General features: G+C 46.6%; 88 protein-coding genes, 1 other RNA gene, 1 riboswitch and 1 other annotated feature (1 of these 91 running past the window's edge). Of the genes, 54 read left to right on the top strand and 35 right to left on the bottom strand.

The features are described from left to right. From K0504_RS10650 to K0504_RS10635, 4 genes are all read left to right on the top strand, one after another. Nucleotides 1-4,216, top strand: partial view of a chondroitinase-B domain-containing protein gene (locus K0504_RS10650; protein WP_220104175.1) — the 3' portion only. It extends 74 nt beyond the left edge of the window; only the last 4,216 of its 4,290 coding nucleotides appear in the window; its start codon lies off the left edge, out of view; its stop codon occupies nt 4,214-4,216. A gap of 361 nt (nt 4,217-4,577) precedes the next feature. After that, entirely contained in the window at nt 4,578-6,842 is a 2,265-nt protein-coding gene (gene bglX, locus K0504_RS10645; protein ID WP_220104174.1) for a beta-glucosidase BglX, read from the top strand. Nucleotides 6,843-7,060: 218 nt separating this feature from the next. Beyond that, nucleotides 7,061-7,483 carry a DUF2178 domain-containing protein gene (locus K0504_RS10640; protein WP_220104173.1) on the top strand — a complete coding sequence of 141 codons (423 nt, stop codon included), beginning with the start codon at nt 7,061-7,063 and terminating at the stop codon, nt 7,481-7,483. Beyond that, nucleotides 7,483-7,704: a helix-turn-helix transcriptional regulator gene (locus tag K0504_RS10635; protein WP_220104172.1), complete on the top strand. Its 222-nt coding sequence runs from the start codon at nt 7,483-7,485 to the stop codon at nt 7,702-7,704. The genes K0504_RS10640 and K0504_RS10635 overlap by 1 nt, the downstream gene beginning before the upstream one ends. Before the next feature lie 80 nt (nt 7,705-7,784). Here K0504_RS10635 and pyk read toward each other — a convergent pair whose 3' ends face one another. Beyond that, complete coding sequence (pyk, locus tag K0504_RS10630; RefSeq protein ID WP_220104171.1) at nt 7,785-9,212, bottom strand: pyruvate kinase; 1,428 nt, start codon at nt 9,210-9,212, stop codon at nt 7,785-7,787. A 332-nt stretch (nt 9,213-9,544) separates the two neighbouring features. After that, nucleotides 9,545-10,207: a lamin tail domain-containing protein gene (locus K0504_RS10625; RefSeq protein WP_220104170.1), complete on the bottom strand. Its 663-nt coding sequence runs from the start codon at nt 10,205-10,207 to the stop codon at nt 9,545-9,547. 172 nt (nt 10,208-10,379) lie between these two features. On the opposite strand from K0504_RS10625, the gene K0504_RS10620 reads away from it, so the two are divergent. Further along, nucleotides 10,380-10,724 carry a hypothetical protein gene (locus K0504_RS10620; protein ID WP_220104169.1) on the top strand — a complete coding sequence of 115 codons (345 nt, stop codon included), beginning with the start codon at nt 10,380-10,382 and terminating at the stop codon, nt 10,722-10,724. Nucleotides 10,725-11,041: 317 nt separating this feature from the next. Further along, on the top strand, nt 11,042-12,412 hold the full coding sequence (locus K0504_RS10615; RefSeq protein ID WP_220104168.1) for a (Fe-S)-binding protein: 1,371 nt from the start codon (nt 11,042-11,044) through the stop codon (nt 12,410-12,412). Between the two features lie 32 nt (nt 12,413-12,444). Here the strand turns inward: K0504_RS10615 and hisIE are convergent, their stop codons facing one another. Both hisIE and hisF read right to left on the bottom strand, forming a co-directional pair. After that, nucleotides 12,445-13,095, bottom strand: a complete 651-nt coding sequence (gene hisIE / locus K0504_RS10610; RefSeq protein ID WP_220104167.1) for a bifunctional phosphoribosyl-AMP cyclohydrolase/phosphoribosyl-ATP diphosphatase HisIE — start codon at nt 13,093-13,095, stop codon at nt 12,445-12,447. A gap of 21 nt (nt 13,096-13,116) precedes the next feature. Next, nucleotides 13,117-13,890, bottom strand: coding sequence for an imidazole glycerol phosphate synthase subunit HisF (gene hisF / locus K0504_RS10605; protein WP_220104166.1), 774 nt, complete (start codon nt 13,888-13,890; stop codon nt 13,117-13,119). A gap of 406 nt (nt 13,891-14,296) precedes the next feature. Between hisF and K0504_RS10600 the strand changes: the two genes are divergently transcribed. Next, nucleotides 14,297-14,599, top strand: a complete 303-nt coding sequence (locus K0504_RS10600) for a hypothetical protein (RefSeq protein WP_220104165.1) — start codon at nt 14,297-14,299, stop codon at nt 14,597-14,599. Between the two features lie 148 nt (nt 14,600-14,747). Here the strand turns inward: K0504_RS10600 and K0504_RS10595 are convergent, their stop codons facing one another. The 7 genes from K0504_RS10595 to hisG form a co-directional block, all read right to left on the bottom strand. Continuing rightward, nucleotides 14,748-15,866, bottom strand: coding sequence for a phosphoribosylaminoimidazolesuccinocarboxamide synthase (locus K0504_RS10595; protein ID WP_220104164.1), 1,119 nt, complete (start codon nt 15,864-15,866; stop codon nt 14,748-14,750). A gap of 511 nt (nt 15,867-16,377) precedes the next feature. Further along, a complete protein-coding gene (hisA, locus tag K0504_RS10590) occupies nt 16,378-17,112 on the bottom strand; it encodes a 1-(5-phosphoribosyl)-5-[(5-phosphoribosylamino)methylideneamino]imidazole-4-carboxamide isomerase (RefSeq protein ID WP_220104163.1) in 735 nt (244 codons plus the stop codon). Then, nucleotides 17,109-17,735, bottom strand: a complete 627-nt coding sequence (gene hisH / locus K0504_RS10585) for an imidazole glycerol phosphate synthase subunit HisH (RefSeq protein ID WP_220104162.1) — start codon at nt 17,733-17,735, stop codon at nt 17,109-17,111. Before hisH ends, hisA begins: the two co-directional genes overlap by 4 nt. After that, on the bottom strand, nt 17,735-18,805 hold the full coding sequence (hisB, locus tag K0504_RS10580) for a bifunctional histidinol-phosphatase/imidazoleglycerol-phosphate dehydratase HisB (RefSeq protein WP_220104161.1): 1,071 nt from the start codon (nt 18,803-18,805) through the stop codon (nt 17,735-17,737). Before hisB ends, hisH begins: the two co-directional genes overlap by 1 nt. Next, complete coding sequence (gene hisC / locus K0504_RS10575; protein ID WP_220104160.1) at nt 18,802-19,869, bottom strand: histidinol-phosphate transaminase; 1,068 nt, start codon at nt 19,867-19,869, stop codon at nt 18,802-18,804. The genes hisB and hisC overlap by 4 nt, the downstream gene beginning before the upstream one ends. Next, the gene (gene hisD, locus K0504_RS10570; RefSeq protein ID WP_220104159.1) at nt 19,866-21,182 is read right to left on the bottom strand and encodes a histidinol dehydrogenase; all 1,317 of its coding nucleotides are present in this window, start codon (nt 21,180-21,182) and stop codon (nt 19,866-19,868) included. Before hisD ends, hisC begins: the two co-directional genes overlap by 4 nt. An 8-nt stretch (nt 21,183-21,190) precedes the next feature. Next, nucleotides 21,191-22,090 (bottom strand): ATP phosphoribosyltransferase, encoded by a 900-nt coding sequence (hisG, locus tag K0504_RS10565; RefSeq protein ID WP_220104158.1) that lies wholly within the window; start codon nt 22,088-22,090, stop codon nt 21,191-21,193. A 28-nt stretch (nt 22,091-22,118) separates the two neighbouring features. Further along, nucleotides 22,119-22,249, bottom strand: a sequence feature (His leader region). A gap of 222 nt (nt 22,250-22,471) precedes the next feature. Here hisG and K0504_RS10560 point away from each other — a divergent pair. After that, nucleotides 22,472-22,780 (top strand): hypothetical protein, encoded by a 309-nt coding sequence (locus K0504_RS10560; RefSeq protein WP_220104157.1) that lies wholly within the window; start codon nt 22,472-22,474, stop codon nt 22,778-22,780. Here the strand turns inward: K0504_RS10560 and K0504_RS10555 are convergent. Then, on the bottom strand, nt 22,777-23,478 hold the full coding sequence (locus tag K0504_RS10555; RefSeq protein WP_220104156.1) for an RIO1 family regulatory kinase/ATPase domain-containing protein: 702 nt from the start codon (nt 23,476-23,478) through the stop codon (nt 22,777-22,779). The genes K0504_RS10560 and K0504_RS10555 overlap by 4 nt on opposite strands. Nucleotides 23,479-23,870: 392 nt before the next feature. On the opposite strand from K0504_RS10555, the gene K0504_RS10550 reads away from it, so the two are divergent. Together K0504_RS10550 and K0504_RS10545 are read left to right on the top strand one after the other, a co-directional pair. Beyond that, nucleotides 23,871-24,890, top strand: coding sequence for a M14 family zinc carboxypeptidase (locus K0504_RS10550; protein ID WP_225918083.1), 1,020 nt, complete (start codon nt 23,871-23,873; stop codon nt 24,888-24,890). After that, nucleotides 24,890-25,651, top strand: a complete 762-nt coding sequence (locus K0504_RS10545; RefSeq protein ID WP_220104154.1) for an alpha/beta fold hydrolase — start codon at nt 24,890-24,892, stop codon at nt 25,649-25,651. Before K0504_RS10550 ends, K0504_RS10545 begins: the two co-directional genes overlap by 1 nt. A 48-nt stretch (nt 25,652-25,699) precedes the next feature. Here the strand turns inward: K0504_RS10545 and K0504_RS10540 are convergent, their stop codons facing one another. The 4 genes from K0504_RS10540 to K0504_RS10525 form a co-directional block, all read right to left on the bottom strand. Beyond that, entirely contained in the window at nt 25,700-26,497 is a 798-nt protein-coding gene (locus K0504_RS10540; RefSeq protein WP_220104153.1) for a hypothetical protein, read from the bottom strand. 92 nt (nt 26,498-26,589) lie between these two features. After that, nucleotides 26,590-28,458, bottom strand: a complete 1,869-nt coding sequence (locus K0504_RS10535; RefSeq protein WP_220104152.1) for an alkaline phosphatase — start codon at nt 28,456-28,458, stop codon at nt 26,590-26,592. A gap of 13 nt (nt 28,459-28,471) precedes the next feature. Beyond that, nucleotides 28,472-30,007: an alkaline phosphatase gene (locus tag K0504_RS10530; RefSeq protein ID WP_404823002.1), complete on the bottom strand. Its 1,536-nt coding sequence runs from the start codon at nt 30,005-30,007 to the stop codon at nt 28,472-28,474. A 225-nt stretch (nt 30,008-30,232) separates the two neighbouring features. Continuing rightward, a complete protein-coding gene (locus K0504_RS10525; RefSeq protein ID WP_220104150.1) occupies nt 30,233-31,477 on the bottom strand; it encodes a glycosyltransferase in 1,245 nt (414 codons plus the stop codon). A 176-nt stretch (nt 31,478-31,653) separates the two neighbouring features. On the opposite strand from K0504_RS10525, the gene K0504_RS10520 reads away from it, so the two are divergent. From K0504_RS10520 to K0504_RS10500, 5 genes are all read left to right on the top strand, one after another. Continuing rightward, nucleotides 31,654-32,823: a sugar ABC transporter substrate-binding protein gene (locus K0504_RS10520; RefSeq protein WP_220104149.1), complete on the top strand. Its 1,170-nt coding sequence runs from the start codon at nt 31,654-31,656 to the stop codon at nt 32,821-32,823. 40 nt (nt 32,824-32,863) lie between these two features. After that, nucleotides 32,864-34,192 (top strand): sensor histidine kinase, encoded by a 1,329-nt coding sequence (locus K0504_RS10515; RefSeq protein ID WP_220104148.1) that lies wholly within the window; start codon nt 32,864-32,866, stop codon nt 34,190-34,192. A 33-nt stretch (nt 34,193-34,225) separates the two neighbouring features. Continuing rightward, nucleotides 34,226-34,828, top strand: coding sequence for a sensor histidine kinase (locus K0504_RS10510; RefSeq protein ID WP_220104147.1), 603 nt, complete (start codon nt 34,226-34,228; stop codon nt 34,826-34,828). A gap of 149 nt (nt 34,829-34,977) precedes the next feature. Beyond that, entirely contained in the window at nt 34,978-35,700 is a 723-nt protein-coding gene (locus tag K0504_RS10505) for a YebC/PmpR family DNA-binding transcriptional regulator (protein WP_220104146.1), read from the top strand. Between the two features lie 103 nt (nt 35,701-35,803). Next, complete coding sequence (locus K0504_RS10500; protein ID WP_220104187.1) at nt 35,804-37,507, top strand: DEAD/DEAH box helicase; 1,704 nt, start codon at nt 35,804-35,806, stop codon at nt 37,505-37,507. On the opposite strand, the gene K0504_RS10495 is transcribed toward K0504_RS10500, so the two are convergent. Then, nucleotides 37,504-38,319, bottom strand: a complete 816-nt coding sequence (locus tag K0504_RS10495; protein ID WP_220104145.1) for a crotonase/enoyl-CoA hydratase family protein — start codon at nt 38,317-38,319, stop codon at nt 37,504-37,506. The two genes, K0504_RS10500 and K0504_RS10495, sit on opposite strands and share 4 nt — an antisense overlap. A gap of 332 nt (nt 38,320-38,651) precedes the next feature. On the opposite strand from K0504_RS10495, the gene nadN reads away from it, so the two are divergent. The 6 genes from nadN (at nt 38,652) to K0504_RS10465 (ending at nt 48,693) form a co-directional block, all read left to right on the top strand. Then, nucleotides 38,652-40,544, top strand: a complete 1,893-nt coding sequence (gene nadN / locus K0504_RS10490; protein ID WP_220104144.1) for an NAD nucleotidase — start codon at nt 38,652-38,654, stop codon at nt 40,542-40,544. Between the two features lie 160 nt (nt 40,545-40,704). Then, entirely contained in the window at nt 40,705-42,192 is a 1,488-nt protein-coding gene (locus tag K0504_RS10485) for a glutamate--cysteine ligase (RefSeq protein WP_220104143.1), read from the top strand. A gap of 4 nt (nt 42,193-42,196) precedes the next feature. After that, nucleotides 42,197-43,228: a M14 family metallopeptidase gene (locus tag K0504_RS10480; RefSeq protein WP_220104142.1), complete on the top strand. Its 1,032-nt coding sequence runs from the start codon at nt 42,197-42,199 to the stop codon at nt 43,226-43,228. 673 nt (nt 43,229-43,901) lie between these two features. Further along, complete coding sequence (locus K0504_RS10475) at nt 43,902-45,398, top strand: hypothetical protein (protein ID WP_220104141.1); 1,497 nt, start codon at nt 43,902-43,904, stop codon at nt 45,396-45,398. A gap of 28 nt (nt 45,399-45,426) precedes the next feature. Beyond that, nucleotides 45,427-46,953 carry a haloacid dehalogenase-like hydrolase gene (locus K0504_RS10470; protein WP_220104140.1) on the top strand — a complete coding sequence of 509 codons (1,527 nt, stop codon included), beginning with the start codon at nt 45,427-45,429 and terminating at the stop codon, nt 46,951-46,953. Nucleotides 46,954-47,049: 96 nt separating this feature from the next. After that, complete coding sequence (locus K0504_RS10465) at nt 47,050-48,693, top strand: glycoside hydrolase family 55 protein (RefSeq protein WP_220104139.1); 1,644 nt, start codon at nt 47,050-47,052, stop codon at nt 48,691-48,693. Between the two features lie 12 nt (nt 48,694-48,705). Here the strand turns inward: K0504_RS10465 and K0504_RS10460 are convergent, their stop codons facing one another. The 3 genes from K0504_RS10460 to K0504_RS10450 are packed head-to-tail and all read right to left on the bottom strand — an operon-like array spanning nt 48,706 to nt 52,170. Then, nucleotides 48,706-49,608, bottom strand: a complete 903-nt coding sequence (locus K0504_RS10460) for a glycosyltransferase family 2 protein (RefSeq protein ID WP_220104138.1) — start codon at nt 49,606-49,608, stop codon at nt 48,706-48,708. Next, nucleotides 49,605-50,918: an O-antigen ligase family protein gene (locus tag K0504_RS10455; protein ID WP_220104137.1), complete on the bottom strand. Its 1,314-nt coding sequence runs from the start codon at nt 50,916-50,918 to the stop codon at nt 49,605-49,607. The genes K0504_RS10460 and K0504_RS10455 overlap by 4 nt, the downstream gene beginning before the upstream one ends. Further along, a complete protein-coding gene (locus K0504_RS10450) occupies nt 50,908-52,170 on the bottom strand; it encodes a lipopolysaccharide biosynthesis protein (protein ID WP_220104136.1) in 1,263 nt (420 codons plus the stop codon). Before K0504_RS10450 ends, K0504_RS10455 begins: the two co-directional genes overlap by 11 nt. A gap of 576 nt (nt 52,171-52,746) precedes the next feature. Here K0504_RS10450 and K0504_RS10445 point away from each other — a divergent pair. The 3 genes from K0504_RS10445 to K0504_RS10435 all read left to right on the top strand — a co-directional run bounded on the left by K0504_RS10445 (nt 52,747) and on the right by K0504_RS10435 (nt 54,346). Continuing rightward, nucleotides 52,747-52,899 carry a hypothetical protein gene (locus K0504_RS10445; RefSeq protein WP_220104135.1) on the top strand — a complete coding sequence of 51 codons (153 nt, stop codon included), beginning with the start codon at nt 52,747-52,749 and terminating at the stop codon, nt 52,897-52,899. Between the two features lie 17 nt (nt 52,900-52,916). Then, nucleotides 52,917-53,735 carry a hypothetical protein gene (locus tag K0504_RS10440; RefSeq protein WP_220104134.1) on the top strand — a complete coding sequence of 273 codons (819 nt, stop codon included), beginning with the start codon at nt 52,917-52,919 and terminating at the stop codon, nt 53,733-53,735. A gap of 230 nt (nt 53,736-53,965) precedes the next feature. Next, nucleotides 53,966-54,346, top strand: a complete 381-nt coding sequence (locus K0504_RS10435) for a hypothetical protein (protein WP_220104133.1) — start codon at nt 53,966-53,968, stop codon at nt 54,344-54,346. Nucleotides 54,347-54,479: 133 nt separating this feature from the next. On the opposite strand, the gene K0504_RS18500 is transcribed toward K0504_RS10435, so the two are convergent. From K0504_RS18500 to K0504_RS10420, 3 genes are all read right to left on the bottom strand, one after another. Further along, nucleotides 54,480-59,255 carry a hypothetical protein gene (locus tag K0504_RS18500; protein ID WP_264082964.1) on the bottom strand — a complete coding sequence of 1,592 codons (4,776 nt, stop codon included), beginning with the start codon at nt 59,253-59,255 and terminating at the stop codon, nt 54,480-54,482. Nucleotides 59,256-59,364: 109 nt separating this feature from the next. After that, a riboswitch (cyclic di-GMP riboswitch) is annotated at nt 59,365-59,452 on the bottom strand. A gap of 554 nt (nt 59,453-60,006) precedes the next feature. Continuing rightward, complete coding sequence (locus K0504_RS10425) at nt 60,007-61,188, bottom strand: glycosyltransferase (protein WP_220104132.1); 1,182 nt, start codon at nt 61,186-61,188, stop codon at nt 60,007-60,009. Then, nucleotides 61,188-63,011 (bottom strand): WecB/TagA/CpsF family glycosyltransferase, encoded by a 1,824-nt coding sequence (locus K0504_RS10420; RefSeq protein WP_220104131.1) that lies wholly within the window; start codon nt 63,009-63,011, stop codon nt 61,188-61,190. The genes K0504_RS10425 and K0504_RS10420 overlap by 1 nt, the downstream gene beginning before the upstream one ends. A gap of 847 nt (nt 63,012-63,858) precedes the next feature. Here K0504_RS10420 and K0504_RS10415 point away from each other — a divergent pair. The 5 genes from K0504_RS10415 (at nt 63,859) to K0504_RS10395 (ending at nt 71,265) form a co-directional block, all read left to right on the top strand. Next, complete coding sequence (locus K0504_RS10415; RefSeq protein ID WP_220104130.1) at nt 63,859-65,259, top strand: undecaprenyl-phosphate glucose phosphotransferase; 1,401 nt, start codon at nt 63,859-63,861, stop codon at nt 65,257-65,259. A gap of 9 nt (nt 65,260-65,268) precedes the next feature. After that, entirely contained in the window at nt 65,269-66,462 is a 1,194-nt protein-coding gene (locus tag K0504_RS10410; RefSeq protein WP_220104129.1) for an outer membrane beta-barrel protein, read from the top strand. A gap of 16 nt (nt 66,463-66,478) precedes the next feature. Further along, a complete protein-coding gene (locus K0504_RS10405; protein WP_225918082.1) occupies nt 66,479-67,006 on the top strand; it encodes a polysaccharide biosynthesis/export family protein in 528 nt (175 codons plus the stop codon). Between the two features lie 32 nt (nt 67,007-67,038). Further along, the gene (locus tag K0504_RS10400) at nt 67,039-69,312 is read left to right on the top strand and encodes a GumC family protein (RefSeq protein WP_220104128.1); all 2,274 of its coding nucleotides are present in this window, start codon (nt 67,039-67,041) and stop codon (nt 69,310-69,312) included. Nucleotides 69,313-69,564: 252 nt separating this feature from the next. Next, entirely contained in the window at nt 69,565-71,265 is a 1,701-nt protein-coding gene (locus K0504_RS10395) for a GMC oxidoreductase (protein ID WP_220104127.1), read from the top strand. A gap of 408 nt (nt 71,266-71,673) precedes the next feature. Here the strand turns inward: K0504_RS10395 and K0504_RS10390 are convergent, their stop codons facing one another. Then, a complete protein-coding gene (locus K0504_RS10390; RefSeq protein ID WP_220104126.1) occupies nt 71,674-71,943 on the bottom strand; it encodes a Txe/YoeB family addiction module toxin in 270 nt (89 codons plus the stop codon). Beyond that, nucleotides 71,936-72,190, bottom strand: a complete 255-nt coding sequence (locus K0504_RS10385) for a type II toxin-antitoxin system Phd/YefM family antitoxin (RefSeq protein ID WP_220104125.1) — start codon at nt 72,188-72,190, stop codon at nt 71,936-71,938. Before K0504_RS10385 ends, K0504_RS10390 begins: the two co-directional genes overlap by 8 nt. A 229-nt stretch (nt 72,191-72,419) precedes the next feature. Here K0504_RS10385 and abiEi point away from each other — a divergent pair, with 229 nt between their 5' ends. The 8 genes from abiEi to K0504_RS10345 all read left to right on the top strand — a co-directional run bounded on the left by abiEi (nt 72,420) and on the right by K0504_RS10345 (nt 80,585). Beyond that, nucleotides 72,420-72,950 carry a type IV toxin-antitoxin system AbiEi family antitoxin gene (gene abiEi / locus K0504_RS10380; RefSeq protein ID WP_220104124.1) on the top strand — a complete coding sequence of 177 codons (531 nt, stop codon included), beginning with the start codon at nt 72,420-72,422 and terminating at the stop codon, nt 72,948-72,950. Then, the gene (locus tag K0504_RS10375; RefSeq protein ID WP_220104123.1) at nt 72,950-73,840 is read left to right on the top strand and encodes a nucleotidyl transferase AbiEii/AbiGii toxin family protein; all 891 of its coding nucleotides are present in this window, start codon (nt 72,950-72,952) and stop codon (nt 73,838-73,840) included. The genes abiEi and K0504_RS10375 overlap by 1 nt, the downstream gene beginning before the upstream one ends. 756 nt (nt 73,841-74,596) lie before the next feature. Further along, on the top strand, nt 74,597-75,340 hold the full coding sequence (locus tag K0504_RS10370) for a hypothetical protein (protein WP_220104122.1): 744 nt from the start codon (nt 74,597-74,599) through the stop codon (nt 75,338-75,340). 20 nt (nt 75,341-75,360) lie between these two features. Further along, nucleotides 75,361-75,555 (top strand): helix-turn-helix transcriptional regulator, encoded by a 195-nt coding sequence (locus tag K0504_RS10365; RefSeq protein WP_220104121.1) that lies wholly within the window; start codon nt 75,361-75,363, stop codon nt 75,553-75,555. Nucleotides 75,556-75,953: 398 nt separating this feature from the next. Then, a complete protein-coding gene (locus K0504_RS10360) occupies nt 75,954-76,163 on the top strand; it encodes a helix-turn-helix transcriptional regulator (RefSeq protein WP_220104120.1) in 210 nt (69 codons plus the stop codon). Next, nucleotides 76,156-76,896 carry a hypothetical protein gene (locus K0504_RS10355; RefSeq protein WP_220104119.1) on the top strand — a complete coding sequence of 247 codons (741 nt, stop codon included), beginning with the start codon at nt 76,156-76,158 and terminating at the stop codon, nt 76,894-76,896. The genes K0504_RS10360 and K0504_RS10355 overlap by 8 nt, the downstream gene beginning before the upstream one ends. Beyond that, nucleotides 76,880-78,151, top strand: a complete 1,272-nt coding sequence (locus tag K0504_RS10350; RefSeq protein ID WP_220104118.1) for a hypothetical protein — start codon at nt 76,880-76,882, stop codon at nt 78,149-78,151. Before K0504_RS10355 ends, K0504_RS10350 begins: the two co-directional genes overlap by 17 nt. Beyond that, entirely contained in the window at nt 78,144-80,585 is a 2,442-nt protein-coding gene (locus tag K0504_RS10345; RefSeq protein WP_220104117.1) for a site-specific integrase, read from the top strand. Before K0504_RS10350 ends, K0504_RS10345 begins: the two co-directional genes overlap by 8 nt. Before the next feature lie 344 nt (nt 80,586-80,929). Here K0504_RS10345 and K0504_RS10340 read toward each other — a convergent pair whose 3' ends face one another. The 3 genes from K0504_RS10340 to K0504_RS10330 all read right to left on the bottom strand — a co-directional run bounded on the left by K0504_RS10340 (nt 80,930) and on the right by K0504_RS10330 (nt 84,316). Beyond that, nucleotides 80,930-81,943 (bottom strand): nuclease-related domain-containing protein, encoded by a 1,014-nt coding sequence (locus tag K0504_RS10340; protein WP_220104116.1) that lies wholly within the window; start codon nt 81,941-81,943, stop codon nt 80,930-80,932. Nucleotide 81,944: 1 nt separating this feature from the next. Further along, the gene (locus tag K0504_RS10335; RefSeq protein WP_220104115.1) at nt 81,945-82,565 is read right to left on the bottom strand and encodes a cold shock and DUF1294 domain-containing protein; all 621 of its coding nucleotides are present in this window, start codon (nt 82,563-82,565) and stop codon (nt 81,945-81,947) included. A gap of 197 nt (nt 82,566-82,762) precedes the next feature. Next, entirely contained in the window at nt 82,763-84,316 is a 1,554-nt protein-coding gene (locus K0504_RS10330) for a class I SAM-dependent methyltransferase (RefSeq protein WP_318837961.1), read from the bottom strand. Between the two features lie 202 nt (nt 84,317-84,518). Between K0504_RS10330 and K0504_RS10325 the strand changes: the two genes are divergently transcribed. The 10 genes from K0504_RS10325 to K0504_RS10280 all read left to right on the top strand — a co-directional run bounded on the left by K0504_RS10325 (nt 84,519) and on the right by K0504_RS10280 (nt 102,201). Continuing rightward, on the top strand, nt 84,519-85,427 hold the full coding sequence (locus K0504_RS10325) for a WYL domain-containing protein (protein ID WP_225918081.1): 909 nt from the start codon (nt 84,519-84,521) through the stop codon (nt 85,425-85,427). Further along, a complete protein-coding gene (locus K0504_RS10320; protein WP_220104114.1) occupies nt 85,427-85,933 on the top strand; it encodes a BrxE family protein in 507 nt (168 codons plus the stop codon). The genes K0504_RS10325 and K0504_RS10320 overlap by 1 nt, the downstream gene beginning before the upstream one ends. A gap of 2 nt (nt 85,934-85,935) precedes the next feature. After that, nucleotides 85,936-86,712 carry a BrxA family protein gene (locus K0504_RS10315; RefSeq protein ID WP_220104113.1) on the top strand — a complete coding sequence of 259 codons (777 nt, stop codon included), beginning with the start codon at nt 85,936-85,938 and terminating at the stop codon, nt 86,710-86,712. Beyond that, a complete protein-coding gene (locus tag K0504_RS10310) occupies nt 86,699-87,283 on the top strand; it encodes a BREX protein BrxB domain-containing protein (RefSeq protein ID WP_220104112.1) in 585 nt (194 codons plus the stop codon). Before K0504_RS10315 ends, K0504_RS10310 begins: the two co-directional genes overlap by 14 nt. 11 nt (nt 87,284-87,294) lie before the next feature. Continuing rightward, the gene (brxC, locus tag K0504_RS10305; protein ID WP_220104111.1) at nt 87,295-90,921 is read left to right on the top strand and encodes a BREX system P-loop protein BrxC; all 3,627 of its coding nucleotides are present in this window, start codon (nt 87,295-87,297) and stop codon (nt 90,919-90,921) included. Between the two features lie 116 nt (nt 90,922-91,037). Continuing rightward, nucleotides 91,038-92,999, top strand: a complete 1,962-nt coding sequence (locus K0504_RS10300) for an Eco57I restriction-modification methylase domain-containing protein (protein ID WP_220104110.1) — start codon at nt 91,038-91,040, stop codon at nt 92,997-92,999. Further along, the gene (locus tag K0504_RS10295) at nt 92,996-94,951 is read left to right on the top strand and encodes a BREX-1 system adenine-specific DNA-methyltransferase PglX (protein WP_220104109.1); all 1,956 of its coding nucleotides are present in this window, start codon (nt 92,996-92,998) and stop codon (nt 94,949-94,951) included. The genes K0504_RS10300 and K0504_RS10295 overlap by 4 nt, the downstream gene beginning before the upstream one ends. Beyond that, entirely contained in the window at nt 94,948-97,497 is a 2,550-nt protein-coding gene (locus K0504_RS18565) for a PglZ domain-containing protein (protein WP_220104108.1), read from the top strand. Before K0504_RS10295 ends, K0504_RS18565 begins: the two co-directional genes overlap by 4 nt. Nucleotides 97,498-97,507: 10 nt before the next feature. After that, complete coding sequence (gene brxL / locus K0504_RS10285) at nt 97,508-99,589, top strand: BREX system Lon protease-like protein BrxL (protein WP_220104107.1); 2,082 nt, start codon at nt 97,508-97,510, stop codon at nt 99,587-99,589. Between the two features lie 11 nt (nt 99,590-99,600). Further along, nucleotides 99,601-102,201 (top strand): UvrD-helicase domain-containing protein, encoded by a 2,601-nt coding sequence (locus tag K0504_RS10280; protein WP_220104106.1) that lies wholly within the window; start codon nt 99,601-99,603, stop codon nt 102,199-102,201. A 137-nt stretch (nt 102,202-102,338) separates the two neighbouring features. Here K0504_RS10280 and K0504_RS10275 read toward each other — a convergent pair whose 3' ends face one another. From K0504_RS10275 to smpB, 3 genes are all read right to left on the bottom strand, one after another. Next, nucleotides 102,339-103,556, bottom strand: coding sequence for an integrase domain-containing protein (locus tag K0504_RS10275; RefSeq protein ID WP_220104105.1), 1,218 nt, complete (start codon nt 103,554-103,556; stop codon nt 102,339-102,341). A 181-nt stretch (nt 103,557-103,737) separates the two neighbouring features. After that, nucleotides 103,738-104,101, bottom strand: a transfer-messenger RNA (tmRNA) gene (gene ssrA / locus K0504_RS10270). A 96-nt stretch (nt 104,102-104,197) separates the two neighbouring features. Next, nucleotides 104,198-104,677 (bottom strand): SsrA-binding protein SmpB, encoded by a 480-nt coding sequence (gene smpB, locus K0504_RS10265; RefSeq protein ID WP_220104104.1) that lies wholly within the window; start codon nt 104,675-104,677, stop codon nt 104,198-104,200. Between the two features lie 109 nt (nt 104,678-104,786). On the opposite strand from smpB, the gene K0504_RS10260 reads away from it, so the two are divergent. After that, complete coding sequence (locus K0504_RS10260) at nt 104,787-105,224, top strand: type II toxin-antitoxin system RatA family toxin (protein ID WP_220104103.1); 438 nt, start codon at nt 104,787-104,789, stop codon at nt 105,222-105,224. Beyond that, nucleotides 105,214-105,567 carry an RnfH family protein gene (locus K0504_RS10255; RefSeq protein WP_220104102.1) on the top strand — a complete coding sequence of 118 codons (354 nt, stop codon included), beginning with the start codon at nt 105,214-105,216 and terminating at the stop codon, nt 105,565-105,567. The genes K0504_RS10260 and K0504_RS10255 overlap by 11 nt, the downstream gene beginning before the upstream one ends. Before the next feature lie 16 nt (nt 105,568-105,583). Here K0504_RS10255 and bamE read toward each other — a convergent pair whose 3' ends face one another. The 3 genes from bamE to nadK all read right to left on the bottom strand — a co-directional run bounded on the left by bamE (nt 105,584) and on the right by nadK (nt 109,041). After that, entirely contained in the window at nt 105,584-106,264 is a 681-nt protein-coding gene (gene bamE, locus K0504_RS10250) for an outer membrane protein assembly factor BamE domain-containing protein (protein WP_220104101.1), read from the bottom strand. Between the two features lie 145 nt (nt 106,265-106,409). Continuing rightward, nucleotides 106,410-108,074, bottom strand: a complete 1,665-nt coding sequence (gene recN / locus K0504_RS10245) for a DNA repair protein RecN (RefSeq protein WP_220104100.1) — start codon at nt 108,072-108,074, stop codon at nt 106,410-106,412. A gap of 85 nt (nt 108,075-108,159) precedes the next feature. After that, entirely contained in the window at nt 108,160-109,041 is an 882-nt protein-coding gene (gene nadK, locus K0504_RS10240) for an NAD(+) kinase (RefSeq protein WP_220104099.1), read from the bottom strand. A 144-nt stretch (nt 109,042-109,185) separates the two neighbouring features. Between nadK and hrcA the strand changes: the two genes are divergently transcribed. Then, complete coding sequence (hrcA, locus tag K0504_RS10235; protein WP_220104098.1) at nt 109,186-110,205, top strand: heat-inducible transcriptional repressor HrcA; 1,020 nt, start codon at nt 109,186-109,188, stop codon at nt 110,203-110,205. A 105-nt stretch (nt 110,206-110,310) separates the two neighbouring features. Continuing rightward, on the top strand, nt 110,311-110,922 hold the full coding sequence (gene grpE / locus K0504_RS10230) for a nucleotide exchange factor GrpE (protein WP_220104097.1): 612 nt from the start codon (nt 110,311-110,313) through the stop codon (nt 110,920-110,922). 60 nt (nt 110,923-110,982) lie between these two features. Here grpE and K0504_RS10225 read toward each other — a convergent pair whose 3' ends face one another. Further along, the gene (locus tag K0504_RS10225) at nt 110,983-111,177 is read right to left on the bottom strand and encodes a DUF4250 domain-containing protein (RefSeq protein ID WP_220104096.1); all 195 of its coding nucleotides are present in this window, start codon (nt 111,175-111,177) and stop codon (nt 110,983-110,985) included. Nucleotides 111,178-111,388: 211 nt separating this feature from the next. On the opposite strand from K0504_RS10225, the gene K0504_RS10220 reads away from it, so the two are divergent. The 3 genes from K0504_RS10220 to dnaJ all read left to right on the top strand — a co-directional run bounded on the left by K0504_RS10220 (nt 111,389) and on the right by dnaJ (nt 114,885). Further along, nucleotides 111,389-111,628, top strand: coding sequence for a DUF1653 domain-containing protein (locus tag K0504_RS10220; RefSeq protein WP_220104095.1), 240 nt, complete (start codon nt 111,389-111,391; stop codon nt 111,626-111,628). A 113-nt stretch (nt 111,629-111,741) separates the two neighbouring features. Continuing rightward, on the top strand, nt 111,742-113,670 hold the full coding sequence (gene dnaK / locus K0504_RS10215; protein WP_220104094.1) for a molecular chaperone DnaK: 1,929 nt from the start codon (nt 111,742-111,744) through the stop codon (nt 113,668-113,670). A gap of 87 nt (nt 113,671-113,757) precedes the next feature. After that, nucleotides 113,758-114,885, top strand: coding sequence for a molecular chaperone DnaJ (dnaJ, locus tag K0504_RS10210; protein WP_220104093.1), 1,128 nt, complete (start codon nt 113,758-113,760; stop codon nt 114,883-114,885). Nucleotides 114,886-115,343: the final 458 nt, after the last annotated feature.

Genomic DNA, 115,343 nt, shown 5'->3' with positions numbered 1-115,343 from the left:
ATGTGGCGGCGGTTCGAGTAACAACAACAGCGGCGTTGTTATTGAGCCTCCCGAAGAGACCTTTTCAATTACCGCGCTTGATGGCTACCTCGCCAATGCGGACGTGTATACCGGTGTCAATGCTGATGGCTCGTGTGATGACGCTACGCTTCTCGGTACCACCAATGATTCGGGCATATTAACGAATATCAGTGAATCTTATGCTTTAGAGCCTTTGTGTGTTCGAGCTGTTGCTGGCCAAACAACAGATTTAGACCGAGGTGATATAACTGAAACCTTCGAAATTTCTGCACCGATGGGGTACCAAGTGATTACCCCGGTGACCAACCTAATCCAACAAGCCATGGTGTCGGATGATTCCCTGGGATTAGCCGATGCCGAAACCCAAGTAGCGGCACAGTTCGATGAACTCGGAATTGCTCAGGACGATTTATTTGGTGATTACTTGGTTGTTGCTGCCGGCTCTGGTGATGAAGCGGAAGCCGCTCAAGCGTTGGCAATGATTGGCGAACAGTTAGTCGATTACAATGACGAATCACTGGAAACTCAAATGGCCATTGCCGAAGGGCTGGCCGAACAATCTGCCGCAGTAATTGCAGATGACAGTCAATCGCTGGAGGACTTCGATCCGGTAATCGACATTGGCGATGATGGCGTTGTTGTTGAACTAAACCAGGCTCCAGAAGCTGATCTGACACAAGTTCCAGCCAATGAAACAATTGAATTAGGCCAGTCAATTACCGACGTTGATCTTTACTCTATCTATTCTGATGCCGATGGTGACGCGTTAATATTTACCCTTTCTTATGATGGCATGACTGAACAGGAAGCTGGCTTAACCCTTTCTGATGCAGGCGTGTTATCCGGTACTCCTTCCGTAGAAGGGGCCTTGACCGTAACGGTGAGTGCCTCCGACGGCAACGCGTCGGCGCCTGATGTACAACTTACTTACACTGTGGCTGCAGCGGCTACGCCGGTAACCAATCAAGTTGCAGAATTGACCGATACCACAACCAGTGACGCTGGTGAATTGCGTTATTCGGTTGATACTGCGCTTGAGCAAGGCAAGGTTTCTGTTCGCTTCAATAAAGAAGCAGGTGCAACTAAGGACGCTTACATCACCTTGTATGGCACGTCCACGTCGACGAGTGAGGCCGTTGTTGACTTAAAAATTGGCAATGGCTCTTTTGAAGTCCGCGACCAAGATGACATTGATATTGATACAACGTTTACGCCAGGTGACTGGGTTGATGTTGACATTATGTGGGATGCCTCTAGCGTGACCGATGCGCCTATGGTTACCATAAGCATTAATGGCAGTACGGTTGGCCCATTTTCTTCATCATCATCCAGCCTATCGGATGTGCTTGGCGGCGTTAACATTGTGGCTTTCAAATTAGGCGACAATGGCACTACCCAAACCACTTCATTCTGGCTCGATGACCTTAAACTCTACTCAGATCAAACGGGTTCAACGCTGGTATTCGCAGATGATTTTGACGGCTACACCCTTGGTCACGATCTGAATGCTGCACCCTATGCAGACAAAACCTATGAAGCCGTTGTGGCTGAAGAGCCGTCGGATACAACAGACCCAACTGATCCGACGGACCCAACTGATCCGACAGACCCGACGGACCCAACAGACCCAACTGATCCGACGGACCCAACCGATCCAACTGATCCGACAGACCCAACTGACCCAACCGAACCGGCTGATGGTGATAGCTTTGGCCCAGAAGAGGGCGGTAACTATGCTGATGGCTTTACCAACGCGGTGCCGACTGTCAGCTGTACCATGGTTGTTGATTCAATCTCTGAACTGGAAGATGAAGCGGACGATCTCGTTGCGGGTGACACCTTATGTCTGGCCGATGGTACTTATACCGGCGATTTGGAGCTTCGCGTTGAAGGCGTCGGCACCGCCACTCAACCGATAACGGTTGCAGCGGAAAATCCAGGCAAAGCCATTATCTCGGGCGGTGAAATATCGGCCAACCTGGGTGGTGAATTTATCGTGCTGCAGGGCTTTGTTTTCCGGGACGGTGAGTCTGGCAGCTCAATTATTAAGTTCGAGAAAGAAACGGAGTGTCATTATTGTCGTGTCACCGAAATGGCAATCATTGATATGGATGGTGGTGACTACAGCAGCTCCAAATGGATTGAATACTACGGCCAATACAACCGTATCGACCACAACTGGTTCTCTGGCAAAGAGTCGCGCGGCGCCTTGTTAGTATTGCCTCGCTGGACGTCTGATGATGACTGGGCGGCCTATGGCTTCCCAGAAGATCGGGCACAAATTGACTACAACTACTTTGGCGATCGCCCGCCAGCCTTCGGTAAAGCTTATGCGGGTAGCAGTGATAACGAATATGAAGGGGTTCGCTTGGGGCTAAGTACCACCCATTCGGCACCATCCTATTCAACGCTGGAAAATAACTACTTCGAACGGATTCAAGGCGAAGCCGAGGTCATTTCTAATAAATCGGCCAACAACACCATTCGCAACAACACCGTTCGTGATAGTAACGGCTCGATTGTGACGCGCCACGGTGCCGAAGCGACCATTAGCAATAACTTCGTATTTGGTGATGATCACCCATTCTCTGGTGGTATTCGATTGATTGATGACGGCCATGTGGTCACCAATAACTATGTTGAAGGTGCGCGTTACTTAAGCTCAAACTGGAATGGCGGAATTGTTTTAACAACGGGCGACGGCTCAGGCGATACCGAAAATGGTTACCAAAACGTTGAGAACGTATTGATTGCCAACAATACCATCGTTGATAGCGTGAATAGCCTCAACGTTTATGGCGGCAAGAATGATGAAGCGCCTGAGAATATTTATTTTGTTAACAACATCATTGCTGATGCTATTGGTGAGGTCATTCGGACTAATGGCGAAGATATGCCTGCAAATTCAACGTTTGCTGGCAACTATGTGTATGGCGAGGAGTTCTCTGACAACGATGATGTAACAGCCGCCAATACCGCGGGTTTCACGGTCACTGATATCGGTTTGGTAAAAGGTAGTGATGGTTTGTATCGCCCAAGCGCTAACAGCCCCGACTTGAGTGCTGATACCAACGTTGATTTGGGTAGCTTTAGTTTGCCTACCATTGATATGGATGGCCAAACTCGAACGGCCAGTACAACATCTGGTGCTGATGAAGAGCTTACCGAAGCAGTCTCGCTGATGCCGCTAACTGCTGATGATGTTGGCCCTAAGAGCTACCGACCTACGGCGGGTAAAATCTACGTTGAGCAAGTCACAATTGCTAACCATGATTTTGATAATGGCGATTTGACTGGCTGGGTCAGTGGTGGCGGTCAAATCATCACCAACGCTGATGATGTGTTCTCGCGAGGCGCAAGTTTGCTGATTGACAGCAATACTGGAAACGTCAGCCAAACGTTAACCGTTGCTGCCAATACCAACTACACCTTGTCTGCCTTCATGAAAGGCGCGGCTAAGTTATCTGTCACCGTGGATGGCCAAACTTATGCTGCCGAGCGTACGTCCGACAGTTACGGTTTTGCTTACGTCAGCTTTAACTCCGGTAGCGGCACTTCGGCGGTCATCACCGCATCAGTGGATGACATGGTGACCAACCAAGCGGCGATCGTCAATCCAGACTTCGATGACGATCAAGATGACTGGCAAGTGGTTGAAGGGACTGGAATTGGTCAAGTACAAGACTCTAGTAACTCGGCTGGCGGCGCAGATGGTTCCATTAAATTTAAATGGAATGATGGCGAGGACACAGGCACGCCGCATCAGCCGTACATTGCTCAAACGGTTGCAGTTGAGCCGAATTACGATTACACCCTGTCGATTTATAACCTTTATAAACTCAGTGGTGATTCGAGTATTTTGTTTGGTGTTTATCAAGAAGACAGCGCGACCAATATCGACAGTGCCACCGTATTGGCATCGAAAGACTCGGTTTATAGCGCGCTTGAAAATGCAGGAACAACCAAAGGCGACGATAGCTTCTATCAAGATACCTTAACCTTCAACTCGGGGAGTAACACCTCCTTGACTGTGTTTGCTCAATACCAAACGACCGACGGCAGCGAAATTCGAGTGGATCAATTCGAGTTGAGTTATGACGGTGCGCCTGTAGAAGGAACAGAAGCCTTCTTCGATAGCATTCGCTTAGTCTCGCATCCGCTTTCTGAAGCGGAATCCATTGCTGCTGATGATTAATATGCTGTAAATAGCGCTCATCGGAGCAAGCATTTAAAAGGGGCGAATTTTCGCCCCTTTTCTTTTGTTGGCCCGAGTAGGCATTTTTCGGTCGGTTGCTTTGCTTGTTGTAACTCGCCCTAACAATTTGGCGACGTCTATTAAATATGGGCGCTATGCTTATTCGCCTTTTCAGCCATTTTGTTAAATTCAGGTAAGCGCTTACATGAAAGTGTAATCCAGCTCACAAAGCTATTGTGATTTTGCCGGATTTTCATGATCTCTGTGCTCAAAACGCCGACACTGCCTGCAGTAAAAAACAATTAGTCATCCCGTTATCTGAACGCCACCTCAGATAACAACCCACCAATCGGAGATACGCATGCGAAATGCTGTCAAACTAAAATCACTCATTGCCACGTCTTGTGCTGTGCTTATTGCAGGCACTTTAATTAGTGCTTGTAGTGCTACCCAGAAGCCGGCCAATAAGGCGCAAGCAAGCGTTCCAACAAACGCTCAAATCGAGGCCATCCTTAGCAATTTAACGCTGGAAGAAAAGGCCGGTCAGCTCAATTTGATCAACTTTGAAGGTGAGCTTGGCGAAGAACATTATGAAATGATTCGCCAAGGTAAAGTTGGAAGCTTGCTGAAATCAAATGGCGCAGCACAAAATCTAAAATTGCAGAAAATTGCTGTAGAGCAATCGCGTGCTGGCGTACCGATTTTGTTCCAAGAAGATGTTATTCATGGCTACAAGACCATTGCACCTATTCCGTTAGCGGAAGCTGCTAGCTGGGATTTGCCTGCCATTCAACATTCAGCCGCTGTAGCTGCGCGAGAAGCGTCGGCTGCGGGTATTCAGCTGACCTATGCGCCTATGGTTGACATGAGCCGTGACCCTCGCTGGGGGCGCATTATTGAAGCTGCCGGTGAAGATCCATACCTCGCTAGTTTAGTGGCTGCGGCACGCGTGAAAGGCTTTCAGGAATCTGGCGAAGGCAATCAGAACATACTTGCCACAGTGAAACATTTTGCTGGCTACGGTGCAGCGCTGGCCGGGCGAGATTACAACATTCAAGATCTAAGTGAACGTGAGCTACGCGAAGTTCATTTGCCACCGTTTAAAGCGGCTGTCGATGCCGACGTTGCTGCGGTAATGATTGCTTACACTGCGCATGATGGCGTGCCGCTAACGGCAAACGAATACATGGTGCAAGATGTGTTGCAAGGCGAGCTAGGGTTTAATGGTTTGATCATGACCGATTGGGCCACCATCTATAACCTTGAGCGTGCCGGTGTGTCAGCCAATGAAGAAGACGCAACCATTACGGCTATCAACAACAACATTCATATGGACATGGCAGCAAAAAAATATGTTGAGCTGCTACCTAAGTTAGTTCGAGAAGGGAAAGTTGATGAGCAGTTGGTTGATGATGCTGTTCGTCAGGTATTGATGCTCAAATACAAAGCTGGCTTGCTCGATGATCCGTATGGCCGTTTTGATGTTGAGCTCGAAAAGAAAGAACTGCTGTCAGCTGAAAACGTCGAAGCGACTAAGCAAATGGCGTTGAAAAGCATGGTATTGCTGAAAAATAGCGACAATACTTTGCCAATTGCCGATAGCGTTAAAAAGGTTGCCGTTATTGGACCGTTCGCCAAAGCGCAAAAAGATTTGATGGGTTGGTGGCCTGGTCTTGGTGATGAAAATGATGTTGTGTCAATCATGGCTGGACTGGAGCAAGAGTTTGGCGACTCCATTGAATTTACTTATGCCCAAGGTGTGGAAATTGACCGGTTTAACAAGGCTGGCGCTGATTTGATTCCTGAAGCAGTAAAAAATGCTGAAGCTGCTGATCTGGTCATTATGGTTCTGGGCGAACAAGAGTGGATGAGCGGTGAGGGCGGTGGTACTGCTTCCTTGCATTTGCCGGGCTTACAAGAGCAATTGCTGGCCGCCGTTGCAGAAACAGGTAAGCCAATTGCTACCGTGATTGTTTCTGGTCGTCCGTACGTGCTGACCGACGTTGCGAATCACTCTGATGCTGTACTCCAAGCCTGGATGCCGGGCACCACGGGCGGTAATGCCGTTGCAGAAATTTTATCAGGCAAGTTTAACCCGCAAGGTAAGCTGCCAGTCACATTCCCTTATCATCAGGGCCAAGTACCGATTTTTTATAGCTACAAAAAGACTAGCCACCCATTCATGGAAGGCGTCACAGAAGATCGCTATAGCACGACTTACCGTGATGTACAGCATGAGCCACTGTATCCATTTGGCTTCGGTTTAAGCTACACCGAGTATAGCTACAGTGACATCAAGTTAAACAGTGCTTCTATGGCGCTAGATGGCAGTATTGTGGCGTCTGTTGATGTGACTAATACTGGCGATGTGGCCGGGCGTGAAGTGGTTCAGCTTTATATCCATGACAAAGTGGCGTCAGTGACGCAACCCGTGAAACTACTGAAAGATTTTACCCTGCTTGAGTTAGCGCCGGGTGAAACCAAAACTGCCGAATTTACTATTACGGCAGACAAGTTGAGCTTCATTGGCATCGACTATCAACCGACGATTGAGTCAGGCGATTTTGACGTGTTTATTGGCCCTGATTCCGTGCAACTTAAGCAAGCGGAATTCACCCTCAACTAACGCCACTGGCGATGATAAAAAGCTGGCCTAGTGCCAGCTTTTTTTGTTTTTACGCGTTTCAAATTGTCAGTTAAAAACTGTCATGTTAAAAATATTTGACATGTATGCATCGTCTAGCTAACCTTCTTCGTGTTAATAATATTTAACATGGGTTCAATCCTGAACACATGAATAACGATCATTATGGCAATGCTTTGTTGCTAAAAGGAGGGCTGGTTATGTCATTTTTAGAAAAGTCAGATTGGTTGATGGCGTGTTTATTATCGTTGGCAGTCGCAGGGTATTTTAGCTCGGTGTTCCAACTGTCGAGTGAAAGCGGTGTGCTTGTTGCGCCGAGTATGCCGGGATTAATTGCCGCAGCCGTTGGATTAACGGTGCTGTCGATTATTGGTCACATCGTACTAGTCGCAATAAATCACAAGGACGCAAACAGCACACCTGATGAGCGTGAGATCAAGGTAAACCAACAAGCTTCTAGCGTGTCTGGGCATGTGTTGAGCGTTTCAGTGGTCTTGTCATTGCTTTTATTTTTAACGACATCGAATGGTAATTTATTGTTTTACTGTGTCTTTGGTGGATTTTTAGTTAGCGAATTAGCCGCTTATATTATGCGGATCTATTACTCCCGGACGGTATTTTAATGGCCAAGAAGTTACCGATTGATAACCGAGTAAAAGCGTTACGTGAAGCGAATGGGCAAATGACGCAATCAGAGTTAGGTGAGCTTGTTGGGGTGACACGACAAACAGTAGCGGCCATTGAGCAGCGACGTTATTCACCATCACTAGAAACAGCGTTTCGCATTGCCAACACCTTTGCGGTGACCATTGATGAGGTGTTTAGTTGGGATGCCGTCGATTAGCCGAATCATCATCAATAGTTAGCAAGCATAAAAAAAGCCCGAGTCATCTCGGGCTTTTTCACATTAGGTGTTAGCTGTGCTTATGGGCGAGGTGCCAACAAGGCTTCAACAGTGTTGATTTCCATGCGGTTGGTTTCACCTTTTGGTGAACCCGGTGCAGATTTAGCAACGACAACCAAGCTTTCTTTGTTCAGGGCACGTTCGGCAACCAAAGGCGTTAGCGCTTTGTTGAGGATTTCTGAACGAGTCTTATAAGCTTCAATTGCGTATGCTTCAACGCCGTAGCTCAGTGATAACAGACGCAGCGCCTGAGTATCGAAACAGCCCGCGTAGATTGGCGCAAATGGGCGATGAGAAGCAATTTGACGAGCCGTTGTACCGTTACGAGTTGGTACTACAATCGCGTCAACGTGCAGATCGCGAGAAGCTTTAGCTGCAGATTTAGCAACATAAGCTTGCAGGTTCGTTGGATCGTTAGCTAGCTCATAGTTGATGTCATGTTGCGTTTTGTCTTCAACGTGCTTGGCGATGCGAGACATAGTTTCTACCGCTTCGAATGGGTAGTCACCGTAGGCTGATTCACCAGACAACATCACAGCATCGGTACCATCAAGAACGGCGTTTGCAACGTCAGAGATCTCGGCGCGAGTAGCGCGTGGGTTAGAGATCATGCTTTCAAGCATTTGTGTTGCTGTGATTACTGGTGCGTTCGCAGCAATACACTTCTGAATCATTTCTTTTTGGATCAGCGGCACTTCTTCGGCTGGGATTTCGATACCCAAATCACCACGGGCAACCATCACGCCGTAAGCAACTTCCAAGATCTCATCCAAGTTATCAACACCTTCGCGGTTTTCGATTTTTGCGATGATTTTGATCGGTGAGTTTTTCTCGTCCAAGATGTCTTGAACGTCTTTAACGTCTTGCTTGTTACGAACAAACGAGTGAGCAATGAAGTCAACGCCAGCGTCGATAGCCATTTCGATGAATGATTTGTCACGCTCAGTAACTGAAGGCAGACGAATTTCAACGCCAGGGACGTTAACAGACTTCTTCTTCTTGATTTTACCGTTGTTCAAGGCCGTCGCTTTAAGCGATTTTTCGTCTTTGCTTACAACTACTAATTCAAGCAGACCATCGTCGATCATGATGTGTGCGCCAACAGGCACGTCAGATACAAAGCCTAAGTAGTTTACTTGAACTGCTTCTTTCGTTGTTGCGACGTCTAGGCCGTCAGCACGGAATACGACTGTGTCACCTGTTTTAACTTCGAATTCTTCTTCGATTTTCAGGTTGGTGCGCATTTCAGGGCCTTTGGTATCAACCAAAACAGCCAGCTTGTCGCTAACTTTACGGACGTTTTCAAGCACTTTACGAGTGTCTTCTGGCGTCTGGTGAGCCGTATTTAAGCGGATGACGTTAACGCCGCGCTTGTACAATTCGTTGATAAACTCAACATCACCTTTCAAATCAGAAACGGTGGCTACGATTTTGGTTTTCTTAGTCACGAGATTTGCACCTAATATTGTTTAGAGTCGAAGATTTGCGGGCCATTGTAGTGACTTTAGTCACAAAAGATATCGTTCAGAACAAAGTTTTTGTGAATTTTACCGTCATTTTTTCGGCTTGATCACTTGAAATTTGTTGGCGTTTTGTGAATGGATATCTTGTTGGCGGTAGGCTAACGTGCTCGATCTACGAATTCGTAGCCACCACACCGAATGCTTAGTGTAGCCATAACTTGAGTGTTGTATGAAATTTGTTCGGTTGAGTGGTTGTTGGCAGAGATCTCAGGCCTTGGCTTCTATCTATATGTCACCAAAGCCTGAGCACAATCGATTTAGCTCGCTAGTTGTTTTCTAAGTAATAGTGCGGTGCCAATTGCTAGCAGGTACCAACTGGATGGCTCTGGAATCGGCATTGATGCAGCCAAAGCATAAGGCTGTCCGCTGATATCGGTGCCGGGAGAAAATGGCAGTGCACTTAGGCTAAGTGATGAATGGAGCGTCAGCGCAGCAAATGGTGAGGCAAGGTTTCGGGCGATAGATTGATCGCTATTTGCTTCAGGGCCATAACTATAGCTTGCCACCAATTGATTAAGCTCATCGTAAACTGAGACGGTATCGCCACTATTATTTAGGCCCAGAGAACCTTCGCTCGCGACTTGTACCAGAGCACCGCCAAAGTCACCGGTTGGTGATCCGCCGCCAAAAACTAACAACGCCTGACCGGCAGCAAGTGTTAGCGCATCAGCAAAGTAATGTCGTGGTGCAAATGCATCATGGATCGACCAGCCTGATAAGTCTAAAGCGACTGAGGCTGTATTGATTAATTCGACAAATTCATCATCGCTAAAGTGGCGCGTGCCATCTTGATTGGCATCGCCTGCGATAGAAGCTTGTGGATCGGCGTGAATTTCAGTAATAAGCAGGGCGTGAGCAGGCAAGCACAAACTAACGGCTAGCCCAGCCCCAACAACTAATCGTTGGAGTTTGGTCAACATAATTACATTCCTTGTATGAGCTGAACATTGTTTCAGTAGCAACATCTTGTCGCTGAATTAACCTTAGCTGACTCCGTGTACGCGTCAAATTATCTAAATATGTGAGCCTTCTTATACCGTGAAATTCTGCTAACGCTACACTAGAGAGACGTTCGGTGGAGAGGAATCACATATGCCTTATCAGCAGTCTGAGCGCGTCAGTGCATACTTAGTGACGCTGCATGAAAAGTTGTTAGCCTTTTATCGCAAGGTCAAACATGGCAATGTCGATGAATTATTGAAAAGCCAGACGCAAGGCTATATTCAAGCAGGCATTGTGTTATCGGTGCTTGATCATCAATCGGCACGAGCTTGCATGGAAAAAGCCCATTTTGAGATTTTTCAGCAAACGATTGATGAGCGGCTTGAGTATAAGCAGTACAAACAAGATCTACTTCTGGCACTAGATTCGGATGACGATGGTTTTTTAGATCAGCCGGCAATCACCCGAACGAACAAGTCTGTCGCTCAACCATAAGCCATTATTCAAAACCCATTATTCATAAGGAACGCTTGAGCCTTCCTTTATTCCTTCTAAAAGGTGATGTCATCACAAGATGCTATCGCCTTTTTGTTTTGTTCTGATCTGAATAAAGCTAATTGCCCACTAACATCTGAGAATTTGCACGCTTTGTTGGCATTCGCTCTAGCTAACGATTTGGCATTGTTCTTGAGTAAACCCCTCTGTTCAATTGATTTAAACGGCAGGGTTGTCAGCAAAAGCTCCGGCATTTTGTTTCGCCCTTCTTGCGTATTGATGACTCATAATGATGTAGCGATGTGGAGTTACCTTCGGTGAAAAAGGTCTTAGATTGGTCGAACTACCATGATCAAGGTTTGGGTGACGCCTATGCTGACATCCCCAAAATTGGCGGCGACTTTGCCAAAGCCGTCTCGGTTTGCATTCGCAGCGGGGTGTGTCAGGAACCAAACAATCGTGGTTTGATGTGCCCAAGTTTTCGCTTGAGCGATGATCCAAACCTCTCGCCCGGTGGCCGAGTTCAAATCTTAAAAAGACTGTTGAATGACAGCGAAGACAGTTTGATTTCCAATGCTGCTCTTGCCGAATCACTTGAGCATTGCGTGTCTTGTAAAGGGTGTAAGCGCGAATGTGAAAACAACCTCGATATGGCGGCAATTAAAGCTGAATATCTCGCTCAGCAGCGTCAACGGGGAATGCGCTCATGGCGCAGTTGGCTATTTGCGGAGTTTCCGTATTTGCTATACCGCTACCCGGTGTTAGCCACACTGATTCGTTTACGCAACCGAAGTGCTCTGCTTGCAAAGTTAGTTGCGAAGATTTTCAAGGTTAACGGATCGATCCCACTTCCGGAGCCTGCAAAGAAGCCTTATCGAGATTCTGAAGCGCAACTGGCGCGAAATAAGTTATTTGAAGAAATGGACTGCCGAGCCAATAGCGTGGTGGTATTGGTGGATTCGTTTACGGCATTATTTAATCCGCAGGTGGCTCATGATGCCGTTGACGTGCTGACAGCGGCTGGTTATCTGGTGATTACGGTTCAGCCACGTATCGCAGGTGCGAGCCGGTTGATCGACTCGGGGCGAAGTCTATTTTCGCAAGGTTATATTGAACGAGCACAGCAGCAAGCTCATGGGCTCGTTAAAGTGCTGCAGCCATATCTATCTCGGGATCTGAAAATCGTTGGCTTAGAACCTTCGGCATTGCTGATGTTGCGTGATGAGTTTCTAATGATGCATTTAGGCGAACAAGCGCAACTGCTTGCCAAACAAAGCCTGTTGTTTGAAGAGTTCCTCGCCAGAGAAAAACACGCAGGGCGCTTTCAGCTTGCTCTGCGTGCTGCCGCAACCAAATCGCACGTGTTAGTTCATGGCCATTGCCACCAAAAAGCAGTTGGAGCAATGAAGTCCATGCGCAAAGCATTGCGTTTGATACCCGAGCTTAATTTCAGTTTTATTGAAGCCAGTTGTTGTGGCATGGCGGGAAGTTATGGCTTAGAACATGAACATGCCAAGCAATCGCTGGCAATGGCTGAGCAGGGCCTGTTACCCGCATTGGATGCGGCACCACAATCAGAAGTGGTGTGTAATGGGTTTTCATGCAGCCATCAAATTTTTGCATTGCGGGTTCGACAGCCGGTGCATTTGGCGAGCTTGCTAGCGCGGCACATAAAAAACCGGCCATAGGGCCGGTTTCTGCAACGAGCATGACAACTTGGTTACTCTGGTGGCACATCTAAGATGTTCTTTAATCCACTATGGCGCGCTTTAAGAACGTCCACCACTTGTTCGAGGCTTAAGCCCTGGTGCTGTAACAGCACTAACAAGTGATAGATTAAATCGGCTGATTCATTCAAGGTTTCTTCATGATCATTCACTGTTGCTGCTAGCGCTGTTTCCACACCTTCTTCACCCACTTTCTGCGCAATGCGTTTGGTGCCTTTGGCAAATAAGCTCGCGGTGTAGCTACTATCAGCGGAAGCGCCTTTACGGCTGGCTATCACCGCTTCTAGATCGGCAATGAAAGCGATCGGTGATTCAGACGCGTCTTGGCCCCAACATGTTTCGGTGCCGGTGTGACACGTTGGCCCAATCGGATTTACCTGCACGAGTAAGGTGTCGTTATCGCAATCGGCTTCAATCGCAACTAGGTTTAGAGTGTTGCCACTGGTTTCACCTTTGGTCCACAACCGCTGTTTACTGCGGCTAAAAAAGGTGACATGACCTGTTTCAAGCGTATGGGCAATGGCGTCTTGGTTCATGTAACCGAGCATGAGCACTTTGCCACTTTGGGCATTTTGTACCACCGCTGGGATCAGGCCGTTAACTTTGTCCCACGCCAGCTCTGAGGCATCAAATTCAATTGTCATAACTATTCTCTTGCTTGGCGGTTAGTAGCGAATCGCCACGTCTTGTTTACGCAGGAAGCTCTTTAATTCCTGCATGTCGATAATGGCTTTGTGGAACACACTCGCAGCCAAAGCACCATCAACGTCCGCTTGATTAAACGCGTCAGCAAAGTGCTGCATTGTGCCAGCACCACCAGAAGCGATTAGCGGAACGTCGCAGCGCTCTCGTACCAGTTTGAGTTGCTCTAAGTCATAACCGTCACGGACGCCGTCTTTATTCATGCAGTTCAAGACAATTTCGCCCGCGCCGCGGCGTTGCACTTCTTCGACCCAATCCAAGGTATTCCAATGGGTGGTCACGGTACGCGTTTCATCGCCGGTGTACTGTTTTACCTGATAGCTGCCGGTTTCAGCATTGAAGTAGCTATCAATGCCAACCACCACACACTGTTTACCAAAGGCTTGTTCCATTTCAGTAATTAATTCAGGGGTGGCGAGAGCTGGACTATTGATGGAGATTTTGTCGGCGCCATTGAGCAGAATACGGCGGGCGTCATCCACGGTTTTAATACCGCCAGCCACACAGAAAGGGATGTCAATCACTTCGGCAACCCGGCTCACCCAGCTTTTGTCGACAACCCGGGCATCAGATGACGCAGTAATGTCATAAAACACCAATTCATCGGCGCCTACTTCGGCATATCGTTGTGCCAGCGGGACGATGTCGCCCATGATTTCGTGATTGCGGAACTGAACGCCTTTCACGACTTTACCGTCGCGGACGTCCAGACAAGGAATAATGCGCTTGGCTAACATCGGTTGCCTACACCTTTTATAAAAAAATCAGTCCGTTATTTCATGCCTGCAGCTCAACAGGGAGCCGAATCATTCGGTGTGCATAGGGAGTGCGTTTCCTGATTTAAATCGAGCAATTGTCGGCAAGAGGAAATATGCAGGTTAGATGATTAACTATGCAGGCAAAACCTGCCGACATTATGCCAAAACTGTTGCTAAGTAACTAGGGTAGGTCGGAGATTAAAAAAGCAGATCTAGCGAAGCGCAAACGAAAAGAAATATGACAGGTTTATATACCTAAAATGAATTTTTTGTTACGTAAAAAGTGGGCGTGACTATTGTCGCAAAAATATTTGGCTGAAAAAGGCATTATTTCCCCATCGAAATATTCTTGTAACATTTATCATTATAATTAGAGGGTTTTGCTATGAAAGTTATTTATTCCGCGGTAGCTACGTTGTCCCTGCTTGTTGGCACTAGCGCTTTTGCTGGTAACTCTCCAACGCCTGAATTCCAATCTACCGATAACTCACTCGAAACCAGCGTATGTATCATTGCTGCCGAATTTGGTTTGAGCACCGCTTATGATGTGTTGCGTCAAAACGGTAGTAGCATTGCTAAGTTCAACAAAAAGTATGATTGCAACGGCATGGACCTTCGAACCTTCGCTCGCCGCATGGGCAATCACATTGAGGATGATCAAATGGATACTGCTTTAGCGAAAAATTAATTTGCTAAATAGGTTACTCCTTTGATGATCAAAAAAGCCGCTAATAAGCGGCTTTTTTGTAGTAACTGCGGACGATATAAATCACGCGTATGGAAGCACAATCGCTGCGATGCCCAACGCAGAGGTGTAGGGCTTAGGCTTATTCGTGTTAATCAATCAAGCCATATTGCTCACGTAAAACCTCGACGATTTCGGCTTTAGGATTATCGGATAAGTGCAACTTCTGGCCGGTAATCTTCTCTGCGATGCCGACGTAAGTTTCTGATATGGCCATTAATGAATCGAGCGGTAATGCATTATCGCGGGCAAGCGCTGCTCGCTCAGGCATACGTTCTTTATTCAGCAGGATATCTGGATCGGGGAAGTGATTGAGCAAGAACTGGCGAAAGCCTTCCTTTGAATTCTCGACGATGCTGCCACCACGATAAGCGGCACCATCCCAAATGCGTGATGAATCCGGCGTACCTACTTCATCCATGTAGATGAGCTTGTCGTTGCCAGCCGCATCGGTGACATAACCGAATTCGAATTTGGTATCGACAAAAATTTGGTCCAGCTCAGCTAACGCGTCGCTGATCACGCCAAAGCCTTCTTTTAGTAATTTCTCATACAGGCTGATGTCTGCTTGTTGTTGAAAGCCAAATGCTTCAAAACTATTTTCAATCGCTTGGCGCGTGATGTTTACATCATCAGCTTCGGGCACATCTGGAATTCCCTTGAGAATACCTTTGGTTGACGGTGTGACCAACAACTCAGGCAGCTTTTGATCTTTTTCTAAGCCTTCGGCAATTTCGATGCCGCAGAACTCACGCTCTCCATTGGCATAAGCGCGCCACATTGAGCCAGTAATGTATTGGCGGCAAATGGCTTCAACCAATACTGGACGCGCTTTTTGCACGATCCAAACAAAAGGGTGTGGAATATCAAGAATGTGGCTGTCAGCCAAGCCATTGTCTTTAAATAATTTGAACCAGTGGTTCGACACGGCATTGAGTGCGGCACCTTTACCCGGCACCCCTTTTAAACCACCTTCAGCATGCCAAATGCAATCAAATGCCGAGATTCGGTCACTGATCACCATGATGGCGAGCGGCGCATCGGCGGCAACATCGTAGCCTTTTTCTTTAATCAGTCTGCGGCTATCGGCTTCGGTAAGCCAGTAAACAGAGCGAACTTTACCGCTATGCACCGGTTTGTCGGTACGAATCGGTAAATCGTCGTTAACGGCAAGGACTTTGTTGGCTAATGACTGATCAGCTGCGCTCATGGTGATTGTTCCTAAAACAGTAAAGCGGCAATTCGAGAGGCCGCGATCATACCAAAAATTATCAGCTACGCCATGTGTGATTGCTCGTATGCATTTCTAGAAGAATGAGTGGCAAATTCTGTTTCTTTAACCAAGCATCTCAAATGCTCTGGTTTTGATATTCCCGTCTTGAACGGTGAGTAGCGCATTGCTTAAAAGGTAAAGCCGAGGACTGTTTGAGCCTTAGTTTTTCATAAGGCGAGTTCCGTTGGCGCTTTTGAGCGAGAGCAACGGAACGAACCCGCAGGGCGAGAGCGCCGGGATGGTTTGGGATTATTAAGGTCCTTTGGCAGCAAAGGGCCTTAAGCTGCTGCCGGTCAGCACCGGCACATCAAATAAGTTTATAAAGGCGAACTATGTTAGACCGACAGCACAGCGCTCTAATTCTTCGCACTCAAACAAGCTTCACTTAAGCTTCGCAGAGTTGAATTAACAAACAAGTTTGCCCTTTATGTATGAACACTAGCAGAGCTTATTCTGCCCAAGTTTCAAACGCTTCTTTGGCGGTGAACTTGCCTTCAAGCAGTGCGCGGCCAACAATCACGCCGGCAACCTTCGTTGGTTTAAGCGCGGCAATATCGTCTAAATTGCCAATGCCACCTGAACTTTGCCACGCAATGCTTGGGTATTTGCGGGTCATTTCTGCGTAAAGCTCGACGTTCGATCCTTGCAGCGTGCCATCACGGCTAATGTCAGTGCACAGCACATGCTTTAAACCGGCAGCTTCATAATGTTCAATGAGTTGCTCTAATGTCATGGCTGAGCTTTCTTGCCAGCCAGAAATGGCAACGTGCTTATTGCCTTGCTCGTCAATATTGATGTCTAAGGCCAGTACAATATGTTCGGCGCCATACTTGCGCATCCAGTTGGCAACTAGCTCAGGTTCTTTGACGGCAAGAGAGCCGATGACCACGCGTTTAGCACCGATATCCAATAGTTGTTTGACGTCGTTTTCTGAGCGAATACCGCCGCCAACTTGGATTTTTGCATCGGTTTTTTCAATCAATTTAGCAATGGTGTTGAGCTGGCGGGCGCTGGTGTCTTTGGCGCCGTCTAAATCGACTAAGTGCAACCATTCTGCGCCCGCTTGTTGGTAATGCTGAAATTGCTCTACTGGATTAAAGCTGTAAGTCGTTTTCTGGGCGTAGTCGCCTTGATACAGGCGCACGACTTCGCCGCCAATGAGATCGAGGGCAGGGATGATCATTCCGTTAACTCCAAGAAGTTTTTCAGCAATTGAGCGCCAGCGCCGGCTGAGCGTTCAGGGTGAAACTGCACGCCGTAGAAGTTGTCTTTGCATACGGCAGCGCTAAATACGTCGCCATATTCACAGCTAGCTGCGGTATATGTATCGGATACCGGTAAGCAGAAACTATGAACAAAGTAGAAATAGGTGCCCGTTGGGATGCCTTTGAACAGCGGGTTAACGCCTACAGGGGTAATGCTATTCCAGCCCATGTGCGGCAGGCGTAAGCCATCTTCAGCTTTCATCGCTTTGACGGTGCCAGGCACGATATCGAGCATATCAACATGGCTTTCATCCGAGTATTCAGCCAACAGTTGCATGCCTAAGCAAATGCCTAATACGGGTTGGGTGAGACTGCGAACCAGCGTAATTAAGTCGCGTTCAGCCAAGTTTTTCATGGCTTCGCCAGCACTGCCAACGCCGGGTAAAAAGACTTTGTCGGCACTGCGGATCACTTCATGGTCACCGCTCACGATCGGACTGTAGCCCAAACGCTCAACGGCATATTTAACAGAAGCGATATTGGCGCAGCCGGTATCAACAATAACGATTTTCAAATTCGAGGTTATTTCAAGTTCGGCCATTACAGCACCCCCTTCGAGCTAGGCATTGCATCGCCTTTGAGCTCAATCGCTTGACGAAGAGTGCGGGCGAATACTTTAAATAAGCCTTCAACCTGATGGTGGGCGTTCCCTTGACCTGCTTTCAAGTGCAAGGTGGCGCCGAGGGTCACACTCAAGCTGTGGAAAAAATGCGGCACCATTTCAGTGGCGAGCTCGCCAACCATCTCGCGATCAAAATCGGCATCAAACACAAAATATGGGCGGCCTGATAAATCCAAGCTACAGCTCGCTTCGACTTCATCCATTGGCAACGTAAAGCCGTAACGACCAATACCACGCTTGTTACCCAAAGCTTTCTTCAGTGCCTCGCCCAATGCCAAGGCGCAATCTTCCACACTATGGTGATCATCAATGTGAATGTCGCCATCGCAGGTTAATTGCAATTGGAAGCCACCGTGAGTACAGATTTGCTCCAGCATATGATCGAAGAAACCAACCCCAGTTTGCAGAACATTGCCGCCTTGCTGATCCAAGTTAACCTTGACGTTAATGTCGGTTTCTCGGGTTTTTCGGGTGACTTCTGCAACGCGCTCTTGGTGCAATAATTGATCGACGATTTTATTCCAGTCCAAACGTTCGCGATTGTACTGTAAACCGGTAATTCCCATGTTTTCGGCTAACTGCATATCGGTCGCGCGGTCGCCAATCACGTAGGAGTTTTCAAAGTCGACTTTACCTTGAGTCAGATAAGACTGAACTAACCCCAGCTTTGGTTTGCGGCAGGTACAGTTGTCTTCATCAAAGTGCGGGCAAATCAACACGTCATCCCAGACAACGCCTTGGGACTCAAACAACTGCATCATTTTGTCATGAGGGGCGTCAAAATCTGCTTGTGGGAAACTATCGGTCCCCAAACCATCTTGGTTGCTGACCATGACCAAGCGAAAGCCTGCTTTTTGCAATTGCAGTAAAGCAGGAACAACCGCTGGCTCGTAAACCAGTTTTTCTAAGGTATCGAGTTGGTAATCAACCGGCGGCTCTTCAACTAAGGTGCCATCACGGTCAATAAATAGAATTGCTTGGCGGCTCACACGGCCTCCTTAAAATATGCTTGTAACGCGCTTGTCGTGCGCGCCATTTCTTGTTCTGTACCAATGGTAACGCGGATGCAGTTTTGCAGCGTCAGCTGTTTGCTCTGATTGCGCAAAATAATGCCTGCGTCGGCCATTGCTTTCATGCAGGCAAGAGCATCTGGTACGCGAAACAGCACATAGTTACCACTGGATGGAAATACTTCAGTGAGAGGCTTCATTGTTTCTGCAAATGCAGCCCGCAGCGCATTTAGGCCTGCAACCTCTTCGGTAACGGCGCTAAGGTTGTCATCCGAGAGCGCTTGAATAGCAACTTGCGCAACAGGCTCTGGCACTGGATAAGGCGCTATCACCTTGGCGAGCTGCTGAATAACGGCTTCATTGGCAAGCGTAAAGCCACAACGAATGCCAGCTAAGGCAAAAGCCTTAGACAGCGTACGCAGCACCACTAAGTTTGGAAATTCTCCGATCCAGCTGAGTACCGATGGTTGCTCGGAAAATTCAATATATGCTTCGTCAACGACGACCAAGGCTTGGTCTTTCAGTGCTTCAAGTAACTGTCGCAGTTTTTCAGGCTGCATGTCGTGACCGGTTGGGTTATTTGGTGAGCAAACAAAGACCAGCTTGACCGATTCCATGCTCGCAAGCACACCATCAACATCAACTTGATAGTCGCTATCGAGCGGCACATTCACCACATCGACTAAGTTGGTGCGCGCACTGATGGCGTACATGCCGTAAGTCGGTGGGCAGATAATGACTTTATCTTGCTGTGGCTCACAGAAAGTGCGGATCAATAGTTCAATGCCTTCGTCTGCACCTCGGGTTGCCAATAGTTGCTTGTTGTTGACGCCTGCATAAGCGGCGTAACGGTCGATCAGCACAGGTGGCTGAAATTCCGGATAGCGACCAAAGCGACTGTCGTCTAGCTCGTAGCTATGAGAATAAGGATTTTCATTAGCATTAAGCCAAATTTCTCCATCGCCACCTAATCGGCGAGCCGATTCGTACGGCACCAAATCAGTCAGTTGCTGACGTAGCAAACGGGCGGCTAAATCACTCATGACTTGCCGCCTTGATCGTTTTTACCGGCTTCAAGCACTTTGGTACGAACGCTGATTGCGTTACGGTGCGCGTCCAACCCTTCTGCATCGGCAATGGCGGTGACGATTGGCGCTAAACCAACTAGGCCATCAGCGCTTAGCTCTTGCACGGTAAAGCGTTTACAAAAATCGCTTAAGCTTAGGCTAGAGTAGGTGCGGACGTAGCCATAGGTTGGTAAAACATGGTTGGTGCCGCTGGCGTAATCGCCCACAGATTCTGGTGTCCAATCGCCTAAAAATACCGAGCCTGCATGTTGAATCGCGTTGAGGTATTGGCGTGGATTTTCTGTTTGTACAATTAAATGCTCAGGGCCGTACTGGTTGGAAATCGCCACAGCTTCTGTCATATCGGCACAAACAATGGCAATGCTGTTATCCAACGCTTGCTCGGCAATGCCGGCGCGGCTCAGTTCCGCTAATTGACGCGCGAGTGCTTCATTAACTTCATCGGCTAATGTGTCAGACGGCGTAACCACCACCACTTGCGAGTCCGGGCCATGCTCGGCTTGTGACAGCAGATCAGCTGCGATGAAGTCGGCGTTGGCGCGCTCATCGGCAATGACTAACACTTCTGACGGGCCTGCTGGCATATCGATAGCGGCACCGCCAATGGCTTGCGATACCTGACGTTTTGCTTCGGTCACAAAGCTGTTGCCCGGGCCGAAAATCTTGTCAATTTTGGGCACGCTTTCAGTACCGAATGCCAATGCGGCAATGGCTTGAGCGCCGCCCACTTGATAGATTTCATTAATGCCGCAGAGGCTTGCTGCGTAGACAATTTCTGGCGCAATTGGCGGCGGAGAAACTAACACCTTGCGGCCACAACCGGCGATTTCTGAAGGAACACCCAACATTAATACGGTGCTTGGCAGCGGCGCTGATCCACCTGGAATGTATAAGCCGACCGCTTCAATGGCGCGACTGTGCATTTCGCAAACCACGCCCGGCTGGGTTTCAACCGACAATGGCCGCTGCACTTGCGCTGCGTGGAAGCTCCGAATATTCCGATAGGCTTCGCGCAATGCTGTTTTTAATGGTGCAGGCAGGCTATCGCATGCAGTTTTGATGTCTTCCGCCGACAACCTAATGTCGTCCAACTCGACCTTGTCGAATTGAGCGCTCAAGGCTTTGAGTGCGGCATCACCCTCGCGGCTGACTCGCTCAATAATTCCGGTGACGGTTTCGGTAATACTTTCAGATGCTGCCATGGCAGGGCGCAACAGCACCTGCTGTTGCTCTTGCGATGATAGGGCAGACCACAACACTTTTTTCATGACAGGTGTTACTCCATCATTTTTTCAATCGGCAATACCAGAATTGAGCTGGCACCTAGCGCTTTTAATTGTTCCATCGTTTCCCAGAACAGATTTTCTGAACTCACGACGTGAACGGCAACGGCTTCATCGGTGTGTGCCAATGGCAATACGGTCGGGTTTTCGGCACCAGGAAGTAGGTTAACTACTTGCTCTAACTTGTCTTTTGGCGAGTGTAGCATGATGTATTTGCTTTCTTTCGCCTGCATCACAGCAGCAATACGAGTGAGCAACTTGTCAACGAGCTCTTGTTTGGCTGGAGCCAACGGTGCTTTGCATTGGATCAAGCGCGCTTGCGAGCGAAAAATAACATCAGTTTCACGCAAACCATTGGCTTCTAGTGTGGCACCTGTCGACACTAAGTCACAGATGGCATCTGCCAAGCCGGCGCGTGGCGCAACTTCTACCGAGCCGGTGAGCATACAAGACTGAAAGTTAACGCCTTGCTCATTAAGGTAACGACGCAACAACTCTGGGTAAGATGTGGCAATACGTAGGCCGTCTAAATCTTTCGGGCCCGAGTAATCCATTTCGTTTGGTACTGCCAGAGACAGGCGACAACCACCAAAGCCAAGTTGCTTAAGCGATTTAAATTCGGACGGTTCACCGGCACGTTCGCGCATCATGGTTTCTTCTTCCAGAACGTTTTCGCCGATGACCCCTAAGTCACAAACGCCATCCATGATCAGGCCTGGGATGTCGTCATCTCGAACCCGTAAAACATCAATCGGTTGATTGGTACTGTGAGCAATCAAGCGTTGATCGTGAATATTGAATTTCACGCCACAGCTAGCCAGCAGGGCATAAGTTTTTTCACTAAGACGCCCGGATTTTTGAATCGCGATACGCAATCTTGAATTGTCCAACATGATGTAGTTCCTAAAAGCAAAGCTAAAAAATAAAAAACCCTCGGGGGCCGGGCCTTCCGAGGGTTCTTGCACTATGGCTGACACACCGTTGGAAGGTTATTCGACCTTCCACGCATCCCGCTCTTGAAAGGTCAACTTTCTAGATGGTGATGATGATGGAGTGTGTTGTTCAAAAGCATGTCAGCCACGTCAAATTTTGTTGATTTTTAATCAGGATGTTGAAGCTACCCAAGCCTGCATAAAAATGCAAGAATTTTTGTGATCTTATGCAGATTGAGCTGACTGGTATTAGCTGTGTCAATAAATTGACGATCGACTAAAGTTTGTTATAGATAGGCCGATAGTAAGTATAAGTTACTAACTTATTGAAAAGGATAAGCAATGCCAAGTCAGGATCTGATTTTTCCAATTTTGCCTAGACCGGCTCCGAAAGTGGAGCGGGAAAAAAGCAAGGTTCGTCAGGTTTCTGAGCGCCCGGTTATTGCTACGTCTGAACAAGAACAACATCAACCGGCTCAAGACGAGTTAGATCGCATCGCCAAGGCATTGGAGCAACGTGACCGTCAGCGCAAGCGCCACCCTCAAGCCAATAACAAAAAGCTGAAGAAGCTTCAGCAAATGCAGCAGGGGTTTGAGGAGAACGACGATGAAGGGAAGAACTCACCGCCGCACCTCGATATCACGGCTTAATAGTAGGCGCCTTGCGACATACTCACGTGAGGTAACGCGGTTGTTGGTGCTGGCTTGGCTTTACGCCATTGCTTAAACCGACGCCAAGCACGACTAATCCAACGGCTTTGCTCAATCACTGAAACAAACTTGGCTTCATCATGACGCAATAGTTGGCGGTTGCGTTTCCATTTGTATTTCACCACGGACATGCGATCAACAAAGCAACACACCGCAAAGAATTTGTGCTGAATGGCAGTCACGAGCGTGCGGTTGTTGGGCGCTTTAAATGAGGCGGCGCCAAAGTCAAAAATGTAAGCATGGCGTGGATCGAGCATTAAATTTCGGCTGTGAAGATCATTGTGGCAAACGCCTGATTGGTGAATCTTTCGAATTTGTCGCTCTAATGCGGCACAGTTCGCTTGATTCAATGAGTTCTTGGCTAGGGGAAGCTTACTCATCACCAATTGATTGTCATTGCGGAATATTGGCTTTGGCACATGTGACAAGTGGCGAAGCTTGAGCAAGGCCAGCCATTCGCGCTTTAGTTGCCAACGGCAAATCGTCATTTGAAATAACTTAGGCCGCGCCGAGTAGTCTTTAATAATGTAACTATGTTGCCCCTGTTTTACTTCGTATACGTCAGCTTGACTGCGACCATCAGCAGCCTGAATTAGTGTTTTATGCGCACTGAGAAGAGTGTTGTCGAACTTAGCCATAAGCACATTAACGCCTTTACCTTGAATTTAAGTAGAACCATTCTTCTTGGTTAATTTCTAGGCAGGCATGCTAGTGGTTGCTAGCTGACAGAAACCTGAACAGGGTGTTTATCGTTCTTGCCCAGGTTTGATGGGCTGTAGCGATTACTTAATCCAAGCGTAACTGAACTTCATAAAGGCGCGTCGATCATCGGCAGCCAGATCAGAGAAGCCTTAACGGTCACATCGGGGGCGAACTTCACCAAATCATCTGGACTGATTGCTTGGTATAAAAACTGTCATTTCTGCGTTTTACACTAGTCGATCAAACTTATTCGATTGAACAAAGCATCGATGAAAACAGAAAGGACGAGCCGATCGCATCAGAACGTTTGTATCAATTAAAGCGCCACTTGCCTGAGTTGTTTGAACTGGAGCATTTAATTTCGCGCGCAGGCTCGGACGTTCGCTTTCGGGTGTTGACGGAAATACCCCATCAGGGCCAAGCGTTGCCGATTCATGCCATAGAGCTGGGTTCGCGCGCTCCTGATGCGCCATCGCTGGGGTTGATTGGTGGTATTCATGGGGTAGAGCGAATTGGTACTCAGGTCCTGCTGGCTTATTTGCATAGCCTCATTATGCGCCTGCGCTGGGATGAATCGATGGCTGAACAACTCAAGCACATTCATTTATTCATTATTCCCATTGCCAACCCTGGCGGCATGTATCTGAACCAACGCGCAAACCCCAATGGTGTGGATTTGATGCGCAATGCGCCTATTGATGCGACAAGTCATGTACCGAAATTACTGGGCGGCCATCGGCTATCACGTCACTTACCTTGGTATCGTGGAAAGAAACAATGCCCAATGCAACCAGAATTGCAGGCGCTTCACGACTACATGATTCAGCACCTTAATAAACGGCCATTCACCATCACCTTAGACATGCATAGTGGTTTTGGTTTTAACGACCGATTGTGGTTTCCCTATGCAGGCTCCGTGAGCCCTATTCGTGACTTGAATGTGATGTATCGAATCAATCGATTGTTTGCAAAAACCTTCCCTAATCACACCTTGTATAAGGTCGAGCCGCAGGCACATAGCTATACCACCCATGGTGATATTTGGGACTTGCTTTATGACCATAATTTGCAACAGCAGCCGCAATCAACGTTTATGCCGCTGACTTTAGAAATGGGCTCGTGGTTGTGGGTGAAGAAAAATCCACGGCAACTACTGCGGTACCACCGACTCTTTCACCCTGAATTACCGCATCGCCAATCACGAATCTTACGCCGTCATTATTCACTGATCGACTTTTTGATGATGGCTGCCAGAGGGCACAATAACTGGATGAAAACCAAGCCTGAGCAAATAGCGAAAGATACGCGCGCGGCATTAAAACTTTGGTATGACGGAGCGGCTAAGTAATGGCTGGAGTTCGAATCGTGTTGTTACGTGGGCTTTTACGTGAGCACCGACATTGGGGCTATTTTCCAAACCGATTACAGGCCACGTTGCCCGATGCGCTCATTGAAACGCCCGACTTGGCCGGTAATGGTCAACGCTATCGGCAACCGTCGCCCCATTCAATGGCTGCCATGGTGGATGATGTAAGGAGCCAAATCGCACCGCTTCAGCAAGGTGAACAAGTTGTTGTTGTCGCTATCTCCATGGGCGGCATGATCGGCAGTTGTTGGGCTCAGCGTTACCCTAATGAACTGGCGGGTCTAATCATGATTAATTCCAGCTTGCGCCGATTTAGTCCGTTTTATCATCGCTTGCGTCCGGCCTGTTACCTAAGTGCATTAGCGATGTTATGCCAGCCTCGTTTAGCGCGAGAGTCTTGGGTGCTGCGTTGGACGTCATTCAACCATGCTGATGACAACGCGCTTGCTCAGATCTGGGCTGGTTTTGACAAAGAGGGCGCGCCTAGCTTAGTGAATTCGTTGCGCCAGTTATGGGCTGCTGCTGGTTATCAAGGGCCTCGCCATGCGCCCTTGGATAATGTGTTGATTTTACGCGGGGAAGTTGATGGCTTGGTCAATCCGGCCTGTTCAATTGCTATGGGACAGGGGTGGCAAGTTGCCGTCCACTCACATCCTCAAGCGGGCCACGATTTACCGTTAGATCAGCCCCGCTGGGTGTGTCACCAGATCCGCGACTTTGTTGCTGCCATCGGTCAATCTTAAGCGCCACCTTGTTTATTGCTGACAATGGCGGCGCTTGCGATGACTCAATTAATGAGCGTGGCCAGAACCACCGAGCGGTTTGCCATCGGCGCTGTAAAAGCCTGATGCACCATGGGAAACAAAGCCGAGGTTCATCATCTTGCGTAAAAACGGATCACTTTCGTTATCACCTACATCGGCATAATCTGTTGTTTGATAAGCTTGCCTTGAAACAAAAAACTGCTCGATTTTGTCATCTTCTTGTGACACCTCTTGCAGCTTAATCACAAAGTCTTGGCTCATTGCTTTTTCTCGATACTCAACCACCAATTGTGATTGTGGCTGCCATACCAACCGATAGATCTTGCCTTGTTTTTTAAGCTCGTAGGTTTCTGTTCGTTGGCAACCTGAGCCGGTTGAGGCCACTAAAGCCATTGAGCTACGAAACTCATCATCAATCAGCTGATATTTGGTTTGCCAAACTTGCTCTGAGCGACTGTTTTTGACCTCGTCTGGGAAGTATTCAATGCCGCGCTGGTATTGGTCAAAGTAGCGCACTGGGCGGCTACGACCATCATGCCCACGAGTCCATACTTCGGTAATTTTTTCTTGCGGATATTGCAAAGCAACTTCGTTGGCATTGCGCCAAAGCGTGAGTGATTTGGTTTGCGAACGACCAATATCAAAAGTTCGTGTCAGCGTGTAGTTGGCACTCAAATGTTGCTTATCGAGCACGCAGTTCGCAGCTTCGGTGGCGATGCCCGCATGAGCGTTGAACGAAAGCGACAACGCCGTTGTACCAACAACAAGGGTGCTGATAACGGTAGCGATGGGGATAAGCGTGGTGGGAATTTTACGGGTGTTCATGATCTCTCTCCGAAAAACGAAGTAAGCGCACCGGCAAACTGCCAGGTGCGCTTTATCGCTAATAGCGCATGAATGCGCCGTTTGGGGCGGTGTTACTCAACAATTTGTTCTGCGTCAGCCGTGAGATCAGCGGCATAATCCATGATGTGGAAAATGATGCTTTGCTCATTGGTACCCGTCACTAACGATGCGCCAGGGCCACTCGCATAAATACCAACATCTTCACCCGCATGGGTTTCTGAGCTGGTTGGTACCAGTGATTCCTGGTGATAGCCTGATGTGGTGGTATCTACATCGGTCAAATCCATACGACCGGCGTTGATATCCATGCCATAACCTGCATCGGCGTTGGTTTCATCGCCTAAGTCCATGAAGCCGCGTCCATTGGTGTAACCCAATGTGGTGTAAGGCGTGCCATCGGATGCCTCTGTTGGAGCGGTTTCACCCACTGCAACCACTTTACCCAAGATTGGGTTACCGCGTTTTGGATAACCTGCAATGGTAAACACGTGGCTGTGGTCGGCCGTGACAATGATCAGCGTTTCGTCGGCATTGGTCATCTCGACGGCAGCTTGCACCGCGTCAGCAAAGGCAATGGTGTCGGTCAGAGCATTGTAAGCGCTGCCCGCATGGTGACCGTGGTCAATACGACCTGATTCAACCATCAGGAAGAAACCGTCATCGTTGTTGTCGAGGATTTCAATGGCCGTACGAGTCATGTCTGCAACCGAAGGTTCACCGGCAACGTCATTGTGACGATCCGCTTCATATTGCATGTGTGATTCGTTAAACAAACCAAAAAGCTTGGTCGTGCTGGCCGTGTTAACCGACTCGAAACCCGTTTGATCGTAAACATAGCTGCCGGTTGGGTACATGGCTTGCCACTCGGCGGTTAGGTCGCGACCGTCAGTGCGATCACCTTCGGTACTGCTCACTGCATCTGGCGAGTTGTACGTCGCGTCTTTTGGCAAGAAGTGACGACGGCCACCACCCATGGCAACTTCGATACCATCAACATCAAGGCCGTCATAACGGGCTTCAAGGTTGGCTTCAAAGTTTACCAATTGTGATGCAATGTCTTCGCAGTCTTCGGCGCCCGTTTCTGGCATATCAGAGATATCTTCCCAGTTACGATCGGCTGACTTGGCATATGTTGCCGCGGGTGTTGCGTGAGTGATGCGTGCAGTTGAAATGATGCCCGTTGATTTGCCCGCAATTTCAGCCAACTCAAGGGCTGTCACTAGCTCGTTGCCATCAACCGTAGAACATTCGCCACGCTCGATGTCTTCGTCAACACCAATCACGCCAACGTCGGTTTTTACACCTGACATCATGGCAGTCATTGTGCCTGCTGAATCGGGCGTTTGAGCATCTACGTTGTAGGTTTTCGCTAAACCGGCAAATTGGAATTCACCGAAGCTCAAGACGTTTTCTTCACCTAAACCACCGTTCATTTGGCCTTCTAAAATGCGAGCCGCGGTCACGGTAGAAATGCCCATGCCATCGCCAACAAACAAGATCACGTTCTTGGCTTTACGGGTTGTGGTGGGCGCGGTGTTGGCCGAAGCCGTCGAATAATTGGAGGCAGAAACGGCTGCATCGTACTCGGTGTTCAGGGCGCCTTCGATATACGCCATGCCATCTTTAAACCATGGGTTGTTGACGGTTAGCGCAGTGATTTCAGCTTCCGCGGCAACGTCATATGGCAAACAAGCATAACTTGTGTCGTCGATTTCATCGTCGGTCAACGCACCATCAGCATTGTCATCAATACCTGAATCAAACTGCACGCCACCGCCTAAACAAACGCTGTGACCTGCGGCCAAATCAGTTGAATTAATCAGTGATGTTTGGCCGTTACTTCCATTGGTGCCGTTGATGCCATCTTTGCCATCATCACCGTCACAACCGGTCAGTGCCAGAGCAGAAGCAATAGCCACACTTAACATTAACTTTTTCATTGGGATCCTTCCTTTACTCTGAAACCAGACCGAGAGCGTTATCGATCAGGTGGAATACAATATTTTGCTCAATGGTGCCTTGTGCTAAGTGCGCACCAGGGCCCATAGCGTGCAGCGAAATATCTTCACCAGCGTGGGTTTCTGAGCTCAATGGGATGACCGCTTCTTGGTGGAAACCAGAAGTTTCAGTATTAACTGCAGTCAAGTCTTGGCGGCCATTGGCGTTGTCTAAGCCGTATGTAGCATCGGCATCGGTCTCGTCGCCTAAGTCGCGGAAACCACGACCATTGGTGTAACCCAACGTGGTGTATGGCATGTCGTCGCTCGCTAAAGCTGGCTCGGTTTCACCAACTGAGACGACTTTACCCAGAATTGGGTTACCACGTTTGGGATAGCCAGCAATAGTGAATACGTGGCTGTGGTCAGCGGTCACAATGATCAGCGTGTCTTCATCGCTGGTGGCATCGACGGCCGCTTGAACGGCTTTGGCAAACTCAATGGTGTCGGTTAACGCGTTATAGGCGCTACCGGCATGGTGGCCATGGTCAATTCGGCCAGATTCAACCATTAAGAAGTAACCGTCTTCATTGTTATCAAGAATGTCGATAGCTTTGCTGGTCATCTCTGACAGCGAAGGCTCGCCGGCAACATCGTTGGCGCGATCGGCTTCATACTGCATGTGAGATTCGTTGAACAAGCCCAACACTCGTTCTGTTTCTGCGGCATTGATAGCGTCAAAACCAACTTGATCCATCACGTAAGCGCCAGCAGGGTAGGCTTCTTGCCATTCCGCCGTTAGGTCGCGACCATCGGTACGGTCACCCTCAACACTGCTAACAGCATCGGCACTGTTGTACATTTCATCTTTTGGTAAGAAGTGACGACGACCGCCGCCCATGGCGACTTCAATACCGTCGACTTCAGCTCCCGGGAAGCGTGCTTCTAGGTTGGTCTTAAAGTTAACCAGTTGCGAGGCGATGTCTTCGCATTCTTCGGCACCCGTTTCTGGCATATCGGAGATATCTTCCCAGTTACGGTCGGCAGATTTGGCATAGGCTGCAGCCGGTGTTGCGTGAGTAATGCGAGCCGTGGAGATGATGCCTGTCGACAGGCCTTTAATTTCGGCCAGCTCCAACGCGGTAATCATTTCGTTGCCAGCTACGGTGGCACATTCGCCGCGCTCAATGTCTTCGTCAACACCAATGACGCCCACATCTGTTTTAGCACCTGACATCATGGCACTCATGGTGCCTGCTGAATCCGGTGTTTGTGCATTGACGTTGTAGGTTTTGACCAACGCGGTGTACGGGAAAGTTTCAAAGCTCAAGTAACCTTCTTCACCGAGGTTACCAGCCATTTGACCTTCTAAGATACGCGCAGCAGTTAGGGTTGAAACGCCCATGCCATCGCCAACAAACAGAATCACATTCTTGGCTTTAACATTGTGTGTCCGTGCCAATTTAGCGGCAATTTGAGTTTGGGCATCTTGGTACCAACTGCTAGAGGTTTGTGACTCGGGTAAGACAGCTGCTGTTGCTGATGTGCACATCCCCGCCACAAGCAAGCTGCACAATGCAGTGCTTTGTTTCAACATGGTTTCACCTTTCCTGGTTATTTAAGAAGCCAGCGGGGGAACTTGCGCGTTAGCCCGGCTGGTAATCTGATTTGCTCAAAATCTGCAAGCAGGAAAGAATCTAAGGGGTAATTGTGACGAATCCGTTGCGGATTTGCGTCGCTTTGGTGAATATACCGTGACAAGTGTTATGTTGTAACATTATGTTTTTGTGCGATTTTTTTCTTCTATCCATTGCGACATGTATTGCGTGCTCTTCATGGAGTGATGTAGCAACATGGCGCCGATGAAATGACGTTGCCGATGCGAGTTAATATCGCTTCGAATCGCTTGAACGTGCTGTTGCAGGCGGTTCGACAGGGATTGTTCATCATATTGCTGTAAATGCGCAGGAATGGTGAGCCGAGTCTGTTGCCAGCGTTGCTGAGCGTTATAAAGCTCAACAGCCGCCTCAATAAAGTCTTGATCGTTGCTGGTAATTGCGCCTGGCCATGGCGCTTCTGTGGTCATGCCCTCGGCGCCAATTGGCGTAGTGACACTGGGCAGCCCATAAAGCATCGCGTCAAGTAATTTGCCCTTGAGGCCTGCACCAAATCTGAGTGGAGCTAACAAGACGCGGCCATGTTGCATCACCGCAGCGACGTTGTTAGCCCAACCTTTGATGCAAAAACCAAGCTTAGGGTTGTCGAGTTGGGTTGCTTTTTTGGGCGGGTAAGCGCCGTAAATATGGAGTTCGGCGCCGGGACATTGTTGGCGGATCGCTGGCCATAACTGACGCAACTGAAGGACTGCATCCCAATTGGGAGCATGGCGAAAATTGCCGATGCTAACGAAGTGCTGGCGTTGTTCAAAACTCAGGCCTTGCGAAGCGCCCGCCAATGGCACCATAAATGGTAGTAGCAGCAACTGGCTGGTTGGCACCTGATAGCGGTCGCGCAACAACTGATATTCGTAGGAAGAGATCACCAAAGACACATCGCAACGATAAATCGAAGCAACTTCCCGCAATGCCAATTCACTGTTGAGATCTAACGCATCATCACAGCGTTCGTTTTTGATCGCTTGGTGGCGAGCATGGCGCAGGCTATGGAGATCTTCCATATCCAAAATGCGAAGCGCCGCTGGGAATTCCTGACTCACACGCCAACCAAACTGCTCTTCCATCATGAAGCGATCAAACATCACTACATCGGGCTGTATGGCCTTCACCTGTTCATTAAAACTCGAGCAATTGAGCGCAATGCTGAGTGGCTCTACGGCTATCGTTTTAAGATCAACTGCATGGTCTGAAGGGTCTGCAGGGCTGGCGTAAACCACTCGATAACCAGACGTTTGAAAGCTTTTGATAAGTTGCATCATGCGGGCGCCAGCCGCTGATGAATTTGGCTCTGGCCACACATAGCCAATGATCAATAGGGTTGAGGTCGAGCTGCTATTCGTAGGCATGGGGTCTCAGAGCGAACGTGATTAAAGATATTCAGGGATGCTAATGGCATCGGCTTAGCGTTTAAGTATGACGGCTAAATCTTTGGTTAAACAACACATAAATTGATTTGACCACCTGTGGGACCGGTTTCTTTTTCTATACTTGATCTTGCTGGGGGCGCCAAGGTGAGGCAAACGTGAACGTAATTATCGGATTAGTAGCATTTTTTATGGTTGCAACCAGTGTTGCGGCGGAATTGCGCCTTTGGCACCAAAAAGAAGAAGGACGCGAATGGCTTCCTAAACTGGCTGAGCAATATGAGGCGGCTACGGGCGTTAAAGTTCACGTTTCATTTCGGCCAACGGGTGAGTTGCGAGCCTCTTTGTTGCGCGGGGTGATTGAAGGTAATACGCCCCATGTGGCGATTGTACCTTCAGACTTTATTGGTGATTACCACCGGTTGCAGCTAACTCCGTTGGGCGACCAATGGTTCGGCAGTCGCATTACCCCGTCGGCAATGCCGCTTGTCACCTTAGCGGGTAATCACTACGGAATTCCTATTCTGGGCGGCAATCATTTGATGCTGTTTTATAACAAACGTTATGTAAAACAGCCTGCGACCAGCTGGCAGGAATTAGCGGTGCAAGCGAAAGAATTGCGTTCGCAAGGCATTGAACCCATTGCCTGGAAGTACGAAGAAATGTATTGGTTTACTGCTTTCGCGACGGCATTTGGGGCGTTTCCGGTGAGCGATAATCAAATCAACCTTGATACGCCAGAAATGAGAGCAGGGCTGGAATTTTACAAGCGCATTGCCGATAAGGGGCTAGTTGATCCCAAATGCGACTATAAATGTGCGTTCGATGATTTTAATAGTGGTCAATATGCCTACGTTATTAATGGTGATTGGGCCTATGGCGAAATGGCTGAGGCGTTAGGCGATAACTTTGGCGTTAGCGTGTTGCCAAGTATTGCTGGCAACTCAATGATGCCTGCTTATTCAGGTATGGCGTTGATTTTCCCTGCCGATTCAACGAACGGGCCTGATGCAGACGCTTTGATGGATTTTGTGCACTTTATTCAATCAAAGCAGGTACAACTTGGATTCTTCCAAGAACTCAGCTTATTGCCGGTTCATCAACAGGTGATTGAACAAATTATGGCGACCGCTGACGATAATCAAAAAGCGTCACTGGCCCAATTGAAACAAGGCTGGGCGGTGCCGCCAACACCTGCATTAACGGCTAGTTGGTTAGGGATGAGTAAGGGGTTTCAACTCTACATCAGCGGTCATGGAACCGTTGAACAAGCAACCAATATGATGCAACGATTTGCCGAACATGAATTGAAAAAGTCTAATAAGTAGGCAAACATTGGGCAATATGGATGACTGAATAGGAGCCTAGATGTTAGAAGGGATGCGAACATTACGTGGCTCATTAAGCGCTGTTATTTTGTTGGGCGCTTTGGTTCCGAGCTTATTAATTGCCAGCTACCTCATTGAGCGTTTTCGCAGTGCGTCGGAAGCGTCAACAATGGCTGCGCTTGAAAAAAATGCCACCTTGCTGACGTTGGATGTGAAACGCGATTATGAGCTATTACTCGCGGCGGCAGAACAACTCAGCAGCGATCCCGATGTCATCTATTCCGCATATACCGGCGCATTCGGCGCCAAAGCTAATATTAAACTTGCCAGATTTACTCAATTACACCCATCCGTTTTTGGCGCCATGGTGGTGGACTCCCTCGCGTGGCCTGTCGAAGCAACACCAACAACACTTGGCTTGCTTGATATGGCACCGATGACGCCACTACTGACCGATTTTTTTAACGATTCTAAGCAAGCCAAGATTCAAATTAACGATATTGAAAATGCTTCGCTACTCAGTGATATCTACAACATTCAACATAAGGATGTTGAAGACGTAAAAGAGCTGCGTAGTGACCACCTATTTATGGTGATGTCGCCGTTATGGTTATCTGCTGTCGACAAAGCGGAGCTGCATGAGTTAGTTGGGGCGATGGTTGTGCTTCTGCCCGTGCATACATTGATTGAAGAGGCTCAAAAACGATTACTTCATGGCGATGGGTTGGACATCGTCATTTTAGATCTGATGATGGACAATCAGAGCCTAATTCGGCCGGAGTCAAAACTGGCCGAGGTGAACGATTATATCGTCATTGATGTGCCAATGCGTGTTAGTCAGTCAACGGATACCATCGTATGGACGTTGGGTGTTGAGCGGGCCGCAGCACTTCAAACCATTGATGATCTGCAGCTGGAGCTGTGGTTGATTGTGGTGGGGTTGATTCTGGTCTTAAGTGTTGTTGCGTTTTGGTTGGCTCGTTACGTGGTGAACCCGATCAACTCCGTCAATAAACTGGTAGCCAGCTATGCCGGCGCCGACTACAGCAAACGATCGTTAAAATTGCCGTTTCGCGAACTGCAACAAATGGCCAATGTGTTAGAGCAAATGGCCCAGCGAATTGTTGAAGATCAGCACAAGCTTGAACAGCGGGTGCTGAATCGAACATATGAATTACAAAACGCCAATAATGAGTTGAACCACACCATGCATCAGCTAAAGGCGACTCAAGCGCAGCTGGTGGAAGTAGAAAAAATGTCGCTACTTGGTCAGTTGGTGGCTGGCATTGCTCATGAAATCAATACGCCAGTAGGCGTTGCTGTGACCGCAGCGACCATGCTTGAGCAACAAGTCATTGAACTCGATTAGCGAATAAAAGACAGCAAACTTACTCGCACAGACTTGAATGACTATGTTGAAAGCACCCTCCAAACTGGCGAGATGGTGATCACCAATCTACACCGTGCCGCTAATTTGATTCGCAATTTCAAAGAAGTGGCAGCCGATCAGAACGACGAGCAAAAGCGAGTCTTTACGCTCTACGGCTATATTGAAAGTTTGCTTCGTAGCCTTGAGGGCGAATTGAAGTCATTCAAAATATCAGTGGACCTATCAGGAGACAAAACGGTCCAGCTGAACAGCTACCCTAGCGCTTATAGTCAAATTATTACTAACTTCATTATCAATTCGCTTAAGCATGGTTTTAAGCGACAACACCAGCACCACATCAGCATTGCATTCGAAATCCATGGCGACACCTTGTTACTCCGATACAAAGATGACGGCCGTGGTATCGATGCCAATACGCTGCCTAAAATATTTGATCCATTCTTTACCACGCAACGAACAGCCGGTGGTACCGGGCTTGGGCTTCATATTGTTTACAACATTGTGAATCAACGGCTTGGCGGCACTATTGATGCCAGTAGCGAAGTTGGCGCTGGTGTTGAATTCACGATTCGCGTGCCGCTTATACCGCCAACCAAAGCGCCATCCAGAGCATAAGCATTTGTTGACCTCATGCATGAGACATGAGCTTCATCAAAGCGCCATCAAAAACCCAGGGTAAACGCCAACAGGGCCTAGCGCTTGTGCGCGATTACGCGTTAGAATTCGCGCCAGCATTTTTTGTATCGATTAAAAGAGCGAGAGTCATGGGTAGAGCGTATCAAAACCGCAAGGAATCAATGGCCAAAACGGCAGCGGCGAAAACCAAGGTTTATTCCAAATACGGCAAAGAGATTTATGTCTGTGCCAAAAATGGAGGCGCGGACCCAGACAGCAATTTATCGCTACGTCGCTTAATCGATGGCGCCAAGAAAGATCAAGTACCGACCCACGTGATTGAGCGGGCGATTGAAAAAGCCCAAGGCGGTGCCGATGAAAATTACGAAACGGCTCGTTATGAAGGCTTTGGTCCTGGTAACTGCATGGTCATCATCGATTGCCTAACTGACAACGGCAAGCGTACGTTTATGGAAGTTGGCCTGTGTTTTAAAAAGACTGACTCGAAAATTGGATCGCCGGGCGCCGTTGCCCATATGTTCGATCACTTATCGGTATTCGTCTTTGATGGCGATGACGAAGATACCGTCCTTGAAGCATTGATGATGGCAGATGCTGATGCCAACGACATTGAAGTTGAAGATGGCAAAGTCACCGTATTTGCGCCAGCCAACGAATTTTATAACGTCAAAACTGCATTAACGGGTGCCTTTGAAGGCATTGAATTTGACGTTGAAGAAATTAGCTTCGTACCACAAACCTATACGGCTATTGAAGGTGACGACGTGGCGACGTTTGAGAAATTCATGGCCATGCTCGAAGATTGTGATGATGTGCAAAACGTTTATCACAATGCTGAGTTACCTGCTTAACGGATCGTTTGTTATTGATTGAAAACGCCCAACTCGGTTGGGCGTTTTTGTTTGTATCGTCGCTTAAATTTGTTCAATCATACTTAGCTCACCACAACGAATGATGAAACTTCGAGATTACCAGCAAGATGCCGTCAACGCGGTGCTCAGCCATTTTCGTCAACACGATGATGCCGCAGTCATTGTGTTACCGACAGGGGCGGGCAAAAGCTTGGTGATCGCCGAATTAGCGAGGCTGGCGCGCTTCCCCATATTGGTGTTGACCCATGTGAAAGAGCTGGTGGCGCAAAATCAGGCAAAATTCAAAAGTTTAGGATTGTCATCCGGCATCTACGCCGCTGGGTTAGGCCGCAAAGAAACTGAGCATGCCGTTACCTTTGCTAGCATTCAGTCCATTGTCAGAAACCTTGATGCGTTCACCGGTTATTATTCGCTTATCATCATCGATGAATGTCACCGCATTGCGGACGACGATGACAGTCAGTATATGCAGGTCATCAACCATGTTCGTAAAGCAAATCCGACGCTTAAAGTGCTCGGCCTCACCGCAACACCATACCGGCTCGACAAAGGTTGGATTTACCAGCAGCACTATCATGGCCATGTGCGTAGTGAACAAGCTTTGCCATTTCGTCGTTGCATCTACGAGCTACCGCTCCGGCAGCTGATCAAACGTGGTTATTTAACCCCGCCGACGCTGGTGGATGCGCCAACCGCACGCTATCAATGGGAGCAGCTCCCGACGTCATACACGCAAGCCGACCTTGATGAAATGCTCGCTAAAAGCCCACGTGTCACGCAAGCGATTTGCCAGCATGTGGAGGCGCTTGCTCAAACGCGTAAAGGCGTGATGATTTTTGCCGCAACGGTCGCCCATGCGCATGAAATTTCGAGTTATTTGCCGGCCGAACAAACTGCGCTGATCACCGGAAATACAGTGACTGCCGAGCGTGACTTACAAATCACACGGTTTAAACAGCAACAGATTAAATACTTGGTGAATGTTGCCGTGCTCACCACTGGTTTTGATGCGCCCCATGTCGATATGATCGCCATTTTACGGCGTACCGAGTCGGTTAGCTTGTATCAACAAATTGTTGGACGTGGTCTGCGCTTGTCGCCAAACAAACCGGATTGTCTGGTGATTGACTACGCGGGCAACGGCTATGATCTCTATCAGCCTGAAATTGGAACACCAAAGCCAAATCCCAACAGTGAATTAGTGCAAGTGCCATGTCCTAGTTGTAGTTTCGCTAATCTTTTCTGGGGAACCACAGACGCCGATGGCGACATCATTGAGCACCATGGCCGCCGGTGTCAGGGGCTGGTGCAAGGGGTGCAATGTGACTTTCGCTTTCAGTTTAAACAATGCCGACACTGCAATGCGGAAAATGACATTGCTGCACGCCAATGCCACCAATGTGGCGAACGCCTTATTGACCCCGATGAACAGCTAAAGAAAGCGCTTCAGCTTAAAGATCGCATGGTGATCCGCTGCGCCGGTATGTCAGGAGAAGCTAAGGGCAATGTTTTGGTCGTCACTTATCACGATGAAGATGGCGCCGAACTGACGGACAAATTTGATTTTTCAAACGCCAGCCAGCAGCGGTTATTCCATCATGAATTCTGTCGCACGATCACTGGCAACGCAATCAATGACAGTAATGCCGAATTGGCCGCTGGGAACATACCGCAGCGAGTTGCACCAGATTTTGTCATCGCGAAGCAGAACCGCAAATATTGGCGCGTAGAAATGCGCGTGTTTGACTACCAAGGGCCATACAGAAAGGCTAATTCGCAACACTAAAGGTGGTACTGAGCGTCAGTCTTACCTTGTTCTCGGCGCACCGCAATACGCTGGTTTTTGCCGCTGATCATGCGGATTTGGTTGATGGTTTCGAGCGCTAATATGCGCCGTTCTTGTGGGCACCAGAGCTGATGGTATAAGCGTTTCACGGTACGGTTGGTATCCGGTGAGCGTTGGCATAGCTGATCTGCCAAGGCCTCTGCCGCTTGCATCGGGTCGTCGGCCACTTCCGTAACAAGGCCAAGTTGCTTACCTTGTTCGGCTTCTATTGGGGTGGCTGTCATCGCTAACTTCATGGCTTGATCCGCGCTCAAACATTCTCGAAGAGCCAGTGTGCCGCCCATGTCTGGGATTAGCCCCCAACGGGCTTCCATTATCGCAAGAGAGCAATCTGGTGATGCAATACGATAATCACCGCCCAGTGCGATTTGCATGCCGCCGCCCCAACACTTTCCATGGAGTACCATGATCACTGGCACCTGTAGACGGCGCCAGCCAACACTCACGAGTTGCGCCAAATTGGCGTTACCCGGTAGCCATTTCCACAGCAGACGAATAGCACTTTTAGCACTACTTAACAGCGACTTAATATCTATGCCGGAGCAAAAGCTTGGCCCCTGGCCAGACACAATCACGACCCGAACCGATGGTGTAGATTTAATGGTTTTAATAACCCCCTCAATCGCCAAAAACATCGCCATATCCAGCGCGTTGTGTTTATCGGCGCGGTTTAATTGAACCCTGGCAATACCATTTGAAATGGTAAGACTGACGCAATTCGAGCTGGCGTTTGAGTGAGTACCGGAAGTCATGAAAGGGCCGTATCAGTTACGTGATTGAACATTGAAGCTATCAGATCCGACCAGTTGGTCCAAATAAACCTAAGCGCGACCATGAACCACTAAACAGCAATGTGATCGATGGCAAGTTTTATTGGTGGGTAAGCTGACAGTTTTTCTTGTCGTTAAAACGCGCAACGAGAGTCTGCGCCGAGCGATAGCTGCTTTAGCGCAACACCTCTCAATGCCATGTCGTCTTATATTGTTCATCTACAAGTAATCTCGCTGCCATCGAAATGTCACGGAAGTTGCATGTTATAGGCGCTGTACTCCACAACACCTAGAACATTTATCAAGGATGGAACATGAAAACATTCAGTAAATTGCTGTTAGCCGGCCTCGTTTCTGCGGCTTTGATGGGCTGCAATGACGACAATGACAAAGCTATTAACGTCACCTTATTGCACATTAATGATCATCACTCGCACATTTCTTCAGATGATTTTGATTATGACGTGTCATCCTTGGGCTTAAGCGCCACAACCGAAGCTGGTGATCCTGTTACTGAAGTGGCTGTTAATTATGGCGGTTTCGCCATGATGAAAACACTGTTTGATGATCTCGCTGCGGCGGCCGAAAACCCAATTAAAATTCATGCTGGTGATGCCATTACAGGCACTTTGTATTACACCTTGTTTGCAGGTGAAGCCGACGCCGATGTGATGAACGACATCTGCTTTGATGCCTTTGCGTTAGGTAACCATGAATTTGATGATGGCGACGCTGGCTTGGCAACCTTTCTAGATTACCTTGCTGAAGGCTCGTGCCAAACACCTGTTTTGGCTGCGAACGTGGTGCCTCATGAAGATTCGGCGATTGCCGATGGTTACATTCAGCCATACACAGTCCTGCAATTTGAAGGCGAGAAAGTTGGTTTGATTGGTATTGATATTGCCGATAAAACCAAAAACTCGTCACAACCCGATGACGGCACAGAGTTTCTTGACGAAATTGAGACCGCCCAAAGTTATATCGATGAGCTGAAATTGGATGGCGTGAACAAGATTATCTTAGTGACGCATTACCAATACGCTAATGATTTATCGATGGCGCAAGCATTGGCCGGCGTGGATGTGATTGTGGGCGGTGACTCGCACACCTTGTTGGGATCTGATGCGTTGGCCGACGTTGGCTTTAACGTTCAGGGTGACTACCCAACCATCACAACCAATGCCGATGGCGAGCCGGTTTGTGTGGTACAAGCTTGGGAATATGCACACCTGATGGGGCAGCTGCAGGTTAGCTTTGATAAAAAAGGCGTGGTTGAGTCTTGTGCCGGTACACCTGTGATGCCAATCGAGCAGTCCTTCAGTTATGAATACAATGAAGACGATTCGGCTGTACTTGACGCTGCCGATGAAGCGCTGGTGGTTGCTGCGCTAGAAGCCGTTCCAGAAATGCGCATGGTGGTTGCGAACGAAAATACCGCAGCCATGATTGCAGCGTTTGATGAGCAAAAAGAATCGCTAGAGCAAAGCGTGATAGGCCAAGTCGCGGAAGACTTATGCTTAGAGCGTTTCCCTGGGCAGGGTCGTTCAACGATTTGTGATGCCAGTGAAACTTATGCCATGGGCAGTGATATTTCTAACATCGTTGCCAAAGCATTCTTGATGGTTACACCAACCGCCGATATTGCCATTCAAAATGGTGGTGGCGTGCGTGTTGATGTGGCGGCTGGTGACTACACTATTGCCGATGCTTACACCTTGCTGCCGTTCTCTAATACCTTGGTGACTTTGGATATGACCGGCCAGCAAATCATCACTGTGCTCGAAGATGCATTATCCAACACCTTGGATGATGCGGGCTCAAGCGGCTCTTACCCGTATGCGTCAGGCTTGCGCTATGATGTTGACGCCAGCGCCGCAGAAGGTAGCCGCATTAGCAATGTTGAGGTAAATTCTCGCGTTGCCGGAGACTGGGCGGCTATTGACACCAGCGCTACCTATACCGTTGTGACCAATGACTTTATTGCTTCGGGCCGCGATGGTTATGACACTTTTGGTGTGGTGTACGATGCCGGTGACTTTGTGGATACCTATACCGAGTATGCCCAAGGCTTTGTTAGTTATGTAGAAATGCTAACTGAAGCGAATGAAAGCTTAATGGCGCTGCCAACCGATGAGTACTCGACTCAGCGCTACATTGGCTCAGATGGTTGCGATCACAGCAGCCAAAGCGATTGTGCGGGCTATTAAGCCCTATTGACGAATGCCACTCAAAGCGATGAAACCACCTCTTAGGAGGTGGTTTTTTTATATTAGAGTGTTGCGGATATCAAAGATCTAGCGTTGAAGCCAAGCAGGTTCACACCATTGGCATACACTTTAGGTGTTAGTTGCCGACAGGTACGTGAGCTTGGGTCATCACTTCTTAAATCAGCAATTTACGCCAGAGAATTTCCAGCGCTTTAGCCAACGCTTGGAACAGAATCTGGCCAGTTTACAAGCCTTGATGGCCAACCCTTCTTGGGGGCTTGGGCCTCATTCGGTGGGCGCCGAACTCGAATATTACCTGCTCGACAACAATGGTGCGCCGAAATGCTGTAATCAACAGCTGTTAAAGCACGCGCAAGATCCGCAACTCACCGAAGAATTTAACCAATTCAATCTTGAATACAATTTGTCGCCAGCGCCATTTAGTGGCAAGCCGTTTAGTAATATTGAGCAGCAAATCATTCTCAAGTCGCTCAATTTACAGCGATTAGCGCAGGAGTTTGATGCTCAGGTTGCCGTGATCGGTATTTTACCGACATTGAACGAGTGTCACTTAGGGCCTCACTCAATGACCGACTCCGAGCGGTATCATGCGCTGACAGAGCAAATCTGCAAGCGTCGAGGCAGGCCATTTCATATTAATATTCATGGCGTTGAATCTTTAGCCTCAGACATCAATGACTTAACATTAGAAGGCGCCAACACGTCATTTCAGTTTCATTATCGGGTTGAGCCTTCGCAGTTTAACGATACGTATAACGCGATTCAGTTAATTACGCCGCTGGTATTGGCCGTGGCTGGCAATTCGCCCTTTTTGTTGGGGAAGGCGTTGTGGCACGAAACTCGAATTGCACTGTTTAAACAGTCGACCGATCCGCGCGTTCACCTACAAGGTGAATGGCAGGAGCCAGCGCGGGTTAATTTAGGCTACGGTTGGCTGAGCGGTGGGGCTTATCAGTTATTTGATGAGTCCGTAAAACTATACCCGCCCTTGCTACCTTTACTGAGTGAGTGTGAGCCGCAAGCAGCATCGTCCGGTCAAGCGCCCACACTGCGCGAACTTTGTGTTCACCACGGCACAGTGTGGAGCTGGAATCGGGCAATCTATGATCCGCAGGACCAAGGTCATTTACGAATCGAATTACGCGCGTTACCGGCAGGGCCTTCAGCCAAAGATATGGTTGCCAATGCGGCGTTGGCAATTGGCTTAGCCGAAGGGCTAAAGCCAATGATCCATGAGCTGATCACGGCATTACCGTTTAAGTACGCGAAGCATAACTTTTATCGGGCAGCCCAATATGGCCTCGATGCGCGCATTGTATGGCCGCAGCCCTGTGGTGGCGGGCTCAAAGACTACTCGGTAACGGAGTTGCTGCAGCAGTTATTGCCAGCGGCGTATCATGGTTTGTGTCGAGAAGGCGTTGAACCGTCCGAAGCGGACAATTGGCTGGGGTGCATCAAAACACGGTTAAATTCAGCGCAAACCGGCGCGAGTTGGCAGCTTGCAACGGTTAAAGCGTTAGAGCAGCAAATGCCCCGCGAACAAGCCCTACAGAAAATGCTGCGTCAATACATGACGTTTAGCGAAGACAATGTGCCCGTTGCCGAATGGCCAGCCCATGGTGGATGAAACGATGAATGATGCCTCTCTATTTCACTGGTCTGAGCCACAAGCTGATCATGTGGCCAATTGCGTGGATAGTTTTTTAGAGCAGTTGAAGCAGCCAACCTTAATTAGCCAACGCGGTAAAGACAGCAGCCGCTGCCGTTTGTTTGTAACCTTGTTGCATGGCAATGAACCATCAGGTTTGATGGCGCTGCACCGATGGTTAAAAAGTGGCGAGCAGCCAGAGGTTGATTGCTATTTCTTTATTGGTGCCGTTGAGGCGGCCAAAGCTGAGCCGCGTTTGTCGACACGCCATTTTAGTCATTTGAGAGATTTGAATCGCTGTTTTTATGGGCCATTTCACGATGTTCCAGGCCGCATCGCACAAACACTCATTGAGCTGTTAGATGAACTTAAACCTGAGGCAGTGCTCGATGTTCATAACACATCAGGCTCGGGGCCTAGTTTTGCTGTATCTAGTCGCAACGACGAGCAGCATATTGCGCTGACGTCATTATTCACCGAGAGACTGCTATTAACGGACAATAAACTCGGTGCTCTCATGGAGCTAACACGTGATGATCGGCCTATTGTGACGATCGAATGTGGTGGCGCTATTGATCCTGAATCTGCACGGGTAGCTTGGGATGGTTTGGTGCGTTTTGTTCGCTATGACAACGTGCTAAAAGAGCCGCCCCATGATTGGAATTTAGAAGTGTTGACCGATCCGATTCGAATTACGCTAACGCCGGATACGAGTATTGCTTACGGTGACCATGGCAATGTTGATGCTGATGTGACGTTTCCTGTTGATGTGGAGCACTTCAACTTTGGCCGCATCGAAAAGGGCACCGTGATTGGGGAACTAAAGCAAGCAGGCTTGCAATGCATCCACGCCACAGATGCCCAAGGCAATGAACGAGTTGACGAGTTGCTGGAAGTTCGCGGCCACGAGTTGGTGAATCGTATTGGCCTGAAATGTTTTATGATCACCTCCAACCCTGATATCGCCAAAAGTGATTGCCTTTGCTATGCGGTCATCGATGACTCTCCAGAGTGAAAATGGCTGATATTGATAAAATAACCATGTCCATATTTTTATATTCACTAAATCTTGACTAAGAACATATTCCTGCCGTCAGCCTGAATAATATCAGAATATACTAATGCGGTAATTTTTCGTCCATTTTTGGTGCGAACTAACTAAATTATTGAACTATATCAGCGCATTTAAATGTTAATTGGCAAGATGTTTTTAATATTCAGATTCTAAGTTTTATTAAAAACAACATTTTCTACTATAAGCGTTAATGCCAACGTCGCGTGGCGATGATTCTTGCTGTGCGCCACTCAGCACTTATCTACTTTATTGTTAATGATAGATATTTATCAATCGCTAAATTAGCTGCTGTTGATTTATGTCTGGCCGACTTTTTGTTTAGTTGTTCGTTTGCTATGAGTGCTATTGATGGGATTTGTGGTTAATTAAATCGTTGAGCATGGTTTATGCAGTTGCAATAGGGTTGCTTTTAAGTTGGCTCACTTTTTGTGTGTCATTAAAATTTAAAATAGTTAAAAGATTAATCGGCTAATAATTAAAGTGGCTGGCTTACGAATGCTGATTAAAATAAATTCAATTGGCTATGTAGTAAGGAGCATGTATATCAGAGGCTATTGATGTAAGAACAAGAAGATGTAAGAACAAGAATAAGCTGTTAAAGGATTGCACGACTATGACGGAACGAACATTGTCACTGAATTTAACTCAAGCGCCTTCGCAACTAGAGCAGCAGGAGCTGGGTACATTAACTGGAAATCGACAGAAAGAAGCCTTGCTGGCGGACATTAAACAATTACCGGCTAACCAAAAGTTACTGGTTGAGTTCGACGGCGTGATCTGTCAGCACAATTTGATCGAACGTTTTCTTCAAACCATCAAGCCTAGCTTTATTGTTGCGATGATCCTGCAGTGCCTCGATATGATTCGCTATGGTTTGTTGTTGCAGCGCGCCGATGCACAACGGCATCGCCGCCGCCTTCAATATACGCTGTGGTTACAGCCCAACGCGAAACAAAAATGGGCCGCGTACGTCAATCAACAGCCTGATAATTGGTTCAATCTTGCAATTTTACGCCAACTTCAATTAACCCACAGCGGCCAATTTCAACTGTATTCCACATCGCCTGACTGGATCGTTACGCCAGTTTTAGCGCGGTTTGAAAAAACGCTTGCTCACGAGTCCAGTGCGTTGTCGGTTATGGGCGATCAAGAGCTAGCTAAAGCTCAGCCTAATTTTGATGTTTTGATCGCCGGCAGTTCGCTATTGCCGCCTCAATTAGCAAGCATGCCAACCAAGCTGTTGCTAGATGATGCTTATGGCATTAGCTGCGAAGCCGGTCAGTTGCCGATGCTACCGTTTGTTTATACCAAGAAAGTGAAGCGCCCCAATGAAAGTTACTTTACTCGGGCGGTAATTGGTCATGACTACCTAACGCTGGTGCTCGTATTTGCGCTGGCTTCACCAGAACCCTTGCTGTGCGCAGCCAGTTTGTTGTTGTTTGTGTTGGCTTATTTTAGTGCTTATGAAATCGGCTATTTCGAGAACGACCGGTTGGGGCTCTGCTTTGAAGCCAAGCCTAAGGTGTCACAAAACTACCGTATGTTTGCGCAGTATTTTAAGCCAGCAGCGGCTTGGGGCTTTGCCTTAATACTCGCGGTTCCAGCTTCGCTACTAGCCACTCAGGTTAGCAATATTTCGTTGTCGTTTATGGAAGGTCACCAATTTAGCGAATGGTGGAAGATCTGGCTGGTGTTTGTTGCCTTCATGGCAACAGTTCGATTGGTGTTTGCTTGGTTTAATCGAATTCATGAAAAAGGCCGAATTGTGCCCATGTTACTGCTGCAATTGGCTCGCACAAGTGGCTATTTGTGTTTGTTTTCTACGTCGTTAATTGGTGTGCTGTTTTGCCTGTCTCACGGCCTATCTAAATGGTTTCCGTATGTGGTCTACCGCTTTGGCGGCAGTCGCCGGGGAATGCCGAATCATCTGATTAATATGTTTTTACTAACGCTGATGTTGGCGTCAATGGCCGTTGGGCCTAACGGCGATTTAACCGATGTGTTGTCAGCCCATGGATTGTTGATTATCTCCTACGCAGCTTTGCGAGCACTCAAAGACATCTGGTCGTTTCGTCATGAGATGGCTTTGCTTCGGAAAATTAACAAATAGAGTCACTTTTCATATTGAGGACAACGCTATGATGCAGCCTTCAGCTAAACCCGAACCGTCCGAAGTGAAAACATCGCAGCAATTAGCCAAGGAAAGGTTTGAGCATTCGCCGTCAGAGGTGCTACACAAAGTCGCCAGCCGCGATGACGACTGTGTTGCTCTGGTCGATTTTGATGAAACATTGTGGTTGCGCAATTCAACAGAAACATTCTTGGCATCCATTCAACCATCGTTCATCGTTGCCATGCTCCTGCAGTTGTTGAACGTGCTAAAACCATGGAAGTGGTATGGCGGCTCTAACAGCGAGTATTACCGAGAGGTGATGCGCTTAAAAGTCGTCTTGGCAGTGTTACCATGGGCGCGCAAAAACTGGCAGGAGCAAGCGCCTAAGATTGCCAAAAAGCATTTAAATTTACCCTTGTATGACGCCTTGCTCGCCAAAGGGCCAGAAAAAATCCATGTAGTCTCCTATGGTTTCGACTTTATTGTTGAGCCGCTATTGGCGGCTATTGATAGCCGCCTCAAATTGTCGATGATTTCAACACTGGACACTGCCGTTGCGTTGAGACGAAAGGGCAAGGCTCAAGCCACTATTGATGTGGTGGGCGAGCTTGCTATGCGCAATAGTATTTGTATTACCGATAGTATGCTCGACCATGATTTGTTGGCGAAATCGACGCAAGGATTATTGTGCGAGTGGCCCGATGCTGAATTTGTTCAAGCCGGGCTCAGCCCAATGTTGCCGCTGCTATTCACAAAGAAAGTGAACCGGCCGCGCGAAAAATATATTTCTCGGGTGATCCTTGGTCACGATTATGTGTTGATGTTACTCGCTTTTGCAGTTGGCAGCTCTGCACCCATCAAGGCGGCCGTCAGTTTGTTGCTGTTCATCATTGCTTTCTTTGCCATTTATGAAACCGGCTATTTTGAAAACGATACTCTTGGGTTAAAGCTCGAAGAAAAACCCCGAGTGGCGCCAGAATTCATCCAATATGGCGATAACTTTAAACCATGGTTTGCCTGGTTATGCGGCTTGTTTATCGCGATACCTGCAGCTGGTTTGGCGAGTATGGATGTCAGCTGGCTACCTGCCGCGATAGGTGTCAATGGTACGATGGCTTGGGTGGCTGTTTGGTGCGCGTTTGCATTGTTTATGTTGGCGGTTCGTGGCGTGTTTTATTGGTTTAACCGAACACCAACCCAGGGCCGCTTGATTCCAATGCTACTGCTGCAGCTGGCTCGAAACTGCGGCCTTATGTTGCTCTTTTCCACGTCTTTGGTGGGGGCGCTTTGCTGCTTAGCGTGGGCATTAGGTAAATGGTTCCCGTATATCATTTACCGCTTTAATGGCAGTGCTATGGGCTATCCAAATCACTTGGTCTCAGGCTTGCTGTTACTGAGTATGCTGGCTGTGGTCGCGGGCGCGAATAATGACCTAAGCATCATCTGGCAATCGCCCGAGGGATTGATCATTCTTGGTTACATGCTGATTCGGAGCGCTAAGGATTTATGGAATTTCAGGGCGCAGCTAAAACCTTTGGTGGCAGTGCGCTAATCACTCTCTACTTCTCTTCGACTCTTAATTTCATGTTGTAGGCAGCGCTTATCGGGTTGATAGGCGCTGCTTGCTCGACTTATTACGGTGTTGCTGATGATCTTTCGAAAATTGCCATGTCCAACCCGTTGGTTGCTGTGGTCACTTCTCTTTTATCCTTCTTGGCTCGCCGCCAGCACTATCACAAGCCAAGCGAATAGCGGCCAGCATCAGCCGAGTGGTTGTCATCCTACTGACGTGACAACGACTTTAGCTAAAACCGGTGGCTATCTGCCGGATTTTTCTTATGCAGGCTATCAATGGGGAGAGTCTCCCACTGATATAGATTATCAATTGTTGGATGTGACTGATTATGGTGTGATTGCCAACGATGGCATCGACGACACGCCAGCCATGCTCAAAGCATTGCTGGCTGCCCATCAAATTGCTACGCCTGTAAATCTGTTATTCCCGCCAGGAACGGTTCTTTTATCTCAACCAATATTTATTAACCGCAGTTTTATACGCTTACAAGGTGCTGGTGATGGCTCAACTGTATTAGCCTTTGACCGCCCATTACTGCAACTTCCTGAATCTATTTTGGCCGCCTACCAGATTGATAAGAAGAAAGAGCCACCGGCGATTTCGCCGGTGTCGTGGCGAGGAGGATTTATTTGGGCGCATCCAATCGCGGATGGCACGCACGGTAAACCTGAAATCGAATTACAATCTGGCCAGCGAGGGAAATTTGAAGTCGGTATGCTCGACACCTCGTCATTAACCGTTGGCGATGTGATTACTGTGCGTTGGTGTCGGTTAGGGTGTGATTTGAGCAGTTTTACCGAGCATCTCATGGATCATCAACCTGTCACACTGGGGAAAGGATTTGCCAATATGAACGGGTTGGTGAGTCAATATTTAACGGTGACAGGCATAGGAAGTGACTCTATCCGAGTGAAGGAGCCGCTAGCCCATGATATCAAGCCTGATTGGCAGGTCATGCAGTTGGCAACCAATATGCTTGAGCAGGTGCACCTAGATGGTTTTACCATCCAGTTTCCGGAATTGCCTTATGCCGGCCATCATCAAGAGCAAGGGTTTAACGGCGTTTATCTCCATCGCGTATCCCAGTCTAGCGTGTCAAATGTGACTGTTGAGCATGCTGATAATGCCTTTTTCATGAACGATAGTACGACGTCTTCGTTGTCAAACATTGAAGTTCGAGGACGAGAAGGGCATTACTCGATTGCCATTGAAGATTCCAACCATATTTTGGTAACGGACTTTGCATTGACTGCATCGATGCTGCACAACCCATCGGTGGGTTGGGGGGCGGAGCTAAATGTCTATCGTCGAGGGCGCATCGAACATGCGCGTATTGAGCAGCATAAGGGGCTCAATCAGCAAAATCTGTTTGAGAGTCTTGATGTGCATGCGCAAAAGAAAAGACGAGTTTTTTCTTTGGGGGGTAATCGGCTTTATGGGCCTACATCAGCGGCTTTTAATACCTTTTGGGATGTGGCAATTTCCGCTGCTGAGGGACAATTCTCCGCGGTAACAGACGCGCCGTCAGCTCGCCTAGTGGGGGTTGACCAGCTTCCAGAACAATATGGCCCTGGTGCTTTTATCGATAGCCGCTGTATTGCCGAAAAACGCCTAGAGTCGCTTTATATTTGGCAATTAACACAGCGGCTAGCAGAGGGCGAGAATCAGCACGTAGCTAATAGCAATGACTCTGCCCCTTTGGCTAATCCTCGCTAACCTAATGGTGCGCTATTTGTATATTTCGACGGGGTTTAAGCTCATGAAATAGCGTAGTTTTCCCCAGTTTTGTAGCATTTTCAGCTTGTAGAATAAGCTATATTGCTTGCCAGTAGGGCTTAGGATGAGAGACACCAACCCGCCGACTAAAATAAGTGCACTGGCTTTACTAATGACCAGTAATTTACGCAATGACGAGATCTCTTGGAAAAAAATGACGCTATAGGTTTCACCCACTCTCAACGCCCGACGTCGCAAGTACGATTCGTTCAACCGGTTGTCTTCTACCGTCTCGGAGACAACCGCTTCACAGCAGCTCACCATTAATCCACCGGCTTGATGAATACGCGAGAAAAAATGAGTGTCGCCACCACCGGTAATACCAAACTGTTTGTCGAATGGCTCAGTAGGATGGGGGAGTGCCGAGCGCTTGACTAAAGCATTGCAGGTTGAGCCAACTTGGCGTTGAGTGCCTGTCGGCGGGAGGTGTTTGCCAAAGTAATCGCCAGCTAAAATCCAGTCTGGGGTATGGTCGGGGTAATTAACCTTGAGCGCACCTTGTACCACATCAGCTTGATATTGCTGCGCGCAATCAAGTAGTTGTGCTAGCCAGTCTGGCTCGGCTATTTCATCATCATCTAAAAAGGCAAGCCAATCGCCATCCGCCGCGGCGACAGTTGCATTACGCGCAACGGAAATATTTTTTTCAGATTGAATTTGATAATGCAGTTGCAGATTGGTTTCCGCTCGACATTGATCAACCCACACCTTACCCGATCCGTCTTTATCATTATCAACAATTGAGACATTGAAACTGACACCTTCAGGCAATTGCTGAGCCGCTAAACTCGCCAGCGTCAGCTTCAAATGCTCGCGTTTATATGTACATAGGCAGACAGTGATAGTTGTATTCATTGTGGTTCCTCCTTTTCAATCGCAGCCCTTGCAACGAGCGCAAAAACAATCAATTGAATCACCCAAAGTGCGCTATATCCGCGCAAAATACTGCTCTCGGTAACGTTGTGAAGCAGTGTTAATACCAACAACATCCAGCACAGCGAAAAAAGCGCAGGCTGCGTTCGTCGAATTCGTCCAGACTGGCTCGCAAATTGTTGCAACACCCATAGATAACAGGCCATGCCGACCCAACCTAAGATGGCAAGTAAATCGAGATAGCCATTGTGCCCTTGGTTTAGCAAGGTGAGAAAACCGCGACCATGGCGAATGTTCGGGGAGTCTAAGCCGATCCCCCAAAAGGAGCCGTAGCCATGACCGAGTAGCCAGCGTTGGTCGATCTGTTCAAGCAAAAATGCCCAAATATAATCTCGACCGGTAAAACTTGCGTCCGCTAAAAATAAGCCTGCGAAGCCTTGCAGATGAAGATCATGCATGGACATGACAATAACGACTCCGAGCGCTATGACTGTCATCATAAAGAGCAACAAGATGCCGAGGTTGACGTTAAAGGTTCTGGCCACAAGTTGACTGCCAATCACCAAGCTCGGAACTAGCACACACAGTCCCATTGAGGTTTTCGACATGGAAATCACAAGCAGCATCAACCAAATAAGCAAGTAAGCGTTATTCAAACTGCGGTAAATTTGATGGGCGTAAAGGTGCCGCACTGCCACGCCAAGAAACAAAGCAATAAGCGCTGTAGCCCCAAGGATATTTTTGTGACCGTGAATACCGTAAAAATAACCGTCTTTATCGAAGCAACCGAGCCCTATGGCCAAAAGATTCATTGCTAAAGCTGCTGTAGCGACACGGTAGAAAATCAACGGTGCTTGATAAGGCGTTTTTAAATAACAAACACCAACAAAGACTGAAAAGATAACAATGATTTGTAGAATGGCTCGCCGGCCTGCAATGTCAGGCGCTAAAGCCCATGTCGCGCTGGCGAGAGCAAGCACAGCTAACACCACTAACGGTGTTTGTGCGAAAAGTAACTTGCGGAATTGAACTGGGTTTCGAAGAACCATGAAGCCGCTAAGGCCAAATAAGGACAACCAAAAAACCTGGTTGAACATTGTCCCCGACGAGGTATCGGCAGCGTGATTAGAAAGATCCAGATCTTCCAACTCTGCTGTTGCAAATTCAAGCGTTAATAAATCAAAGCAGCTCACTGCGATGACGGTAATTAGCAGGACAGCTAATCGGTTGTTCAACGAATAATTTGCATCAGTGGCGCAAACAAAGCGGTAAAACATAGCATTAGACAGCATCTGCAACCTCCTTATTTGCTGCCGGAGATGGTCGTTTGGGCAGTAAATTGAAGACGTAGATAGCAGCGATTGTTTCACCCACAATAATTGACGATACCGCCCACATCGAGTCGCTAAATAAGCAAATAAACAATAAAGCCAGCAATGAGCCAACGCCGCCTACGATTGTGGCAAAAGCCAATGGCTTGAAGCGCATACAGGCTTGTACTGCTGCGCTGTAAACGGAGCGACCGTGAAATAACAAGGTAACTAACGCCCATTGCGCAACAACAACTTCCACGCCTATATATTTGTCGCCGTAAATTTGGTTTGAAATAAATGGCCAGGCTAACCAAAGCGCAGCACTAAACAGCAGGTTAAAAGCGACAAAGCCAAAAGCCCCTGCGTGAGTTAATTTGAGGAATTGTTGGAGTTCATCAGCCCCTTTAAGTTTGGCCAACGTCGGTTTAGCAACGCGAGTCCAAGCGGATACCACAATATTGAGAGGGCCAAACAGTAAGCGTCCTGCTTGAATGAAGCCCACTGCCGCAGTGCCAAAGAATGCCCCAATTACAAAAATGTAAGCTCTGTTTTGCAGTTCGGTACTTGATACGCCGACCAGCGCCCAGCGAGATTGTAGCCAGATAGGTTGATATTGCTGGTGCCAGCTTGCCCAATGACAGCGTTGAAGTCGTTTAAATTCACTGACTATTCTTGTCGATGAGCCAATAAATTGTGCCGCAGCTAGGCACCATAACAATTGGTATAGGGTAAACGCGTCAACGCCGTAGAGAGCAATATAGCCTCCACTCATTATGCAAAAGCTCAGTACGTAGATAACATCGATCAGCAGCACGCGCGGAAGCATCATTTCGGCCGCCAGACAACTTCGCAGATATTCTCGCACCATGGTTGCCGCGTAAAAGGCAGAAAGAGCCAGAGCATGGGAGGGATCAACCGGTAAAAAGCCAGTTAGTAAAATCAGAACTAACGGTAAACTCACCGCGGCAATCAATAGAAAGTTGGTGCTTGCTAGCGTTTGCCTCAACATACTGGCTTTGTCGCTACTTTGAGCCGCGGGCACCCAAACTGAATATGGCGTGTTCACTAAGGCATTCTGAATGCCGGTGAAAATAAAGCTCAAAGAGAAAAATATTGCGAACAGACCGTACTCAGAAGGATCCCAATAGCGAACGAGGAATATATTTAGCGCGAAATTAAACGCACTTAGCCCGCCTTGGTCAACTAATGAGAAAATTACCTTTGTTCGCATGCCGCCTCCATTTATTACTTACTTGTAGCTATCCGGCTACCCATTAACTCTCTCAATTAACGTTCTCTAACATTAATTGCTTGGCATGATCACGTCTGTTGCAGCTATCGAGCCAATTCATCGGGGTTGGCTGATGTAAAGCTGGCTTTTGATTAACTGTATGATTAATAACGAGGCTCGAGGTTAAATTTTTATGAATAGATGGGGTTGTTGCTCGATTAATTTGTATGGTTGTTGTGCGAATTTCAATCGGCTGCATTGTTTTGAATGAATTTGAACTATTTTAGTGAGTGTTGTATTAGTGAAATCTATTTTGTGCTTAGCTTTTCTAATCTAAATTAAGAGTGGCTGTTTTGTTGTTTTCTAAATTATCAATTTATATATATCTGTGTTTTTATTGGTTCTATTTTTTTTGTGGGGCGGATTGAAGTGATTAAGTTGGTGATGTTTTTAGCCTGCTAAAAGTACTATTTTGTGACTTTGTTTTGGTTCGTAGTTAATTGAATATATTTGGCGTGTATTGTGCTTACTAGTTTTTTGTAATTGAAACGGCATTACTTTTAATTAGACATTGGTATGGTAGAGAGAATTGACCATATTGTTGCAGGTGCTGGCTTACTAATTTTTGAGCGCTACTGTTTATCAGCAGCAGATAGTGAAGATCGCCTAAGTGATGGCCTGGTTGACACTTATGGCACTGATTTTAAATTATTTTTTGTTGATTGGTAACGCTGAAAGACTATTTTATGAGTACACGTAATTCGCTGTTTAAGCCTAGTTTTGCTGTGTTGTTACCACTGTGTTTTATCTGCCTATCGCTTGAATTCAACTCGATGTTGTGGGAGTTCGGTTATGTTTTCTATGGTAATGGCGAAACATTAGTATCGACATTAATGTGGCTTTTGATCACCATGATTTTGACTTATTTGTTTATCTATTCCTTTATCAAATTTACCCAGTTCTCCGCCGTAACGACGACACAAACCTATTGTGCGTCTCTTTCCTTTGTTTTGATTGGTTCCCTTTCTGTTTGCTTATTTGGGCAAACTCCCCTGAATTTAATGGAACAATCCGTCGCTTTACTCTTTCTAAATCTCCTGTTTTTGATTCTCAGTGCATTATTTACTTTCGAATGTTTTGCCAACGCTGATCTGACTTACGCTAAGGCTGAATGGCGAGGGTTAGTGTTCGCCGTGTCTTGTAGCTTGGTAATGTCACTGTCAAATTTGATGACGAGTGCTCATTGGTCAACAGTGATGCAGTCCATGACATCTTTCATAGACGCTGATCCTGACTTGTTTGTTGTTAATTTTCATGATGTTAATCAATGGCTGATTAAGCAATTTTTCATCAATGACTCAGTGGTGATAGACGATGTGCTACCACAGTTATTTGTGGTACTCGTTGCAGGCATGTTGAGTCTAATTACCATTAAAAGGGGACACCAGAGCAGGGGTTGGCGACCTTGTTGTTTTTTGGTCCCAATTAACTATTTCAAACGTCCCAGCGCCACAGTTCGTTTGGTGGTTGGTGCTGGATTTATGCCTGAACGATATAGAGGTTAATCACTAGTTTGGCCTGGACCGTCAGAGCAATGTTTTAAACACTTTTGCTCCACGACGTTACGAACCTCGCCGAGCTTTTGCGATAACCAACTGACGTTGTCGTCAATATTGCTTGGATTTAACGATGCTAGATCACAGATATTTAAGATTTGACAGGTGTTCAATTGGTTACTGTGTATCTTATAATGCGGTGAAAAGCACCTATGTGTATGTTTAGTAGGATTTATCGCATGTTAGACGATGGAAGCTTCAGTGAGCTTTACAATGACTTTGCACAGCTCATTGAAGACAGACAATTGTTAGATGCCTTTATTTATCTAGTGGGCAAGGGAGTGACTTTAAAGCACTACCAATGTTCGTTTCGACCACATGAAGGCGTGAATGCGATTTTTCGTATTTCAGAGGGGACCGAGCGCACACCATTTTCGGTGATTGTGACGGATTGCTCGATGACATTTTGTGTTCACAACCCTCCGAGCCGCGTGTCTCATGAGCTTCAAGCTCAGTTGAGCCAGATTCAAAAGAGCGACAATGACTGGCACATTCCAATTGAGCACACTCAAGCCCTAATTGACGTTTTTAATGTGGTTGGCCTTGATCGACATAGTTAGTCGAAAATTAGGGTAATCGTCACTACTCTTAACGAAAAAGCCGCTTAAAGCGGCTTTTTTTAGTTGTCGATAAAGCTCAAAAAAGGGCCAGCGAAAGCTGACCCAAGCCACGACAGCATCACTTACTCGATTATTAATTCGAGCTTTGTTGAAGCCAATATAAATTACTTGACCATGCCATGAACGAGCGGTACCAAGTCGATTTGGTGTAGTGACGCATGACGTGTTGGCTAAGGCCTCCTACGCGAGCATCAAATTGCTGCAATTCAATCCAGTCATAACCAATTGCAGTGCTATCCCAGTATGAGCCAATACCGTTGCCATCAACGTCATAGCTAATCATACCTGGTGCGATGAATAGGTTTTGACTCAAGGTGTTTGCCATGCACTGCAAGTCGTCTGTCGCGTCGACCAGTCCTTCGTTGTGGGCAACAACCATGAAGCCAACGTCTAAGTGAGCGTGGTTAAAGTCTTCCACTTTTTCGTTGCCATTTTTGTCCCACATGTAGCTCCAAGTACAAGTGTCATCGCTATTGCGAAGCAAGTAATCTTGGAAGAAACCGGTGATCAGCAGAGCCTTTTCTTCTAACGCAGGGTGTTGACGCCATTTGTTTACGTAAATCATGGCAACGCCCATCGTCATGTTGTGGTTGTAAGGCAAGGTACCTGAGTACAAACCGTTGTCACCGATGACGTCGTTTTTAACGTTAACGTAGAAGTAAGAACCACGAACCGCTGAGTTTTTCGTTGTGCTGAACGAGTTGTCATGGGCTTCGATGATACGAATTGCTTGGTCGATGTAGCCTTCGGCTTTGTCCATGTATTCATACTTGTCTTCTGACTTGATGTAATCCACCACGCGCATAATGCCATTTAGGATCATACCGTCAGTTAACACTTCGTTACGCCAGCCGTTGTATGGACGGCGCCAGCCCGGTACCGGAGTATTGTGCTGGTTGAAGTATGGTTTTGGAGCAACATCGTATGGTTGGCTGACTAAATTCAACTCTCCACGCTGCCAACGCTTTTCGTCCGTGTAATTAAACATGTGATCGATAAGCTCAATGGCGTAGTCAATATATTTGTCATCTTGGAATGTCTTCGCCATGTTCACATAAGCGCGCAGCCAGTATGAACCTTCCCATGCAAATTTCTTCTGATCGTTACCGTTGGTAGTGCCAAGTAACGGACGAGTACCAGAGTAGATGCGATTGAACTCAGCATCCCATTCAGTTTGTGAACCAGCGATTTGACGCGGGCTCTGCACATTGCTGGTGATCTCAATGAGCTCGCTGCTAGCGACATTGTGAAGCTTGTGCGTACCACTGGTGTTAGGGCCGCTCACGACGATTCCTTGCTCGTAGCTAAAGGTAAGAGCGCGAGAGTTTTGGTCGTTACTGTAATCAATCAATGCCAAAGCTTGCAGGCCGCCGGCTGAATACTCAGAACCTAACTTATACAACCATTCATAAGTCGCATCCGATGGGTCAATACTGCCGTTGTAAATGGTTTGAGTGACTAAGCCATCGGAAACTTCCATGCTGCCATTGTCGATCGTAATTTCGACATAACGGGTTTGATCAAAGTTGAAACGGCTGTCGGTTGCAACAGTGGTATTGCCCCATTTCGCTTCAGCAACATTGTGAGTAAATGCCAGGTAGTCTTTTGAGTCAGAACTCAACAGTGTGGTTTGAACGTTACTGTCGGTATTGACTGTCTCTAACCAAGCGACCATTCGGAATTTACCGTCTGCGCGCCAGCTGCCGATTTGGCCATAACCATCGTTGCCATCAAAGATTACCGCTTCGCTGTCTAACATCAGCGCATCAGGTGTGACTGGATCCGTTGGGTCGGTTGGTTCAGTCGGCTCTGTTGGGTCCGTTGGTTCTTCAGGAACGATTGGGTCTGTCGGATCCGTTGGTTCTTCAGGGTCTGTTGGCTCTTCTGGTTCAGTTGGGTCCGTTGGGCTTGAGCTACCATTACCAAAGGCTGCATCCCATTGAGCTTGTGGGAATACATTTGGATCTGGATTTTCAATAACCAAGCTACTTTGTTGCCAAGCGGCATCGTCAACATTCACCAGCTTATTCGCTGTGTTGTCTGGGTTTGCCGTATCTACAATGCCTTTTTCTGGCGAAAATGCGTAGGCGCGAGAGTTGCTACTGTCGTTTAAATCGATCAGTGCTAAACCTTGCAAAGCACCTGTTGAGAAGTCGTTAGAGCCGCGGCGGTATAAGCGGTCGTAACTAATCAACGCTGGATCGATTGCGCTATTGCTTACCGACTTGGTGGTTACGCCATCGGTGGCGGTTAATACGCCATCTTCCACTAAGAATTCAACATATAACGTTTCATCGAAGTTAAAGTGACCATAAACGCCGGGGTAGTCGCTGCTCCACTTGCCTTGAACATTGTGGTGACTAAATGACAGGAACTCATTGCCAGCTGAAGCGGTTAGCAACATGGTTCGGTCGCCGGAATTTGGGTGAATATCGGCTAGCCATGCGATCACACGATAATCACCGGTTGGACGCCAAGGCTCGATTTCACCATAAGATTCACTGCCGTTAAAGACAACCGCGTATGACTGTTGTGGCTCAACTGGGTCCGTTGGATCGGTTGGGTCTGTTGGGTCAGTCGGGTCTGTTGGGTCAGTCGGATCTGTTGGATCAGTCGGGTCTGTTGGGTCAGTCGGATCTGTTGGGTCAGTCGGATCTGTTGGGTCCGTCGGATCTGTTGGATCCGTCGGGTCTGTTGGGTCCGTTGGATCGGTTGGGTCCGTTGGGTCCGTTGGATCAGTCGGGTCCGTTGGATCGGTTGGGTCCGTCGGGTCAGTCGGATCTGTTGGGTCCGACTCGGCAGAGCCGAATGCTGCATTCCAATCTTCTTGGTCAAAGATGCTGTCGTCTGGGTTAGTAACCTCACCGTTAACAACTTGCCAATCACTATCACTAATACCGTGCAGTTGGTTGTACTCAGTTGCACCAACACCAACTTCAACGATGCCATCTTCGGCATTGAACGCGAAGGCGCGCGAGTTGGCACTGTCGGTCATATCGATTAGCGCTAAGCCAGATAATGCAGCTTTAGAGTAATCGTTATTGTAACCGCGACGAAACAGCCAATCGTAGTTCACCGACGTTGGGTTAATACTACTGTTGGTGACTGTTTGTGTGGTGTTACCATCGCTCGCCGTGAGGCTGCCATGATCGACAGTCATTTCAATATAACGAGTATTATTGAAGTCAAATTTACCGAAGATGCCAGGGTATGCTTTGCCCCACTGCCCTTGAACGGTCGTGTGAGTAAATGACAAGAACTCATTGGTATCTGCCGAGCTAAGCAGAATGGCGCGGGCATTGGCATCAGTATCGAGACCATTTAGCCAGGCAATGACTTTAAATTTGCCTTTTGGCGCCCACTCAGAAATTTCGCCGTAGTTATCAACGCCATCAAAAACGACGGCTTCTGAACCTGTTGGCGATACTGGATCGGTTGGCTCTGCTGGGGTTTGCGAGCCACTAAACGCCGCATCCCATTCTTGTTGATCGAAGACACTATCATCTGGGTTGCTAATTTCGCCGTTAACGACTTGCCAGTCGCTATCGCTAATACCAAACAGTTGGTTGGCATCGGTTGCACCAACACCAACTTCAACGATGCCATCTTCGGCATTAAATGCAAACGCACGCGAGTTAGAGCTATCGGCCATGTCAATTAGCGCTAAGCCAGACAATGCGCCTTTTGAGTAGTCGTTGCCGTAACCGCGACGAAACAGCCAATCGTAGTTAACGGACGTTGGGTCAATGCTGCTATTGGTGACTGTTTGCGTGGTATTGCCATCGCTCGCAGTCAGGCTGCCATGATCAACGGTCAACTCAATATAACGCGAGCTATTGAAATCAAACTTATCCCACATACCAGGATAGGCTTTGCCCCACTGGCCTTGAACCGCAGTGTGGGTGAATGACAAGAACTCATTGGTGTCTGCAGAACTCAGCAGAATGGTTCGGGCGTCGGCATCGGCATCTAGATGATTTAGCCATGCAATGACTTTAAATTTGCCTTTGGGAGCCCACTCCGAAATTTCGCCGTAGTTATCAACGCCATCGAAAACAACGGCTTCTGATCCTGTTGGCGATACTGGGTCGGTTGGCTCTGTTGGAGCTTGCTCGCCACCAAACGCCGCATCCCAATCTGCTTGCGCAAAAACGGTTGGGGCAGGGTTTTCAATGGTTGCGGTTGTGGTAAGCCAGTCGTCGGCTGTGACATTAACCAGCTGATTGTCTGCGACTTGACCAACACCTACTTCTACCATGCCTTGCTCTGGGGTAAACGCAAAAGCGCGAGAGTTGTTAGGGGTATTTTCGTCAATTAATGCTAAGCCTGATAATGCGCCTGTGGAGTAGTCGTTGTTATAACCGCGACGAAACATCCAATCATAATTAACAGAAGTTGGGTCAATAGCACTGTTTGAAACTGAAGCTGAATTTTCGCCATCGGTTACTGTAAAGGTGCCATGGTCAACCGTTAACTCCATGTATTTTGTTGTGTTGAACGAAAACTTACCCCAAATGCCAGGGTAAGCTTTACCCCATTGGCCTTGAACCGCGGTGTGGGTAAAAGACAGGAATTCGTTGGTTTGAGAAGAGCTCAATAATACTGAGCGTGCGGATGAATCTGAATTTGTTGCGGCAAACCATGCAACGACTCGAAACTTACCTGTCGGTTGCCAGCCAGATATTTGGCCATAGGCGTTATTGCCATTGAAGTATGCGGCTGAATGGGAATTCGTTTCAGCTGATACGGTTTGAATAAAACAAAAACTAACTACAAAAAATGATGTGAGGGCCCAAAAAGCCCTGCTGCTAGAATTAACTAGCGTAGATATTATATGCCGATTGGACATGACGCTCTCCAAAATCGGCAGACAAAATGTAGACCTGATGATGGAGGGTCATTGCAAATCAGTTAGTCGTTAATTAAGACTAACTAATATTGCAAATAGACCATCGACACGAGGTAGTCCCGCTGCCCTAGAACTGCACAATCCTTAGGCCGGTAACTTTGCGTCCCTAGTTTTCGCTAGGTTTGCCTTTGTCTGCTTTGTCGTGGTTTAAATTTAAATATCTCTCAAAATTTCGCATCAAAAATACGGTGAGAGAAAACTAATGTTCATTTAATGAACGGATACAATCTTGCCGTAGTTAAATATTAAACTCAATATCGATTTGTTATATTTTGTTATGTTTCTCATATAATATTTAGTTATATGTTTTTGAACGCGCCTTTTTAATTGTTCTGGTTCGCCAGTAAGATTCTGTAACCCATTGTTATTGTTTGTTTATTGTATTTGTTCTAATGTATTTGATTAGGGTTTTCGGATATTTGTCCGGCAAGATAAAAGCCCTTGGTTTGGTTTTTTTGTGCTACGTCTTTATATCTGTTAATTACTAATATTTAATGTTTGTATTTGGCTGGGAATAGTGGTTGAACTGGCTCAATTGGAAATATAATTATTGAATATTATTGAATTTTAATTTTTTTTCTAATTTAGCAAGTGAGTAATAAACTCTGTTTTCGACCATTAATCGCACCACAATAAGTGGAGTATTAACTCTAATTAATTTTGTTGAGTTCCTTGCCATTTCGATGAGCTATCATGCGACTTGGGGTTCGCCTAGTAACTGATTGTACCCCTCAATATGGCGCTCTTTTTTAAATGCCAAGTGAAGTGGTTGTTGATTGGCGAGTAACCATTGGCGATAGCTATGCTGATGCTCTAATAGCGTGATTAATCCCGCTGCAATGTCATCAACATCACTCGGGTCAACTGCCACCCTAGCTTGGACCCAATCAATAAAACCATCGATCCCCGTTGACTTAGAATGGAGGATTGGCACACCACTCATCATGGCTTCGACATAGACCATGCCAAAAGTCTCATTGAAACTTGGCAGCACTAAGCCGGCATAGTTAGGTAATTTCGACAGAAGTGTTTGGTTCGACATTTCACCGCAAAGCACCACGCGCTGATTGAGACCGAGGCTATCGATCAATCCCTGAATGGTCGCTTTTGTTTTAGTTGAGCCGCGCCCGATAACATCAAGGTGAACGTTGGGGTGATCTACTGACAGTAGCTGTAAGGCTTGAACTAGGTTATCCAGCCCTTTTTTCTTATAGACATCCAAATTTAAAATCGTGACTAGCTTATTATTACTGAAATCAGCCGTCGGCATGAGTTGTTGTTCAGAAACAAAATTTGGTAACAGCGATTGTTTGCCTTCTGCCACGACAAATTGATTGTTGATGATGGGCTTGAACCAAGCCGAGACATAAAAGACTTTGGCGCAACGATTCAACAAATGTTGGAAGAAGGGTTTGTAGTGCGGCTTATACTTGAATATTTTTGATTCTGCTTCTCCCCGAACCGACACCACAAATGGGATCTTTAGCCAACGTGAAAGCCACCAGGCGGCAATCCCTTCAAACGTCATTTTGTGAGCGTGGATCATGTCAAAAGTCAGCCCTTGTTGCGAGATCTGCTTGCGAACCCGCCAAGCCACAATGGTCATGCTTAGGAATAGAAATATGCCGTAAGGAAGGCCCCAAAAGGCCATGGATGTTGCTTTACTGTCGCCATTGCCATCACCATCTAAACAATTAGTTTTATGGATCCAAGGCGTCCTAGTTAACGCAAATACGTGATAATCAACATCTGGATTCGCTTGAATAAAGTTACGAACCGCAGGCGTGTTGACCGGCCGATTAATGCATGGGTAATCCACTGATAAATGTAATACTCGCTTAGGCGAGAAGGGTGCTGAAGTCTGCTTATCCATTAGCGATCTCCACAAGCATTCAGTAGAAAGGTCATATTGCCAACTAAATAACGGCGCCACATGCGGGCGGGCTCTTTATATAAGCGAAAGACCCACTCACATCTGATTTGACGCAACCACTTTGGTGCACGCTCGATGGATCCTGATGCAAAATCGAACAAGGCACCAACACCAATACCGACGGCTGCGCCTGTGGCGGGTAAGTGTTGACTTAACCACTGCTCTTGCTGTGGGTTGCCCATGGCGACCAGCACCAAATTAGCTTCACAGGTTTTAATTTGTTGGCAAATTTTATGGTTCTCGTGCGCTTTAAAGTAGCCGTGATGGAAGCCTACCCATTGGTGTTGCGGATATTTTTCTCGCCAGATTTCAAAGCAACGCGAAACGACTTGGGATTTAGCGCCCAAGAGAAATATCCGCAGCGGCTTTGTTGACTCGGCAAGGTAGCGCGGGGTGAAGTCGGTACCATTTAAATTCTCGGAAAAGCCGCGGCCATATTTTAGTTTGCTGGCAATATCGACCCCAATGCCGTCATTCAAAATTAAAAATCGATTCAGTAGCCGCTTGTACTCATCATGCTTGCGGGCAAGGTTAATGGTGTGGGCATTGGCATAGCCGACACACACACCTTGATCGTGCTCAATCGCATTATCCAACTCAGCAATGATGTCGTCGCCTGGGCGACAGTCCACGCGAACCTGCTGTATCGTCCTGTATTGCTCGCCCAACAGATCGAGGTAAGAGCGTGTAAATTGATTGGCTACATGAGACCAGTCATAGGTGGCCGCTGCATTCATGGCCAGCTCACGTTGATTGCTATGATCGGCTAAAACTTGGCTGACGCAGTTGTGTAATTTGTCGGCACCACCATCAATTGAGAAATCGATAATTTCACCAACGCCAGCCTTTTCGACAATACGACCAAAACTTGGAATGTCTGATGCCAGAGGAATAAGTCCTGCGGCCATGCCTTCGATCAATGTGAGGCCGAACCCTTCGTATTCTGAGGCGCTGACGATAAAGGTTGATTGTGCGACGAGTTGACTGACTTGAGCATCATCCAGCCCGGTATGAATATGAATGTATGGCTCGAGTGCGAGGGCGGCTATTTGCTCGATTATCTTTTGTTCATTATCGTCCCAATCTCGGCCGACGATGGATAGCCGGTATCGCTTGTCGAGTTGAACTAAACGGGCGAACAAATCAATCAACTTGTCGATACGCTTGTTATCGGAAAATCGGCCAATGAAAATCAATCGGTGATTACCGGAATGCGCTGGCAAGTGACCAAATTTATGGGTATCAACACCATTCTCAATTAACTGCAATTTGCGGCCACAAATTCTAGAAAACACTTGGTAGTCATTGACGCTGCAAGCGTAGACCGCCGAGTAGGCCATTAACGAAAGCCTCGTGATCGTTGAAAAATATATTTCCTTCAGACGGCTTGCATATTCTGTATGAAAGAATCCGCCGTGGGTCGAAAGTACCAATTTTTTACCATGAATAATTTTGCTAACAGCCAAAAAATCAGCAAAAAAATCAAGCGCATGAACATGCACAATGTCAGCGTTTTCAAGGACTTCAGATACCTTGGTTGTAATCGGGTATTTGTAACTGCCGAAAAATGGCAAGCGGCGAATATGAATACCATCAAGCATTTCATTGTCGCGCAGCGACGTTTGTTGGTGAAATACCTGATCTAAGGTTACAACCTTAACTTGGTGTCCTTGCTTTATCTGCTCCGACGCCAGTGAACGAACAAAGTTTTCAAGCCCGCCTATCGCAGGGTAAAACTGTCTTACTACATGAATGATGTGCATCCCGATGCTCCTTATTACATGTTGCTCGTTTTATGTCTTCCGCTCGCGAAAGCATCCTGCATTGCGTCGGCTAAGGTCGTTATTGAAAATACTGCAATTTATTCTTTTAAATACATCCCAAGAGTTAAGCCTATTTTTGATTTTTATATTTCATTACTTTAATTGTGGGTTTTGCTGTTTGTTTTTTTGTAACTTCAGTGTTTCTTATGGCAACCCATGCTAAATCAGTGCCACATTTCATTTTGTTATTCTAATTTAGTGAGCATTGTTTTCAATATAAAGAAACGGCTAACAAAATATTATTTGTGTTTGTTTGCTTCATATCTGTGTTGGCTTCTTAATGTAGACGCTGTTTTTATCTTTTCAATGTGTAATTTTCATGAGTTAGATGTCATCAAAAATTAACAATACCTAATTTTGTTTAAGCTTAAGTTATATTGGCTCAGTCAGGCGGGCAAAGGTTGTTGGTGCTTTTTTAGTGCATGCTGAGCTAATTTAGATTTGTTTAATGTTTTTATGTGGTGCAAACACGTTAAAACATGTCAGTTGAACTTCTATCTTTGTGCATATTAATTATTTTAAATGTACTTGACTGGTTTTCAATGTTGTCCTTTATTAGATAAAACATGGTGTTGTGCTTTTTGGCTTGTTTTATGCTGACGTTGAATATTAGAAGGTTGTTTGTTTGGTTTGTTGGTAAGCAGCCTTCTGTTTAAGCCCGCGAAATCTAATAATAATGATGTTTTGCAGTTAGTTGAGGTCGATTGGTGCGCTAAGGAAATGTAGTAAAAGTGCTATGCGATTTAATGTTAAAGGGACATTAGACGCTAATGGAAAGGAGGCTCCCATGAGCAAGCAAGGGTTGATTCAATCAAATCAAAATGGTTTTGCTATATTATTTCGGCTAATGGATATTCTGTGCATTCAGGGTTCTATATTAATTGCACAATACATTTCGCCGCAAATTGTCACTGAGCCACAAGTTCTGGTCGCTATTATTGCTACGCTGGCCTACTTAATATTTGCCGAGTCATTTGATATCTATCGTTCGTGGCGTGCTGCGCGATATACCGAAATTTTGACGGCAACTTCGAGCAGTTGGTTGCTAGTATGCTTTTTATTAATCTGCACAACTTACTTTTTCCCAAGTTTGATTTTGATTGAACGGGCAAATTTACTCGCCTGGAGTTTATATGGACTCTTGTTGCTGTGCGGTTGGCGCGGGATTTTACGTCAATACCTATTCCAAATTCGCAAGCGTGGTCGCAATTATCGCACTGCTGCAGTTATTGGCGTTACGGACTCCGGCAAAGCACTTGCGAGTAGCATTGAGGACAACCCTCAATTAGGTATTCATTTACAAGGCTTTTTCGACGATCGTTCGCCTGTTCGCGTGCTTGATGAGCATGGTATTCAATTACAAGGATCTATCGACGACGGTATTGAGGCTGCTAAGAAAAATAGTGTCGATATTTTATATGTGGCGATGCCGATGCGAGCGGAAAAACGCATTGCTGAAATATTGACTCGTTGCGCCGACAGTACCGCGGCCGTCCACATCATTCCAAATTTCTTTGTCTACAACATGCTACACGCCCGCTGGCATGAAGTCGGCTCAATCCAAACGTTAAGTGTGTATGACACGCCTCTTAGTGGTCTAGCTAGTTGGATAAAACGTGTTGAGGACTTGATGTTATCAGCGGCGATTTTGTTACTGATCTCGGTTCCAATGCTGGCCATTGCTATCGGCATTAAAGCGACATCTAAAGGCCCAGTGTTATTTAAGCAAGATCGCTACGGCATGGATGGCCGCAAGATTCAGGTATGGAAATTCCGTTCCATGAAAACCATGGAAAACGGCGCCAAGGTTACTCAAGCCACCAAAGGGGACCCACGGATTACACCTTTTGGCAGCTTTTTAAGACGTACCTCGCTCGATGAATTGCCGCAGTTTATTAATGTGTTGCAAGGCTCTATGTCGGTCGTTGGTCCGCGCCCTCATGCGGTCTCTCATAATGAACAGTATCGAGCGGTCATCAATGGCTACATGCTGCGCCATCATATGAAACCAGGGATTACCGGTTGGGCACAGATTAATGGTTGGCGCGGCGAAACTGACACGCTAGAGAAAATGGAGAAGCGCGTGGAATTCGATTTGGCTTATATCCGCAACTGGACTGTCTGGCTTGACCTGAAGATCGTATTTAAAACCATCTTCAAGGGATTTACTGGCACCAATGCGTATTAAGGAAAACAAATGGAATCTAGAACAGGGAAAGTATGCCTTGTAGGCATTGGAACGCTATTGGCATCGCATGCTAATGCCTATGAACCTGCCCAAGTTGAGGTCAGTAATGGACTGAAGTTTGTGCCGGAGATAGCGACTGATATTGGCTACAACGACAATCCGGCAAACCAACAAGATGACGAGCAAGACAGTTGGTTTGCCATTGTTTCACCCAAGTTTGCTTTGCAAGGTGGCAATAATATTACGGGATATGGCGTGACTTACACGCTAATCGATGGCTCTTACGCCGATAGCGATGAAGATGATTTTACCGATCATGTGGTGGACACCCGTTTTAATCATGAATTTACCGCGCGTCATCGAATCGAGCTCAACTACCAGTTTGCGCGACGACACGAAGAGCGAGGTACAGGTCTTAGTGAAGGTCGGCCTGATGCATTTGATGAAGTGGTAGAAAAAGATAATCAGCGGGTTGATTTGGTTTATGGGCTTGGTGTTCGTGAGGCCACTTTCAATGTTGATCTCCACCTTGGTTATGCCGATGTTGATTACCGCAATTTTGAAGAGGTGTCCGATTATCGCGACTACGACAGCCTGCTTGCTGGCACCGTATTGTATTGGCGTTTAGCGCCGCGCACATCGCTGCTTTTTGAGTGGCAGATGGACGACAAGGAATACAACAAAACCGCTGCGACTGAGAATTCCCGAGATAGTAAAGATCACAAAGCTTTGGTGGGTTTGAAGTGGGAAGCGACAGGCAAAACCTCCGGTGAAATCAAGATGGGCTATGAGGATCGTAACTACGACGCTGATGCTCGAAAAGATTTTAGCGGGTTTACATGGCTGGTTGGGGTCGAGTGGCAACCGCTAACGTATTCGACCATAAGCCTAGACAGTGGCCGTCGCGCTAAAGATCCAGACACCCTTGGTGATTACATCGAAGAGTCTTCAGTACATGCCCGATGGCGACATAACTGGAGTAACCGATTAGCAACGATCACTGGTATTGAATATGTTGAAGAATCCTTCACGGGGATAGATCGAGAGGATGAATTTTTGTCCTCCTCAATTGGTTTGCGTTACGACTGGCTGCGTTGGCTCAGTACGGAAGTTAAATATAGCTATACCGACATGGATTCAAATATTGATGCCGTCACCTACGACAAGAATGTTTATACCTTGACCGTAAATGCATCTTTATAAGGAGCGGATGATGAACATGATGAAACATCTAATACTGGCCATGCTACTTAGTGTTGCTTCCTTGCATTCGATTGCGTCAACGGACGATGAATACCTATTAGGATCGGGTGATGTTATTAGCATTCATGTCTATGGCGAAGACGATTTAAGTTTGGAAACTCGATTGGGAGAGGGCGGCGAGATCACCTATCCCTACTTAGGCCAAATCATGGTGAAGGGCATGAACGTTGCTCAACTGGAGATGATTTTGACCAGTGGCCTCAAAGGCGACTACCTCATCAACCCGAGTGTGCATGTTAGCGTGCTGGAATACCGACCTTTCTTTATTTACGGCGAAGTTAAACATCCCGGTGGTTACCCCTACCAAACAGGCCTAACCATTGAACGAGCCGTTGCGTTGGCTGGCGGGTTAACCGAGCGCGCATCAGAAAGCAGTATCACAGTGAATCGGACGTTGAATCAGAAAAAAACAACCGTAAAAGTCGCGATGGAAACCATGGTTTTTCCTGATGATTCCATTTTAATTAAAGACAGCTTCTTTTAGCCGTCTGGGCAAACCCCAAGGGAGACGACAGGATGTCGATTGCGAAAAGTTCGTTAGAGCAAGCATTGATAAAAGAGCGTGATATTGACTTGGTACAGCACCTAAAGGTGATAGGCCGATACAAGTGGCGCATTTTAATATTCTCTGCGCTGGTTACCTTTGTTGTTGCATTTGTCCTAATGCACATGAAGCCGTTCTATCAAGCCACGGCGACGTTGCTGATTGAGTCGAAACAAGCTAAAGCCATATCCATTGATGATGTCTATGGGTACGACTTTTCGCGCCAGGAATATCTCCAAACCCAATTTGAAATCCTTAAATCCAGACAGCTTAAGGAACGAGTGGTCAATAGCATGGAGCTGCTAGTTCATCCTGAGTTTAATGAACTGAGTCAGTTTGCCATGTTTAAAGCCACTATCGTTGACTGGTTTGATGCCGCAAGGCACTGGCTAGCACCACAACAGGCGATGGCTCAGTCGAGTGTTGCTACAAGCCCCGGGGGAGATAAGTTCGCCGATGAACTGTTAAATATCCTCGATGAACAAAATGATCGGTACGCATCGACCCTTGGCGAAGGCTCCGATCACAAAGCACTTGTGCTGCAGGATTTTTCGCAACGGCTAAACATTAGCCCGGTGAACAATACTCAGCTGGTTCGAATATCGTTTTATGCACACCAGCCGGAACTAGCCGCAGCAGTGGCCAATGCTATGGGCGAGGCCTACATCGAAAGCCATATGGACGCGAAATTGTCGATGGCACAAAAAGCGTCAGATTGGCTGAGCTCCCGCCTCGATGAATTACAGATTGGGTTACGTCAATCTGAACGGCGTTTGCAAGCGTTTCGGGAACAAGCTGGGCTTATCGATATTGATGGCAAGGTTGGTTTGGTGAGTCGTGAAATGAATGACTTGACCGAGCAACTGATGCTTTCTAAAAAGCGCCGAGATGAAAGTAAGGCACTACTTGAATTAGTCGAGCGGCGAGGGCGAAGCAATGCCGATATGCTCGATGCTATGTCGACCATTAGTGGCCATCGCATGATTCAAGAAGTGAAAAAAGCGGAAATTGGTGCCGCTGGCGAAGTGGCTGAGTTATCGAAACGATACGGCCCTAAGCACAGCAAAATGATTGCCGCGCAAGCGCAGTTAGCCGAGGTAAGGTCTAATTTGAGAAGCCAAATTGGCAAGTTAGTCAGCGGTATTGAACAAGAATACCTTGCAGCAAAATCGAACACCGAAGCGCTTGAACGTCAGATGGCGGATGTGAAAGAGCGCTACCAGAACCAGCACCGTCGCGAGAGCGAATATCAACAATATGTACGTGAAGTGGATTCAAACCGTCGGATTTATGAAACGTTTCTCAATCGTATGAAAGAAACTGGCGCTATCGCCGACTTTGATGCCGCTAATGCTCGGTTTACCGATTATGCGGTAGCACCACTTTATCCTGCTAAACCAAAGAAAAAGTTAATTGTATTGGCAACCTTATTATTAACCTTGCTAATGGGGGTTGCTGCCGCGTTAATTCACCAGTCGTTTGCTGACACCATTACGTCGAGCGAACAGGTTGAAGACAAATTAGCATCACGTTTGCTCGGTACCGTACCGAAACAAAAAGCTAGCAAATTAAATGCAAAATACTTCTTCTCTAAAAAGGCCTACGCCTTTGCTGAATCTTGGCGCACGATTAGAACGGCGTATTTGCTGACGCATTTGGATGATAAAGCAAAAACTATCTGCATGACGTCGACGGTGCCCGGCGAAGGTAAAACAACATCGGCGCTTAATCTTTCGTTGGCACTATCGCAAATGGAAAATGTGCTGCTGATTGAAGCGGACTTACGTCGCCCATCACTCGGAAATGTTATCGGGCTCCCCAATTATCAGCCGGGCTTATCAAACTTGGTAACGGGAACGCACGATTTAAGCGCTTGTGTAGTTAAAGTGGAAGGATCTGAGCTCAATGTCATTCCTGCGGGCTCCCCCGTTTCTAACCCGCAAGAACTCATCGCATCGAAAGCGTTTAAAGAAAACCTCGATAAATTAAAAGAAACTTATGATCGAATCATCATCGATAGCGCACCTGTGGATGTGGTGAGCGACGCGTTATTACTTTCGCGTATGGCCGATTCCATTGTGTACGTCGTGCGCAGTGGCAAGGTTAGACGGGAATTGATTCAACGTTCGTTAACCAAACTGTTCTCCGTTAAAGCGCGAGTTGATGGCGTTGTGTTAAACGGTGTTGCGGAAAATAAATCTCAAGATCGAAGCTATTTGCAGTATTACGACCCGCGTAAAGCTTAATAGGTAGAGGGCTGAGAAATTAAGGTCAGACGGATTTTTGGCCTTAAAGTCGGCTTAGTAAATTGTGCCACGTTGCGACTGAGTTGAAATGAGCAGATCACCTCAACTCAGGTGGCCAAGTTGGATATGTAGCGCGATTAGTTAGGCGCTTGGCATGCTCACAACTAACAGCTTTTAACCAATACCAGAGGATTTCAGTCCAGATAAAAAGACGAAAACCGTTATTGCAGACAAGTTTAATAAGGATGTTATATGTCGATTGATGCCCGTTTTTTTTCTGCCGATCAGGTTGAAACAGATATTTGCATAGTGGGCTCCGGGCCTGCAGGGATCACTTTGGCGCGAGAGTTCATTGGCCAAGATTTTAACGTGATCCTGCTGGAAAGTGGCGCCACTGATTTTGATCCTAGCACCCAAGAACTCGCTTCTGGTGAAGTCATTGGGGATCCGCTTATTGCGCCTGTGGGAGTTGTTAATCGCCAGTTCGGCGGCTTATCTAATCGATGGGTGCTTAAAATTGGCGACAATCAAATCGGCGTGCGTTATGCCATGTTCGATGAGATTGACTACCAAACTCGAGACTGTATTCCCTTCAGTGGTTGGCCTTTTCCAAGGTCATCTTTATCCCCCTACTTTGAGCGAGCGCAGCCGATTTGCATGGCTGGCCCCTTTGATTACGAAGCGTCATCTTGGGTAAAAGATCCGGCCAAAGAGCTGCCGTTTGACTGTGACACTATAGAAACTGGCATGTTTCAGTTCGGTCGTCGAACGGCCTTTTATATCGACCATAAAAAAGAGTTGGAGCAGGCCGAGAATATTACCATCTATCATTATGCAAACGTGGTTGAAGCTAGGATTGATGACACGGGTAAGACGATTAGCAAGGTTCGTGTTGCTTGCTTAAATGGAAATCAATTTGAGGTGTCGGCAAAGGTTGTTGTGTTGGCCTGTGGCGCCTATGAAAATGCCCGAATTTTGTTGATGTCTAATCAACAACAACCTCATGGCCTAGGCAACCAACATGATGTGGTTGGCCGTTACTATCATGAACATCCTTGCGCTATTGGCGGATACTTCACGCCTACCGATCCGGAAGTATTCGATCGGGCTGGAATCTACGATCTAAAGAAAGTGAATGGCACCGCAGTCCAGGGGTATCTGCGCTTACCCAAAGACGTGTTGGAGAAAGAGGGCATAAGCAACATTAATACGCTGATGTTTCCCTGCCCAGATGACCGACAAATGAATGCTCTAAAGGCGTTTAAATGCCTCGGTGAGAATGCTTGGAGCATTGTGAAGGGGGCTATGAGCCGAGGCCGTAAAGGTAGTATTCCTGAGAACTTTTGGAACAAACTTCCCGGCAATTTACTCGATATGTTGTTAGGGCTAGATGCGGTCGTTAAGGCTGTGTGGCTGTGGCTGTTTAAGAGCCAATCCCTGTTTCTTCAATTTGCTCGTGGTGGCGGGTGGTCAACACTATCGAATAATCGAGGCCGGTTCGAGCGCTTTGAAATGCGCCATGTACTAGAACAATCTCCCCATCCAGACAACAGGGTCACCCTCAGCTCTGAATGCGATGCATTAGGCTGCCCCAAATTGCAGGTGCATTGGCGTTGGCATAAGGATGATGCGGATCATCTCGTGCGCTACGTAAAATATCTCTCGAAGCAACTAGCAGAGCAAGGACTTGGCCAGTTCGATTACAAATTAGACGCCGAAGGATGTATTGATATCATTAAGCCGGCCGGGTCTCACCACTTGATGGGAACAACCCGAATGCATGATGATCCTAAATTTGGTGTGGTGGATGCCAATTGCCAAGTTCATGGCATTAAGAACCTTTATATAGCCGGCAGCTCGACTTTTCCTACGGGTGGCTACGCTAACCCTACGTTGACCATTGTTGCGATGGCTCTGAGATTAGCCGATCACATAAAACAGAATGTTGATTGAATCTAGAGGCGATAATGGCGTGGCAAAATCAGAGGAGGGGATATGAGATGAAACCCTCTAAAAATGAAATTAACTGATTAATCTAAATTTTGTTTAGGCAAGAAAAAAGACGTCCTGAGACGTCTTGATTCTGTTGTGTGGTGGAGCCGGGGGAGGCTGAATTGATGCTGTATCAGATTGATATAGTTGAACTTAGCTCGCCACAACCTTTCATTGGAACACTGCATGGAATACGGATTAAATTTGCTGTCAATTACTGTGTTTTTCAACCTGATGATGTTGCTAGGTGCTTTGTTTGACTCAGACGACCCGTCGTTTGAGTCAAAGGCTCAAGTAGTTGAGTCAAACAACCAGCTGATGGCTCGATAAACGTTAGATTTATTAGATGCCCGATCGCTAAACCTAGTATTAGTAGTGGTAACGACACGAAATTATCGTTATCGCTCGATCGTCTACTGCGTAAACGAGTCGATTAGTATCGTCAATGCGGCGAGACCAAAAGCCAGACAGGTTCTCTTTTAACGCTTCAGGTTTACCAATCCCCTCGAATGGAGAACGCTTAACATCGTTGATGAGTTTATTGATGCGCTTGAGCGTTTTCTTATCTTGGGTTTGCCAATACACGTAGTCATCCCAAGCGTCATCAGTCCACGATAGTAAACGTTGACTACTATTCATCAATTAACTCTCGTACTGTTGTTTTACCAGCACGATATTGCGTTATAGAGCGGTTTAGGTGTTCAGCGTTTTGTGGTGAACGAAGTAAGTGAACTGTCTCCATAAGGCTGTTGTAGTAGTCTAAAGACATGACCACAGCATCTTCAGAATCACGACGTGTAATGACCGTTGTATCAGCATCATTAACCACACCGTCCAAAACAGCTTTGAGGCCATTTCTAGCTTCAGTAAAAGATACGATTCTCATAAGAAACCTTACATGTACATTTAATGGGACAAGTATAATCTTCACACATTCACTTGTACAGTAAGTTGAACATGAGCGCTTTGGCTGTCATTTTGGGAATTACAGTCGCCTTAGCAGTGACAGATAAACAAACTCGCTCCCACTTGGATGCTTTATGTAGTCGGACAGTGCCTTAATGAAGATGCAGTGGTTTACAATTTATAACCATATAGGTAATAATTTGTAGACCATGAAAACAAGACGAGAACGCCTGCTATCAGCTATGTCTGAGGCGGAAAAAGCCGGCGGTGGCATTCATACCACCCGAGAACTTGCCTTTATGATAGGCGAGCGGCATACCCCTGCGTTTACTAAATTTCTTGCCGAGTGCGTTAAAAGTGGGATATTGAGGCGCGTTAGCTCCGGCCTTTTTGAAAGTACCTTGACTCCGCCGTCTGCTGATAAGGCGATCAGCCAAGTCATCAACAAGCTGCGCTCAGGCGTAATTAACTACATCAGCCTTGAGAGTGAGTTAAGCCACACCGGTCATATATCCCAAATCCCAATGGGGCATGTCACGGTCATGACCAAAGGGCGAAGCGGAACGTTCGAAACGCCCTATGGCACGATCGAATTCATTCATACCAAAAAGCCATTAAGCAGCATTGGCCCGCATCTGTATTTTGATCCTGGTATGAGCATGTATCGGGCCGATACAACGCTGGCGATTGCCGATCTAAAAGCGTGTAACCGGAACACCCAAATGCTGGAGAGTATTTAATGCTGAGTGAACACTTAAAGCGCATCATCCAAGCTAACCCTGAATATACCGCCATAACGCCAGTCATTGAAAAAGAGATTCTCCATCACGACATTATGGATGTTTTAGTCACTCAGGGGGCTATGCAATCTCTCACATTTATTGGTGGTACATCACTTCGTATGTGCTACAACAGTTCGCGACTTTCAGAAGACTTAGACTTTAACGGTGGTTTCAATTTCAAACCGTCCGATTTCGATGGACTAGAGCTAGATATAAAGCAGTATATTGAGAAGAAATACGAGACCGATGTCTATGTAGGTAAGCCGAGCGCAGAAGCTCAAGGTGATACATCGTCTTGGAAAATCAGCATTGAAAAAGAACCCAATCGACCGGACTTGCCACGTCAAAAGATGCATATTGATGTCTGTGCCATCCCATCATTTGAGTCAGAAAGGCGACCGCTTGTGAATCACTACAACCTTGTGGTGCCAACAGAAGGTCTGTTAATTCCTGTTCAATCGCTTAATGAAGCGCTGGCCGACAAGTTGATTGCACTGGCTTATCGATCTCGACGGATTAAACCGCGTGATGTCTGGGATATTGCATGGCTAAAACAAAAAGGCGTCACGCTGTCGAGCCTATTGATCGATAAGAAGCTAGACGCGCGTGGCAAGAATGGGGCTGACTTCAAAGAAAACCTAGCTCAGCAAGTCAATCGCTTGCTGACAGATGACGAAGTGAGAGTTGATTTCATCAATGAGATTAGTCGATTTGTGCCAAGCGCAATCAAAGCGCGAACGCTAGATAACCCCGACTACTGGCCCTACGTTAAAAACGTCGTTCAGGAGATCTCTGCCCCTTTGTTTTCGGAGTCAGCAACAGGCCATCCGTTTGACATGGGAATGTAGGCATTTGCGAGTATCGTCACCTTTAGGTCATTGGTTGCCGTCCCGTTATTCAGTATTCAAATGATCCGCCAGCGAAACCACATTATCTGGAAGCGGTTCAGGTTCGCCTGATTGGAGCAAGAACTTCATCATAGCATCAACCGGTACGATTCTTTGCTTGCGTGACTTGAGTCGCTTCACCTGAGAGTTGAGGTAACAGGCCAATTCCATTGCTTGCTGACTTGCCAACTCAGATTGGCCATGTCGCTAAATGCTCACCAGCAAATGCGTTATTTCTGAGCGAGTCAGCTATCCGGTACTCAAAAGAGTTGGTTATTGTGACTTACGTCACTAAAATAACCCCGTTCAAGCTCTCGCTGAGCCATAAAAAGTTAATCATAAGTATTTAGGCGTAGCCGTTCGCACTGTCGCCGGCAAAGGTGCGAGTAACGAGTTGCGTCAGAGAAAATTCAGCGCGCTGTTGGTGTGATTTTTGGACTTGCAGTACATTGCTACAAGATAAAACTGAAAAAGTTTAGGTATCTGTAGTAGTAATGATTTGGCCAACAATGACCGACCCTGGCTCTTAACATCGAGAGGCGGGGTTTTTCTGCTGTTTGAAATGTAGTGATTAACGCGGCGAGTATGAACGTGGCAGAAAGCTGTAACGCTATATCGGTACGGGAGCCATCGAAACCATCGAAATGGTCATTCGCTAGTGCAACAGCGTCTTCATGTCATAAATGGGGCTCGACTATTTATGACAGGAAATGAACCATGGCTACTCCCTCTTTAATTAAGTTACGCCCAAGCGATTGCGACATTTTTGTCGAGTATAGTAACAGCGCTACGATGCATTGTTCACTCAATGACAAGTTATTCGTACAAGAATATCTAGAGATATTAAGTCAGCCGATTGCAGTTACCGCAGCAAACCAAGCGCTTCATCGTGAATTGATAAATATGGAGTTCAGTGAACAACTAATCACTGACCTTGTGGTTCTGTTCGAAATAGGACAATACGCCCAATTGGCGCCATCAAACTCAATTAGTTTACAGAAATTGGCATGGTCCCATGAGTGTTACTTGGCTCAAGTTCACCCTTTTAGGTTGTTTGTCGCAAACCCAAAGAAGTTGAAGGGACATTTGCTGGTTGCTGAGTTAAATAGCGAACAATCACAAGTGGCGGCCTATTGGGCGATTGAAAAAGCGCTTGTGGATGGCCATCAAAGCTTTCTTAGCCGTAGCACTGAACTATATGATCGAAGCCACTTCAGCGCTTCAGAGCAACTATTGCTGGATGCAGCGATTGCACAAGATATAGAGTCGGCTCGACACCTTGCGTTTGCGACACGAGAAATGGTGTTGCTGCGGTTAGCACGAAAATTTGCCGCGCATCCATCACCGATCGGAGGTTTAGCGCCCCGCGAGTTCGCGCAGCTGTGTAGAAATGTGCAATCAATATTGATGCGATTAACGCGGCCAAGCCAACAGTCAATGATTAAGCCAAAGCGGCAATAGTATTTTTACTGGAGAGTGACATGACGACTCGAATCTTGTCATTAAAAGACGTGAAATCGCGGGTTAGTTTATCACGCAGTACTATTTATCGCCGCATGGCCGCTGGTGTATTCCCCATCGCAATTTCACTTGGTTGCCGGCGGGTCGGTTGGCTTGAAAGCGAAGTTGATACGTGGCTGAAGAAACAGATCACTATTCGCGACAACTGTAGGTAGTCATCAAGCGGCCTGATACTCGGGACCATTTGAGCATGAAATAGTGGCGCTTGCATGAATGCGGGCGCCGCTGCTTTATTAATTTGTTTTATTTCAGTTGGTTACATCGAGTTAAAAAACTTCCAGTTACATCGTAAATTCGTTGTTTATAGTTGGCCTTTATATAGGTTGAGCTTTTTTTGGGACCAAAAACGGTTTATCACACGCAGGGTTGAACCATCACGAAGTGCAAACGGTGCGATGCCAATACTTCATGAAACCAATCGACATGCAGTCTGCGCCAGTTTTCTGTCGGCGGATCGCAGCTATTGTTTTGGCTAATCACTAGTCCGCTAAATCTCTTACGTATTTAAGTTAACCAAGTAGTTACTCGAGCAACATGAAACGAGTAATTAAACATGACCAAATTAAAACGATTGCTGACGCTTCGCGAAGTGATGGAATTGACGACGCTGAGCCGCGCAACAATCTACCGCAAAATGGAACTGGGAACCTTCCCTAAGCCAGTTCAAATTAGCAAGCGCCGTGTCGCTTGGCGCACATCTGATGTGAACGCTTGGATTGATGCCAAGTTGGCTGGCCAAGAGTGGGAGGCGGGTGATGAGTAAATTCGAGTTGGTAAATGTCGATGATTTCTTCAAGCCTGCGATAAACGAACCATTCATACAAGGGTTAGATGATTTGGCAAAAGATATAGATTTTGCTGATCCGGGGAGCTTTGGTGCTATGCCTGTGGTTACAAAAATCGTTATCGATGATGAGTGTTTGCATGTGGGTAACAGGCGAACTCAGAACAAAACGCAGTTCATTGCTGGGTACCTAAGCGCAAAGCAGGCAATTGAATATACGCAGTCAATTGCGGTTGTTGAGGAACACCATTTCACACATGTGCTGTCAGCGTTCGAGTTGCTGTATTTTGAACTCTGTCGTATTCCAAGTTGTGGTCAACGTGACAAAGTTCAGCGAGCATTTGCGCTCATTTTGCACGTTCAAGAGCGTTTGGTGGCGGAACATTTTAACTGTATTAGTCACACTAAGTACCTAACGCAATGTGGATTCAGCGAAAGTTCGCATATTTCAGATATGCGCGGCTATACAAAAACGACAGGAAGTGAGGGCAACACATTTGCCGAAATCATGACTTGGGCATGTAAGATCGAATTGCTTTGTCAAAGCGTTGGTATAGATCTTCCTGCGTTGGTGAGCAGTGATGAGCAGAAAATAATGCTCGAAAATGACGAAGTGTTTGATCACTTGCCTCAAAAAAATAATGCAAATTCAACTGGGGCAGCCTCAAGTCAAGACGTGGTGCAGGAGGTGGAAAATGAAGATCCATCCTGACGATGTCGAGCGTGCATTAGCTGTTGCTGTGTCCAGTTCGAATTCAAATGAGCTAGGGTGTGGTTTGCTGTCCGCTACACTCTTGACTGGATTAAAGGCCCATCGATATTTCCCTACCTCACTCGACGCGCAGCCAACTATTACAACGGCTGACTTTAAAGGCCAGCGTTGCCTAGCCATTCAATCCCGAGCAACTGATTTGAAGTTACAGCCATCAGATAATTCGTTAGTGACTGACGTTGACCGTTCGGCACGCTTATTCTTGCCTCCGGTGTGTATGAGTGCATTGATAAACGACCTCGACCATTTCACGACTGTTGATGATGCGAGTCAAATCGTCATGGCGCTTTTGAAGCGCCATGGATTTCCACGGCATGTCAGTTGGTATCGCCTTATTGAAAAATCGGCCGAGATCTTGAGGCATGCGAACTTCGTCAGTGCCCAGTTGTATGGCTCAGAGCATGCAGCGTGCTATACCGCAGAGAACTCGGCGGAGTTGGCACTTCGCCATTTTGAGGTCACATCAGATTGGCTGAAGCGAATTGGGGTGGATATCCACTGGCCGGAACCGGTTGTTTCATCACCAAATAATTATGTAGGCACACAAGGAGTGGTGCACAACGAAGGGTTACGTGATTTGGTTCGGCGCTGTCAAAAGCGTGTTTTACAAACACGGGCTCGCTTCGAGCAGTTAACGTCCTTACCTAATCGGGTTGACTACCACAATGCGCTGTCCGCGAAAGGGTACTTGTTGATGATGCTTGGCTGTGCCTCTCGGGCTCTGACAAAACAAGGCGTTCGGCTGTGTGATATCGACCTGACTGAGCGAATTATCCGACCCAACAACAAGCGCACGGATGACAAACGAGCCATTCCATTTGCCAAGGTATCGGCCGCGGCAGTTCAGGATTATGTCGATTGGCTTCACGCCCAGCAAGGTGTCATCGCAGCACTAGTTGCGGATGAGCTGTCATCCCAGCGAACTTTGTTCAGTTTGGTAGAGATAAATGGCTTGTCGATAACGGTAAAGCCAATGACCATGGTGTTGTTAAATGAGTACCTGTTTGGTGATCAAACCATAGTAAACAATTGGACCCGAAAAACGTCCTACACTGCCTTATCTGATTTTGCCCTAAGCCAGCAACTCAATGCATTTGTTGATCATGATGGCGCCAAAGCCACGGTAGCCGAATTGTTAGAGCTAGAAAGTATGTTAAATCGTTGGTTGTCGGACCTCGTCGGTAGCGATGAATAGCAACGATTTTGAAGACCTGGGCAAGCGCATTATCGGTATTCTGGACGCATCAGATGCGGCCAGAACCCATAAACTTGCGTCAGCGTTTGCCTTGTCGGTCATGTTGTACGGTGGCCTGCTGCGTGAGGCCGAGTGGAAGGCCGTTATTAAAAGTGTTGGTTGCAAAGGAGCGTTGCAAACGTGCCGCCAAAAGATATGGTTGAATTACACCGTTGCCGCAGGAGCCACTCCGTTGGGCAATATGCGCAACATCACGGATATGAGTATTTATTTGGAGGAGCGTTGGCACCCAGACAATGTGTCGCTTGCGCTGTTGCTGCTATTAGTGCGCCGTAGCCAAGACGAACTAGCTGAGGTTATGAATAGTCTGTCGTGGGCCAGCATTGCGGCGGAGTTTTCAATTGATTGCTCTTATAGCGACTGCCGTGATGCCATAGCACAGAACTTTTTTGAACTAAGGAGAGGTAAGTTATCACCATACCTTGTAAAAATTACGACCGGCGAATACTCAACCGTCAGCCTTGACCACCAACGTCATCGGGTATTTGAGACCGGCATTGAAGAGAATTGCCCCACTCGTCGCCTAAGCGTATCAGATGGTGAAAGCGACTTAGAGCCACGCTCCGACAAAGTCTTCCACAACGATATCAAATTACTCAAACAAGCATTGCCAACCCGGCCTTCAATCAATCGATCGGCAGGCGCTAAGCGTATTCGAACTTGCCTGCCCCAACTCAGCCCCGCCGGACAGCTTCTGGGCCAATGGCTCATATACAAGCTTGAGCGCAAGGACATCCAAGTGTCTACCGCTCACAGTTATGTCAATCTCGCAGGCAGCCCGCTGCTGACTTGGCTCGATAGAATCCAGCGTGGTATATGTGATGAGTTTGGTGTTGATGACAGCAATCTATCGACGCGCATCAATGGCGTGTCAGCAAAATTGGCAAACGACTACCAAGCAGAAAACAAATCGGATGAATCGCAGCGCGTTGCCAATCAGGTCTTAAATGACTTGTATGGTGTTAGAAATCGAAGGACTGGTGTTGGTGCCAAATTCGTGAATGCAGCGCGGGTGAATAATACGCAATTGCATGCACTTCTTAGCGCTGGAAACGATGAATTGTCGCTTGCTGCTTGGTATGTGTGGCTGACAATATTAAATACCGTGGGCTTAAGAGAATCAGAGCTATTTCCTGTTCGCGCAGACGATGTGGTATTTCGCACAAGTGGCGAAGTTGAGCTTCACATTCACCGCATTATTAAAACTTTAAATGCCAACCGCATCGTGTTCATGAATGAGCCACTCATCCAGCTGTGGCTAGCGATTCGCAAATCGCTATCACCTCAACAAGCGCCCATGTTGATGCCTTTAGGGCGCCCATCCAACAAACACGATGTTTCAAGGATTGTGAACAGCAGCATAAGAAAGATTAGCCGCGATGCTGACAGAGTCGCACACAGCTTTCGTCATAGCGTGGCATCCAGCCTATTTGAATCGATTGTTCGGCAGCATGCAGAAGGAGCTTTTGGCGACCAGTTGCTCGATTCGCTACTCGACGAGTTGGCGGAAGACATGGGACATGGTCATATCAGAACAACATTGGCTCACTACATTCATTCTGCTCATGAATGCATCGCAGAGCGACTCAATCAGATGGTGCCAGCTTTGAAGCCTTCAACCATGCGGCAGTTGCTTGGTGAGCATTATCAGTACCATCAAGGTCAATTGTCAGAGCGTGAATTCCAGCGGCAAAAATTGATTACTGCATTTAAAGCTGCAGAGGCCGTTGTCACGCTTGGGGTCAAGAAAGGTCGGCCCGCCCAAATTAATACGCCGGTCACTAACATCGGACCCGAGCTGCCAAACTTGATGATAGGTATTAGTATGCCTGACGGCCCGTTACCCAAAGCCCAACAATCCTTAAAAGAGGGCTGTGCAAAGGCTCTAGCATGCATCAAGCAGTATCATCCAAACCTGTGCAAATTTGGCACTGAAATGACATTGCCAATGCCTCGTTCGCCAGATGAACGCCGGCTGTTTGAACACGGACTTTGGTCGGTGCTTCAAGCCATTGAATGCAAGCGTCTCAAAACAAATGACTTGAAGTGCGCAATTGAATGTTATGAGCAAGCAGGACAAGCACGATTCACCTGCTCGACGACACAACAAGCCAAGCAAGTAATAGCATTTATTGATGCGTTGGGCGGCGCTGAAGCTATATCGCAATCCAACCACTCTATTGAAATCCGCTTGATTGCCGATGACCGAGGCCTTCGTTTATCTGACTGGCGCCGCTTTGTTACGCGCGAGCAACGAGCGGATTGTACCTTTACTCGAGCAGTCCTAAGTATTCAAATGAGCTACAACAATCGCTCATCCACAGCCATGCGACCGCTACTTATGCTCTTTGCGTTACACTGCCTCTCGCTATAACTGCGTTTGATTGTTAAAGAATAAACCGTAGATCTGCGACTCCTTCTCTAACAATCTAAGACAGAGCGGTGCGGTAGTTTCGACCATTCGAGCACAGTTATGTGGTGAGTTATCCGGTGCCTAAGCACAGATCTTCGGCAAGCATTGTGAGCTGGTTATGCAAAGCTGCGGACTGCACTAGCTCAACCGACCGCAGGTTTATCATCATCAAGGATTTTGTTGGAACCTATTAGTATCGAATTTTTGCAAGGGAAAGTCGATTAATAGTCATATTAAACAATGGTTTATGTTGATGGTTATGAATTCGCAAAAAGCCATTTTTGAACTATCGATTTTCGGTTTACCTAGTTTCGCGTTTTTTCTAAGTAGTCGATATGGGATCTGTTGGTTTTAGCTGAACGCTCAAGTCGCACATGATCCAAGTGTTGCGCGATATGTTTGAGCTCGTCTGCGTCGATGATTCTGTCAGAAAATGACTTGATATAAAGTGCCATGGCCGCAGGTTTACCAACGTTGCCCGGCATTTTCGTTTTCAATTGTGCCGCATCTGTGAAGACGATGACCGATCGAAATTGTTCATGTGCGACATTAAGTAGCATCGCGAGTGCTTTTGTGTGCTTATAGTTTTGACGTATAGGGTTTTGAAATCGGAACGATTTTCGACCGATTGTTTGAGTCCACATGCTTTGGTGTTGGTGTCCAAAGATCCAGCCTGTCATGTTTTTAGTTTCAATGACGAATATGGCAAACTGCGACAGCACAACGTGGTCGATCTGCGTTGTTCCACCATCCGCCAAAGACAAGGTCACATCGTTGAGTATTGTGTAGTCTTGCTCATTCAAATGTTTTTGCAGAACCCGTGTCACCTCCGCTTCACCCAAACGTCCTTTTAGCACTTTGAAATAACGTCGAGCCGCTCCTGTGCGCATGATTATCGTGATAAGGAATAATATCGCAATGCAGATAACTAACAGGGTTGGCATACGCGTTACGGCCGAGGGTTTATTGATGTTGGAGTTGATTGCACCATGTTGCTGATCTAGGCCCTTCGCCACCGAAGGATGGCTTAACGGCCGTTGCGAAGCAACGGTTAGTGGTTTCTGCTGCCCATTCTGGTTTTTGGGCGAAGGCAGTTTCTGTTGGTGACGCACCGGTGTTGGCGATACGCAGTGTCGATCTAAGACTGCTTGATTACGAACAACATAACTGGATTGTTCACCATATTTCCGGCTGTCTTGCTCTATTTGCTGCTGTATGAGTAGGCAGGCTGATTCAGTATATTGCTGGTCACCAAATACGGGGGTAGCAATGACCACTACAAACACTAAGATCCAATTTTTTGTGAATATTCGCTCCATATTATGCACCGAATGCCGCTAGCGCTTGCTGCCCTTGACCCGATAGCAACCACATGACTGCCGTAATATTGCAAATCACAGTGCCCCAATAAACGGCTCGGAATGATTGCTTCTTGGACTTATGGCGAAGCAGTTGCTGGGCAATGGCAGCGCCCGGCCAACCGCCGGCTAAAGCAAGCAAGTGCAGCGTACTTTCAGGCGTTCGCCAAGCACCACGTTGTGCTTTTAATTTGTCCCATGCGTACGCTACAAATGTGAATACGTTGAGCCCTAATAGCGCAACAACTAGCTTCACTGGCAGCAACCCCAAAATGCCGATAGCGGCCAAAACAACGAGCCAAGTCAGAGCTAGATAGACTGAGCCTTTTCCTGGTTTTTTACCTGATGTTTTGGTCTTAGACTGGCGCACAGCCTCCCCAGCAAACACTGCATTGGCGGCACACGGTCGGTCTTGGTTGTCTTGACTCAACGTGAAGGTGACAATGTCGCCGGCCTTTGGGGCTCTGGATCGGTTAGCAAATGCATTCTTATGAATAAATATTTGCTTGTCACCGGTGGTTGGGGTGATAAAGCCATAGGCTTTTTGCTCATTCCATTGAGCCAGCTTTCCTTTTAAGCGCATATATCAGTTCCTTTTAGTCGCTTGTATTACCATTCCATTAGTTGCTGGGTTTCGTGTAGTCGTTCGCGCTGCATCAGCATCGCTTCAAATACGTCGGTTACCGAGTCAGAGCCAACATTCAACCCTGGCAGGGCAGCGATTGCTTCAGCATAGAAACGTTGTTGCTGTATCGGTTGGTCATGCCACGCCAGTTGCCATCAATCGATGATGACATCACGAGCGGCGTTCATTCGTTTCGACGTGGGCAACTTATCAGACTTTTGTAGATTCAATTTTGATGTTGCTGGCAACAGGTTCCAAAAATCATTATTTGGCCAACGCGAAAATGGCATGCAGTGATCCACGGCGTAGCTTGTGGGTAATGACTTGCCCGACCAAACGCAGCGGATATCGCTATTTGCCTGTTGAAGCTCATCTACTCGTCGTCGCACTTGCGATGTATTGTGCTCTGCTCGCTGCCATTGCAAGCTGCCGAATAGTTCACTTCGCGAGAAGTGGCTGTTGGATTTAAATCCGCCAACCACATTGACCCATTCGCTCACTAAAACCGGCTCCACCCAACAGGCATATCGACTTAAGCTCAACCACAGCGACTCGGGTAACTCGAATTCTCCCCAACGCCAAAGGCTTTCAATATCAACAAACAAGGTATCTTTAGCTTTGACCGTTTTGCTATGAACATGGAATACCTGATCATCGGTATTGGGCAGTGAGATGTACTTGCAGGGCATATCGCGGATGGTATGGCTGCACTGGCTCAATGTACGGTGCATTGCGATTGCCTCATCGCCAGTAAATAGCCTACCTATTGCAAAGTCATCTGCGGCAATGTGAGTAAGCTTACGCCAACCATCGTCTTTGATAAAACCAAGCCCCCGATTGGGATTCGAGCTCTGTTTTATGTCATAGACGTCGACTAATCGCTTGTACTGCTGACACCAAAATAAAGCCACTAAGCCCATCGGCAGTAACACTGATTTACCTTCGCGGCGAGCGGCACCTGGGCAACCATCGGCAATGCGCAAAAGTACGCGCAATAGGGCTAATTTGTACGATGCGCTTTTGTTGTCATTGACCGCAATATGACGAATCAATGGAAATGCACCAGTGCCATCATCGGGCAAGGTCAGTACGACCGTTTGCCAACTGACTTCTTGGCGGTTGAGCTGATCTTCAGAATCCGAAACCTGCTTGCTCAGCTGCAGGCCCAATCGGTTCGCAATGGCTTTTATTTCGTCAATGCTGACCTTATGCATGATGCGTTCATCGGGGCTTGGCCCATGCCGCAGGGACATCACGATTTTGCCGCCTGGCCTAAGCAAGTTCGCCATTTTGCGCAGAGCACGTTCGCGCGAAGACTCAGGAATATGCATCCAAACCGCGCTGAGTAAGATCAGATCGTAAGTGAGATTCAGTGAATAGGTTTTCTCAAGAGCGGGTAGGGCATCAGTCACCCAGTGAACATTCAACCCTTGGGTGAGCTGTTTACCATATTGGGCTAACGCTTCAGCGGGCTCAACGGCGATGACGCTCAAATTAACCTCACGGCCTAGCTCGGCCATACGAGCGGCATCACGGCCAGAACCAGCTCCGATATCGAGCACTCGGGGAGATTGTTTACTCAACAACTGCTGAAGTTCGCCATCCCAAGCCTTGTGAACCTGCTCAAAAGCGACAGAAGCGTACTGCTTATTCATTTCCGCTGCATGCAGGTTATAGAAATTGGTGTTGGTGGACTTGGGGTACTTCACTGCTGCTACTCCTTCAGCGGTGTTTGGATATTGAATTTAGCATGCTGCTATGACTAAGACTAATGACTGCCAACGTGCAGAATTTAATCGGATTATCCATTGGCTGACTATCTAATCAGAACTCTAAGTTATTAACTTGAGCTTCATCAAACATCACCCATTGAAGTATGTATCCAAATGATACAAACTGCGATTCCAGTCAATGGATAAGTATCAAGGAAACGCTGTGATCCCTGAAGACGTTAATTACGCCCAAAAGCAACGACTCGCCTACATCGATTTCAAGCTGCTGTTTGCTGGTTACGTCACTCGCAGTGAAATCGTTAAGCGATTTGAATTAGGGCTCGCTGCTGCCAGTCGAGATTTGTCACTCTATAAAGAGCTGGCGCCAAATAACATGGCCTACGACAACGCGGTCAAAAAATATTTCATCACCAACTTGTTTAAGCCGCTGTTTAAGCATGATGCGCGTAAATCACTAATGAAGATTGCTCACCAGATATCAGATGGTTTTGATGCTGTAGGCGACGTTGAGTTTCCGGTCACGGCACCTACACAATTGAACGTGCCGGACATCTTCGTGGTGGCGCGTTTGTCACAGGCGGTGATCAACAAGCGGCCGGTTAAAGTCACCTACACAAGCTTAAGCAGTGGCACTAGTGAGCGAGAACTAGTGCCTCACACCATTGTTGATAATGGCTTGCGTTGGCATGTTCGCGCATACGATCGAAAATCTCAGTCGTTTCGTGATTTCGTGCTGACTCGCATAGGCGAGGTGACGGTGTTGCCAACAGAAGTGGATGAAGTCGAGTCGCAAAGCTATGACACTCATTGGAGAGCTCCAATTACTCTCGAACTTGTTCCTCACCCGAGCAACATCCAACATCCTGAAGCTATTGAAATGGATTATGGAATGGAAGAAGGAGTGCTTTGGATCAGTACCAAGGCTGCGTTAGCCGGTTATGTTTTAAGACGTTGGAATGTGGATTGTACTGAACGAGCTTCTCTCCAAGGAGCTGAATATCAACTTTGGCTCAGAAACGTTCAAGCATTAACAGGTGCAGAGAACTTAATGATTGCACCAGGTTATAAAGTAACAGGTATCAACTAATGGAAAATCAATTAATCGCAAAACTAGCTCAGCTTAGATACTTGGTTGGTTTTCTTGGAGAAAAGACTCAGCATAATTGGTGGTCTTCAAATTTTTTAACCCCCTCAACAAAGAAAATGCTGGAATTTACTTTTCCTAGAACAGCTCATCTGGCGCAATACGAAGCTGTTTCAGCTGCCGCAGCTCGGATACATGATGACTCAATTGGAGTCGGTAAATCGTTCCACTTATTTCGCCTTCCTGAGTATTTAGAAAAAGCGTTAGTCGATAAAATCCAGTCAGCACAAGCTGAAGATTTTGAATCACTTTTGGTATCAAAAGACAAAGCGTTAGCCGAGTTAAGTGAAATAATTGGCTCCGCAAGCCTTACTGGAGAAGGCCCCATAAGCCTGGGGCAGGTAAAAGCTAGTCAGTGGGAGCAGTCAATTGCACAAATGGCATCTGCTTACTTTCAAGCTTTTAACAATGGCACAAAATCATTTCCCTATTTCCAAAGTGATGTTTAGTCATGACTGAACAATTTTATACAACACAGCTTCAGGCTGGCTTAGGACTCAAAGAAGAAACAAAGGGGCTTTTTGAACTATGGCAACCTGGGATGGCCACACAAGATCTAATTGATACAGCTTTAGAATCAGGCTCGTTCCCCAATGTTACAGCAAGACGATTACGCAATATCGTTGCAGAGTGCTTCGTCCCACGATACTTGCGGAAAGAGGATACTGCCCAATTCGTGAAAGCGCTTTTGCCAAGCCTTTCTTCACTCGAAGTCAGTCAAATTTTCTACTTGTATACAGCAAGAGCCAATTACATATTGGCCGAATTCGTAAAAAACGTTTATTGGCAAAAATACGCTTCAGGCTATCAATGCATTCTCGCAGAGGACTCTAAAAGCTTTGTAGAGATGGGCTTGCAAGATGGCAAGATGAAGAAGCCCTGGTCGGAAACAACTATAAAACGAGTCTCTTCTTACCTCTTAGGTTGTTTGGTTGATTACAACTTCCTTGAAGTTGCAAGCAGAGCCGAACGTAGATTAACCCCTCCAAGATTGTCAGAACACGTTGCAGTGTACCTAGCCTATGAACTTCACTTTTCGGGACTAGGTGATAACGCAATAATTAATCACCCCGACTGGCAATTGTTTGGCTTAAGCCCTGGGGATGTAAGAGAAGAATTGAAGGCATTGGCTGTAAATAGGTACTGGATTATTCAAGCTGCTGGCGATGTTGTTCAGATTAGCTGGGCATACAAGAACATGGAGGAAGTTATAGATGTCATTGCTTAAATCAAATTTCGATGAGCTAGTTGCCAAGATAAAGCAGGGAAGAGAGTTTACACACGCAAGCTTTGAGCCCATTTACTACTTGGTTTTTTCGCCAGAAGATATTGTCGCAGTTAAACGACAAAAAAAAGCTTGGCTTTCCCGCCTGAAATCTGAAGGCTGGGTGGTGCATGAGTTTTCCATTGCTAAACAAATAGAACTGCTGCTCGAAAAAATTAATCCTGCGGTCAAAAAAATGTGGAATGCAGCGGATAAAAAGGATCCTCTCAATTTCGAAAAAGTCAGTCAATCAATCGAAAACACATTAAAGAAGGATGGCTCTGGTTTAAAGGACGTTTTTGCGAATTTTCTACTCGAGGCAGAGTCAGATCCGAATGCTTTGGTACTCGTGACCGACCTGGAAGCGCTTCATCCCTACCTTCGTATTGGTGCAATCGAATCAGGCCTGCAAGGCAAATTCAATGTACCGACCGTATTTTTATATCCTGGCGTGCGCACAGGAAAAACACGACTCAAATTTTTAGGTTTTTACCCTGAAGACGGTAACTATCGTTCTCTTCATGTAGGTGGTTAAAAGGAATAACAATGACAAATATCAGAACACTATTTGATTCAAGTAAAGGACTAGAGAGACGAATTGAAAAGGTCATTACCTATGGAAGTGCAGAGGAAAAAAACCTAAAAGCTGAAATCTCCGAGTACGTAGTTACTGATCACCTTTGTGAAAGCATGCATGAGCTTCTAGAACGTATGCAAACCGCAATGAACTCCAATGATGAAAATGAGATTGGTGTTTGGGTATCAGGTTTCTACGGCTCGGGTAAATCATCTCTTTCCAAGTACATTGGTATGGCCTTGGATGATCGTATCACTATTGAGGGAACACCTTTCCTGCAACACTTTTCCGACCGAATCCGCGACGCTCGAACCAAGGCCTTGTTGAATACAGTTGCGAAAAGATTCCCAGCTTCTGTAGTCATGGTTGATTTAGCCAGTGAACAATCTGCTGGTGCATCAATGGAAGACGTTGCAACTGTCTTATATAACAAGGTACTCAAGTGGGCTGGTTACTCAAGAAACTTGAAAGTAGCATCATTTGAGCGAAGGCTGAAAAAGGATGGCCGTTATGACGAATTTGAGCAGCTATTTTCAGCAATGCTAGAGGGTGAAACCTGGCAAAGCTACCAAGATGATCCATCCGTTGTTGATTTCATCATTCCAGAGTTGGCGCATCAAATGTACCCCAAATTCTGGCCTCACTCTGATAGCTTTAAGACAGATCATGAAGAGTTTGTTTTTACGGTAGAACAGCAAGCTCAAGAGATTATCGATATTGTTAGAGAAACCAGTGGTAAAGACTACTGTGTTTTCATTTTCGATGAGATTGGTAACTATGTAGGACCCAGAGAAAAGCTAATCTTCAAACTTCAGGGCTTTGCTCAGATCATTAAGCAGCTGGGCAAAGGTAAAGTTTGGATTTTCGGTACGGCCCAACAGACACTCGCTGAAGATGATAAGAGCGCAGCATTAAACTCTCCAGAACTCTATAAACTCATTGATAGATTTCCAATTGATATTCGTTTGAAATCAAGCGATATCAAAGAGATTTGTTATTTGCGCTTACTTGGAAAGTCATCTGATGGTGAAAATCAGCTCAAAGCACTTTTTGATAGTAATGGTCAGTCACTGCGTCATGCTACTAAATTAGAAGGTAACAAGTTTTATGAGGCAGATGTAGACGAAAAGTCGTTCGTCAATCTGTACCCATTTTTGCCCGCTCACTTTGAACTGCTACTTAATCTGCTGGGGGTTCTGGCGAAATCAACTGGGGGCATTGGTCTTCGTTCCGCCATTAAGGTTATTCATGATGTTCTGGTAGAGGGGAATGATGATCAGGCTCCTATTGCGGATCAAAATATCGGATGGCTTGCGACATCCGTGACTCTCTACGATGCACTTGAAAAAGATATTGGAGCAGCGTTCGCAACTAAACACAGGGCTGTTGGTCGGTTATATCAATCAAACTGGTATAACTCAGCTCTCCACCAAGGAGTCGCTAAAACAGTTGCTTTGCTAGAAATATTAAACAACCTGCCAATTACAAGACACAACGTAGCAGCTCTAATGCACGGGGATGTAACCGCTCAATCGCAAAAAGATGCAGTTGAACAAGCTATTGAAGACTTAATCAATGATCCCAAAGTGCCTCTGGGGGAAGAAAGCGGAGAGCTCAGGTTTTTCAGTGAAAAACTGAACGATATTGAGCAAGAACGCCATCAACTGCGCTTGCCTTCTGTTGAATTGAGAAAAATCATGAGCAGCGCGCTTCGAGATGTAATGAGTCCATTACCCAGCGTAAGTTTAAGCGGTGTACGCAGTGTCCAAACCGGTATCAAATACTGCAATGAAACAGGATTAGTCTCAGCATTAAACGGCGATAGAAATCCAATTCAAACAGTTATTGAGTTTGTATCAGCGACAGATTTTGATGTTGCTCGCACACGCCTTGTGGATGCCTCTCGCCACCACAAAAGTGAGATTTATCTATTAGCGAGAACCTCTCCAGACATCGATGAGTTAGTCAATGAAGCTTATCGATGTGATGAAATTGCAAACCGTTATCGCCAGGAAACAGAAAAAGAAGTAAAAGATTACTGCAAGGCACAGAAAGACAGAGCAACTAACCTCATTGGCCATATAGAAACCAAACTACGTCGCAGTTTGGTCAATGGTGAGTTTATTTTTGGTGGTAATGCCATAGCTGTTGAAGGCTACAGTCAAGAGCTGCTAGATGCATGTAAAAAGCATCTCTTGGATGCCGCTAAGAAAGTATTTGACCGATACCAAGAAGCTCCGGTACAAGCTGCAACAGCAATAGCCGAAAAATTTATTCGAGCAGATAAGTTAGACTCAATTATAAGTGAAATTGATCCGTTATCCTTGGTTGAAAAGAGCGGTGGCACCTACTCAATTAACGAAAGCCACCAAGCGATCACCAGTATTAAGGATTATATTGAGACTCGTGGCGGCGTCGATGGCAAAGTGCTTGCGGGTCATTTCTCTCGACCTCCTTTTGGCTGGTCTCAAGACACTCTTCGTTACCTTGTCGCCGCTATGTTTGTCGCCAGCCTAGTTAAGTTTAAGGTCTCAGGGACAGAGCTCACAAGCTCTGGGCAAAAAGCTATTGATGCGATTAAAACCAATAACACATTTAAAAATGTCGGCGTTAATCTGCGTGATGACAGGCCTTCTCCAGAAATGTGTCTACTCGCTTCAGAAAGGCTTACCGAATTAACTGGTGAATCTATTTTCCCAATGGAAGATGACATCAGTAAAGCTGCTGTGAAGTATTTTAATCAAGCGCAACACGACTTTGGCTCTTTAGCAATTGAACTTGAAAACCTTGGTATTCCAGGGCAGGAGAGAGCGGAAAGCTTGAGAAATGATTTAGCCAACATGTTGCTATCAGACTGCTCTGATGCGCCTCAGCGACTCGGAGCTGAAGAATCTCAGGTCTTTAGGTCATTGCAGTGGGCAGCTTCTGTGCAGCGCAGTTTTAAGCAAGGGCTAGACAACACATTAAAAACTTTAAATACACTGGTTCAAGCTATCAATGCTCTACCAGATGCGGGCAAACCAGGCCAATTGAAAGTTGATGCTAGTGAAGAGATCCAAGCATCTAATGAAATGCTGAAAAAAACAGACTTTTATGAGCACAGTGCAGACTTTAACACCACATTAACCAACTTAGGTTCATTGATGTCTTCAAGTGTTGATGAGCTACAAAAGCAACAAGAGTTAAGCATCGAGCAAGCTCAAACAGAAGCAGCCAACCATGCGGATTGGCATGAATTAACCATTGAAGAAAAAGAGCAAGAGCTTAAGCGGTTTGATGATCTAGCTTTAACCGTTGCAAGAGATGTGACAGGTCTAAATCAGTTAATTAGACAAGAATTTAACATTAGCCAGCGATTGAAGGATGTGAATCAGTCTGTTGCGCAAAAAGCACAAGCCAAACGGGCGCAACGGGTTGCTGAAGAAAAAGCTAAATATGAAAAAGAGGGAAAAACAAAGGTCGAACGCAAAATTTCGATTCCTAAACGAGTGACTCAAAGAGCTGAACTAGAACAGCTAATTCAAGTGCTACAACAGCTCAAAGGAGACTTAGAGCTAAACAGTGAAATCGAAATTCACTTAGATTTTGAGAGCTAATAGGACGTATCATGGCATTTGACCAAACAACCCGAAACCGACTCAACCGGTTTGTTGCTGACGCTCGTGGCGTGTTGTCCGCCGAATTTACCCGTCAATTACAAGCAACTTATGGCATGAACCCAGCAACGGGTGAAGTTGCTGATTTAGAATCTTTAGCAGGCTTAACGCCACACCAACAAGAGACAGCTCAACTGTTAAGAGAAACGTTTGAGCATTATCTTGCTGCTAGCGACCACGTTAAAGGCAAAAGCAAAGAGAAAGAAAACAGACTTGCAGCACTCGACCGTATTGTCAGAGAGCAGGCATTTACCGTGCTTAACCGTTTAACTGCTTTACGAATGAGTGAAGCCCGTGGTTTTCTAACAGAATCCATCGCCAATGGGTATGACTCTAAAGGCTTTCAACTATTTCATCGGCTTGCCGGAACCAGCTTAGGAGAAACAGGAGACTCTTATCGTCACTATCTCTTTAGCATTTTTGATGAGTTTGCGTTAGACCTCTCGGTATTGTTTGACCGGTTTGCAACACAGGGGCGTCTATTTCCATCAACGCCTGTACTGTTAGAGCTATTAGATTTAATCAACCACGATGAAATTGAGCCACTATGGGCAGAAGATGAAACCATTGGTTGGATCTATCAATACTTTAATTCTCAAGAAGAGCGCAAAAAAATGCGTGATGCTTCACAAGCTCCACGCAATAGCCGAGAGCTTGCCGTCCGAAACCAATTTTTCACCCCGCGCTATGTGGTTGAATTTCTAACCGACAATACCTTGGGTCGCATTTGGTACGAAATGACTCAAGGACAAACCAAGCTCGTTGAAGAGTGTGAATACCTGGTTAAACGGCCCAATGAAGCCTTCTTAACCGAAAGCGAACAAGCACCAGAACAAGAAAAAAACCAACGCTTAAGCCAACAAGAGTTGCTGCAACAAACTGTGTATATTGAGCACAGAGCATTAAAAGACCCTCGAGATATTAAAATGCTCGACCCTGCCTGTGGCTCTATGCACTTTGGCCTCTATTGTTTTGACCTGTTTGAACGTATCTATGAAGAAGCCTGGGAGCTTGAATTAAGCCTGGGTGTTCATATATTCACCCGAGAAAGTACGAAACAAGCGTTAACAGAAACCTATAGCAACAAAGAAGAGTTCTTAATCGATGTCCCTCGCTTGATTATCGAGAACAATATCCACGGTGTAGATATTGACCCGCGCGCAGCCCAAGTAGCGGGTATGTCACTCTGGCAACGCGCGCATAACAGCTGGCAAAGAGCGGCTGTTAAGCCACAGTTGCGCCCACAAATTACTAAATCAAATATTGTTTGTGCCGAACCCATGCCGGGTGAAAAGGAGGTGCTTCAAGAGTTCACTTCGCAGCTTAAACCAACCGTGCTGGGGCAGCTAGTTGAGGTTATTTTCGAAAAAATGCAACTGGCAGGTGAAGCCGGTACGCTACTTAAAATTGAAAAAGAGATTGAAGAAGCAATCTCTGGTGCTAAAGAAATCTGGCTGCAACAAAATCAGATGCTGAGCCAATTTCCGGATTTGGCCAAAGTGGCTAAGAGCAGTGGCGAAGTCGATTTTGATGTGTCGGATATTGATGATGAAGACTTTTGGCTGCAAGCTGAGCAGAAAATACTTGATGCTTTAGCACAATACTCAAGATCAACTTCTTCAAGTGTGACAGAGCAAAAGCGGCTGTTTGCATCGGATGCGGCGAAAGGTTTTTCGTTTATTGACTTATGCAAGAAGCGCTTTGATGTGGTTTTGATGAACCCGCCGTTTGGAATATTCTCTATTAGATGCAAAGAATTTTCTACTAGAGAATATAAGTATAGTTACAGTGATATTCTATCCGCATTTGTTGAACGAGGAATAGACTTTCTGCGTGATAGAGGTCGATTAGGCTCTATTACTTCGAGAACTTGCTTTTTTTTAGCCTCATACAAAAACTGGCGAAAAGAAATTTTGCTAGAAAAAGTAAATCAAGAAGTGTTTGCTGATTTAGGTGTTGGTGTAATGGATGACGCAATGGTAGAAGCCGCAGCATATGTTATGGAGCTAAATTCATGAGCATTTTTATTCGACTCTTATTTGATGGAGACAAAGAAGAAGAATTAAAGAGGTCTGTAAAATATCACAATAAAGGTACTGCTAGAGAATGCATTTTCTATACTAGTCCAAAAGAGTTTGAAGTTGTTCCTGGATCACCATTTTCTTACTGGGTAAGTGAAAGAGTTCGAAATACATTCATAAACTATCCGAAGCTAACATCGAGTGAAAAAGATTTAGTTGCTACGAAAGGTTTAGCTACTACAGATGACTTTCGGTTCATTAGAACTAAATGGGAGGTTGAAGACTTAGGGGGGTGGCTTACGCTAGCAAAAGGAGGAGAGTTCTCCCCATATTACGCCGATCTTAAACTCAAGATCAATTGGGCAGGCGAAGGCCAGGAGCTTAAAGCTTACTTAGACCAAAAAATTGGAAAGCCCAATCAATGGAGCAGATGGATAAATGCAGTAGATTATTACAGAAAGCCTGGAATTACATGGTCTAACGCCACAACCAGCGACTTATCGGCAAGAGTTCTTCCTAAAAATTGTATTATAAGTCACATGGCGCCGACACTTTTCAGCCCTACTGATTCATGGGATGAGTTGTCACCCTATCTTGCTATTATTAACTCGAAGATATTTAAATATCTTGTTTCGATGTCCCTTGGCCTCGCCGCAGAGGCACGAAAACATTATGAAGTGGGAATAATTCAAAATATTCCAGTTCCTAGGCTTTCTGAACCAGAAAAAATATACCTTAAGAATAAATCTGAGAAACTATTTGAATTAATGAAATCCATTGATGTTAACAATGAGACTTCAGATAATTTCGAACTCCCGAATATTCTTGTGAAAGAATATGTAGAGGGGGTCACTAGAAAATATAGACTTATTGAAGAGTTGCAAAAAGATGTGGATCAGCTTTGTTTCAAAATATTCGGTATTGACGAAGTTGGAAGGAAAGAAGTAGAGGCTCAACCAAGAACTGCAATTAAGGGGAGTGAAAGGACATTAGCCGAACAGGAAAAGGAGTTTTTGAGTTGGGCTGTTGGGGTTTCCTTTGGGCGTTTTGATGACCGTATTTATCCGGCTGAAAAAGATGCAGTCGATGAACCTTTTGATAGGGTTGCGCCAAGGTTAAAATCTGCCTCGGTAAATACAGATTACTTAAGCTCAGAAAGCTTGGTAAATCATATTGGTTCGAAAATTTCTAAATATGAATTAATAATAAAAATTGATTTAGAAAAGTATCTTGACTCTAACTTCTTTGTTTACCACTTGAAGTTATATACTGACAGTAGAAGGCAGGCCCCAATTTATTGGCCCTTACAAACATCCAGTAAGAAGATTACTTTCTGGTTCTATTACCCAAATGTAGGGCACCAGACACTATTAAAGTGTGTCAACGAGGGCGTTGAGCCCAAGATCGAGACTTGTCGTAGGGAAATTTTAATTCTTGAGCAGGAGAACAGCCAGTCTCCCACAGGAATTAGAAAACTTGAGGATCTACGCGACACTTATTTTGAACTTGTCGATTATAAAGAAGAACTTCTGCGAGTAAGCCGGTTTTGGGTTCCAAACAAGAATGACGGTATTCAAATAACGGCCGCCCCCTTGTGGCGCCTATTCCAACATAAAGCTTGGCAGAAAAAGCTAAAACAAACCTGGGAAAAACTTGAAGCTGGTGATTACGACTGGGCGCATTTAGCCTTTTCTACGTGGCCTGAACGTGTGCTTAAAAAATGTCATGAAGATCGTAGCCTAGCCATTGCTCACGATGTTGAAGATGACTTATGGCATGAGGTGGCTGTAGTCAAGGGCCGTAAAAAAGAGCCCGTGATGGAATGGCAGCCTAAGCCACTGTCTGATGCAGAACTGGCTTCCTACATCAAAGAAAAAATTGCTATCGATGAGCGCCTAAAACTCTACCGCTCTAATAAGGCTTCTACGCCAATGGGAGGTTCTCTGTGAGTATTGAGCAATACATAAAGAGTGACATTCTTGAAAAGCGCTTAGCAGATACCAGTGTTTTGGTCATTTACGATGGAGAGCAGCGCTACCATCAACTGGCTCAAGAACTGGCAACCGATCAATGCACTGTCATTGATGTAGGCGAAGGTTCTTTGGCAACTCGCCAGCAGGCCATCAGTACGTTGTCACAATTGAAATCTGGCAAGCAGCTTTTGATTTATGTACCCAAAGCAGCGCCAATGGAAGAAGAAGAGAAGCAAAAAGATCCTTTCGCTTTGTATGCTGTTGCTGGAAGTGTTTTTCCTGATCCTGAACGTTCAGGTGATAACTACCTGGATATTTGCTTAAAGGCGAAGCCCGATCAAGCAACAGAAATCAGAGAGTTATTTGCACAGAATGAAAAACCTAGTTTTGATGTGATTAATGCGATTGGTGGCGGGGTGAATTGGCCAACGCTACAAGCCGCTCTTGGGGCAGAGGGAGCTTCAAACCTACTGTTTAAATTGATGGTTGCGAGCAAAGAAGTTCAGGCTAAGTTAGCTGCTGAATCTAGCTGGTACACAGAAGCTCAAAGCTTACTAAGTTCAAGCTTAGGTCTAGCTCTTCGCACCAAGCAAAGGTCCTGGTCTGCCATCGCCGATGAGCTTTGGCGTTTTGTGCTCTTTAGTGAGTTTGTGTTTGAGCTCAATGAAGCGGTTCCAACGAGTTTAGCTGATGTTCCTGTAGCTAAGCTTTCTGCTAAACCCATTATTGAAGAGCTAGGTGATAACCTAAGAAAACACACCGATTATCAAAACCTTTATATTGAGCGAGCAAGCTCTATTGAAACGGAATTAAAGCTTGATTCACTATGTGCCAACATAACCAAGCTGGGGCATAGAGATACCTTCCCGTTTGAAGAGAAGTGTTACTTACGACAAGCCATTGATGCTCTCCTTGCTGATAATGGCGATTTAACTCGCAAAATTGTTAGTGAACACGCTAACTCCGTTTGGTCTTCAAACAGTGAGAGCTTGGTAAATTGGGAGCTTGTTAAATCATCGCAGCGTTTACTGGAAACATGCGAGGACTTAGAGCGCGAGTTACCCAACTTTATTAAAAAGCAAAATGATCTGATTGAGTTTTACCAGTCTTCACTACGTCGAGCCGATCAGCTGCACCGTGAGTTTGAGCAAGCTGTAAATGATTGTCCTAATGCCGATGAATTAATGCCTGGAGTGGTTGGTTTAGTTCGTAAGCATTACCGCAAACTTGTTGAACCAGTTCAGCAGGGCTTTACTCACTTTACTCATGATTCAGGCTGGCCTCCTGCTGAGATCGTATCTAATACTCAGCTCTTTGATAGCAAAGTCTCACCACTGCTGAAGAGTCGTGGAAACCGGGTGGCCTATTTAATGGTTGATGCGCTGCGTTATGAGCTGGGGTATGAGTTGAATAAACAGCTCGCAGAAGATGCAGATACGCAGCTTTCGGTTAGCTTTGCTACGTTGCCATCGATTACGTCATTGGGCATGGCGAGCTTATTACCAGGTGCTTATGACAAGCTTTCCTTAGCTCTAGAAGACGGCAAAACCAAAGCACTTTACGATGGAAAGCCGGTCGGCGAAGCTGAGGAACGCATGGGGGTGTTTAAATCTAACTATGGTGATCGCTTTGCTGAGATGCCGTTAAAAGATTTTGTCAAAATGCCGAAGAAGAAATCAGTTGAGTCCTCAGTTGATTTGTTGGTGTTGCGCACCACTGAAATAGATAGCTTTTTTGAGAGCCATCCCGAAGATGCTCCAGCGATGATGCAGCGAGAATTAAAGCAGATCCGGCAAGCGGTAAATAAGCTGCAAGATCAAGGCTTCCAAAAGGTCTTTATTGTGACAGACCACGGCTTCTACATGAACAATGCTCAAGAAGCTGGCGATACGGTTACAAAACCTGATAACTGTTGGAAAGTAGAGCATCAGCGCATGCTACTCGGCACCGGAAATCTGGATGAGTATCACTACAGCCTCTCGTCAAATAATGTCGGCATCAAATCAAACATTCAAACCTTTGCTGGGCCCCGTTCTCTATCTCCTTATCGTAGAGGGAAGCTCTACTATCATGGTGGCTTGTCGCTACAAGAGTGCCTACTTCCCGTTATCGAGATCACCTTAAAGCCTAATGTGATTAAAGGCGGTCAAACGGCCAATGTGAAGCTCGACTACAAGAAGGGAGCTAAACGCATTACAACACGCTTTGCTGTGATTGAGCTTACCCTGGAATCACTAAGTGCCGACCTATTTGGTGGGGCTGATGACCTAGAAGCTACAGAGGTATTGCTTGAAGCTCATTCCGGTACAGGCAAAAACCTTCAAGTTGTGGGAGAAGCCCGTCCAGGCGAGTATGTGAATGCGGCTACTGGTACAGTGACGTTAGAGCCAGGAGAAACAATTAAAGTCACGCTTAAGATGGATCCTGAGTTTGAAGGTTCGTTTAAGGTTAAAGCAATCGACCCAGTGACGAACACGATGTTGGGCAGCGCGCTAGAACTTCAAACTGATTATGCCGTTTAAGGACAAAATAGTGGATAAACTAGACAATAAACTGATAGAGATATTTGACGGCAAATTAGTTCGTAAAGATCTGCTTCAACGCATTAAGAAGGGTACCAATGTGCCCACTTTCGTTCTTGAGTTCTTGCTTGCAAGATATTGTGCGAGTGATGATGAGGATGAAATTCAGGCAGGCTTAGAAGCTGTCTTAGAGACCTTGTCCGACAATTATGTTCGTCCTGATGAATCAAACGCAGCTCAATCTAAAGTTGCAACCAAAGGTCGCCATAAGTTTATTGATAAGGTGCATGTTCGTTACGTTGAAACCAAGAAACGCCACTGGGCATCATTAGAGAACTTCAACTCGCAGAAAATTGCTGTTGGAGAGAAGTTTTATAAAGAGAACAAGCGACTTCTTGAAGGCGGTATTTGGGCCGAAGTTAAGCTCGCCTTTAATGAAATCGAAGAGGATGACTACGCCTTCTACATTGAGGAACTTCGACCAATTCAATTAAGCCGCTTCGACTTTGATGCCTACAAAGCCGGTCGTGCATTACTCACTCGTGATGAGTGGATGGATATTGTACTTAGGTCGGTAGGTTTGGAGCCAACCAAGCTTGAACAGCGGGTAAAGTTTCATTTTCTACTTCGTTTAGCTCCATTGGTTGAAGCTAACTTTAATTTTGTTGAGCTTGGGCCCCGTGGTACTGGTAAGTCATACTTTTATAGTGAGTTTTCCCCTTATTCGACCCTGATCTCTGGTGGTCAGGCGACAGTTGCAACTCTGTTCTATAACAAAAATCGCAAAGAGACCGGCTTAGTCGGTCACTGGGATACCATAGCCTTTGACGAAGTAGGTAACATGAAGGTGAAAGATCCTGATGTTATCCAGATCTTGAAAGACTTCATGGCTAATGGCCGTTTCTCTCGAGGCAAAGAGGTGATTGCAGATGCAAGTACCGCGTTTGTGGGGAACTTGGATTTATCAGTACAGCAAGTCGTTAACTCTACGGAATATGACTTGTTCCAACCGTTGCCGAAAGAGTTTGACCTGGCAGTCATGGATCGATTCTATGCATACCTCCCTGGCTGGGAAATGCCTAAAAACTCAAGTGACTTCTTAACGGATAACTATGGTTTCATCACCGATTATTTGGCAGAAGCTTTCCACCATCAGCTTAAGTCTGTCAACGTATATGAGATGGTCAATAAACGCATTAAGCTGGGTAAGTCGATCGAAGGGCGAGACGAAAAGGGCATCAAGAAAACAGTTTGCTCATTTATTAAAATTCTACACCCACACGGGGAGTGCTCCGATCAAGAGTTTGAGCAATATGTGGAATATGCCGTTGAATGCCGCCGTCGGGTAAAAGAGCAGATGAACAAGCGCAAGCCCGATGATGAGTTTGCCAATATCGATCTTTCATACATTAACGCAAAGGGCGAGGAAGTTATCGTTCGATGCCCTGAGACCATTGGCGCATTAGCCACTCTTGAGCCGAGCAAGCCAAGCTTAGTTTCTGAAGAGGCTGAGCCAACGGTTGATACAAGCATACCGCAGTCGCAGACCGCTTCTAGTCAAACAACAACGAACGTAGCTGATGCAGAGGCTTCTCCTGATACTGCGGTAACCGCTGAACAGGAACTTAAAGAACAGCACTTTAAAATTAATTATGGTGCGACAGGCTATAGCTATGAATCTATCATTTTACCTTACTTGGCAAAGGCTAAATCAGTAGTTATTGAAGACCCGTATATTAGGGCTAAACACCAGCTCAACAACTTCGTCCGCTTCTGCGAGGCATTAATCAAGCAGCCCTCCATCGAAAGCATCACTCTAGTCACTGCTTACGATGACAAAACTAACATTCAAGAGATGGCTGAAGCGCTCAAAGATCTCCAACAAAGCCTTCTAGAAATGGACGTCAAGCTAGATGTGAAGATCAATGAGAATTTGCATGATCGTGAAATCCGAATTGATAGCGGCTGGACTGTAAAAATTGGTCGTGGACTGGATTTCTTCCAAAAGCCTGATAGCTGGTTTGGTGTGGGCGTTAACGATTTAAGCCTTCGTAAATGCCTGGAAACCAGTATCGATATTTTTAAAAGTTAAGGACAACTTTAATGCAGTTTTATGAATATAGTAAATTTCGAGAGTCGATCGTTAATTTATCTAAAAAAGGAAGCTCGTTTAGTAAAGCGGCTAAAGATGCCGAAGCTTTGGTTGGTCGGGTAGCTCTGAAACAAGATAACCCTCTGCATGGCTGTAAAACGACCAATCATGGTGAAACAAGGATTAAGAACTGTATTAAATATGATCTATGTGGCAGGTCAAGGTTAGTTACAGTCCAATCAAATGGTAATTGTTTATTGCTATTTGTTGGTGACCATAATGCTGTAGATGCTTGGTTGAATGCAAATAAAGGCATGTCTTTTGCCCTTGATAAAAAAAATCAATTTGTTGAAGTAAAAAGTCAAAGCTCAGTTATCGGTGACGGAACGCCTATTGTTGATAAGCGTTTTCGGCATAACGAACTGTTGATTGATCTTATTGATGAGAACTTACTCGACCGTTTTCTAGAGGAGTCACCGAGAAAAGTTCAGAGGGAGATCGATAGGCTTACTTCTTTTGATGAACACCTTTTATATCATGTTACTTCAGAGCTTGACGGAGACTATTCGGTTGCAGTCAGAGATGCCTTTCTATCATTAATTTCTGGTGATATCAAAAATGCTATCCGGGTCATACAGCTTTATCTCGGAGATATTAAACCAATCGAGGAAATAGATGTTGATTCTGTCGTTGTTGATAGCGAGTTCTTAAAGAAAATATCTCCAGATTCGGCGCAATATCCGGAGCTATTGAGGAAGTTCGCTGAAGGCAGTGAGTACAAAGAGTGGATGCTGTTTATGCATCCAGATCAGGAGTCGGTTGCGTTTAGTGACTTCAACGGCCCTGCGAAGCTGTTAGGAGTATCCGGTTCAGGCAAGACATGTGTTGTTATTCAGCGCGCAATTTACTTAGCAAAAAAATACCCACGCGAAAATATTTTAGTTGTAACACTGAATAAACCTTTAGCTGTTTTGATTGAGAAATTAGTTAATCAAATGTCAGATGAAGAAGTTATCTTGCGAATTGAAGTGAAACCATTTTTTGCTGTTGGGCAAGATTTATTGAATCAGTTTGAGCCAAATAATAGAAAGCTATACGAAGACACAACGTGGAAAAGTGGTGAGCACATAGATGAAGTTTGGAGAGAATTTTATCGTTGTGAGTTGGGAAATAATGATGCTGAAGTTCTTCATGAAATTCACGATAGATTGATTTCCAAGGGAGTAGATGCTGAAAATTATATCAAAGAAGAATTTGACTGGATAAGAAGTGCGCTTCCTTCTCATCAAAGAAATAATTATCTGGGAATTCCAAGGCAAGGTAGGACTATCCCACTAAACGAAAGGCAACGAAAAACTTTACTAAAAGGCCTTTCTGCGTGGGAACGGAAAATGAAGATGGTTGGTGTAACTGACTACTTAAATATTTCTACAGCAGTATATAGGCATATTAGCAAGGTTGTTCCAAAATATCGCTCAGTACTAATTGATGAGTCTCAAGATTTTGGGAATATAGAATTCTCTATTGCTAGAAGTCTTGTCGCAGAGAATGCGAATGACATATTTATATGCGGTGATGCTGCACAAAAAATATCAACTAAGTACCAGAATTTGAAAGAGGCTGGAATAGATATTCACGGAAGTCGATCCAAGAGCATAACTAGAAATTATCGCAACAGTAGAGAAATACTAGAACTTGCAAATAATGTACTGGAAGAAAACTTAACTGAGGAGATGATTTCATCTGATGACTTCGAGGTTCTCGATCCAGAATACGCATCGTTTTCAGGATCCAATCCCCTGCTTTTAAAAGCAAAAAACTTATCTGTCGAGCTCTCTTCAGCGTTTGATTACTTAAATAAAAACTTAAAAACCAATCAAAAAGGCTGTATTTGCATTGCTGGCTATACCCATCATGAGATAGAACTCTATGCAAAGAAAATAGGAGTTTCAGTGTTGACCGGCAATGTCGATATAAACGAGGGTTCCTTGTTTATGTCTGATTTAGAGCAGACTAAAGGTTTTGAGTTTGATTATGTTTGTATATTGAACTGTAGCGAAGGCGTAATTCCTGATCTTCACTTGCCAGTAGAAGAGCACTTTAGAGAGTTATCAAGACTATATGTGGCGATGACAAGAGCTAAGCTGGAGTTGATTTTATCCTTTTCAGGAACAAGCTCACCGTTATTTTCTAGTGCAAGAGATTATCTAATAGAAGATACTTGGCAAACTTATATTGACCTCAATATGAGGTTTTATAGTGCTCCTGTAAAAATGTCTGATGTTGTCCATATAGAAGATTATGGTACTGCGAGTATAAGTGATATGACTGGTAGTATGTTTTTGTATAGAAAGGAAGCGATAGGCCTTTCTCAAGACTTAGTTGAGTTACTTCGGAATAGAGTTACAGGCAAAGGGGCTCGAACTAAGACTGCAACGGGTTCTTTCAGAGTCAAGTCTTGGAAAAATATTGGCAGCCTTATTAATGATTTAAAGGGAATGAATGCTTACGAACATAAAGTGAATCCCAAGCTGATTGAAGAATTGGAGCAAATGAATGCTTACGAACAAATAGTAGGGCCCAAGCTGATTGAAGAATTAGAGCAAACCTAAGGTGTATTAGCTGAAAAGAATTTAGCTCAATTCTAAACTGACAGACACCGTCTCAAAAGCGGCTAGCTGTCAGATCTGGTCTGAGCTACTACAGCTTAAGTTGTAGAGCCGTAAAGGGGGGCCAAATTTAGCTGCTGCTATTCAATACGGCTCATGAGTAGGTGATTCGCCGCAGCTTTCTCAATATGCTTACTCCACCAGTTCATCATCTTGCGACGTCGCTTTAAATACTTGGCTCGGTTATAGGCATTACGAACTTCGTCTTTGCCAGTGTGTGATAGGGCGGCCTCGATGATATCGGAGTCGAATTCTTCTTCGTTGAGCGTGGTTGAAGCAAGTGATCTGAGCCCGTGACCAACGGTTCTTCCTTTGAACCCCATTCGCTTTAAGGCGGCGTTGACTGTTTGAGTGTTGCGAGGTTTTTTAGGATCTCTATCTGACGGAAATATAAATGGGCGGTGCCCGCTAATTGGTTTGATGGCATCGAGTATAGCCAAAGCATGCTCGGTGAGCGGGATGATGTGCTCTTTACCGTTTTTCATTCGTTCTTTGGGAATAATCCAGAGCTGATTTTCAAAGTCGATTTCGGCCCAAGATGCCTCAGCCGCCTCTGCAGGTCTTGTCATAGTATGGAGTTGCCACTCAAACAAGGCTCTAGTGACTTTGTGCATGTTGGCATTGGACGCTGTTTTCAGTAATTCTGGCAGTTCCGTTGGTGCAAGGGCTGGGAGATTCTCTTTTGTTGGACTGATAAATGCGGCGTTTATTCCAGCAAGGTTATTGGTCTCAACGAGGCCACAGTTAACTGCATATGTCATTACCTTGTTGATGCGTTGACACAGTCGCTTAACGGTTTCTAATTTGCCCTGTTGCTCAACTCGTTTTAGGGTGGTTATGACTGTTGGGGCTTTAAGTTTTGTAACAGGTACATCACCAAGCTCTTTAAATATGTGCAGCTCAAGTGAGCGGCGAATATCCTTGATATGATCTTCGGTTATTGTTGATTGCTGGGTAGCAAGCCAGGCATCGGTAACTTTTTCCAGTGTGTGCTGAGTTTGCTCTAATACCAATAAACGAAGTTCTTCTCGGTGCTCTTTGGGGTCAATATGCTTGGCAACAAGGCTACGAGCTTCGTCCGCGGCTTCACGGGCTGCTTTTAATGTGACAGTTGGGTAGGTACCAATGCCCATGTTGAGTCGCTTTTTGCTATAAGGGTGGCGATAGTTAAAATTCCACTGCCGTGTACCATTGGCACGAACTCTAAATTGCAGACCTTCGCCATCAGTTAGGACGTAGTCTTTGTCTTTGGGCTTTGCTGATTTAAGTTCTTTATCTGTAAGGCGATATCGAGCCATGATTGCCACCATGAATTTGGTATTCCAAGGTGAGTGTAGCAAACAGATTGGAATACCGATTGGTGTTCTTGGGGAGTGAGATGCAGTGAGATTAAAAGATACCTAAAGATACTTAAGTTATTGATATTTATTTTATTTTGGCAAGAAAAAAGACGTCCTGAGACGTCTTGATTCTGTTGTGTGGTGGAGCCGGGGGGAGTTGAACCCCCGTCCGTGAATGCGCCATCCTCGGTACTACATGCTTAGTCTCTCTTTACATTCACCGGTACGCTGCGGAAAGACACGCCACGCACTGACTATCCTGAATTAGTTTTAATGCTTCAGCCATCAGGCATGGCGTCCACACGATCTTGTTTGGGTTTGACTATCTGAACTCCCCGTCTTACAAGCGGAAGCTAGGGCAGATAGGCACTAACAGGTTATTAAGCTGCTAGAGCGTAGTTTTCGTCGTTTGCGACTATTAGTTTGCGGCTTTTTACGAGGCAAACCGCCCCTCGACATGCACCTAAGACTTTGTCAGCCCCGTCGAATCCAAAATCGGCCCCAGAGGTTGTCTTGTCATAGACAGCGGGATTGTAACAGAGTTCTCAGTCCCTGCGTTAGTCCCTAGCGTTTGTTTGCTCAGAGAATAGGCAGCGGCGTTAACCGTGCTTCATCACCCGAGATTTCTGGCGCTGCCAGTCTTTGTCTTTTGCACTGTCACGTTTGTCGTGAAGTTTTTTACCTTTGGCAGTGCCAATTTTAATCTTCACCCAAGGGCCTTTCCAATAGAGCGCCAGTGGCACCAAGGTTTTGCCATCGCGTTCAATAGCGCCGACGAGGTGATCGATTTCACGTCGATTGAGCAATAACTTACGCGTGCGCGTAGGTTCACTAATAACGTGAGTGGATGCCGCCGTCAGAGGTAAAATTGAAGAGCCAAACATGAAGCATTCACCATTTTTAACGGTAATGTACGATTCGGCGATGTTTGCTTTACCTTGACGAAGTGATTTTACTTCCCAGCCTTGCAATTCCAAGCCAGCCTCGAATTCCTTTTCAATAAAGTAGTCGTGACGGGCGCGCTTGTTGAGCGCAATGGTATTGGAGCCGCTTTTGTCTTTTGATTTTTTCTTAGCCATAGGGCGCTCATTATACTCACGCAACGGCCGAAAGCTACGGTGCAAGGCGTTCAAAGTGTAAAACAGGCTGTGATACACTCTGAAAAATTTTAATGTGAGAGTTTGTTGAGTGGCGACCGTTGATCGATTTGCGCTAGTTGGTTTTAGTGCAAAGCAAATGTTTGATTTAGTTAATGATGTTTCGGCATATCCAGAATTCCTGCCAGGCTGTGCGGAAAGCAAATTGCTCGATACGTCTGAAAGCCATATGAAAGCATCGCTGCGAGTCGCCAAAGGTGGCATTAGTAAATGGTTTACCACTCATAATGCGTTAACTGCGCCAAACGCCATTCACATGGAATTGGTTGAAGGGCCGTTCAAAAAACTCAAGGGCATTTGGGAGTTTACAGAGTTAGCCGAAGATGCTTGCCGAGTTAGCCTTAAATTAGACTTTGAATTCTCGAGTGGTTTATTGGGGGCGGCGTTCAACAAAATTTTTCATCAATTGGCCAGTAACATGGTGCAAGCTTTCGTTAGTCGAGCACAGGAGGTGTACGGTGAGTGCTGATATTACAATTGAAGTTGCTTACGCGTTGCATGACAAGCAAACCTTGCTGAGTTTAGCCGTTGCGCCACAAACCACTGTTGAGCAGGCGATTACGCAATCCGGTGTGCTCGATATGCATCCTGAAATAGATTTTAAGGCGGCCAATAAAGTTGGTATTTGGAGTCGTGCTTGTAAGCCATCAACGATACTAACCGATGGTGACCGAGTGGAGATCTATCGGGCGCTTATTGCTGATCCGAAAGAAGTGCGCAAGCGTCGTGCAGAAAAAGCGAAACAGGAAGGGCGGGCGGATAAAGTCACTGGCGGCCGAGTTAACTCGAAGCGCACCAGTGAAGATAAGTAAATTCTTAAGCGGCGTGTTATGCAGGAGGTAGCAGGGCGACGATAGGCTGCGTTTTAGTCAACTCAGCAATAGCCTCAAGTTGCTCCTGTAATGCTTCTTTACTGTGCGCTACTGCTGCATAAACAGAAACGGTTTGTCCCGCCTCAGCATCAATAGGTCGTAAATTCACTTCATAACCAGCTTGCTCAAGTTGGACTTGCAAGCGCTTAACGTTTTGTTGGTTAGCAAACTCGCCGACTTTAACAGACCAAATATTATCACCTGTGAGCGATGCCGGTTTGGCCACTACTTTTGGTGTAGCCGCTTCTGGCGCAGGTTCTGCTTGTTCAAATTCGGGGATATCTTCATCAACCGGAATATGGAAGTTTTCGTGTAGCTCGTAGTCGCCGGTTACTTCTGCCAAGTTTTCTTCTTCATCGAAGGTAACCACAAGAGAGCGCTTAATAACTGAGCCATTTCGACCACTTTTAAAGCGGTAGATGTAACTCCAAGAGGTCGTATCGAACGAATTGTTCACCATAGGAGTGCCCAACACGAACAAAACCTGGTCTTTATTCATGCCAACACGTAATTTTTTAACTTGTTTCTCATCGATATAGTTCCCTTGAGGGATATCGATCTTATAAACGAGATTGCTAAAAAATGTGCAGCCGGACAGAGATACTAAAGCAAGGGCAATAAAAACAGCTTTTAACATTCGATGTAGTGATATTTAGTTAACAACAAGATGGCGAGCATCATACCTAGTTCAACGAGTCTCGTACACCATCGCTTTGGTATTCTTGTCACATTGCTGGATAAACATTTGCTAACCAAAATATGCGCAGCAAGTCAGACCGGCATTAGGCTTCTAGCAACAATTCTTGGGCATTTGCTAACGTTCGTTCCGTGATCTGTTCGCCACCGAGCAGTCGAGCTAGCTCGTGAATCCGGGATTTCTTATCGAGTAAAGTGACACGTGTTTCGGTGACGCTTTGCTCAATCAATTTGTCCACAAACAATTGTTGGTGTCCGTTAGCAGCCACTTGCGGCAAGTGGGTGACGCAAATCACCTGACTTTGATCGCCTAGGGATTTGAGCATACGACCAACCACAGATGCTGTTGGCCCACTGATGCCTACATCTACTTCATCGAAAATGAGAGTCGGCGTGATTTGGCTATGGTGGGTAACTACCTGAATGGCCAAGCCAATACGTGATAGCTCACCACCTGACGCTACTTTTGCTAACTCTCCAGGCGCTTGGCCGGGGTTGGTACTGACCAATAACTGAATCGAATCGGAGCCTTGAGATGAAGGTTTTGCAGGCGTTACCGAAAATTCAATTTTCGTATACGGCATGTTCATTTGCTTCACTTCATCAACGATTGCTATCGCCAACTTTTTACCTGCATGACGTCGGCGCTTGGACAGTGCTTGCGCCGCGTTGTGATATTCCAACTCCGTTTGCTCAACTAGCTGTTGAAGTTGCTCTAGCTGCATTTCAGGATCGTCCAACTGACTCAACTCTTGGCTCAATTGGTGGTGATGCGCGGCTAGTTGTTCAGGCTGAATTTGGTGCTTGCGCGCTAGATCTAATGTTTTTTGTAGACGTTGCTCGACTTGATTTAAACGCTCAGGATCGCTTGCTAAGTTGGTTGCAAAGGTGTCCAACTCATTACCGGCTTCATCGAGTTGAATTCTGGCTTCTTCTAACAGAGCTAAAGTCGGTTTTAACGATGCGTCAACTTCGCCAGCAGTCGCTAATAATTGTTGTACCTGATGCAGCATGGTCATGACATTTTCAGGCTCTGCGGCCGACAATAATTGTTGGCTATTGTGGCAAGTCGTCATCAATTCGACTGCGTTGGAAAGCCGCTTAAATTCGAGCTCTAATTGCTCAAATTCGCCTTGCTCAGGGTTAAATTCATTAAGTTCATTGACTTGATATCGAAGTAGCTGCAAACGATCGCGCAAACTTTCTTGTTGGTTTTGAGCTGTTTTCAGTTGTTTTAGGGTTTGTTGCCACTGCTTGTAGGTGCTGGCGACCTTGGCTTGAGCATTGTGGTTATCGGCAAAGTTATCGAGTAACTCCTGCTGACGTTCACTCTTCAATAAGTCTAGGTGCGCATGTTGCCCGTGAATATTAATCAACATGCCGCCTAAAGCTTTGAGTTGATGAGCAGGCACAGGATGACCATTAATATAGCCCCGTGAACGCCCATCTTTGGTGATAGTACGGCGAATAATACATTCGCTGGCGTCATCGGATACGAGGTCTTGTTGCTGAAGCCAAAGGACGGCTTCTGGTTGGCGGCGAACATCGAAACTAGCGGATATATCGGTTTTAGCGGCTCCGGAACGAACCATGCCAGCCTCAGCGCGAGCGCCCATGCATAGGCTAAGTGCGTCGAGCGCGATGGATTTACCTGCGCCGGTTTCGCCTGTAATGGTGGTCATGCCGGCATGCCAATCGAGTGTTAAGGATGCGACAACGGCAAAGTTTTGAATGGTGAGCTGCTGTAACATAAAGACCCCTGTACAAATACTGTATAAGCATGTTTATTTATACAGTGTTTTTATCGGGGTGCAAGTTTTATGTTGAAAAAATGCGCTAGAACAGTTTGCTGGCCCAGCCGAGTTTTGAACGTAAAACCTGATAGTAGTTATAGCCAGGAGGGTGGACTAAGCGCAGTCGGTGTTTAGCTTTTCGGATGACAATTTCATCACCTGGCATAACGGCTAAAGTGACGTGGCCATCGCAACTTACCATTAAGTTATCGCCATTTTCTTCTAGCACACGGAGTCGAACTTCGCTGTCAGCCGCAATCGCGATGGGTCGAGCGCTGAGCGTATGGGGAAACATGGGCAGTAAACAAATGGCGTCTAAATCATGAGTTAAAATCGGGCCGCCTCCCGACAGGGAATAAGCTGTGGAGCCTGTTGGTGTTGATACGATGAGGCCATCGGCTCGCTGTTGGAATACAAAGTCGCCGTTAACGGATACTTCAAAGGCAATCATGTGGGCAATTTTACCGGGGTGAAGCACGGCTTCATTGACTGCGGTGTTGGCACTTTTTAATTGACCATGACGATAAACTTCGGTGTTCAATAAAAAGCGATGTTCGGTTTGATAGTTGCCGCGTAAAACATCAAGCAAGGGCTCTTCAAAATCATCTGGGCTTAGATCGGTTAAAAAGCCTAGGTTGCCACGGTTAACGCCAATAACGGCCACTTTATGGCGCGATAACACCCGAGCGGCGCCCAGCATATTGCCATCACCACCCACAACAATAGCTAAGTCAGCTTGATTACCGAGCTCTGCTAATGGTGCCGTTGGATTCGAACACCCGATGGACGACGACAAGCGCTCTTCGAGCACGACAGGCTGGTTGATTCGCTTCATTAATTCAAGCAGTGCCAATACGGTTTCATTGGCGCCTGCATGATCGGGTTTACCGATAATGGCGACTCTATTAAATACTGAATCAGTCATAAGTTACCTGTGTCATTGCCCCGGTAATGGCCGTTGGCAGCCACATTATATTCTAAGCTGTGATCGAACAAGTTCCGGTCAGGCTTGAAATTATGTCATGTTATTCGCATATCAAACAGAAGTGTTTTTGATGGTGTCTGTCCTATGACTCAACTCAATGATCGAGCCCAACAAGTTCTGCAACAGCTAATCGAAGAGTTTATTCGCAGTGGTGTCCCTGTGGGATCAAAAGCGTTGACGGCAAACGGCGCCATACAAGCTAGCTCGGCCACTGTTCGCAATGTCATGGCTCAATTAGAAAAAATGGGTTACCTCATGTCGCCGCACACCTCGGCGGGGCGAATTCCAACGGAAGATGGCTTGCGAGTGTTTGTCGATAGCATGCTGGCCGTGCGTAAAATGGATGATTGGCAAGTGCCGTTGCAACAGCAGCTCGATATCTCAATGCCAACACAGCAACTGTGCCAAAGTGCCAGTGACATGCTGGCCGAATTGACGCAATTGACAGGTTTTGTGGTGTTGCCGCAAGGGCGGCCGGCGAAACTGATTCAAGTGGAGCTTGTTGCTCTTGGCAACGGACGGGTGCTGGCGGTATTGGTGCATGATGACGGCTCGGTTCATAATCGAATGATGCAACTACATCAGTCGATAACCGCGGAGTGCTTGCGCCGAATGAGTGAGCAACTCAACAAATTGCTGCCGCTGCATTCGTTAGATCAGCTGAAATTACATTTACGCCAATGGATTGATATTGAAGATGAAGCCATCGCCGTTGGCCAACAAGCGTTGGCATTAGCTGATTTACCAACCGAAGGTAAACGTTGGCATATTGCCGGAGAAGAGCACTTGCTCGATCCTGCAATTGCGCAAGACATTTCGCAGATCCGACATGTTTTTGATGGCGTGCTGGAAGCTGGCGAATTACTTAACTTAATTAACTCATGCCTCGATAGCGATGGTGTTCAACTGTTTATTGGTAAAGAAAGCGGTATTGATTTCTTATCGAGTTGCACCGTGGTGAGCTCGCCCTATCAAGTTGAAGGCGAAGTGGTTGGCGCATTGGCAGTTATTGGTCCGATGCGAATGGACTATAACAAGGTTGTACCTTTGGTTGATGTCACAGCAAAAATGTTATCGCTGGCGTTAAAGCGGGCGCGAGGTTAGCAACGCCGCACTAAGAAGTTTGTGATCTGAACTTGAAACCAATTTTTCTATCCCCATAATTAGCCCAACAATTGAATTAACCTGAAATATCCCTCTGGAGTTGTAATGGCTGATCAAGAGCAAACACCAAAGCCGGAACAAGAGCAAGCCGAGTTGGAACAAACCAATCAAGAAGAAACCACTCAAGCTGAAGACGTTGAGCAACCAGCAGAAGAGCAAGTGGTAGATGAAGCTGCCGAGCGTATTGCTGCGTTGGAAAAAGAGCTAGCCGCTGCCAAAGCAACGATTGCTCAACAACAAGATTCTGTGGTTCGTGCTGCGGCCGAAGCCGAGAACGTGCGTCGTCGAGCCGCCCTTGATGTTGAAAAAGCCCATAAATTCGCACTAGAGAAATTCGTCAACGAATTGCTGCCAGTGATGGACAACATGGAACGCGCATTATTGGTTGCCGATCGCTCTCAAGAAGCATTGGCCCCGATGATCGAAGGCGTTGAAATGACGCTCAATAGCTTTGTTGATGGTGTGTCGAAATTTGGCGTTGACGTGGTTGATCCGCAAGGCGAGACATTTAACCCAGAACTGCATCAAGCCATGTCGATGCAAGAAAATGCTGAGCTGGCACCCAACACGGTGATGGCAGTGATGCAAAAAGGTTATACGTTAAATGGCCGGTTGTTGCGCGCCGCTATGGTGATGGTCAGCAAAGCTGCCTCATAAAGTCGCCTCAATCGCGATAAACAAAAGCCACCTTAACGGTGGCTTTTTTGTATTGGCTGATTAGCGAAACTGATTACTGTCTGGGTAATATTCCATATCAATACTATGAAGTTTATGTTGTAGCTGGTCGCAATCAATGTCACACGAGCGGCATAGCGAGTTGAGCGTGCTGTACTCGTTTCTCAGCTTCATATTGACAACGCTCAACAACATAAACGCGTCCATTGTTTCGAGCATTTTGCTGGACAGTTGCATCGCCACTCCTTGGTTTGTTTTACCGGTAAGAAATTCCACTTCTTAGCTGTCAGTAAAGAATAGCAGCAATAATGAAATCGCTTCTAGCATCTGCACAATAAATCCACATTGTTTGTGCGAATGTCATGTTGCGTAAACGTTACATTCAAAACGAAGGTATTATTCGGCCAATGTTCACCTTTTGGCAACGTAACACAGTAAGGATCACGCAATGAACAAACCAACCTTTAAAGCGGGCAAATATCAACATTACAAAGGCAATGAATATTTGTTGATTGATGTTGTACGACATAGCGAAACAGACGAGTACTTGGTGCTTTATAAGCCACTTTATGGCGAAGGTGAGTTATGGGTTCGCCCCTTCAATATGTTTTTTGAATCGGTGAATGTCGCTGGCAAGTTGCAGCCTCGATTCAAATATCTTGGCCCAGAAAGCGAGTTGAACGCTTAAATTGGCAAAAATTTTTACTTTTTTTTATCTCCATGCTTGAAATGAGGTTGCCCGCCCCTATCTAACAGTCAACAGACAAAATGAAGTAAATCAGTTTTTGGAGATTGACCACTATGGGTAAGATCATTGGCATCGACCTCGGTACTACTAACTCATGTGTTGCCGTATTAGACGGCGACAAGCCTCGCATCATTGAAAATGCTGAAGGCGATCGTACAACACCATCTATCATTGGTTACACCGAAGAAGGTGAAGTGTTAGTTGGTCAGGCTGCAAAGCGTCAAGCTGTGACCAACCCAACTAACACCTTGTTCGCTATCAAACGCCTGATCGGTCGTCGGTATGAAGACAAAGAAGTGCAGCGTGATATCGACATCATGCCGTACAAAATTGTTAAAGCCGACAATGGCGATGCTTGGGTACAAGTTCGCGAAGAAAAAATGGCGGCGCCTCAGGTTTCTGCAGAAATTCTCAAGAAGATGAAAAAAACTGCAGAAGACTACTTGGGTGAAGAAGTAACTGGCGCTGTGATTACAGTTCCTGCTTACTTCAACGATTCTCAACGTCAGGCAACGAAAGATGCCGGTCGTATTGCTGGCCTTGAAGTCAAACGTATTATTAACGAGCCAACTGCTGCAGCCCTTGCTTACGGCATGGACAAAAAGCAAGGCGACAACATCATCGCGGTTTATGACTTAGGTGGTGGTACGTTCGATATCTCAATCATCGAAATCGACGAAGTTGATGGCGAGCACACTTTTGAAGTACTGGCGACCAATGGTGACACTCACTTAGGTGGTGAAGACTTCGATAACCGTGTTATCAACTACTTGGTTGACGAGTTTAAGAAAGAGCAGGGCGTTGACTTGCGCAACGATCCGCTGGCGATGCAGCGCTTGAAAGAAGCGGGTGAGAAAGCCAAGATCGAATTGTCTTCAGCGCAAAATACCGAAGTAAACTTGCCTTACATTACGGCAGATGCTTCTGGTCCTAAGCACATGGCGATTAAACTGACGCGTGCCAAGCTCGAATCCTTGGTTGAAGACCTAGTTAAACGCTCTCTTGAGCCGTTGAAAATCGCATTGGCCGACGCTGATTTGTCGGTAGGCGAAGTCAACGACGTGATTTTGGTAGGCGGTCAAACGCGTATGCCAGCGGTTCAAACTGCGGTAACTGAATTCTTCGGCAAAGAGCCACGTAAAGACGTAAACCCTGATGAAGCCGTTGCTATGGGTGCTTCAGTTCAAGGTGGTGTTCTGGCCGGTGACGTGAAAGACGTGTTGCTGCTAGACGTTACGCCTCTGAGCTTGGGTATTGAAACCATGGGCGGTGTGATGACTTCAGTCATTAACAAAAACACCACCATCCCGACCAAAGAGAGCCAAACGTTCTCTACGGCGGAAGATAACCAAGCCGCGGTGACCATTCACGTGCTGCAAGGTGAGCGTAAGCAAGCGAGCTTGAATAAGTCGCTAGGCCAGTTCAACTTAGAAGGCATTCAGCCTGCGCAACGTGGTATGCCACAAATCGAAGTGACCTTCGACTTGGATGCTGACGGTATTTTGCACGTGTCGGCTAAAGACAAAAATACGGGTCAAGAGCAGAAAATCACCATCAAATCTTCTTCTGGTTTGAGCGATGACGAAATCGATCAAATGGTACGTGATGCAGAAGCAAACGCTGAAGAAGATAAGAAGTTTGAAGAGCTAGCACAGGCTCGCAACCAAGCTGATGCGCTTGTTCACGGTACTCGTAAGCAAGTAGAAGAAGCAGGTGACGAGCTGACTGCGGAAGATAAAGAAACCATCGAAGCGGCAGTTGTTGAACTTGAGACTGCTTCTAAGTCTGGTACCAAAGACGATATCGACGCCAAAACACAGGCATTGATGGAAGCGTCTGCCAAACTGATGGAAATTGCTCAAGCCAAGGCGCAGGCACAGCAAGGTGCTGCTGATGCAGGTGCGGCTCAGCAAGAACAAGCAGAGCCACAAGATGACGTGGTTGATGCTGAGTTTGAAGAAGTTAAAGACGACAAAAAATAACCGTCGTTTCTTCTCTCGCTAGTTTGCGCGGACGTTTGTGAAAACAAGCGTCCGCGTTGGTATTTCTACTGAAGGCTAAAGCAGGACATGTCAAAACGAGATTATTACGAAGTGCTGGGTGTGGGGCGAGATGCCTCAGACCGTGACATCAAAAAAGCCTACAAGCGACTGGCAATGAAGTTTCACCCGGATCGTAATGACGGTGATGCCGGCGCTGAAGAAAAATTTAAAGAGCTGAAAGAAGCGTACGAAGTCTTGTCTGATCAGCAGAAAAAAGGCGCGTACGATCAGTATGGCCATGCCGCCTTTGAACAAGGCCAAGGTGGCTTTGGTGGTGCTGGTGGCGCTGATTTTGGCGACATCTTTGGTGATGTGTTTGGCGATATTTTCGGCGGTGGTGGAGGCGGCGGTCGACGACGCGGGCCACAACGCGGTGCTGACTTACGCTACAACATGGAGCTATCGCTAGAAGAAGCAGTTAAAGGCGTTAAGAAAGAGATTAAGATCCCGAGCTGGGAAAGCTGCAACACCTGTGATGGCTCTGGCGCCAAGAAAGGTTCTAAAGCTCAAACCTGTGGCACTTGTCATGGCCAAGGCCAAGTACAGATGCGCCAAGGTTTCTTTGCGGTGCAGCAGACCTGTCCTACCTGTAATGGTAAAGGCAAGGTCATTAAAGATCCGTGTAATGATTGTCACGGTCAGGGACGTAAGCAAACTACTAAGACATTATCGGTTTCAATTCCTGCGGGCGTTGATACGGGTGATCGCATTCGCCTAGCCGGCGAAGGTGAAGCAGGTGAGACAGGGGCACCAGCAGGCGACTTGTATGTTCAAGTGCATGTGGCAGAGCACCCGATCTTCGTGCGTGACGGTAACAACCTTTACTGCGAAGTTCCGATTAGCTTCAGTCAAGCGGCACTGGGAGGGGAAATTGAAGTACCGACCCTAGATGGCCGAGTGAACCTCAAGATCACGGAAGAAACGCAGACCGGCCGCATGTTCCGCATGCGCGGTAAAGGCGTTAAATCTGTTCGTGGTGGTGCGGTTGGCGACTTGCTTTGTAAGGTCGTGGTCGAAACCCCCGTGAAGTTAAATGCGCGCCAAAAAGAGCTATTGGAAGAGCTTGAAGAATCTATGGGTGGTAAAACCCACCGCCCTAAAGCATCTGGCTTCTTCGACGGTGTGAAAAAATTCTTTGATGATTTAGCCAACTAAAGGGTTTAATCCTCTCAAATCCAATATGAAAAAGAGTCAGCCAAACGCTGGCTCTTTTTTTATGTCCAGGGATGGACGGTATGCCGCGAGCGCATGGATGCGCAGGAGCGGCGATGTCCGAAGAGGGAAGGACGGTATGCCGCGAGCGCATGGATGCGCAGGAGCGGCGATGTCCGAAGAGGGATGGACGGTATGCCGCGAGCACATGGATGTGCAGGAGCGGCGATGTTCGAAGCGGGATGGACGGTATGCCGCGAGCACATGGATGCGCAGGAGCGGCGATGTCCGAAGCGGGATGGACGGTATGCCGCGAGCACATGGATGTGCAGGAGCGGCGATGTCCGAAGAGGGATGGACGGTATGCCGCGAGCACATGGATGTGCAGGAGCGGCGATGTCCGAAGCGGGATGGACGGTATGCCGCGAGCACATGGATGTGCAGGAGCGGCGATGTCCGAA

The organism is Neiella holothuriorum (assembly GCF_019457915.1).
GTDB classification, from domain to species: Bacteria; Pseudomonadota; Gammaproteobacteria; order Enterobacterales; family Neiellaceae; genus Neiella; species Neiella holothuriorum.
Note: the sequence above shows the minus strand (reverse complement) of the source record. Positions and strands in the feature narration are given on the sequence as shown.

Excerpts from the sequence above, each read along its gene's own strand:
- K0504_RS10340 (WP_220104116.1), bottom strand. The coding sequence starts at position 81,943 with ATGGAGCGAATATTCACAAAAAATTGGATCTTAGTGTTTGTAGTGGTC.
- K0504_RS10465 (WP_220104139.1), top strand. The coding sequence starts at position 47,050 with ATGATCTTTCGAAAATTGCCATGTCCAACCCGTTGGTTGCTGTGGTCA.
- smpB (WP_220104104.1), bottom strand. The coding sequence starts at position 104,677 with ATGGCTAAGAAAAAATCAAAAGACAAAAGCGGCTCCAATACCATTGCG.
- K0504_RS10625 (WP_220104170.1), bottom strand. The coding sequence starts at position 10,207 with ATGTTGACCAAACTCCAACGATTAGTTGTTGGGGCTGGGCTAGCCGTT.
- bglX (WP_220104174.1), top strand. The coding sequence starts at position 4,578 with ATGCGAAATGCTGTCAAACTAAAATCACTCATTGCCACGTCTTGTGCT.
- K0504_RS10350 (WP_220104118.1), top strand. The coding sequence starts at position 76,880 with ATGAAGATCCATCCTGACGATGTCGAGCGTGCATTAGCTGTTGCTGTG.
- K0504_RS10425 (WP_220104132.1), bottom strand. The coding sequence starts at position 61,188 with ATGGATAAGCAGACTTCAGCACCCTTCTCGCCTAAGCGAGTATTACAT.
- K0504_RS18500 (WP_264082964.1), bottom strand. The coding sequence starts at position 59,255 with ATGTCCAATCGGCATATAATATCTACGCTAGTTAATTCTAGCAGCAGG.
- K0504_RS10370 (WP_220104122.1), top strand. The coding sequence starts at position 74,597 with ATGGCTACTCCCTCTTTAATTAAGTTACGCCCAAGCGATTGCGACATT.
- K0504_RS10365 (WP_220104121.1), top strand. The coding sequence starts at position 75,361 with ATGACGACTCGAATCTTGTCATTAAAAGACGTGAAATCGCGGGTTAGT.
- hisC (WP_220104160.1), bottom strand. The coding sequence starts at position 19,869 with ATGAGTGATTTAGCCGCCCGTTTGCTACGTCAGCAACTGACTGATTTG.
- hisH (WP_220104162.1), bottom strand. The coding sequence starts at position 17,735 with ATGGCCGAACTTGAAATAACCTCGAATTTGAAAATCGTTATTGTTGAT.
- hisIE (WP_220104167.1), bottom strand. The coding sequence starts at position 13,095 with ATGACAATTGAATTTGATGCCTCAGAGCTGGCGTGGGACAAAGTTAAC.
- dnaJ (WP_220104093.1), top strand. The coding sequence starts at position 113,758 with ATGTCAAAACGAGATTATTACGAAGTGCTGGGTGTGGGGCGAGATGCC.
- K0504_RS10445 (WP_220104135.1), top strand. The coding sequence starts at position 52,747 with ATGGTAGAGAGAATTGACCATATTGTTGCAGGTGCTGGCTTACTAATT.
- K0504_RS10220 (WP_220104095.1), top strand. The coding sequence starts at position 111,389 with ATGAACAAACCAACCTTTAAAGCGGGCAAATATCAACATTACAAAGGC.
- K0504_RS10420 (WP_220104131.1), bottom strand. The coding sequence starts at position 63,011 with ATGCACATCATTCATGTAGTAAGACAGTTTTACCCTGCGATAGGCGGG.
- K0504_RS10620 (WP_220104169.1), top strand. The coding sequence starts at position 10,380 with ATGCCTTATCAGCAGTCTGAGCGCGTCAGTGCATACTTAGTGACGCTG.
- K0504_RS10355 (WP_220104119.1), top strand. The coding sequence starts at position 76,156 with ATGAGTAAATTCGAGTTGGTAAATGTCGATGATTTCTTCAAGCCTGCG.
- K0504_RS10320 (WP_220104114.1), top strand. The coding sequence starts at position 85,427 with ATGGAAAATCAATTAATCGCAAAACTAGCTCAGCTTAGATACTTGGTT.
- K0504_RS10335 (WP_220104115.1), bottom strand. The coding sequence starts at position 82,565 with ATGCGCTTAAAAGGAAAGCTGGCTCAATGGAATGAGCAAAAAGCCTAT.
- K0504_RS10400 (WP_220104128.1), top strand. The coding sequence starts at position 67,039 with ATGTCGATTGCGAAAAGTTCGTTAGAGCAAGCATTGATAAAAGAGCGT.
- K0504_RS10515 (WP_220104148.1), top strand. The coding sequence starts at position 32,864 with ATGTTAGAAGGGATGCGAACATTACGTGGCTCATTAAGCGCTGTTATT.
- K0504_RS10460 (WP_220104138.1), bottom strand. The coding sequence starts at position 49,608 with ATGAATACAACTATCACTGTCTGCCTATGTACATATAAACGCGAGCAT.
- nadK (WP_220104099.1), bottom strand. The coding sequence starts at position 109,041 with ATGACTGATTCAGTATTTAATAGAGTCGCCATTATCGGTAAACCCGAT.
- K0504_RS10450 (WP_220104136.1), bottom strand. The coding sequence starts at position 52,170 with ATGCGAACAAAGGTAATTTTCTCATTAGTTGACCAAGGCGGGCTAAGT.
- K0504_RS10395 (WP_220104127.1), top strand. The coding sequence starts at position 69,565 with ATGTCGATTGATGCCCGTTTTTTTTCTGCCGATCAGGTTGAAACAGAT.
- K0504_RS10310 (WP_220104112.1), top strand. The coding sequence starts at position 86,699 with ATGTCATTGCTTAAATCAAATTTCGATGAGCTAGTTGCCAAGATAAAG.
- K0504_RS10390 (WP_220104126.1), bottom strand. The coding sequence starts at position 71,943 with ATGAATAGTAGTCAACGTTTACTATCGTGGACTGATGACGCTTGGGAT.
- K0504_RS10600 (WP_220104165.1), top strand. The coding sequence starts at position 14,297 with ATGAAAGTTATTTATTCCGCGGTAGCTACGTTGTCCCTGCTTGTTGGC.
- hisD (WP_220104159.1), bottom strand. The coding sequence starts at position 21,182 with ATGAAAAAAGTGTTGTGGTCTGCCCTATCATCGCAAGAGCAACAGCAG.
- nadN (WP_220104144.1), top strand. The coding sequence starts at position 38,652 with ATGAAAACATTCAGTAAATTGCTGTTAGCCGGCCTCGTTTCTGCGGCT.
- dnaK (WP_220104094.1), top strand. The coding sequence starts at position 111,742 with ATGGGTAAGATCATTGGCATCGACCTCGGTACTACTAACTCATGTGTT.
- hisG (WP_220104158.1), bottom strand. The coding sequence starts at position 22,090 with ATGTTGGACAATTCAAGATTGCGTATCGCGATTCAAAAATCCGGGCGT.
- K0504_RS10525 (WP_220104150.1), bottom strand. The coding sequence starts at position 31,477 with ATGCCTACGAATAGCAGCTCGACCTCAACCCTATTGATCATTGGCTAT.
- hisA (WP_220104163.1), bottom strand. The coding sequence starts at position 17,112 with ATGATCATCCCTGCCCTCGATCTCATTGGCGGCGAAGTCGTGCGCCTG.
- K0504_RS10435 (WP_220104133.1), top strand. The coding sequence starts at position 53,966 with ATGTTAGACGATGGAAGCTTCAGTGAGCTTTACAATGACTTTGCACAG.
- K0504_RS10405 (WP_225918082.1), top strand. The coding sequence starts at position 66,479 with ATGATGAAACATCTAATACTGGCCATGCTACTTAGTGTTGCTTCCTTG.
- K0504_RS10530 (WP_404823002.1), bottom strand. The coding sequence starts at position 30,007 with ATGTGCACATCAGCAACAGCAGCTGTCTTACCCGAGTCACAAACCTCT.
- K0504_RS10300 (WP_220104110.1), top strand. The coding sequence starts at position 91,038 with ATGAACCCAGCAACGGGTGAAGTTGCTGATTTAGAATCTTTAGCAGGC.
- K0504_RS10410 (WP_220104129.1), top strand. The coding sequence starts at position 65,269 with ATGGAATCTAGAACAGGGAAAGTATGCCTTGTAGGCATTGGAACGCTA.
- K0504_RS10360 (WP_220104120.1), top strand. The coding sequence starts at position 75,954 with ATGACCAAATTAAAACGATTGCTGACGCTTCGCGAAGTGATGGAATTG.
- K0504_RS10560 (WP_220104157.1), top strand. The coding sequence starts at position 22,472 with ATGCCAAGTCAGGATCTGATTTTTCCAATTTTGCCTAGACCGGCTCCG.
- brxC (WP_220104111.1), top strand. The coding sequence starts at position 87,295 with ATGACAAATATCAGAACACTATTTGATTCAAGTAAAGGACTAGAGAGA.
- K0504_RS10345 (WP_220104117.1), top strand. The coding sequence starts at position 78,144 with ATGAATAGCAACGATTTTGAAGACCTGGGCAAGCGCATTATCGGTATT.
- K0504_RS10635 (WP_220104172.1), top strand. The coding sequence starts at position 7,483 with ATGGCCAAGAAGTTACCGATTGATAACCGAGTAAAAGCGTTACGTGAA.
- K0504_RS10480 (WP_220104142.1), top strand. The coding sequence starts at position 42,197 with ATGAATGATGCCTCTCTATTTCACTGGTCTGAGCCACAAGCTGATCAT.
- K0504_RS10540 (WP_220104153.1), bottom strand. The coding sequence starts at position 26,497 with ATGAACACCCGTAAAATTCCCACCACGCTTATCCCCATCGCTACCGTT.
- K0504_RS10545 (WP_220104154.1), top strand. The coding sequence starts at position 24,890 with ATGGCTGGAGTTCGAATCGTGTTGTTACGTGGGCTTTTACGTGAGCAC.
- K0504_RS10385 (WP_220104125.1), bottom strand. The coding sequence starts at position 72,190 with ATGAGAATCGTATCTTTTACTGAAGCTAGAAATGGCCTCAAAGCTGTT.
- K0504_RS10500 (WP_220104187.1), top strand. The coding sequence starts at position 35,804 with ATGAAACTTCGAGATTACCAGCAAGATGCCGTCAACGCGGTGCTCAGC.
- K0504_RS10440 (WP_220104134.1), top strand. The coding sequence starts at position 52,917 with ATGAGTACACGTAATTCGCTGTTTAAGCCTAGTTTTGCTGTGTTGTTA.
- bamE (WP_220104101.1), bottom strand. The coding sequence starts at position 106,264 with ATGTTAAAAGCTGTTTTTATTGCCCTTGCTTTAGTATCTCTGTCCGGC.
- K0504_RS10555 (WP_220104156.1), bottom strand. The coding sequence starts at position 23,478 with ATGGCTAAGTTCGACAACACTCTTCTCAGTGCGCATAAAACACTAATT.
- K0504_RS10505 (WP_220104146.1), top strand. The coding sequence starts at position 34,978 with ATGGGTAGAGCGTATCAAAACCGCAAGGAATCAATGGCCAAAACGGCA.
- recN (WP_220104100.1), bottom strand. The coding sequence starts at position 108,074 with ATGTTACAGCAGCTCACCATTCAAAACTTTGCCGTTGTCGCATCCTTA.
- K0504_RS10535 (WP_220104152.1), bottom strand. The coding sequence starts at position 28,458 with ATGAAAAAGTTAATGTTAAGTGTGGCTATTGCTTCTGCTCTGGCACTG.
- K0504_RS10495 (WP_220104145.1), bottom strand. The coding sequence starts at position 38,319 with ATGACTTCCGGTACTCACTCAAACGCCAGCTCGAATTGCGTCAGTCTT.
- K0504_RS10595 (WP_220104164.1), bottom strand. The coding sequence starts at position 15,866 with ATGAGCGCAGCTGATCAGTCATTAGCCAACAAAGTCCTTGCCGTTAAC.
- grpE (WP_220104097.1), top strand. The coding sequence starts at position 110,311 with ATGGCTGATCAAGAGCAAACACCAAAGCCGGAACAAGAGCAAGCCGAG.
- K0504_RS10315 (WP_220104113.1), top strand. The coding sequence starts at position 85,936 with ATGACTGAACAATTTTATACAACACAGCTTCAGGCTGGCTTAGGACTC.
- K0504_RS10415 (WP_220104130.1), top strand. The coding sequence starts at position 63,859 with ATGAGCAAGCAAGGGTTGATTCAATCAAATCAAAATGGTTTTGCTATA.
- K0504_RS10455 (WP_220104137.1), bottom strand. The coding sequence starts at position 50,918 with ATGCTGTCTAATGCTATGTTTTACCGCTTTGTTTGCGCCACTGATGCA.
- K0504_RS10275 (WP_220104105.1), bottom strand. The coding sequence starts at position 103,556 with ATGGCTCGATATCGCCTTACAGATAAAGAACTTAAATCAGCAAAGCCC.
- K0504_RS10375 (WP_220104123.1), top strand. The coding sequence starts at position 72,950 with ATGCTGAGTGAACACTTAAAGCGCATCATCCAAGCTAACCCTGAATAT.
- K0504_RS10470 (WP_220104140.1), top strand. The coding sequence starts at position 45,427 with ATGATGCAGCCTTCAGCTAAACCCGAACCGTCCGAAGTGAAAACATCG.
- K0504_RS10475 (WP_220104141.1), top strand. The coding sequence starts at position 43,902 with ATGACGGAACGAACATTGTCACTGAATTTAACTCAAGCGCCTTCGCAA.
- hrcA (WP_220104098.1), top strand. The coding sequence starts at position 109,186 with ATGACTCAACTCAATGATCGAGCCCAACAAGTTCTGCAACAGCTAATC.
- K0504_RS10325 (WP_225918081.1), top strand. The coding sequence starts at position 84,519 with ATGGATAAGTATCAAGGAAACGCTGTGATCCCTGAAGACGTTAATTAC.
- K0504_RS10225 (WP_220104096.1), bottom strand. The coding sequence starts at position 111,177 with ATGCAACTGTCCAGCAAAATGCTCGAAACAATGGACGCGTTTATGTTG.
- K0504_RS10640 (WP_220104173.1), top strand. The coding sequence starts at position 7,061 with ATGTCATTTTTAGAAAAGTCAGATTGGTTGATGGCGTGTTTATTATCG.
- K0504_RS10295 (WP_220104109.1), top strand. The coding sequence starts at position 92,996 with ATGAGCATTTTTATTCGACTCTTATTTGATGGAGACAAAGAAGAAGAA.
- hisF (WP_220104166.1), bottom strand. The coding sequence starts at position 13,890 with ATGTTAGCCAAGCGCATTATTCCTTGTCTGGACGTCCGCGACGGTAAA.
- abiEi (WP_220104124.1), top strand. The coding sequence starts at position 72,420 with ATGAAAACAAGACGAGAACGCCTGCTATCAGCTATGTCTGAGGCGGAA.
- K0504_RS10280 (WP_220104106.1), top strand. The coding sequence starts at position 99,601 with ATGCAGTTTTATGAATATAGTAAATTTCGAGAGTCGATCGTTAATTTA.